92 protein-coding genes, 1 tRNA gene and 1 pseudogene (1 of these 94 only partly in view) are annotated in these 115,343 nt (G+C 70.6%); 43 read left to right on the forward strand and 51 right to left on the reverse strand.

Going from position 1 to position 115,343, the window contains the following annotated elements; genetic code table 11:
• The 7 genes from cimA to YWY_RS0104605 form a co-directional block, all read right to left on the reverse strand.
• Nucleotides 1-1,226, reverse strand: the 5' portion of a protein-coding gene (gene cimA / locus YWY_RS0104565; RefSeq protein WP_028846641.1) for a citramalate synthase. 403 nt of this gene lie to the left of the window's left edge; the window shows 1,226 of its 1,629 coding nt (coding positions 1-1,226); the start codon lies at nt 1,224-1,226; its stop codon lies off the left edge, out of view.
• Between the two features lie 547 nt (nt 1,227-1,773).
• Nucleotides 1,774-2,814 (reverse strand): 3-isopropylmalate dehydrogenase, encoded by a 1,041-nt coding sequence (locus tag YWY_RS0104570; RefSeq protein WP_028846642.1) that lies wholly within the window; start codon nt 2,812-2,814, stop codon nt 1,774-1,776.
• Between the two features lie 162 nt (nt 2,815-2,976).
• On the reverse strand, nt 2,977-4,575 hold the full coding sequence (gene serA / locus YWY_RS0104575; RefSeq protein ID WP_028846643.1) for a phosphoglycerate dehydrogenase: 1,599 nt from the start codon (nt 4,573-4,575) through the stop codon (nt 2,977-2,979).
• Nucleotides 4,576-5,540: 965 nt separating this feature from the next.
• The gene (locus YWY_RS20290) at nt 5,541-6,572 is read right to left on the reverse strand and encodes a fatty acid desaturase family protein (protein ID WP_038044504.1); all 1,032 of its coding nucleotides are present in this window, start codon (nt 6,570-6,572) and stop codon (nt 5,541-5,543) included.
• Nucleotides 6,573-6,823: 251 nt separating this feature from the next.
• On the reverse strand, nt 6,824-7,825 hold the full coding sequence (gene ilvC, locus YWY_RS0104595) for a ketol-acid reductoisomerase (RefSeq protein ID WP_028846644.1): 1,002 nt from the start codon (nt 7,823-7,825) through the stop codon (nt 6,824-6,826).
• Between the two features lie 53 nt (nt 7,826-7,878).
• Nucleotides 7,879-8,385: an acetolactate synthase small subunit gene (ilvN, locus tag YWY_RS0104600; protein WP_028846645.1), complete on the reverse strand. Its 507-nt coding sequence runs from the start codon at nt 8,383-8,385 to the stop codon at nt 7,879-7,881.
• A complete protein-coding gene (locus YWY_RS0104605; RefSeq protein WP_028846646.1) occupies nt 8,385-10,145 on the reverse strand; it encodes an acetolactate synthase large subunit in 1,761 nt (586 codons plus the stop codon). The genes ilvN and YWY_RS0104605 overlap by 1 nt, the downstream gene beginning before the upstream one ends.
• 445 nt (nt 10,146-10,590) lie before the next feature.
• On the opposite strand from YWY_RS0104605, the gene YWY_RS23065 reads away from it, so the two are divergent.
• The gene (locus tag YWY_RS23065) at nt 10,591-11,220 is read left to right on the forward strand and encodes a PH domain-containing protein (RefSeq protein WP_051309742.1); all 630 of its coding nucleotides are present in this window, start codon (nt 10,591-10,593) and stop codon (nt 11,218-11,220) included.
• Between the two features lie 25 nt (nt 11,221-11,245).
• Here YWY_RS23065 and YWY_RS20300 read toward each other — a convergent pair whose 3' ends face one another.
• Nucleotides 11,246-11,905: a DoxX family protein gene (locus YWY_RS20300; RefSeq protein ID WP_051309744.1), complete on the reverse strand. Its 660-nt coding sequence runs from the start codon at nt 11,903-11,905 to the stop codon at nt 11,246-11,248.
• Between the two features lie 159 nt (nt 11,906-12,064).
• Between YWY_RS20300 and YWY_RS0104620 the strand changes: the two genes are divergently transcribed.
• Nucleotides 12,065-13,243, forward strand: coding sequence for a PQQ-dependent sugar dehydrogenase (locus tag YWY_RS0104620; RefSeq protein ID WP_028846647.1), 1,179 nt, complete (start codon nt 12,065-12,067; stop codon nt 13,241-13,243).
• A gap of 99 nt (nt 13,244-13,342) precedes the next feature.
• Here YWY_RS0104620 and gatB read toward each other — a convergent pair whose 3' ends face one another.
• From gatB to gatC, 3 genes are read right to left on the reverse strand one after another with little or no spacing between them, the layout of a single operon-like run.
• The gene (gene gatB / locus YWY_RS0104625) at nt 13,343-14,842 is read right to left on the reverse strand and encodes an Asp-tRNA(Asn)/Glu-tRNA(Gln) amidotransferase subunit GatB (protein WP_028846648.1); all 1,500 of its coding nucleotides are present in this window, start codon (nt 14,840-14,842) and stop codon (nt 13,343-13,345) included.
• Nucleotides 14,842-16,347 (reverse strand): Asp-tRNA(Asn)/Glu-tRNA(Gln) amidotransferase subunit GatA, encoded by a 1,506-nt coding sequence (gene gatA, locus YWY_RS0104630; RefSeq protein ID WP_028846649.1) that lies wholly within the window; start codon nt 16,345-16,347, stop codon nt 14,842-14,844. The genes gatB and gatA overlap by 1 nt, the downstream gene beginning before the upstream one ends.
• Complete coding sequence (gene gatC / locus YWY_RS0104635; protein ID WP_028846650.1) at nt 16,344-16,643, reverse strand: Asp-tRNA(Asn)/Glu-tRNA(Gln) amidotransferase subunit GatC; 300 nt, start codon at nt 16,641-16,643, stop codon at nt 16,344-16,346. The genes gatA and gatC overlap by 4 nt, the downstream gene beginning before the upstream one ends.
• Nucleotides 16,644-16,910: 267 nt before the next feature.
• Here gatC and YWY_RS0104645 point away from each other — a divergent pair, with 267 nt between their 5' ends.
• Together YWY_RS0104645 and YWY_RS20305 are read left to right on the forward strand one after the other, a co-directional pair.
• Nucleotides 16,911-17,564, forward strand: a complete 654-nt coding sequence (locus YWY_RS0104645) for an ACT domain-containing protein (protein ID WP_028846651.1) — start codon at nt 16,911-16,913, stop codon at nt 17,562-17,564.
• Between the two features lie 294 nt (nt 17,565-17,858).
• Nucleotides 17,859-20,690 (forward strand): DEAD/DEAH box helicase, encoded by a 2,832-nt coding sequence (locus YWY_RS20305; protein WP_084608936.1) that lies wholly within the window; start codon nt 17,859-17,861, stop codon nt 20,688-20,690.
• A 521-nt stretch (nt 20,691-21,211) separates the two neighbouring features.
• On the opposite strand, the gene YWY_RS0104655 is transcribed toward YWY_RS20305, so the two are convergent.
• Genes YWY_RS0104655 through YWY_RS0104675 form a run of 5 tightly spaced genes read right to left on the reverse strand, consistent with a single transcriptional unit; the run spans nt 21,212 to nt 26,359 of the window.
• Entirely contained in the window at nt 21,212-21,772 is a 561-nt protein-coding gene (locus tag YWY_RS0104655) for a GNAT family N-acetyltransferase (protein ID WP_084608938.1), read from the reverse strand.
• Nucleotides 21,762-22,292, reverse strand: a complete 531-nt coding sequence (locus YWY_RS0104660; protein WP_028846653.1) for a GNAT family N-acetyltransferase — start codon at nt 22,290-22,292, stop codon at nt 21,762-21,764. The genes YWY_RS0104655 and YWY_RS0104660 overlap by 11 nt, the downstream gene beginning before the upstream one ends.
• Entirely contained in the window at nt 22,292-24,424 is a 2,133-nt protein-coding gene (ligA, locus tag YWY_RS0104665) for an NAD-dependent DNA ligase LigA (RefSeq protein ID WP_028846654.1), read from the reverse strand. The genes YWY_RS0104660 and ligA overlap by 1 nt, the downstream gene beginning before the upstream one ends.
• Nucleotides 24,425-24,482: 58 nt before the next feature.
• Nucleotides 24,483-25,280: a hypothetical protein gene (locus YWY_RS20310; RefSeq protein ID WP_245566554.1), complete on the reverse strand. Its 798-nt coding sequence runs from the start codon at nt 25,278-25,280 to the stop codon at nt 24,483-24,485.
• 53 nt (nt 25,281-25,333) lie between these two features.
• Complete coding sequence (locus YWY_RS0104675) at nt 25,334-26,359, reverse strand: uroporphyrinogen decarboxylase/cobalamine-independent methonine synthase family protein (protein WP_038044507.1); 1,026 nt, start codon at nt 26,357-26,359, stop codon at nt 25,334-25,336.
• 228 nt (nt 26,360-26,587) lie between these two features.
• On the opposite strand from YWY_RS0104675, the gene YWY_RS0104680 reads away from it, so the two are divergent.
• Both YWY_RS0104680 and YWY_RS0104685 read left to right on the forward strand, forming a co-directional pair.
• Nucleotides 26,588-27,493, forward strand: coding sequence for a phospholipid scramblase-related protein (locus YWY_RS0104680; protein WP_028846656.1), 906 nt, complete (start codon nt 26,588-26,590; stop codon nt 27,491-27,493).
• Nucleotides 27,490-28,266, forward strand: a complete 777-nt coding sequence (locus YWY_RS0104685) for a DUF2510 domain-containing protein (RefSeq protein ID WP_028846657.1) — start codon at nt 27,490-27,492, stop codon at nt 28,264-28,266. Before YWY_RS0104680 ends, YWY_RS0104685 begins: the two co-directional genes overlap by 4 nt.
• 37 nt (nt 28,267-28,303) lie before the next feature.
• Here YWY_RS0104685 and mnmA read toward each other — a convergent pair whose 3' ends face one another.
• From mnmA to YWY_RS0104715, 6 genes are all read right to left on the reverse strand, one after another.
• Nucleotides 28,304-29,398: a tRNA 2-thiouridine(34) synthase MnmA gene (gene mnmA / locus YWY_RS0104690; protein WP_028846658.1), complete on the reverse strand. Its 1,095-nt coding sequence runs from the start codon at nt 29,396-29,398 to the stop codon at nt 28,304-28,306.
• Nucleotides 29,395-30,618: a cysteine desulfurase family protein gene (locus YWY_RS0104695; RefSeq protein ID WP_028846659.1), complete on the reverse strand. Its 1,224-nt coding sequence runs from the start codon at nt 30,616-30,618 to the stop codon at nt 29,395-29,397. Before YWY_RS0104695 ends, mnmA begins: the two co-directional genes overlap by 4 nt.
• Nucleotides 30,619-30,667: 49 nt before the next feature.
• A complete protein-coding gene (locus tag YWY_RS20315) occupies nt 30,668-31,630 on the reverse strand; it encodes a lysophospholipid acyltransferase family protein (protein ID WP_051309749.1) in 963 nt (320 codons plus the stop codon).
• A gap of 41 nt (nt 31,631-31,671) precedes the next feature.
• Nucleotides 31,672-32,460 carry a GNAT family N-acetyltransferase gene (locus YWY_RS0104705; RefSeq protein WP_028846660.1) on the reverse strand — a complete coding sequence of 263 codons (789 nt, stop codon included), beginning with the start codon at nt 32,458-32,460 and terminating at the stop codon, nt 31,672-31,674.
• 219 nt (nt 32,461-32,679) lie between these two features.
• Nucleotides 32,680-33,639 carry an electron transfer flavoprotein subunit alpha/FixB family protein gene (locus YWY_RS0104710; protein WP_028846661.1) on the reverse strand — a complete coding sequence of 320 codons (960 nt, stop codon included), beginning with the start codon at nt 33,637-33,639 and terminating at the stop codon, nt 32,680-32,682.
• Between the two features lie 37 nt (nt 33,640-33,676).
• On the reverse strand, nt 33,677-34,465 hold the full coding sequence (locus YWY_RS0104715; protein WP_028846662.1) for an electron transfer flavoprotein subunit beta/FixA family protein: 789 nt from the start codon (nt 34,463-34,465) through the stop codon (nt 33,677-33,679).
• A 330-nt stretch (nt 34,466-34,795) separates the two neighbouring features.
• On the opposite strand from YWY_RS0104715, the gene YWY_RS20320 reads away from it, so the two are divergent.
• The 4 genes from YWY_RS20320 (at nt 34,796) to YWY_RS0104735 (ending at nt 41,176) form a co-directional block, all read left to right on the forward strand.
• Nucleotides 34,796-37,078, forward strand: a complete 2,283-nt coding sequence (locus YWY_RS20320) for a heterodisulfide reductase-related iron-sulfur binding cluster (protein ID WP_084608939.1) — start codon at nt 34,796-34,798, stop codon at nt 37,076-37,078.
• A 506-nt stretch (nt 37,079-37,584) separates the two neighbouring features.
• The gene (locus YWY_RS0104725; protein ID WP_028846663.1) at nt 37,585-38,379 is read left to right on the forward strand and encodes a class I SAM-dependent methyltransferase; all 795 of its coding nucleotides are present in this window, start codon (nt 37,585-37,587) and stop codon (nt 38,377-38,379) included.
• Nucleotides 38,376-39,938, forward strand: a complete 1,563-nt coding sequence (locus YWY_RS0104730) for a 1,4-alpha-glucan branching protein domain-containing protein (RefSeq protein WP_028846664.1) — start codon at nt 38,376-38,378, stop codon at nt 39,936-39,938. The genes YWY_RS0104725 and YWY_RS0104730 overlap by 4 nt, the downstream gene beginning before the upstream one ends.
• The gene (locus YWY_RS0104735; protein WP_028846665.1) at nt 39,926-41,176 is read left to right on the forward strand and encodes a glycosyltransferase family 4 protein; all 1,251 of its coding nucleotides are present in this window, start codon (nt 39,926-39,928) and stop codon (nt 41,174-41,176) included. The genes YWY_RS0104730 and YWY_RS0104735 overlap by 13 nt, the downstream gene beginning before the upstream one ends.
• Before the next feature lie 300 nt (nt 41,177-41,476).
• Here YWY_RS0104735 and YWY_RS0104740 read toward each other — a convergent pair whose 3' ends face one another.
• On the reverse strand, nt 41,477-42,226 hold the full coding sequence (locus YWY_RS0104740; protein ID WP_028846666.1) for an acyltransferase: 750 nt from the start codon (nt 42,224-42,226) through the stop codon (nt 41,477-41,479).
• A gap of 130 nt (nt 42,227-42,356) precedes the next feature.
• Here YWY_RS0104740 and YWY_RS0104745 point away from each other — a divergent pair, with 130 nt between their 5' ends.
• The 3 genes from YWY_RS0104745 (at nt 42,357) to YWY_RS0104755 (ending at nt 45,275) form a co-directional block, all read left to right on the forward strand.
• Nucleotides 42,357-42,836, forward strand: a complete 480-nt coding sequence (locus tag YWY_RS0104745) for a SixA phosphatase family protein (RefSeq protein WP_028846667.1) — start codon at nt 42,357-42,359, stop codon at nt 42,834-42,836.
• A gap of 63 nt (nt 42,837-42,899) precedes the next feature.
• A complete protein-coding gene (locus tag YWY_RS0104750) occupies nt 42,900-43,871 on the forward strand; it encodes a nucleoside hydrolase (RefSeq protein ID WP_028846668.1) in 972 nt (323 codons plus the stop codon).
• 66 nt (nt 43,872-43,937) lie between these two features.
• Nucleotides 43,938-45,275 carry a serine/threonine-protein kinase gene (locus YWY_RS0104755; RefSeq protein ID WP_028846669.1) on the forward strand — a complete coding sequence of 446 codons (1,338 nt, stop codon included), beginning with the start codon at nt 43,938-43,940 and terminating at the stop codon, nt 45,273-45,275.
• Here the strand turns inward: YWY_RS0104755 and YWY_RS0104760 are convergent.
• The 6 genes from YWY_RS0104760 to glgP form a co-directional block, all read right to left on the reverse strand.
• Entirely contained in the window at nt 45,265-45,801 is a 537-nt protein-coding gene (locus YWY_RS0104760; RefSeq protein ID WP_028846670.1) for a P-loop NTPase family protein, read from the reverse strand. The genes YWY_RS0104755 and YWY_RS0104760 overlap by 11 nt on opposite strands.
• Nucleotides 45,802-45,835: 34 nt before the next feature.
• Entirely contained in the window at nt 45,836-46,996 is a 1,161-nt protein-coding gene (locus tag YWY_RS0104765; protein ID WP_028846671.1) for a class I SAM-dependent methyltransferase, read from the reverse strand.
• On the reverse strand, nt 46,996-48,003 hold the full coding sequence (locus YWY_RS20325; protein ID WP_051309866.1) for a class I SAM-dependent methyltransferase: 1,008 nt from the start codon (nt 48,001-48,003) through the stop codon (nt 46,996-46,998). Before YWY_RS20325 ends, YWY_RS0104765 begins: the two co-directional genes overlap by 1 nt.
• A 66-nt stretch (nt 48,004-48,069) precedes the next feature.
• The gene (locus tag YWY_RS0104775) at nt 48,070-48,849 is read right to left on the reverse strand and encodes an enoyl-CoA hydratase/isomerase family protein (RefSeq protein WP_028846672.1); all 780 of its coding nucleotides are present in this window, start codon (nt 48,847-48,849) and stop codon (nt 48,070-48,072) included.
• Between the two features lie 48 nt (nt 48,850-48,897).
• Entirely contained in the window at nt 48,898-49,662 is a 765-nt protein-coding gene (locus tag YWY_RS0104780; protein ID WP_051309867.1) for an ABC transporter ATP-binding protein, read from the reverse strand.
• Between the two features lie 352 nt (nt 49,663-50,014).
• Entirely contained in the window at nt 50,015-52,516 is a 2,502-nt protein-coding gene (gene glgP / locus YWY_RS0104790; protein WP_028846674.1) for an alpha-glucan family phosphorylase, read from the reverse strand.
• 167 nt (nt 52,517-52,683) lie between these two features.
• Between glgP and YWY_RS0104795 the strand changes: the two genes are divergently transcribed.
• Nucleotides 52,684-54,117 (forward strand): neutral zinc metallopeptidase, encoded by a 1,434-nt coding sequence (locus YWY_RS0104795; RefSeq protein ID WP_028846675.1) that lies wholly within the window; start codon nt 52,684-52,686, stop codon nt 54,115-54,117.
• 283 nt (nt 54,118-54,400) lie between these two features.
• Here YWY_RS0104795 and YWY_RS0104800 read toward each other — a convergent pair whose 3' ends face one another.
• Nucleotides 54,401-55,327 (reverse strand): tetratricopeptide repeat protein, encoded by a 927-nt coding sequence (locus YWY_RS0104800; RefSeq protein WP_028846676.1) that lies wholly within the window; start codon nt 55,325-55,327, stop codon nt 54,401-54,403.
• A gap of 79 nt (nt 55,328-55,406) precedes the next feature.
• Between YWY_RS0104800 and YWY_RS0104805 the strand changes: the two genes are divergently transcribed.
• A complete protein-coding gene (locus tag YWY_RS0104805) occupies nt 55,407-55,919 on the forward strand; it encodes a MarR family winged helix-turn-helix transcriptional regulator (RefSeq protein WP_028846677.1) in 513 nt (170 codons plus the stop codon).
• Between the two features lie 13 nt (nt 55,920-55,932).
• On the opposite strand, the gene YWY_RS0104810 is transcribed toward YWY_RS0104805, so the two are convergent.
• The gene (locus YWY_RS0104810) at nt 55,933-56,280 is read right to left on the reverse strand and encodes a DUF3817 domain-containing protein (RefSeq protein ID WP_028846678.1); all 348 of its coding nucleotides are present in this window, start codon (nt 56,278-56,280) and stop codon (nt 55,933-55,935) included.
• Nucleotides 56,281-57,989: 1,709 nt separating this feature from the next.
• Between YWY_RS0104810 and YWY_RS0104815 the strand changes: the two genes are divergently transcribed.
• The 4 genes from YWY_RS0104815 to YWY_RS0104830 are packed head-to-tail and all read left to right on the forward strand — an operon-like array spanning nt 57,990 to nt 63,655.
• On the forward strand, nt 57,990-60,596 hold the full coding sequence (locus tag YWY_RS0104815; RefSeq protein WP_245566556.1) for a serine/threonine-protein kinase: 2,607 nt from the start codon (nt 57,990-57,992) through the stop codon (nt 60,594-60,596).
• The gene (locus YWY_RS20330; RefSeq protein ID WP_051309755.1) at nt 60,593-61,690 is read left to right on the forward strand and encodes a PP2C family protein-serine/threonine phosphatase; all 1,098 of its coding nucleotides are present in this window, start codon (nt 60,593-60,595) and stop codon (nt 61,688-61,690) included. Before YWY_RS0104815 ends, YWY_RS20330 begins: the two co-directional genes overlap by 4 nt.
• Nucleotides 61,687-62,991: a vWA domain-containing protein gene (locus YWY_RS0104825; protein ID WP_028846680.1), complete on the forward strand. Its 1,305-nt coding sequence runs from the start codon at nt 61,687-61,689 to the stop codon at nt 62,989-62,991. The genes YWY_RS20330 and YWY_RS0104825 overlap by 4 nt, the downstream gene beginning before the upstream one ends.
• Before the next feature lie 13 nt (nt 62,992-63,004).
• Nucleotides 63,005-63,655: a double zinc ribbon and FHA domain-containing protein gene (locus YWY_RS0104830; RefSeq protein ID WP_028846681.1), complete on the forward strand. Its 651-nt coding sequence runs from the start codon at nt 63,005-63,007 to the stop codon at nt 63,653-63,655.
• 17 nt (nt 63,656-63,672) lie between these two features.
• On the opposite strand, the gene YWY_RS0104835 is transcribed toward YWY_RS0104830, so the two are convergent.
• The 3 genes from YWY_RS0104835 to YWY_RS0104845 form a co-directional block, all read right to left on the reverse strand.
• The gene (locus tag YWY_RS0104835) at nt 63,673-64,425 is read right to left on the reverse strand and encodes an isocitrate lyase/PEP mutase family protein (RefSeq protein ID WP_028846682.1); all 753 of its coding nucleotides are present in this window, start codon (nt 64,423-64,425) and stop codon (nt 63,673-63,675) included.
• A 140-nt stretch (nt 64,426-64,565) separates the two neighbouring features.
• A complete protein-coding gene (gene meaB, locus YWY_RS0104840) occupies nt 64,566-65,528 on the reverse strand; it encodes a methylmalonyl Co-A mutase-associated GTPase MeaB (RefSeq protein ID WP_028846683.1) in 963 nt (320 codons plus the stop codon).
• Between the two features lie 31 nt (nt 65,529-65,559).
• Complete coding sequence (locus tag YWY_RS0104845) at nt 65,560-66,747, reverse strand: acetyl-CoA C-acetyltransferase (protein WP_028846684.1); 1,188 nt, start codon at nt 66,745-66,747, stop codon at nt 65,560-65,562.
• A gap of 130 nt (nt 66,748-66,877) precedes the next feature.
• On the opposite strand from YWY_RS0104845, the gene mce reads away from it, so the two are divergent.
• The 4 genes from mce to YWY_RS0104865 all read left to right on the forward strand — a co-directional run bounded on the left by mce (nt 66,878) and on the right by YWY_RS0104865 (nt 70,885).
• Nucleotides 66,878-67,336 carry a methylmalonyl-CoA epimerase gene (mce, locus tag YWY_RS0104850; protein ID WP_028846685.1) on the forward strand — a complete coding sequence of 153 codons (459 nt, stop codon included), beginning with the start codon at nt 66,878-66,880 and terminating at the stop codon, nt 67,334-67,336.
• Between the two features lie 114 nt (nt 67,337-67,450).
• The gene (gene ccrA / locus YWY_RS0104855; RefSeq protein ID WP_038044509.1) at nt 67,451-68,794 is read left to right on the forward strand and encodes a crotonyl-CoA carboxylase/reductase; all 1,344 of its coding nucleotides are present in this window, start codon (nt 67,451-67,453) and stop codon (nt 68,792-68,794) included.
• 116 nt (nt 68,795-68,910) lie between these two features.
• Nucleotides 68,911-70,101: a coiled-coil domain-containing protein gene (locus YWY_RS20335; protein WP_084608942.1), complete on the forward strand. Its 1,191-nt coding sequence runs from the start codon at nt 68,911-68,913 to the stop codon at nt 70,099-70,101.
• A 334-nt stretch (nt 70,102-70,435) separates the two neighbouring features.
• A complete protein-coding gene (locus YWY_RS0104865) occupies nt 70,436-70,885 on the forward strand; it encodes a universal stress protein (RefSeq protein ID WP_028846687.1) in 450 nt (149 codons plus the stop codon).
• A gap of 93 nt (nt 70,886-70,978) precedes the next feature.
• Here YWY_RS0104865 and YWY_RS0104870 read toward each other — a convergent pair whose 3' ends face one another.
• Complete coding sequence (locus tag YWY_RS0104870; RefSeq protein WP_028846688.1) at nt 70,979-72,214, reverse strand: aldehyde dehydrogenase family protein; 1,236 nt, start codon at nt 72,212-72,214, stop codon at nt 70,979-70,981.
• Between the two features lie 109 nt (nt 72,215-72,323).
• Nucleotides 72,324-73,826: a cobyric acid synthase gene (locus YWY_RS0104875; protein WP_028846689.1), complete on the reverse strand. Its 1,503-nt coding sequence runs from the start codon at nt 73,824-73,826 to the stop codon at nt 72,324-72,326.
• Between the two features lie 95 nt (nt 73,827-73,921).
• Between YWY_RS0104875 and cobU the strand changes: the two genes are divergently transcribed.
• From cobU to YWY_RS20345, 7 genes are all read left to right on the forward strand, one after another.
• Nucleotides 73,922-74,542, forward strand: coding sequence for a bifunctional adenosylcobinamide kinase/adenosylcobinamide-phosphate guanylyltransferase (cobU, locus tag YWY_RS24365; RefSeq protein ID WP_028846690.1), 621 nt, complete (start codon nt 73,922-73,924; stop codon nt 74,540-74,542).
• On the forward strand, nt 74,539-75,603 hold the full coding sequence (gene cobT, locus YWY_RS0104885) for a nicotinate-nucleotide--dimethylbenzimidazole phosphoribosyltransferase (RefSeq protein ID WP_245566557.1): 1,065 nt from the start codon (nt 74,539-74,541) through the stop codon (nt 75,601-75,603). The genes cobU and cobT overlap by 4 nt, the downstream gene beginning before the upstream one ends.
• Before the next feature lie 3 nt (nt 75,604-75,606).
• Nucleotides 75,607-76,365: an adenosylcobinamide-GDP ribazoletransferase gene (locus YWY_RS0104890; protein ID WP_028846692.1), complete on the forward strand. Its 759-nt coding sequence runs from the start codon at nt 75,607-75,609 to the stop codon at nt 76,363-76,365.
• Between the two features lie 88 nt (nt 76,366-76,453).
• Nucleotides 76,454-77,266, forward strand: a complete 813-nt coding sequence (locus tag YWY_RS0104895; protein WP_028846693.1) for an oxygenase MpaB family protein — start codon at nt 76,454-76,456, stop codon at nt 77,264-77,266.
• 339 nt (nt 77,267-77,605) lie between these two features.
• Nucleotides 77,606-78,550 (forward strand): ABC transporter ATP-binding protein, encoded by a 945-nt coding sequence (locus tag YWY_RS20340; RefSeq protein WP_245566568.1) that lies wholly within the window; start codon nt 77,606-77,608, stop codon nt 78,548-78,550.
• Nucleotides 78,547-79,398: an ABC transporter permease gene (locus YWY_RS0104905; RefSeq protein WP_028846694.1), complete on the forward strand. Its 852-nt coding sequence runs from the start codon at nt 78,547-78,549 to the stop codon at nt 79,396-79,398. Before YWY_RS20340 ends, YWY_RS0104905 begins: the two co-directional genes overlap by 4 nt.
• 53 nt (nt 79,399-79,451) lie before the next feature.
• Nucleotides 79,452-79,727, forward strand: a complete 276-nt coding sequence (locus tag YWY_RS20345) for a helix-turn-helix transcriptional regulator (protein WP_051309870.1) — start codon at nt 79,452-79,454, stop codon at nt 79,725-79,727.
• A 642-nt stretch (nt 79,728-80,369) separates the two neighbouring features.
• Here YWY_RS20345 and YWY_RS0104915 read toward each other — a convergent pair.
• From YWY_RS0104915 to YWY_RS0104935, 4 genes and pseudogenes are all read right to left on the reverse strand, one after another.
• Complete coding sequence (locus tag YWY_RS0104915; RefSeq protein ID WP_028846695.1) at nt 80,370-80,981, reverse strand: TetR/AcrR family transcriptional regulator; 612 nt, start codon at nt 80,979-80,981, stop codon at nt 80,370-80,372.
• Nucleotides 80,982-81,033: 52 nt separating this feature from the next.
• On the reverse strand, nt 81,034-82,236 hold the full coding sequence (locus YWY_RS20350; RefSeq protein ID WP_051309760.1) for an NAD(P)/FAD-dependent oxidoreductase: 1,203 nt from the start codon (nt 82,234-82,236) through the stop codon (nt 81,034-81,036).
• A gap of 5 nt (nt 82,237-82,241) precedes the next feature.
• Nucleotides 82,242-83,579, reverse strand: a pseudogene (locus tag YWY_RS20355) (fatty acid desaturase).
• 344 nt (nt 83,580-83,923) lie between these two features.
• A complete protein-coding gene (locus YWY_RS0104935) occupies nt 83,924-84,367 on the reverse strand; it encodes a MarR family winged helix-turn-helix transcriptional regulator (protein ID WP_028846697.1) in 444 nt (147 codons plus the stop codon).
• A 100-nt stretch (nt 84,368-84,467) separates the two neighbouring features.
• Here YWY_RS0104935 and YWY_RS0104940 point away from each other — a divergent pair, with 100 nt between their 5' ends.
• On the forward strand, nt 84,468-85,394 hold the full coding sequence (locus tag YWY_RS0104940; protein ID WP_028846698.1) for a quinone oxidoreductase family protein: 927 nt from the start codon (nt 84,468-84,470) through the stop codon (nt 85,392-85,394).
• Here the strand turns inward: YWY_RS0104940 and YWY_RS20360 are convergent.
• From YWY_RS20360 to YWY_RS20370, 3 genes are all read right to left on the reverse strand, one after another.
• On the reverse strand, nt 85,382-86,500 hold the full coding sequence (locus YWY_RS20360; protein ID WP_156899109.1) for an alcohol dehydrogenase catalytic domain-containing protein: 1,119 nt from the start codon (nt 86,498-86,500) through the stop codon (nt 85,382-85,384). The genes YWY_RS0104940 and YWY_RS20360 overlap by 13 nt on opposite strands.
• A 260-nt stretch (nt 86,501-86,760) precedes the next feature.
• Nucleotides 86,761-89,634, reverse strand: a complete 2,874-nt coding sequence (locus tag YWY_RS20365; protein ID WP_084608952.1) for an FAD-binding and (Fe-S)-binding domain-containing protein — start codon at nt 89,632-89,634, stop codon at nt 86,761-86,763.
• 19 nt (nt 89,635-89,653) lie between these two features.
• Nucleotides 89,654-91,297 (reverse strand): alkaline phosphatase D family protein, encoded by a 1,644-nt coding sequence (locus tag YWY_RS20370; RefSeq protein ID WP_038044512.1) that lies wholly within the window; start codon nt 91,295-91,297, stop codon nt 89,654-89,656.
• 221 nt (nt 91,298-91,518) lie between these two features.
• On the opposite strand from YWY_RS20370, the gene YWY_RS0104960 reads away from it, so the two are divergent.
• The 3 genes from YWY_RS0104960 to YWY_RS20375 all read left to right on the forward strand — a co-directional run bounded on the left by YWY_RS0104960 (nt 91,519) and on the right by YWY_RS20375 (nt 94,425).
• Nucleotides 91,519-93,354: an AMP-dependent synthetase/ligase gene (locus YWY_RS0104960; RefSeq protein ID WP_028846699.1), complete on the forward strand. Its 1,836-nt coding sequence runs from the start codon at nt 91,519-91,521 to the stop codon at nt 93,352-93,354.
• Between the two features lie 71 nt (nt 93,355-93,425).
• The gene (locus YWY_RS0104965; protein ID WP_028846700.1) at nt 93,426-94,067 is read left to right on the forward strand and encodes a response regulator; all 642 of its coding nucleotides are present in this window, start codon (nt 93,426-93,428) and stop codon (nt 94,065-94,067) included.
• Between the two features lie 88 nt (nt 94,068-94,155).
• A complete protein-coding gene (locus YWY_RS20375; protein ID WP_051309761.1) occupies nt 94,156-94,425 on the forward strand; it encodes an ANTAR domain-containing protein in 270 nt (89 codons plus the stop codon).
• A 52-nt stretch (nt 94,426-94,477) separates the two neighbouring features.
• Here the strand turns inward: YWY_RS20375 and YWY_RS0104975 are convergent, their stop codons facing one another.
• Nucleotides 94,478-95,395 (reverse strand): cation diffusion facilitator family transporter, encoded by a 918-nt coding sequence (locus YWY_RS0104975; protein ID WP_028846701.1) that lies wholly within the window; start codon nt 95,393-95,395, stop codon nt 94,478-94,480.
• Between the two features lie 191 nt (nt 95,396-95,586).
• Between YWY_RS0104975 and YWY_RS0104980 the strand changes: the two genes are divergently transcribed.
• Nucleotides 95,587-95,659: transfer RNA gene (locus tag YWY_RS0104980), tRNA-Arg, on the forward strand.
• A 469-nt stretch (nt 95,660-96,128) separates the two neighbouring features.
• On the opposite strand, the gene YWY_RS0104985 is transcribed toward YWY_RS0104980, so the two are convergent.
• Nucleotides 96,129-97,874, reverse strand: a complete 1,746-nt coding sequence (locus YWY_RS0104985) for an AMP-binding protein (protein ID WP_051309763.1) — start codon at nt 97,872-97,874, stop codon at nt 96,129-96,131.
• Nucleotides 97,875-98,045: 171 nt separating this feature from the next.
• Here YWY_RS0104985 and YWY_RS0104990 point away from each other — a divergent pair, with 171 nt between their 5' ends.
• The gene (locus YWY_RS0104990) at nt 98,046-99,038 is read left to right on the forward strand and encodes an o-succinylbenzoate synthase (RefSeq protein WP_028846703.1); all 993 of its coding nucleotides are present in this window, start codon (nt 98,046-98,048) and stop codon (nt 99,036-99,038) included.
• Nucleotides 99,039-99,043: 5 nt separating this feature from the next.
• Here YWY_RS0104990 and YWY_RS0104995 read toward each other — a convergent pair whose 3' ends face one another.
• The 3 genes from YWY_RS0104995 to YWY_RS0105005 all read right to left on the reverse strand — a co-directional run bounded on the left by YWY_RS0104995 (nt 99,044) and on the right by YWY_RS0105005 (nt 101,660).
• The gene (locus YWY_RS0104995) at nt 99,044-99,916 is read right to left on the reverse strand and encodes an alpha/beta fold hydrolase (RefSeq protein WP_038044515.1); all 873 of its coding nucleotides are present in this window, start codon (nt 99,914-99,916) and stop codon (nt 99,044-99,046) included.
• 64 nt (nt 99,917-99,980) lie between these two features.
• Nucleotides 99,981-101,021 (reverse strand): nucleotide disphospho-sugar-binding domain-containing protein, encoded by a 1,041-nt coding sequence (locus YWY_RS20380; protein ID WP_245566559.1) that lies wholly within the window; start codon nt 101,019-101,021, stop codon nt 99,981-99,983.
• A gap of 144 nt (nt 101,022-101,165) precedes the next feature.
• Complete coding sequence (locus YWY_RS0105005) at nt 101,166-101,660, reverse strand: GNAT family N-acetyltransferase (RefSeq protein WP_028846705.1); 495 nt, start codon at nt 101,658-101,660, stop codon at nt 101,166-101,168.
• Between the two features lie 51 nt (nt 101,661-101,711).
• Here YWY_RS0105005 and YWY_RS0105010 point away from each other — a divergent pair, with 51 nt between their 5' ends.
• The gene (locus YWY_RS0105010) at nt 101,712-102,320 is read left to right on the forward strand and encodes a TetR/AcrR family transcriptional regulator (RefSeq protein ID WP_028846706.1); all 609 of its coding nucleotides are present in this window, start codon (nt 101,712-101,714) and stop codon (nt 102,318-102,320) included.
• On the opposite strand, the gene YWY_RS0105015 is transcribed toward YWY_RS0105010, so the two are convergent.
• Nucleotides 102,317-103,813, reverse strand: coding sequence for an MFS transporter (locus YWY_RS0105015; RefSeq protein ID WP_028846707.1), 1,497 nt, complete (start codon nt 103,811-103,813; stop codon nt 102,317-102,319). The two genes, YWY_RS0105010 and YWY_RS0105015, sit on opposite strands and share 4 nt — an antisense overlap.
• A gap of 25 nt (nt 103,814-103,838) precedes the next feature.
• Nucleotides 103,839-104,735: an ABC transporter substrate-binding protein gene (locus YWY_RS0105020; protein WP_028846708.1), complete on the reverse strand. Its 897-nt coding sequence runs from the start codon at nt 104,733-104,735 to the stop codon at nt 103,839-103,841.
• Nucleotides 104,736-104,923: 188 nt separating this feature from the next.
• Here YWY_RS0105020 and YWY_RS0105025 point away from each other — a divergent pair, with 188 nt between their 5' ends.
• The 4 genes from YWY_RS0105025 to YWY_RS0105040 are packed head-to-tail and all read left to right on the forward strand — an operon-like array spanning nt 104,924 to nt 110,035.
• Entirely contained in the window at nt 104,924-106,522 is a 1,599-nt protein-coding gene (locus tag YWY_RS0105025; RefSeq protein WP_028846709.1) for an ABC transporter substrate-binding protein, read from the forward strand.
• 26 nt (nt 106,523-106,548) lie between these two features.
• Complete coding sequence (locus YWY_RS20385; RefSeq protein ID WP_051309766.1) at nt 106,549-107,580, forward strand: ABC transporter permease; 1,032 nt, start codon at nt 106,549-106,551, stop codon at nt 107,578-107,580.
• Entirely contained in the window at nt 107,577-108,428 is an 852-nt protein-coding gene (locus tag YWY_RS0105035; protein ID WP_038044519.1) for an ABC transporter permease, read from the forward strand. The genes YWY_RS20385 and YWY_RS0105035 overlap by 4 nt, the downstream gene beginning before the upstream one ends.
• Nucleotides 108,425-110,035 carry a dipeptide ABC transporter ATP-binding protein gene (locus YWY_RS0105040; RefSeq protein ID WP_028846711.1) on the forward strand — a complete coding sequence of 537 codons (1,611 nt, stop codon included), beginning with the start codon at nt 108,425-108,427 and terminating at the stop codon, nt 110,033-110,035. The genes YWY_RS0105035 and YWY_RS0105040 overlap by 4 nt, the downstream gene beginning before the upstream one ends.
• A gap of 484 nt (nt 110,036-110,519) precedes the next feature.
• Here YWY_RS0105040 and YWY_RS0105045 read toward each other — a convergent pair whose 3' ends face one another.
• The gene (locus YWY_RS0105045) at nt 110,520-111,164 is read right to left on the reverse strand and encodes a bifunctional DNA primase/polymerase (protein ID WP_169725212.1); all 645 of its coding nucleotides are present in this window, start codon (nt 111,162-111,164) and stop codon (nt 110,520-110,522) included.
• 401 nt (nt 111,165-111,565) lie between these two features.
• Between YWY_RS0105045 and YWY_RS20390 the strand changes: the two genes are divergently transcribed.
• Together YWY_RS20390 and YWY_RS20395 are read left to right on the forward strand one after the other, a co-directional pair.
• Nucleotides 111,566-113,446, forward strand: a complete 1,881-nt coding sequence (locus YWY_RS20390; protein ID WP_051309768.1) for an AfsR/SARP family transcriptional regulator — start codon at nt 111,566-111,568, stop codon at nt 113,444-113,446.
• A 781-nt stretch (nt 113,447-114,227) separates the two neighbouring features.
• Entirely contained in the window at nt 114,228-114,938 is a 711-nt protein-coding gene (locus YWY_RS20395; RefSeq protein WP_084608968.1) for a TetR/AcrR family transcriptional regulator, read from the forward strand.
• Nucleotides 114,939-115,343: the final 405 nt, after the last annotated feature.

The raw sequence follows: 115,343 nt of genomic DNA on the forward strand, positions 1-115,343 counted from the left end.
TCGCCCGGGTCCGCGTCGGCGTCCATCGCCCGGCGCAGCAGCAGCTCGAGCGAGGCGTCGGCGGCCTCGAACGACCATCCCTTGGCCTCCAGCGCCTTCACCTGCTCCACCACCCCGCTCAGCGCGGCCGGCCTGCTGGCCAGGTCGACACCCAGCTCGCGGCCCTTGAGCTCCAGGCTGGCCCTGCCCGCCATCTCGGTGACCAGCACCCGCATGTCGTTGCCGACCACCTCGGGGTCGATGTGGTTGTACAGCAGCGGGTCGACCTTGATCGCGCTGGCGTGCAGCCCCGCCTTGTGCGCGAACGCCGACGCCCCGACGTAGGCCTGGTGAGTGTCCGGGGCGATGTTGGCGATCTCCGCGATGGCGTGCGAAACCCGGGTCATCTCCGCGGCGCATCCGCTGGGCAGCACCTCCATGCCGAGCTTGGTCACCAAGTTGCCCAGCACGGCGAACAGATCGGCGTTGCCAGCCCGCTCGCCGTACCCGTTCGCCGTGCACTGCGCGTGCGTGGCGCCCGCCTGCACCGCGGCCACCGTGTTGGCCACCGCGCAGCTGGTGTCGTCCTGGCAGTGGATGCCGAGGCGCAGCCCGGTCCGCTCCTGCACCGCGGCCACCGTCTCGGCGATGCCGAGCGGAAGCTGGCCGCCGTTCGTGTCGCACAACACCACGACGTCGGCGCCCGCCTCCCCCGCGGCTTCCAGCACCCGCAACGCGGTGTCGGGGTCGAAGGCGTAGCCGTCGAAGAAGTGCTCGGCGTCCAGGAACACCCGTCGCCCTTCGCCGACGAGGAACGAGACCGTGTCCCGGACCATGGCGCAGGCTTCCGGCACGTCGACCTTCAGCGCGCGCTCGATGTGCCTGCGGTCGGACTTCGCCACCAGTGTGACGACCGGCGCCTGCGAATCGAGCAGCGCGCGCACCTGCGGGTCACGGGCGGCCGTGGTGCCTGCCTTGCGGGTGGAGCCGAACGCCACCAGCACGGCGTGCTTGAGGGTCAGCTCCCCGCGTGCCGCGCGGGCGAAGAACTCGGTGTCCTTCGGCAGGGCGCCGGGCCATCCGCCTTCGATGAAGCCGACCCCGAGCTCGTCCAGCAACCGGGCGACCGCCATCTTGTCGGCGATCGAGTAGGAAATGCCCTCCCGCTGAGCCCCGTCGCGCAGCGTCGTGTCGTAGACGTGGAATGCGTCGCCGAGTGGTGTTCCTGCGGGGACTGTGCGGTTCACTGTGGTCACTCCCGTATGGACGAGCCGTGTCGGATGAAGTTGTGCGTTGCCGGAAAAACAAAAAAACCCCTCGCGTGGATGCGAGAGGTCTGCGCGCCGGGTAGCTCGGTGTCGAGCGCTACTCGGCGCGCCTGCCAATAATGATCACGGCGGATGCCATGTCCGACATCATGCCACATCACCCGGCGTTCTCAGAAATCGGGCCCAGTTCTCAGAGTATGAGAACCGATCGGAGTGCGCCGCTCGCCTCGGGACCGCCGGGGTGCGGCCGGATCGCCCGGCTCTCGAACTCCAGGTGCGCCGCTCACCCCGGGACCGCCGGGGTGCGGCCACACGATCACCAACCACCGACGAGGCGGGACTGCGCCCGTCCCGGGGAGGAACGCAGTGTCGGCGACCTGTCCGGTCCGCCGGCGCCGACACCACGAGCCGATGGCGACCACGACCTGCTTCCCTTGGCCGTCCGAGGCGACGAGTCGGTCAGAACAAGGCGCCCCGCTCCAGGCTGGGAGCGGGGCGCCGTTGCAAGCCTGCCTGAACGGATCGGTCAGCTGGCCGCCCTGTTGCCGGACGAGACGAGCGCGGCGAGCCGGTCGCCGATCGCCCTGGTGGATCCGGGGTTGGCGTGGTCCCGGGTGGCCAGGTCGAACGCCACGGACGCTTCGATGCGGCGGGCCGCCTCGCGCTCGCCGAGGTGGTCGAGCAGCATCGCCACCGACAGCACCGCGGCGGTCGGGTCGGCGATGCCCTGCCCGGCGATGTCCGGGGCGGAACCGTGCACCGGCTCGAACATGCTCGGGTTCTGCCTGGTGACGTCCAGGTTCCCGCTCGCGGCCAGGCCGATGCCGCCGGTGATGGCCGCCGCCAGGTCGGTGATGATGTCGCCGAACAGGTTGTCGGTGACGATCACGTCGAACCGCGAAGGGTCGTTGACCAGGTGGATCGTGGCCGCGTCGACGTGCATGTAGTCGACGGACACGTCCGGGTACTGCAGCGACACCTCCTCCACCACCCGCGACCACAGCGAGCCGGCGTGGGTGAGCACGTTGGTCTTGTGCACCAACGTCAGCCGCCTGCGCGGCCGCTGGGACGCCCGCTTGAAGGCGTCGTCGACCACCCGCTTGATGCCGAACGCGGTGTTCAGCGAGACCTCGGTGGCGACCTCGTGCTCGGTGTCCTTGCGCAGGATGCCGCCGTTGCCCACGTACGGACCCTCGGTGCCTTCCCGCACCACCACCATGTCGACCTCTCCGGGGTTGGCCAGCGGCCCCTGCACCCCCGGGTACAGCCGCGCCGGACGCAGGTTCACGTGGTGATCCAACTCGAACCGCAGCCGCAGCAGCAGGCCACGCTCGAGGATCCCGCTCGGCACCGACGGGTCACCGACCGCGCCCAGCAGAATGGCGTCCTGCTCCCGCAGCTCGTTCAGCACGGACTCGGGGAGCAGTTCTCCGGTCGAGTGCCACCGCGCGGCGCCCAAGTCGTAGTTGGTGATCTCGGTGTTCGGCGCGACTTCCGTCAGCACCTTGAGGGCCTCTGCCACGACCTCGGGTCCGATCCCGTCACCGGGGATCACCGCGAGCCGCATCCGATACCTCCGTCTTCGCACGTACGCCGGTTTACTCCGGGTACTGCCGGGCAATGTCCCGCCACGGGGCAGGTTACCGGCAGGCACCACACTCAGTGATCTCGCCACCCCCATCGGCCGTGCGGCGCCGGACTTGATCACCGCATCGAGCCGGATGATGGCCTATCGGGGGAACGTCACCGCCCGCACCGTGCGCGCGCCGACGCTGCTGCCGATCGGGCCGAGCACGTCCTGGTTCACCGGCCGGTCCACCCGCAGCAACATGACGGCGTCCGCCCCGTCGGTGGTCTGGCTGATCTGCGCAGCCTCGATGTTGACCCCCGCCTCGCCGAGCAGCGTGCCGACGCTGCCCATCACGCCCGGGCGGTCCGGGTACTCGAGCAACAGCATGTGGCCTTCCGCGCGGATGTCGAAGTGCCTGCCGTTGACCTCGACGATCTTCTCCACTTCGTCCAAGCCGGTGATCGCCCCGGACACCGACAACGACGTCCCGTCCGCGTGCACCGCGCGCACCGTCACCTCGCTGCGGTAGATCCGGCTTTCCGGCTCGGTGACCACGTCGACCTGCACGCCCAGGTCGTCCGCCAGCCGCTGCGCGTTGACGAACGTCACCTGGTCCTCCACCACGGCGTCGAACACACCGCGCAGCGCGGCCAGGGACAGCACGCTCGGGTCCTCCGCAGCGAGCTCGCCGCGCACCTCGACGGTCACCGACGCGGGCGGCTGGCTGGAGAAGGCGGCCAGCACCACACCCAGCTTCTGGGTCAGCGGCAGGTACGGCCGCAGCTCGTCGCTGACCTTGCCGCTGGCCACGTTCACCGCATCCGGCACGAAGTCGCCGCGCAGCGCCAGCAGGACCGACTTGGCCACGTCGGTGCCCGCCCTGTCCTGTGCCTCGCGGGTCGACGCACCCAGGTGCGGCGTGACGACGACGTTGGGCAGGCCGAACAGCGGGCTGGTGGTCGCGGGCTCCTCGGCGAACACGTCCACCCCGGCACCGCCGACGTGCCCGTCGGCGACCGCCTTGGCCAGCGCCTCCTCGTCCACCAGGCCGCCGCGCGCGGCGTTGATCAGGATGACGCCGCGCTTGGTCTTGGCCAGCGCCTCGGCGTCGATCAGGCCGACGGTCTCCGGCGTCTTGGGCAGGTGGATCGAGATGACGTCCGCGCGGCGGAGCAGTTCGTCCAGCTCCACCAGCTCGATGCCCAGCTGCGCGGCGCGCGCCGGCGACACGTACGGGTCGTAGGCGATCAGCTCGACGCCGAAGGCGGCCACCCGCTGCGCGAACAGCTGACCGATCTTGCCGAGGCCGATGACACCGACCGTCTTGCCGTTCAGTTCGACACCGGTGAACGCGCTGCGCTTCCACTCGCCCTGCTGCAGGCTCTGGTGGGCGGCGGGGATCCGGCGCAGCACGGACAGCAGCAGGCCGACGGCGTGCTCGGCGGCCGACACGATGTTGGAGGTGGGGGCGTTGACCACCAGCACACCGCGCTCGGTGGCGGCCGGGACCTCGACGTTGTCCAGACCGACACCGGCGCGCGCGACGACCTTCAGCTTCGGGGCCGCGGCCAGCACCTCGGCGTCGACCCTGGTGGCCGATCGCACCAGCAGGGCGTCCGCGGAACGCACGGCTTCCAGCAGGGCCGGACGGTCGGTGCCGTCGACCTGACGGATCTCGACCTCGTCACCGAGGATCTCGTGGACGGACGGGGCCAGCTTTTCGGCGAGAAGAACTACAGGACGATCAGGCGTGGTCACGAAACAGACTCCGAAACGTCGTGTCTTGGCTGAGCCCGAAGTCTATCGAGCGGCCCGCCGGCAGGCGTCATGAGCTGGGATGATGTACGCCACGTCGGCGAATTGCGACCACATGTTGGGACACCGGCCGGAAATTGTGATCGAGCACCCACCGGAATCGTCGATTTCACCGTTTCCGGCGACGTGCGCCCTGTCGTGACCGGGTCGTCCACATCCGCCGCGGCCGCGGGCGACCCGATCGCCGTCGTCGGTGCCGGAGGCTCCGGCCAGGCCGTCGAATACGCGTCCTGACACCTCGGATGCTTCCTCGAACGCCGTACCTCCCAGGTGGACATGCCCCTGCCGGGCGATCGGGCAGTGGCCCGGGGCGAGCAGTGCTGCTCATCGGCGGGAAACACGATCCGGTGAACGACCCGCCTCGCACCAAAGCAGCGATGATCCGCACACCGTCAATCGTTCGTGTGGGTGACCAGCCACTGTGCCGAGTGGATGCGCGCAGGGGAACCATCCACCCGAGAAGGGCCGAACGAGTTGCACATCGCCAGGGCCGCCAGCATCGTCGCCCTCGGCTGCGTCGCGACCGCGGTCGCGCTCCTCCGGCTGCAGCACGTCGCAGGCCGGCGTCGTTGATACCGCCGCACCCGCCGACCGGGAGGCCGCCAGGACCAGTGGCACCGAGAAGATCACGATCGACGGGCACACCGTGGCCGTCGATCGTGTGCCGAGAGCTCGGCAGACGATGAACTGGTCGTCCTGCTGCTCGCCGGGCTGGGTGCAGGCGCTCGCCCCTGAGTAGGGCGCCGCCGTTGCTGGTCCTGGAGGTCGGCTGCGGCCCGGCCTTTCCCGCTGCGACGGCCGACCAGGGTGACCGTGGCCGGTCAGGCCCGGCAGCTCGCCGGCGTTCGGCAAAGGCGCACCATGCGCCTCACCGTGCCTTGACCCCGCGGCGAGCTACCCGCCGCCGGTCATGCGGACTGTGCACGCAGCGGCGCGCCCAGGGAATGCAGGTACTGCAGCACGTACCGATAGGAGCGCAGCCACCCCGTCTGACTGTAGGACAGGCCGATCTCCCGGCAGAACTGCTGCACGATCGGCTGGGCCCGGCGCAGGTTCGGCCGCGGCATGGTCGGGAACAAGTGGTGCTCGATCTGGTAGTTCAGCCCGCCGAGCACCCAGTCGACGATCGGGCCACCGCGCACGTTGCGCGAGGTCAGCACCTGCTTGCGGAGGAAGTCGATCTTCTCCCCCGGTTTCAGTGTCGGCATGCCCTTGTGGTTCGGCGCGAACGAGCACCCCAGGTACACGCCCCACAGGCACTGGTGCACCACGATGAACAGCACCGCGATCGGCGGCGAGAGCACCAGGAACACCACGGTGAGGTACCCGCCGATGTGGCCGGCCAGCAGAACGGCTTCCAGCTTGCGCAGTTTCACCGTGCCGTTGATCACGGCGCGCACCGCGGTGATGCGCAGTGCCAGCCCCTCGAGCAGCAGCAGCGGGAAGAACAAGTACGCCTGGTATTTGGTCAGCCAGCGCTGGAAACCGCGCTTGGCGCCCGCTTGCTGTTCGGTGAACGACAGCGCGGGGATGTCCAGATCCGGGTCGTGTTCCTCGTGGTTCGGGTTGGCGTGGTGCGCGTTGTGGTTCCGCAGCCAGCTGCCGTAGCTCATGCCGATCAGGCCACCGTGCAGGTAACCCACCACGTCGTTGGCCCGGCTGCTGCGGAAGATCTGCTTGTGCCCGGCGTCGTGGCCGATGAAGGCCAGCTGGGCGAACACGACGGCCAGGCCGGCGGCGATCAGCAGCTGCCACCACGAATCCCCGATCAGCGCGAAGCCGACGCAGGCCGCGGCGAGCATCAGCAGGTTGAACGCGATCTTGAGCGTGTAGTACAGCGGCCGACGGTCGAACAGGCCCGCGTCGCGGATGCGACGCGACAGCCGGGCGAAATCAGAGCGATGGCGCGGCCTCTCGGCCGCCTGGGGAGGTGCGGTCACGGTGGTTGATCCTGTTCGTCGGCGATCCGGCTGCCCGCCGGTTGGAAAAAAGCGACCGTGAGCGGCACCCCTTGCGGTGGGTCATTCCGTCACAGCTGCCTGTCACCAACATTACGGGGTGACGAGCGACCTGGACAGTCGGAGCGCCAGAGTGCCGAAGACTTGCACCGCGTGCCAACCACCGGCGACGGCCCGGGCCACCACGGGGATGCTCCCCCGGCGACCCGGGCCGCGTACCGGGAAATCCGTGCTCAGACGGTGGGCTTGACCCAGGCCATCATCTTGCGCAGCCGGGCGCCGACCTCCTCGATCGGGTGCGCGGCGCCTTCGGCCTGCAGCTTGGTGAAGTTCGGCCTGCCCGCCTCGTCCTCGGCGACCCACTCGCGGGCGAACGAGCCGTCCTGGATCTCGGCCAGGATCTTGCGCATCTCCTCCTTCACCTGCGGGCCGATCACCCGCGGGCCGCGGGTGAGGTCGCCGTACTCGGCGGTGTCGGACACCGAGTAGCGCTGGCCGGCGATACCGCCCTCGTAGATCAGGTCCACGATCAGCTTCAGCTCGTGCAGCACCTCGAAGTAGGCGATCTCCGGGGCGTAGCCGGCCTCGGTGAGCACCTCGAAGCCGGCCTGGATCAGCGCGCTCACCCCGCCGCAGAGCACCGTCTGCTCACCGAACAGGTCGGTCTCGGTCTCCTCGGCGAACGTGGTCTTGATGACGCCGGCGCGGGTGCCGCCGATCGCCTTGGCGTAGGACAGCGCCAGCGCCTGCGCGTTGCCGGAGGCGTCCTGCTCCACGGCGATCAGGCACGGCACGCCCTTGCCGTCGACGAACTGCCTGCGCACCAGGTGACCGGGGCCCTTCGGCGCGACCATGGCGACGTCGACGTCCGACGGCGGCTGGATCAGGCCGTAGCGGATGTTGAACCCGTGGCCGAAGTAGAGCGCGTCGCCGGACTTCAGGTGCGGCGCGATGTCCTCGGCGTAGATCTTGCGCTGCGCGGTGTCCGGCGCCAGCACCATGATCAGGTCGGCCTCTTCGGAGGCTTGTGCGGGCGTGACCACCCGCAGGCCTTCCTCCTCGGCCTTGGCCCGGGACTTCGACGTCTCGGGCAGGCCCACCCGCACGTCGACGCCCGAGTCGCGCAAGCTCAGCGCGTGCGCGTGGCCCTGACTGCCGTAGCCGATCACCGCTACCTTGCGCTGCTGGATCAGACCGAGGTCGGCGTCGTCGTCGTAGAAAATCTCAACTGCCATGAGGGGTATTGCTTCCTTCCGGTGCGGGTGTTTTCGGTTGACTGTGCGCGCTGTCAGCGGATCGCCGACGCGGTGATGGACTTGGCGCCACGGCCGATGGCCACCATCCCGGACTGCACGATCTCGCGGATGCCGTAGGGCTCGAGCATGCGCAGCAGCGCGGAGGTCTTGTCCGCGGTGCCGGTCGCCTCGATGGTGAGCGCTTCCGGCGAGACGTCGACCACTTTGGCGCGGAACAACTGCACGGTCTCCAGCACCTGGCTGCGCACCGTGGCGTCGGCGCGCACCTTGATCAGCATCAGCTCGCGCTGCACGGAACTGGACGGCTCCAGCTCCACGATCTTGATCACGTTCACCAGCTTGTTCAACTGCTTGGTGACCTGCTCCAGCGGCAGGTCCTCCACCGCGACGACGATGGTCATCCGGGAGATCTCCGGGTTCTCGGTCGGGCCGACGGCCAGCGACTCGATGTTGAAGCCGCGGCGGGAGAACAGCCCGGACACGCGCGCCAGCACACCCGGTTTGTTCTCCACCAGCACGCTCAGGGTGTGGACGCTCATCACAGCTCCCTTTCCGACACGTCGTCGTCGTCGAACAGCGGGCGGATGCCGCGCGCGGCCATGATCTCGTCGTTGCTGGTTCCCGCCGCGACCATCGGCCACACCTGGGCGTCCTTGCCGACCACGAAGTCGATCACCACCGGCCGGTCGTTGATGCCCCTGGCCTTCTCGATGACCTCGTCGACCTCTTCCTTGGTCTCGCAGCGCAGCCCGACGCAGCCCATGGCCTCGGCCAGCAGCGTGAAGTCCGGGATGCGGTGGGCGTGCGTGCCCAGGTCGGTGTTGGAGTACCGCTGCTCGTAGAACAGGTTCTGCCACTGCCGGACCATGCCCAGGTTGCCGTTGTTGATCACGGCGACCTTGATCGGCGCGCCCTCGATGGCGCACGTGGCCAGCTCCTGGTTGGTCATCTGGAAGCAGCCGTCGCCGTCGATGGCCCACACCTCTTTGTCCGGCCTGCCGAACTTGGCGCCCATCGCCGCAGGCACGGCGAACCCCATGGTGCCGAGGCCGCCGGAGTTGATCCAGGTGCCGGGCTTTTCGTAGGAGATGAACTGGGCCGCCCACATCTGGTGCTGCCCCACCCCGGCCACGTAGAGGGCGTCCGGCCCGACGATCTGCCCGATGCGCTCGATGACGTACTGCGGGGCCAGCGACCCGTCCTTCGGCCAGTCGTAGCCCTGCGGGTAGGTGCGGCGCCACGCGTCGATCTGCGTCCACCAGTCGTCCAGCTTCGCCGTGTGGCCCGCGGCGATCTCCGCCTTCACCGCGGAGATCAGCTCGGTGATGATCTCCTTGCAGTCGCCCACGATCGGCACGTCGGCCTTGCGGTTCTTGGAGATCTCCGCCGGGTCGATGTCGGCGTGCACCACGGTGGCGTCCGGCGCGAAGCTGTCCAGCTTGCCGGTGACCCGGTCGTCGAACCGGGCGCCGAGCGCGATCAGCAGGTCGGCCCGCTGCATCGCCGCGACCGCGGCGACCGAACCGTGCATGCCGGGCATCCCCAGGTGCTGCCGGTGCGAGTCCGGGAAGGCGCCGCGGGCCATCAGCGTGGTCACCACGGGGATCCCGGTCAGCTCGGCCAGCTCGCGCAGCGCGTCGGACGCCTTGGCCTTGATCACGCCACCGCCGACGTAGAACACCGGGCGGCGGGCCCTGGTCATCAGCCGGGCGGCCTCCCTGACCTGCTTGCCGTGCGGGCGCAGCGTCGGCCGGTAGCCGGGCAGCCGGGTCTCCGGCGGCCAGGAGAACGACGTCGTCTCCTGCAGCACGTCCTTCGGGATGTCCACCAGCACGGGCCCCGGACGGCCGGTGGACGCCAGGTGGAACGCCTCGGCGATCGTGCGCGGGATCTCCGCCGGATCGGTCACCAGGAAGTTGTGCTTGGTGATGGGCAGCGTGATGCCGCAGATGTCGGCTTCCTGGAAGGCGTCGGTGCCGATCAGCGCACGGGTCTGCTGACCGGTGATCGCCACCACCGGGACCGAGTCCATGTGCGCGTCCGCCAGCGGGGTGACCAGGTTGGTCGCCCCGGGGCCGGACGTGGCCATGCACACGCCCACCTTGCCGGTCGCTTGCGCGTACCCGGTCGCCGCATGCCCCGCGCCCTGCTCGTGCCGGACCAGCACGTGCCGGAGCTTGGTGGAGTCGAGCAGCGGATCGTAGGCAGGCAGGATGGCCCCGCCGGGAATGCCGAAGACGACTTCGACGCCTACCGCCTCGAGTGACCGCACCAGCGACTGGGCTCCGGTGACCCGGATCGGGGTCCCCGCGGGCGGAGCGGGCTTGGGGGCTGCTGGTTTGGCGGTCCCGCCTGCGGGGCTGCCCGCGGAACGGGAACGCGCTCGCGATGTGGCGCTGGTCATCGTGCTGCCTCGTTCTTACACGTGGTGTTCACGGTCGTGGTGTCTTCTCGGGGTCTTGCGGTCTTCTCGGAGTATCTGCTCGGGTCGTCGTCGCATGAAAAAACCCCCGCCGACCACCAGGTCGGACGAGGGTCCGCGCGTCGACGCAGCTCGCTTCACCCGCTACGCGTCGACGCGCGGGCGAATTACGAGGCTGCTCAGCTTCTGCACGCCGCCAACTTATCCGGTCACGCTGCGCAGTGTCAATTCTGCGAGACGCAGCTCTCGCATGGCGAGACGGCGCGGCGCCCCCGCCACCCCGCCGACGGGCCCTGGCACGGCGCCAGGCACCATTCACCAGGTGAGCGAGAAGTCCGAACCGCAGCCGTCCACGCCCGAGCGACCGCCGGTCAAGGAGGCGACGTTCCGGATGCCGCGCGTTGCGGTGGTCGCGGCCTTCCTGGCCATGGTCAGCGCCACCCCGTTCGCCTGGTCGTCGTGGTGGCTGGCCACCGTCTACCTGCTGCCGATCGGGTTCGCCGTGTGGGTGTTGCGCACCCAAACGACGGTCGACGCCACCGGGCTGACCGCGCGCACCGTCTTCGGCTCGAGATTCATCGGATGGGGTGAACTCACCGGGTTGTCCGTGGTGTCCGACGCCAAGGTGTTCGCGGTGCTGGCGGACAAGGAGCAGGTGCGGCTGCCCGGGGTGCGGGCGCGGCACCTGCCGATCATCGCGGTGTTGAGCGGCGGGCGGATCCCGGCCTTCCCGCCGATGCCGGAGAAACCGCGAGAAGACCAGGACGACGCCGGCACGAAGCAGGAAGACGCCCCGGCGGACGGCGTCGGCAAGGACGCCTCGGCGGACACCGCGAAGGCCCCCACGGGCACAGGCGACACCGCGAAGGCCCCCACGGGCACGAGCGAAACAGCCGCCGAGCAGAGCGCCGAGGACGATTCGGCGGACGACTCGGCGGCTTCCTCCGGCTGACCAGCTGCCTGGCCCGGCACGCTGATCAGCGGAACACCAGCACGACGACGAGCACCGCGGCCGCGGCCAGCAGGATGCCGAACACTCCCCAGCCGACCGGGCGTTTGCGCCACGAGAAGCCGGCATCGCCGGACGCCCGTCCCGGGCCGGTGAACAGCAGTGCCAGCGCGCCCGCCCCGATGAGCAACGGGTAGGCGTAACCGGGCCCCTGGTTGGCACCGATCGTCTCCGGGAAGTAGCCGACCGCACGATCCAGGTACACCACGCACGAGGTGATGCTGAGGATCGCCGCCGCGGCCAGCGGGGTGAACAGGCCGAGGATCAGCGCACCGCCCGCGCCCACCTCGGTGACCGCCAGCACCCAGGCCAGCGTGGTCTCGTTGGTGAAGTCGTACTTCCTGGCCAGCATGTCGGCGACCGACTCCAGCCCGGGCCCGCCGAACATGCCGAACTTGTACAGGCCCTTGAGCAGCATGGCCCCGCCGACGGCGATCCGCAGGATCAGCAGGCCCAGGTCCAGCCCTCCGTGCCAGCGGGTCTCGACGAAGTCCTCGTCCTCGCCGAAATCGGTGGACGGGTCGATGCGGTCGGTGCGGACCGGTGGTGGCGGCTCCGACTGCCCGGTTCCCGGCGACGGGAGGCGCCGCGTCGCTTCGCTGGAGTAGAACTCGTCGTTTGCGCTCATGGCGGGGCAGACTAGCCCGAATTCCCCCTTCCGGGTATCCGGGATCGGGGCGTGTCCGGTGAATCGTGCACCACCGCGCGCCGCGGCCGCGGCGGGGCAGGCTCACCGCACATTCACGACGAACCACCTACCGTGGATTCCGTGGTCCACCGCCGCTCGATGCGTGTGCTCGCCGCCATCGCGGCGAGCGGGCTGCTGCTGTCCGGCTGCGCGCGGTTCGACGACTCGGCTGCCGACGCGGACTTCCAGCCCGCTCCGCAGCTGACGCCGCAACGGCCGCCTCAGCCCGAGCTGCCGGAAGCGCCTGGCTCGCCGGAGATCCCGCAAGGCCAGGGCGGCCGCGGAACCGGGCAGCGAGACGGTGAGATCCCGCCGCCGGAAGGATGCACCGATCACGACCCCGCGGTGATCGGCACGTGCATGGACACCCTGGTGGCCGTCGCGGCGCTGCCGCCGGTGCATGGGCAACCCGCAGCACTGGCCGCGGAGCGCGACACCGGACGGGTGCTGCGCGTGGTGAAGGGCCGCAAGCCCGCCCCGTTCGCGACGTTGACGGTGGCCGCCGAGGGTGACGGCGGCCTGACCGGGCTGGCGCTGTCGCCGAGCTACCAGGAGGACGGGCTCGTCTTCGCCTACATCACCACCAGCACGGACAACCGGGTGGTGCGGTTCGCCGCTGGCCAGAAGCCGCGTCCGATCCTGACCGGGATCCCCAAGGGTGCGCGCGGCAACCGAGGGGCGCTGGCCGTCGACGCCTCGGGCGCGCTGCTGGTGGCGACGGGCGACGCCGGCGATCCCAAGGCGGCGCGGAACCCGGACTCGCTGGCCGGGAAGGTGTTGCGGATCGACACCAGCGGCAAACCCGCCGCGGGCAACCCCAGGACCGGCTCCCGGGTGATCGCCAGCGGCCTGCACACACCGGGCGGTGTCTGCGCGTCGGGAGACGGCTCCCAGGTGTGGGTGACCGATCGCGCGCCGGAGGCGGACGCCATCCACCTGGTCGACCCCGGCAAGCCGCTGGGCACGCCGGTGTGGCGGTGGAAGGACAAGCCCGGTGTGGCCGGGTGCGCGGTGGCCACGGAGGGTGTGGTGGTGGCCATGTCCACCGACCCGGGCCTGCACGGGCTGGAGATCGACGCGAACGGCACGGCGACCGGCAAACCCAGCGTGACGTTCGACGGGGATTCCGGCTACGGCCGGTTGTCCGGGCTGGACGTCTACACCGCGGGGCTGGCGGTGGCCGGCACCGTGAACAAGGACGGCGGCAAGCCGGTGTCCAGCGACGACCGGGTGGTCCTGCTCCCGCTGAACCCGTCGGGCGGCAACGACAAGGACTGATCCGGCCGCCCACCGGGCGAGCCCGCGCGGACCGGCGCACCGCGGGTCGGCAGGCTCGATCCGCTCAGCGGCTCCGGGGTGCCTGCGGCGACCGGTGCCCTACTTGCAGCGTTCCAGCACCAGCTCGCGCACCCGCTTGGCGTCCGCCTGGCCACGGGTGGCCTTCATGACCGCACCGACGATGGCGCCCGCGGCCTGCACCTTGCCGCCGCGGATCTTCTCCACCACGTCGGGCTGGGCGGCCAGCGCCTCGTCCACGATCCTGCTCAGCTCGGCGTCGTCGGAGACGACCTTCAGCCCGCGGGCCTCGATCACCTCGTCCGGTTCGCCCTCGCCGTCCAGCACCGCCTCGACGACCTGGCGGCCCAGCTTGTTGGTCAGCTTGCCCTCGGCGATCAGCTCGATCACCCTCGCCACCTGCTTGGGCGTGATGGCCAGGTCGGCGAGCTCGACGCCACGGGCGTTGGCCTGCTGGGTGAGGAACTGCACCCACCAGCTGCGCGCCTCGTCGACCGGGGCTCCCGCGTCCACGGTGGCCGCGACCAGGTCCACCGCGCCGGTGTTGAACAGGTCGCGCAGCTCCTCGTCGGTCAGCTGCCACTCCTCCTGGATGCGCTTGCGGCGCTTCCACGGCGGCTCCGGCAGCGTCTTGCGCAACTCCTCGACCCATTCCCGGCTCGGCGCGACCGGCACCAGGTCCGGCTCCGGGAAGTAGCGGTAGTCCTCCGACGTCTCCTTCGGGCGGCCGGGCGACGTCGTGCCGTCCGCCTCCTGGAAGTGCCGGGTCTCCTGCACGACCGTGCCGCCCCCGGCGAGCACCGCCGCCTGGCGCTGCATCTCGTAGCGCACCGCACGCTCGACGCTGCGCAACGAGTTGACGTTCTTCGTCTCGGTGCGCGTGCCGAACTCCTGCTGCCCCTTCGGCCGCAGCGACACGTTCGCGTCGCAACGCATGGAGCCCTGGTCCATGCGCACGTCCGAGACGCCCAGGGCAAGCATCAGCTCACGCAGGGCGGTGACGTACGCACGGGCCACCTCGGGCGCCCTCGCCCCGGCGCCCTCGATCGGCTTGGTGACGATCTCGATCAGCGGCACGCCCGCACGGTTGTAGTCCAGCAGCGAGTGCTCGGCGCCGTGGATCCGGCCGGTAGCGCCGCCCACGTGCACCGACTTGCCGGTGTCCTCCTCCATGTGGGCACGCTCGATGCCGACCCGGAACACCTCGCCGTCGTCCAGCATGACGTCCAGGTAGCCGTCGTAGGCGATCGGCTCGTCGTACTGGGACGTCTGGAAGTTCTTCGGCATGTCCGGGTAGAAGTAGTTCTTCCGCGCGAACCGGCACCACTCGGCGATCGTGCAGTTCAGCGCCAGGCCGATGCGGATCGCCGACTCGACCGCTTTGCCGTTGACCACCGGCAGCGCACCGGGCAGGCCGAGGCACGTCGGGCACACGTGGGTGTTCGGCTCGCCCCCGAACTCGTTGACGCAGCCGCAGAACATCTTGGTCCTGGTGTTCAGTTCGACGTGCACCTCGAGCCCGAGCACCGGGTCGAACCGCTCCAGCACCTCGTCGTAGGGCAGCAGAGTCGCAGCGGTCATCACAGCTCCGGAATCTGGTCGAGAACTCCACGGCCGGTGGCGGCGTCGCGCGCCTTCTCGTAGGCGGCGGCGACCCGGTACATCCGGTCGTCGGCCAACGCGGGCGCCATCACCTGCAGGCCGACCGGCAGGCCGTCGTCGTCGGACAGGCCGCTCGGCACGCTCAGCGCCGCGTTGCCTGCGAGGTTCGCCGGGATGGTGCACAGGTCGGCCCGGTACATGGCCATCGGGTCGTCGACCCGCTCGCCCAGCTTGAACGCGGTGGTGGGCGTCGTCGGCGACACCAGCACGTCCACCTTCTCGTAGGCCGACTCGAAGTCGCGGATGATCAGCGTGCGCACCTTCTGCGCCGAGCCGTAGTAGGCGTCGTAGTACCCGGCGGACAGCGCGTAGGTGCCGATCATGATGCGGCGCTTGACCTCGGCGCCGAATCCCGCCTCGCGGGACAGCGCCATGACTTCTTCCGCGCTGCGGGTGCCGTCGTCGCCGACGCGCAGGCCGTAGCGCATGGCGTCGAAACGGGCCAGGTTGGACGAGCACTCGCTCGGATTGATCAGGTAGTAGGCGGGCAGCGCGTAGACGAAGTGCGGGCAGGAGACCTCCACGATCTCCGCACCGAGATCACGCAGTTGCTGCACCGCGGCCTCGAACGAGCGCAGCACGCCGGGCTGGTAGCCCTCACCCTGGAACTCCTTCACCACGCCGACACGCACGCCGGACAGGTCGCCGTCCAAGCCCTGCTTGGCGGCCGCCACCACGGGCGGCACCGGGGCGTCGATGGACGTGGAGTCGAGCGGGTCGTGCCCGGCGATGATCTCGTGCAGCAGCGCGGCGTCCAGCACCGTGCGGGCGCACGGCCCGGCCTGGTCCAGACTGCTGGAGAAGGCGACCAGGCCGTAGCGGGACACCGAGCCGTAGGTCGGCTTGACGCCGACCGTGCCGGTGACCGCCGCGGGCTGGCGGATCGACCCGCCGGTGTCGGTACCGATGGCCAGCGGCGCTTCGAACGCGGCCAGCGACGCGGCCGAGCCGCCGCCGGAACCGCCCGGCACGCGCGTGGTGTCCCACGGGTTGTGGGTCGGGCCGAACGCCGAGTTCTCGGTGGACGAACCCATGGCGAACTCGTCCATGTTGGTCTTGCCCAGCACCACGACGTCCGCCTCGCGCAGCTTGCGGCGCACCGTCGAGTCGTACGGCGGGATCCATCCCTCGAGCGTCTTCGACCCGCACGTGGTCGGCACGCCCTTGGTGGTGAGCACGTCCTTGAGGGCCAGCGGAACACCGGCCAGCGGCGAGGCCGGGGGCCGCCCAGCGGCGATGTCCTCGTCCACCTTGCGGGCGGTCTCCAGCGCGCCTTCGGCGTCGACGTGCAGGAACGCCCGCACCTGGTCGTCCACCTTGGCGATGCGGTCCAGGTGCGCCTGCGTCACCTCGACCGCACTCAACTCGCCGGCGTGGATCTTCGCGGCCAGCTCGGCCGCGGTCATCCTGGTCACCTCGGTCACTGTTCCTCCCCCAGGATCCGCGGCACCCGGAAGCGCCCGTCCTCGGCCGCAGGGGCCCCCGACAGCGCCTCGTCCTGCGTCAACCCGGGCCGCACCTCGTCCTCGCGGAACACGTTCGTCAGCGGCACGGCGTGCGAGGTCGGCGGCACGTCGTCGGTGGCCACTTCGCTGACCTTGGCGACCGCGTCCAGGATGACGTCCAGCTGGCCGGCGAACAGGTCCAGCTCCTCCTCGGTGACGGCCAACCGGGCCAGCTTGGCCAGGTGTGCGACTTCGTCGCGGGAAATGGTGGACACGCGCTCAACCCCCGGTCGATGGTCCTCGGGCGGATGGTCGAGGTCGAGTCTATGGCCCTGGCCACGACCGACGTCGGCCGGGTGACGGGGGCGGCGGGGTGACAACCGGGTCCAGCAGCCGATACCGGGTTCTGTTCGGCGAGGTGAATTCGCTACCGTCAGAACACGGACGCCGAGACGACGCCTTCGCGCGCTCACGTTTGCCGCGAGCCACGGCGGCCCGCGCGGGTAGCGATGCGATGGCCGCCACGATAGCAAGAGGTACCCGTGTCATTCCTGATTCGAGTGCAACTGCCGGACAACCCCGGTTCCCTCGGCGCGGTGGCGTCCGCACTGGGCGCGATCAACGCCGACATTCTCAGTGTCGACGTGGTCGAGCGCGGCGACGGGGTGGCCGTCGACGACCTGGTCGTCGAGCTGCCCAACGGGAGCCTGCCGGACGTGCTGATCACGGCGGCGGAAAGCGTCGAGGGAGTCGAAGTCGACGCCGTGCGGCCGTATGCGGGCGGGCTGAACACCCACCGCGAGCTCGAGCTGGTCGAGGAGATCGCCGGCGACCCCCGCCACGGCCTCGACAAGCTCGCCGACGGGGTGCCGCGCATCTTCCGCGCTGGCTGGGCCCTCGTGCTCGCCGAGACGCCGGAGGGCGTGCAGCGGCTGGCGGCCTCGACCGCCGCCCCGGAGAGCGAGCTGGCTTCGCTGCCGTGGTTGCCGCTGGAGCGGGCGACCGTGCTCGACGCGGAGGACGAGTGGATCCCCACGCCGTGGCGGGAGCTGGGCACCGAGCTGGCCGCGACCCCGCTCGGCAAGCCGGACCGGGCGCTGCTGCTCGGCAGGCCGGGCGGGCCGTCGTTCCGCGCTGCCGAGGTCGCCCGGCTGGCTCATCTCGCGGGGATCGTGGCCGTCGTGCTGGACGGGTAGCTCTCTCGCCCTCGGATCGCGTAGCCCGAGCTCGTCGGCTCGGAGGCGGGTAGCCTGCCTTGCGCGAACTCCACAATGATCGGACTGCTTCCGTGTGCGATTGTCAGCCGGGCAAATCGCAAAGTTCCCAGTTCTCGACACTCTTCACCGGCGCGTCGCTGTACCGGCTGCGTGAATGTGATGCACATCACCTCAGGTGCTCGGTGGACGTTGGAGTGACGAAGACGCGGGTCGGTTGCAACCGAGTGGAAGTCCGTAGGGCGTGCAAACCCGCCCGGCCGGTAGGTTGCTGCCATGACCTGGGACCCCGGATCGGCCACGCCGGGTGGCGCCGGTGGGAGCGTGGACGACGAGTTCATGGGCCGGGTGTTCTCCGCGCTCGCCGATCTCGCGCCTGCCCGCAGGCAGTCCGACGAGCTCGTCCCCGGCAGCGCGCAGCTGACCTTCTTGCCGGAGTGGGACGCACAGCTGCCCAGAGGGGGCAAGTCCGACCGGCTCGCCGCCCTGGATGCCCTGCACCGCGACGAACGGATCCTGCGCCGAGCGTGGGGAATCGTGCACTTCGCCAGAGAGGATGGCAAGCGAGCTCGCCTGCCGCTGGTGACACAGCCGGTCAGGTTGCAGCGCACGCTGCGGGGGTACCGCATCCAGCCGGCTGGCGACATCGAGCTGACCGGAGCCATCGCGGACTCGGCGGCTGCGGAACGTTTGGAATCGACGCTGCCTCCGGTTTTCGACGGCAACGACGAGCAGTCCAGGTCGTGGCTGGCTGAGGCAGCGGCGAGTGCCGGCTTCCCAGACGCTCGCATCGAAGGCGAACCCACCGCCTCTGACGAGACTGTGGTCGTGGCCGCAACGGCGTTGTTCACTACGCAAGCCGCTTCCGCACCTGCGGTGGCCGACCACCTTCGTTCGTGGGCTCGGCGACCGGGGCTTGCGGAGAGCTCGCTGCGCTACCTCTACGGCGCTGGGACAGCCGAGGTCGCCGAGCACGACGGCTCCGCGGAGCGGCAGGAGCACGTTTCGTCCGTGCTGCCGCTCGACCCGGATCAGCGGACGGCGCTGCTGCGAGCACGGCGAGACCCGATCAGCGTGGTGTCAGGCGCACCCGGCTGCGGTAAGAGCCACACCCTGGTGGCCATCGCGCTCGACGCGGTTGCCCACGGCCGGACCGTGCTCATGGCGACACAAACGGTTCACGCAGCCGAAGTCCTCAACACGCTGTTGTCCAGGCAGCCGGGGCCGAGCCCGGTCCTGTTCGGCGATGCCGACAAGCGCGGGCAACTGATCGACGACCTCACTTCGGGCGCGGAAAGCGGGAGTCCGGCCGAGGAGGTGCGCGCGGCCGAATCGTCCGCCGACCTTGCCGATCGCACCGTTCGTGCGCTGCTGCGGGAGATCACCGAGCAGCTGGAGCTGGAGGCGGCCGCGGCACGCGCCGCGGTGACGGATGCGGCGGTGCTCAACGACGCCCCCGGCCTGCTGGAACCTGGCCGTGACCTTGGCCAAGCCGAAGAACTGGTGCAGCGGGCCCGATCCACCGCCGGTGGGTGGTTCGCCCGCTGGCGGGCCCGCCGCGCCGGACGGCGCCTGCGCGACATGGCCCGCTCCTCGCTGCCTGTGGACGAGATCGCGCTGCTGCTGCCGGTGGCCAAGGACCTGAGCGCCGCCGGCCGCTTGTCAGCACAGGGCGGGTGCAACCTCGACCAGCTGTGGGAGCGTCTGGCGCGAGCCGAGGAGTCCGCCCGCACGGCACGCGGGGAAGCCTTGCGCAAAGCCGCAACCGCGAAAAGCCGGCGCGACCGGGACGCGGTTCGTGCCATGGCCGCGCTCGGCACGGCCTTGCGGGCCGGCCGGAACCGCCGACGCCAGATGCTGGCGGACATCGACACCGAGGCACTGTTGCGGGCATTGCCGCTGTGGATCGGCACGGTCACCGACATCGAGGACCTCTTGCCGCAGCACGCGGGCATGTTCGACTTGGTCATCCTGGACGAGGCGTCGCACATCGACCAAATCCGGGCCGCCGGTGTGCTGGCGCGCGGACGCCGCGCGGTGATCGCCGGTGATCCCCAGCAGCTGCGGTTCGTCTCGTTCGTGGCCGACCGCGACGTCACCGCGGTGATCGACGAGCACGGGCTCGGCGGCATCGCCGACCGGCTCGACGTGCGGCGCAACAGCGCATTCGATCTTGCTGCCGGTGCCACCCCGGTGACCATGCTGCACGAGCATTACCGCAGCGTGCCGCACCTGATCGGTTTCTCCAGCGAGCGCTTCTACCGTGGCCGGGTCTCCACCGCCACGCGGCATCCGCGCAATCACGGTGTCGACGCTATCGACGTTCATCACGTCTCCGGTGGCCCCGCCGTGGACGGCATCAGCGAGGCCGAGCTGCAAGCGACCGTCGAGCTGGTGGCCAAGCTGCTGGACGAAGGGGTGCGGGATCTGGCTGTCATCACACCGTTCCGCGCACAGGCAGACCGGATCGAAGCCGAACTGCTCGCCGCCTACAGCGCAGACCAGATCATCGACTACCGGCTGCGATGCGGCACGGTGCACTCCTTCCAGGGCAGCGAGGCGAACACCGTGGTCGTCTCGCTCGGGGTGCATCGAGACGACGCGCCATCACGACAGCGATTCGCGGCCGACAAGAACCTGTTCAACGTGCTGTTGACCCGAGCGCGACAGAAGCTGCACGTCGTGACCGCGCTCGAAGCGGGCGAACCAGGGCTGATCGCGGACTTCCTCGACTACGCCGAGCACCCTCCCACCCCACCGCGCTCGTCGTCGGTGCCCCAGTGGGCGGAGGACGTCGCCGCCGAGCTGGCGGCCGCGGGCGCCACGGTCAGCACCGGGTATCCCGTCGGCCGGTGGACGGTCGACATCTGCCTCGGCGACGATGCCGATGCGGTCGGGCTGATCTGCGGAGTCCACCCCGACGGACCGGCGGCACATGTCGACCGGCAGCGTGTGCTCCGCCAGGTCGGATGGCGCACCCGGGACGTGTTCCCCAGCCGCTACGCCGGCAACCCGACCAGGGCGGCCCTGGACGTGCTTGCTGACTTCCCGCATGCGACCGGCCCAAGTCGTAGCGGCCAGGGCGACGACAAGGCGCACGGCAGGTAGCTGCCGCAGCCTGGGTTTGACAAAGGAGCGGCACGCGGCACCGAGTGGCCGCGGCCGGACGGAGCCATCCGGCGACCGCGGCCGGACACAGCACACGAGTCTTGGCGGCCGCCGCGGTACGAAAGCGCACGACACCGGGCGGCCGACGCAAGACGGAGAACGCGCAAACGCCTAGAAAACGAGGCCGTACAGAGAGCGCGCGACACCCAGCACCGCAGCCGTCCAGCGGACACACGGCACGCAGCGCGCGGGCATCACGCAGCCGCGGCCCACGAAGGAACCTGGCGACCGTGGCCGGACAAATGGTGCGTGGCCCACGTAGCCCCTGCGGCGCGGGCGACCTCACCCCGACCACCCCGGCGCGCCCGGTGCCGGCCCGGGAACCCGCCCCCCCCCCAAGCGCCGGACAGCAATCCCGCGCGTGCCGGGTTCGCTCCCGGCCGGGTGGCACCGGCCGCAACGTCATCCCGCCACCGTCGGCCGTGCCGAACCGGAGAACTCGTTTCAGACGAGCGACGGAGCTACAACTCCAGCTCGAACACCAGCAGCGGATAGTCCGGCGCCGGCTCCCAGTCGCGGTGCGGGGCCCGGACGAACCCGCGCCGGGCATACATCCGATGCGCTGCGGTCATCGTGGGCAGCGTGGACAGCACGATCCGGCGGGCGTTCGCCGCGCGAGCACGCGCGATGGCGGCTTCCAGCAACGCCGTACCCACCCCACGGCCTCGCGCAGCTCGATCCGTGGCCAGCATGCGCAGCTCCGCCTCCCCTGGCTGGGCCACTTCGGCGAGCGGGCTGCCGGGTAGCACCACCGTGACCGTCCCGAGCAGTCGCCCGCCGGGGCCCTCGGCCACCAGAAGGTCGCCGTGTTCGGCGCGAGTCGCGGCATCGCGCAGCTCGGCGCCGAACTCCGGATCCGGATCGGCGGCCACATGCCCGTCGGCGTCGTACGCCTCGAAGACCAGCTCGCCGGCGCGCCGGTACTCCTCCGGCCTGGCCACGCGCACGGTGACCTGGGCGGCGACCCCAGCGGACGAGTCGGCCCCAGCAGTGCTCTCCGGCCGACGGCCGTCACTGCCCATGCGAGCCGCCCGCGGCCGCTTCAGCTGTCATATCGAGCACGTAACCGATCAGATCGACACCGGGCAGCGGGCTCCAGTCGCGCTCCGGCAACCGCCGGAAACCCAGCCGCTGGTACAGCCGGATGGCCCGGTCGTTGTGGTCGGCCACGGAGAGGACCACCCGCTTCAGGCCGCGCTCCCTGGCCTGCTCCAGCACGGCGTCGACCAGCGTCTGGCCGACACCCCGGCCTTTCGCCTCCGGGTCGGTGGCCAGCATGCGGAACTCGAGCTCGCCCGGCTTGGCGATCTCCGCTTCCGGCGACGGCGGCTGAGCCACCACCACGGTGCCCACCACCTTGTCCTCGGCGTCCGTCGCCACCAGGACGTCGGCCGTCTTCGCCTGCTCGGCCACCTCGCGCAGATGCTGCACGTACGGCAGATCGGGCTCGATGACGCCGCCTTCGATGTAGGCGCGCACCCGCAGCTCTCCGATCCGCTCGTACTCCTCGGGGCGGGCGGGCCGTACGAGAAGATCGCTCATCAGGCCGGCTCCCCGCCGATCTCGGCGACCTTGCGGGCCGCCTCCGGGCCCTCCTGCAACAGCACGGTGAAGCCCTCGTCGTCCAGTACCGGGATCTTCAGCTGCACGGCCTTGTCGTACTTCGACCCGGGCGAATCACCGACGACGACGAACGCGGTCTTCTTCGACACCGAGCCCGCCGCCCGGCCGCCGCGCGCCATGATGGCTTCCTTCGCCTCGTCGCGCGAGTAGTTCTGCAGCGTTCCCGTCACCACGATCGACAGGCCCTCCAGGTGGCGCGGAACGGACTCGTCCCGCTCGTCCTCCATCCGCACCCCGGCCGCCGCCCACTTGCGAACCACCTCCTGGTGCCAGTCGACGGTGAACCACTCGCGCACCGACCGGCCGATCGTCGGGCCGACACCGTCGACCGCGGACAGTTCTTCCTCGGTGGCCTCCTGGATGCGCTGCATCGAGCCGAACTCCCTGGCCAGGGCCTGCGCGGCGGTCGGGCCGACATGCCGGATGGACAGCGCGACCAGCACCCGCCACAGCGGCCTGTCCTTGGCCGCTTCCAGGTTCGCCAGCAACCGTTTGCCGTTGGCCGACAGCTCACCCGACTTGAGCCGGAACAGGTCCACCTGGCGCAGCTTCTCCTCGTCCAGGTCGAAGATGTCCCCCTCGTCGGCCACCACGCCCGACTCCAGCAACGCCGTCGCGGCCTCGTAGCCGAGCACCTCGATGTCGAATGCGCCACGGCCCGCCAGATGGAACAGCCGCTCCCGCAGCTGCGCCGGACATGCCCGTGCGTTCGGGCAGCGGATGTCGACGTCGCCTTCCTTCTCCGGGCGCAGCTCGCTGCCGCACTCCGGGCAGTGCGTCGGCATGACGAACTCGCGCTCGTCCCCGGTCCGCACCTCGACCAGCGGCCCCAGCACCTCGGGGATGACGTCGCCCGCCTTGCGGATGACGACGCGGTCGCCGATCAGCACACCCTTGCGCTTGACCTCGCTGGCGTTGTGCAACGTCGCCATCGCCACGGTCGACCCGGCCACCTTCACCGGCTCCATCACCGCGTACGGCGTCACCCGGCCGGTGCGGCCCACATTGACCCGGATGTCCTTCAGCGTCGTGGTGGCCTCCTCCGGCGGGTACTTGTACGCGATCGCCCACCGCGGCGCCCGCGACGTGGTGCCCAGCCTGCGCTGCAAGGCCACCTCGTCGACCTTGATCACGATGCCGTCGATCTCGTGCTCGGCGTCGTGCCGGTGCTCGCCCCAGTAGTCGACGTGGCGCATCACCTCTTCCCGGGTGGCCAGCACCTTGACGTACGGAGAGATCGGCAGGCCCCACGCCGCGAGCGCCCGGTACGCCTCGGACTGCCGCTCGGGTTCGAAGCCCACCCGCTTGCCCAGGCCGTGACAGATCAGCCGCAGCGGCCGGGACGCGGTGACGCGTGGGTCCTTCTGCCGCAGCGACCCCGAAGCGGTGTTGCGCGGATTGGCGTACGGCGGCTTGCCCGCCTCGATCATCTTCGCGTTCAGCTCGAGGAAGTCCTCCACCCGGAAGAAGACCTCGCCGCGCACCTCGATCAGCTCCGGCACCGGGAACTCGTCGGTGCCGGTCAGCCGCTCGGGGACGTCCCGCATGGTGCGGACGTTCAGCGTGACGTCCTCGCCCGTGCGGCCGTCACCACGGGTCAGCGCCCTGGTCAGCCTGCCGTTCTCGTACAGCAGGTTGACCGCGAGACCGTCGATCTTGAGCTCGCACAGGAAATGCGAGCTGGTCCCGATCTCGCGCTCCACCCTGTCCAGCCACGCGGACAGTTCCTCGGCGGAGAACGTGTTGTCCAGGCTGAGCATCCGCTCCAGGTGATCGGCCGTGGCGAACTCCGCGGAGAACGTGCCGCCCACCTTCTGGGTCGGGGAATCCGGCGTCACCAACGCGGGATAGGCCGCCTCGATGCGCTCCAGCTCGTGCATCAGCTCGTCGAACTGGGCGTCGGAGATGGTCGGCGTCTCCAGGTAGTAGCGGAACTGGTGACCGCGGATCTCCTCGGCCAGTTCCTGATGCCGCTGCCGGATCTCCGCGGGAACCTCGGCAACTTCGACGTCGGGGTGCTCCGCCTCCGGGTGTTCCTCTCGATCGGTCACGTAGGCAGATTAGTGCCCGTCACCGACGGCTTCGCACTTCCCCGGGACGGCCGGCCGCTCACTCCCCGGAATCGCCGGAATCGGCGTCACGAGTGTCGCCGGACTTGCCGTCCTCGGCCTTCTGGTCCCGGGCTTCGGAGGCGCCGTCCTCGGCATCGCCTGCGCTCGGCGCGGCCTGGTGGTCCTCGCCGTTTTCCCGGCCGTCCAGCTTGCGGACCAGATCCCGCAGCTCGAGCAGCGTGATGGCGTTCTCCGGCTCGTTCTCCGCCGTCTCCACCCGCCGCAGCCACCGGCCGGCAAGCCGTTCACCGAGCGTGGCGTCCAACGGCAGGAAGGTCATCGTCTCCCGCTGATCCGGTTTCAGCTCGGACATCAGCGGATGGTGGACGGCGACGTCGACCTGCTCTTCCTGCTCGTCGACCTGCGCGACGACCCGCACGTCGGCGAGTGCGATGCGGTGCTCGCCCAGGTTGACCGTCACCTCGGTCGGGTCCGGCACCGGAGGCACCGAGTCGTGGAACTCCCAGATCGGGTCGTCCGGCGGGGCGGCCGCTTTCCATGCATCCGTGTACGGGCGCAGCGCCGGATCCTCCTGGCCGGTGACGACCAGCGAATAGATCGCCCGCTCGCCCCGGTCGATGGAGAACTGCAGGTCCGGGTGCATCGCCGCGACCAGCTCGGTCAGCTCGTGCTCCACCCGGTGGGGTTCGCGCTCCCCCAGCGCCGCGCTCAGCCTGGGCAGCAGCTCGTACCAGCCGCGCCAGAACTCCTCGGCCGCCAGCTGCGGGTCGGTCGGCTGCTCCCGGGTGGCCGGAGCGGGACGATCTCGGCCGAACAGGCGGCGGAACAAACTCATGACGCCACCGTAGCGGTCCGGACCTGGCCGCGTCCGGCGTTCCGCCGGACTGCTCACCAATTCTCCGGCGGCTCCACGAACGCCTTCGCCGCGTCCCCGGCCAGCGCGATGGCTCGCCGCATCCAGGACCGCGAGGCACCGGCCAGCCCACACGCCGGGGAAGCGATCGCGCGCTCGGCCAAAATGCTGCGGGAAAAGCCGAGCCGGCCGGTCAGGTCGAATGCGGGCTGCACGACGTCTCGCAAGCCGATGCGGTGTTCCGGCTCAGTGGCCGGCACCAGGCCGAGCACGAACACCACACCGTCGTCCCACGCTTCGCCGAGCTCGTCGAGCAACGCACCGGGAGCGCCGTCGATGGTGGTGGCGTCGATGGCCACCGCACCGGCGCCTGCGGCGCGCAGCAGCGCGATCGGGGGCTGCGGGGCACAGCAGTGCACGACGACCGGGGCCCCGGAAGCCGATTCCAGCGGCTCGATGACGGCTGCGAGCACCTCGCGGGCGTCGGCCGTGGCCACCGCGGGCACGGTGCCGTAGCCGCTGGCGGTGGGCAGCGAACCCGCCAGCACGGCGGGCAGGGTCGGTTCGTCCAGCTGCACGATCACCTGGGCACCGGTGCGCTTGCTCAGCTCGGCGACGTGTGCGCGGACGCCCTCGACCAGCGACTCGGTGACGTCGCGGACGGCTCCGTGGTCGGTGAGCACCCGGTGCCCGCGCGGCAGTTCGATCCCAGCGGCCAGCGTCCACGGCCCGGCCACCTGGGTCTTGATCACCTTCGGCGCCTCGCCCGCCTTCTCGACCGCTTCCTGCATGGCGTCCATGTCCCAGCGCAGCAGGTCGACACCGCGCCGATGGTCGCTGCCCGGCCGGGCGGTGACTCGGTACCCGCTGGGGACGTACTCCACCGGGATGTCGACCAGCATGGCCGCCGATCGTCCGATCAGGTCCGCGCCCAGGCCACGGTCCGGCAGCTCGGGCAGGTGGGGCAGGCCGGTCAGCTCCCCCAGCACCACCGCGCACGCCTCGGCGGCATCGGTTCCCGGCATCGACCCGATTCCGGTGGCGACTCCGACAGGCAGCATGCGTCTAGTTTCCCCGTTCCGGCGCGCCCGCGTCGCACGGGGCGCCGCGCCAGCTGGCCACCACCCGTCGTGGCCGAGTACTGAGGCGATCACCGTCGAGCTTCAGCTCTCCATGCATCTGAATGGCCCTGACGGTGCCCCCCACCCCGGCAGGCCAACAGCGAATCACAGTCCGGATTCGCCCAATTCGCCCTCCGGGCGGCGGCCGGTTATCTAGGATGTGCGCGCATGACGAGTCCTGCACCTGGGTGGTACCCGGATCCCGGGAATCCGCAGCTGCTGCGCTGGTGGGACGGCAACACGTGGACGCCGCACACCCAGCCCAACCCGCACGGGCAGCCGGGCCACGCACCGGGACAGCCCCAGCAGGCGCCCGCCCACGCGCAGCACGGTCAGCCGCAGTACACCGGTCAGCCGCCGCAGCACGCGGCCGCGGGCTTCGCTCCCCAGCAGCCGTCCGGCCTTGCTCCGCAGCAGGCAGCACAGGCCAATGTCCCGGCCGGGCCTGCGCCGCAGCACCCGCTCTACACCGCGCCGGAACTGCTCATCGCGCAGAAGGCCACGTTCGTCGGCCTTTCCGGCAACGCGGGCGCCTATCAGATCTTCGACCCGGCCAACAACCAGATCGGCACGTTCAAGGAGGAACGCTCGGTGTTCCGCCGGGCGGTCAAGCTGGTCGACGAGCTGTCCGTTTTCGGATCCAGACACTTCGCACTCACCGACGCCCAGGACAACACGGTGCTCACCGTGCGCCTGCCCCAGGGATTCAGCTCTGCGCTCAAGCCCAAGTTCGAAGTGCGGGGACCGCAAGAGCAGACGGTCGGCTTCGTCGAGCGGAAGAAGATCTTCGCCCGCACCGGGTTCGTGTTCACCGTCGACGGCGCCGAGGTCGGCAAGGTCGAGTACGACGGTCGCGAGCGGGGCGGTGCCCGCTTCGCGTGCCGGGACAGCACCGGCCGGCAGGTGGCGGAGATCGTCAAGCGCGGCGTCGGGATGATGAAGGTCAAGGAGATCTTCACCCAGGACGACAGCTACATCCTGCGGCGGCCGAACCCGATCCCGGAGCCGCTGGGCAGCCTGGTGCTGATCTCGGCGTGCGCGCTTGATCAGGTGTTCTACGAAAGGGACCGATGACCAGCACCACCCCTCTGCCCGGCTGGTACACCGACAGCACCAACCCGGCGCTGGTGCGCTGGTGGGACGGGGCTGCGTGGACCGAGCACGTGCGTCCCCACCCCGGTGCGGCGGGCAACCATGCACAACAGGCCCAGCAGGCCCAGCACCCCGTCGGCCGGCTCGGCGCGGGACCGCTGTTCGAGGTGCGCGAGCTGGTGCTGGTCGAGCAGGCGCCGGCCGGCAACGCGGCCTCGTACCGGTACGTCGACCGGCACGGCAACGAGATCGGGTCGCTGCACCAGACCGACGAGCACGGACGCACCGGGATGCGCCTGCCCGGCCGCGCCAGCCAGGACACCATGTACTTCCGGCTCTTCGACGCCGCGGGCGCGCTGCTGGCCGCCATCACCCAGCCGTACCAGAAGGCGAGCGAGATCTTCAAACCGCGGATCACCGTCACCGACGCCCGGGGCCGCCCGGTCGGCGAGATCAAGGCCGAGACGGCAGGTCTCGGCCGGAACCGGATGAGCTTCTCCGTGCACGGCAACAGGGCGGGCGGGCTGGCTGCCACCAGCTGGCTGTCCAGCAAGTACACCGTGGTGGACGACGCCAAGCACCAGGTGGCCGAGATCGTCAAGCGGGAGTTCAGCGACTTCCCGCTGCCGGATATCCCGGCGAACGGGGACAGCTACTGGCTGAGCCGCCCGTCACGGTTGCCGGAACCGCTGGGCACCTTGGTGCTCCTCGCGCCGTTCGCCCTGGACAACGCCTACCACTCGGACACCAAGTGACAGCGAGAGGCGCATCAGGCCTGCACTGGTACCCCTGTCAGCGCCGGGTGCCGGTGATCTTGGCGGCGCCAAGGACCAGGTCTCCGGCCTCGGCGTCCGGCCGGTACAGCACCAGCGTCTGCCCCGGCGCCACACCGCGCAGCGGCTCGCGCAGCTCCACCCGCACCCGGTCCTCGCCGTCGGCCACCGCCACCGCGGGCGCCACACCACCGTGTGCACGCACCTGCACCTGGCACTCGGTCGGCCCGTCGAGCGGCTTCGCCGGCCAGGTGGCGCGGTCGCCCTCGATCACCCGCACGCCGAGGTCTTCGGCCGACCCCACCTTCACCGTGCCGGACACCGGTTCCAGCGCCAGCACGTACCGCGGGCGGCCGTCCGGCGCGGGCGCCTCGATGCCCAGCCCCTTGCGCTGCCCGACGGTGAACCCGTGGATGCCGGTGTGCTCACCCAGCACCGCCCCGGTCTTCGCGTCGACCAGCTTGCCCGGCTTGCGGCCGAGCCGGGACTCCAGGAACGCCTTGGTGTTGCCGTCCGGGATGAAGCAGATGTCGTGGCTGTCCGGCTTGTCGGCGACCATCAGGCCCCGCTCGGCCGCCTCCGCCCGGACCTCGGACTTGACCGAATCCCCCAGCGGGAACATGGCGTGCCGCAGCTGCTCGGCGCTCAGCGAGGCCAGCACGTACGACTGGTCCTTGCCCTCGTCGGCGCTGCGGCGCAGCTCCGGAACCCCGTCGACGATCCGCAGGCGCGCGTAGTGCCCGGTCACGACCGCGTCGAAGCCCAACGCGATCGCCTTCTCCAGCAGCGCCTCGAACTTGATCTTCTCGTTGCACGTCACGCACGGGTTCGGGGTGCGGCCCGCGGCGTACTCGCCGACGAAGGTCTCGATCACGTCCTCGGTGAACCGCTCGGCGAAATCCCACACGTAGAACGGGATGCCGAGCAGATCGGCCACCCGGCGCGCGTCCCGCGCATCCTCGATCGTGCAGCAGCCGCGGGCCCCGGTGCGCAACGTGCCCGGCTTGGCCGACAGCGCCAGGTGCACGCCGACGACCTCGTGCCCGGCGTCCACCGCCCGCGCGGCCGCCACCGCGGAGTCCACCCCGCCGCTCATGGCGGCCAGCACCTTCATGTCCTCACCCTTCCTGCTCGCCGCGTGGTCAGACCCGCCTTGCGAGCCCGCTCGACGACTCCCTCGATCTCCGCCAGCAGCGCTTCGACATCGGCCTTCGCCGACGTGTGCCCCAGCGAGAAGCGCAGCGACCCGCGCGCGTGGCGCGGGTCGACGCCCATGGCCAGCAACACGTGGCTGGGCTCGGCCACGCCCGCGGTGCACGCCGAGCCGGTGGAGCATTCGATGCCGCGCGCGTCGAGCAGCATCAACAGGCTGTCGCCCTCGCAGCCCGGGAAGCTGAAGTGGGCATTGCCCGGCAGCCGGTCACCGTCCAGCCGCGGACCGTTGAGCACCGCGTCCGGCACCTTCGCCAGCACGCCGCGCACCAGCTCGTCCCGCAGGCCGGCCAGCCGCTCGGCGGTGTCCGGCAGCTCCTTCACCGCATACCGCACCGCCTCGGCCAGCGCGACGATGGCAGGCACGTCGAGCGTCCCGGACCGCACGTCGCGCTCCTGACCGCCGCCGTGCAACAGCGGGGTGCACTGCGCCTCGCGGGTCAGCAGCAGCGCCCCGATCCCGTAGGGGCCGCCCAGCTTGTGGCCGCTGAACGCCAGCGCCGTCGCGCCGCTGTCGGCGAAATCCACCGGCACCGCGCCGACCGCCTGCACCGCGTCGGTGTGCAGCGGGACGCCGAACTCGGCGCAGACCGCCGCGATCTCGGCGATCGGGTTGATCGTGCCGACCTCGTTGTTCGCCCACATCACGCTGACCAGGGCGACGCCATCCGGATCGGCCTCCAGCGCCGTGCGCACCGCCTGCGGCGACACCCGGCCCTCGGCGTCCACCGGCAGCAGCGCAAGCTCTGCGCCCATGTCGTCGGCCAGCCACTGCGCGGCGTCCAGCACCGCGTGATGCTCCACCGCCGACACCAGCACGCGCCGCCGCGCCGGGTTCTCCTTGTGCTGGGCCCAGTAGATGCCCTTGACCGCCAGGTTGTTCGCCTCCGTGCCACCCCCGGTGAAGATCACCTCGGACGGGCGCGCACCCAGCGCCTCGGCGATCGACTCGCGCGCCTCCTCCACCATGCGGCGCGCCCGGCGGCCGGAGGAATGCAGCGACGACGCATTGCCCACCTCGGACAACGCCTGCGTCATGGCGGCGACGGCGGCGGGAACCATCGGCGTGGTGGCCGCATGGTCCAGGTATGCCGAGCGGGCTGGTCGCTGCGTCGAGGTCATGACCCTTCCAGGGTATCGCCCGCCACCGACACCGGCGCCGGGCGGCGTATCAGGCCGCCGAATCCGACCGGCCCGCGGACACGCGGTGGATGCGTTCGGCCTCCGGCTGGAGGATGCGCGGCTGCCACGGCCGGGAGCCGAGCGCGGCGGTCATGCCCAGCGCGGACAGCACCGCGCTCTCGGTCAGGTCGGCCAGTTCGCGGCGGTCGGCGGTGCGGCCTGCCGGGATCTCCTGGCACACGAACATCTCGATGACCAGGCCGCGCAGCCTGGCCACGCGCATCAGCGACGCGACCAGCGACTCGGTGCCGACGAACGCCGGTGCGGTCGTCTGCTCGCCGGTGGTGAGCCGGTAGCGCAGCGCCACCGGCAGCACGGCCGCTCCGCCGTCGATGGCCGCCTGGAACGGCGCGGGAACGTACCGACCGGACGCCTTGCCGCACCACGTGGTGCCCTCGCCCGCCACGTTCACCATCGCCCCGCCGCGGAACGCCTCCGCCAGCTCGGCCACCGTCCCCGGAAGCGAGCGCAGGCTCTCCCGGTTCACGAACACCGTGCCCGCGCGCCGGATGAGCCCGCCGAGCACCGGCCAGCTGCGCAGCTCGGACTTGGCCAGCGCGCGCATCGGCTGCACCGAGTTCAGCGCCACGATGTCCAGCCACGAGATGTGGTTGTTGACCGTCATCACGCCCCGCTGCGGCTCGGCCGCCGCGCGGACCAGGCGGGACCGGCCGTGCACCACCAGGCGGGCGCCGAACGCGCGCAGCATGGCGCCGAACAGCGTGCGTACCACCACCGGGCGCACTCGCCGCGGCATGAGGAACAGCAAGGGGCCGGCGATGCCTGCCAGCAGCAGCACCAGCAGCGCGCTCGCCAGGCGGAGGATCACCCGCAGCCGGCCTGCCGACGGCGGGGTCTCCGCCTCCACGCAATCCGGGCCGCACGGCGACGTGGGCATCCACGGATGCGCCTGCGGCAGAGAACTGGTCGGTACCGGCCGTTCCTTGGGCATGCTCCCCCTATCGTCCGTCACACCCAGGTGACGTCCCGACTCTACTGGGCACCGAGGAAGAACTTCACATAACGCTGGTCGACGGAGTGGATGTCGAGAAGCACGAAGAAGTCGGCCACGTTGAAGTCCGGGTCGTGCGCGGGCGGCCCGCACACCCGGGCGCCCAGCCGCAGGTACCCGCGCACCAGCGGCGGCAGCACCAGCTTCTCCACCCGCGGCACGCCCTCGGTCCGCCACGGATGGTGCGGGTGGACCCGCAAGCTTTCGTCGGCGTAGTACTTCTCCTGCAGCATGTCCCACACCGATGCGGCGTAGGACCCGCCGTCGGCCAGCGGCACCGACGCGCAGCCCGCCAGGTAACGGTGGCCGGACAGCACCATGTACCGGGCGATGCCGGTCCACACCAGGCTCACCACGGCGCCGGTGCGGTGGTCGGCGTGCACGCACGACCGGCCGGTCTCCACCAGGCTGCCGCGCAGCTCGGCGAGGTTGCTCAGGTCGAACTCGGTGTCCGAGTACAACTTGCCCGCCTCGGCGGCGCGCTCCGGCGGCAGCATGCGGTAGGTGCCGACGATCTCCCCGGTGGCGTCCTCCCGCACCACGATGTGGTCGCAGTACTGGTCGAACTCGTCGACGTCCAACCCGTCCACCGGCGAGTGCAGCTTCGCCCCCATCTCCACGCCGAACACCTGGTGCCGCAGCCGCTGGGCAGCGACGACCTCGTCCTCGGTCTTGGCGACCAACACCGAGTAGCCACCGGTGCCGGAATCCTTCCCCCCTGCTTTGCCGGCGCTCTTGGTGATGCTGGCCAGCAACTGCGATGAAGTCATGTCGTTGATGATTCCAGCTCACGCACCGTCGTCGCCGCTCGGTGCACCCTCATGGCGTACAGGTGGGCGGAAACAGACCGGTGGCCTGCCGCCCAGCAGAACGACAGGCCGTCGGCAACAGACCAGTGACCTGCCGCCCAGCAGAACGACAGGCCGTCGGCAACAGACCGGTGGCCTGCCGCCCAGCGGGACGACAGGCCACCGGGAAGCCGAGCCGGGTTAGCCCTTGCGCTTCTCGATCTCCTCCTGCAGCTGCGGCGCGACCTTGAACAGGTCGCCGACCACGCCGAAGTCGGCGATCTCGAAGATCGGCGCCTCCGGGTCCTTGTTCACCGCGACGATCGTCTTGGAGGTCTGCATGCCCGCGCGGTGCTGGATCGCGCCCGAGATGCCCAGCGCGATGTACAGCTGCGGGGAGACCGTCTTGCCGGTCTGCCCGATCTGGAACTGCGCCGGGTAGTAGCCGGAGTCGACCGCGGCACGGGACGCGCCGACCGCCGCGCCCAGCGAGTCGGCCAGCGCCTCCACCACCGAGAACTGCTCGGCGGAACCGACGCCACGGCCACCGGCGACCACCACGGACGCCTCGGTCAGCTCCGGCCTGTCGCCGCGCACCAGCGGCTCCCGCCCGGTGATCTTGGCCGCCTTGGCCGGGTCCACCGCGGGCAGCTCCAGCGGCTCCTCGGCCGCCGCGCCCTCGGCCTGCTCGGCGTCCACCGCGCCGGGCCGCACCGAGATGACCGGCACGCCCTTGATGGCCTGCGCCTTCACCGTGAACGCGCCACCGAAGATGCTGTGCTGCACGGTGCCGTCGGCCGCCACGTCCACCGCGTCGACCAGCAGGCCGCCGTCCAGCCGTACCGCCAGCCGCGCCGAGACCTCCTTGCCCTCGGCGGTCGCCGGCACCAGCACCGCCGCCGGGGAAGCCTTGCCCGCGGCCACCTGCAGCGCGTCGACCTTCGGGGTAACCAGGTAGTTCGCCGCGTCCTCGGACTCCGCGACGTAGATCTTCGCCGCACCGTAGGCGGCCAGCGACTCCTTCGCCTTGGCCGCGCTGCCCGGGGCGCCCACCACGACGGCGGCCGGCTCGCCGAGCGCACGCGCGGCGGTCAGCAGCTCGAACGTGGACTTCTTGACCTCACCGTCGACGTGGTCGACGAGAACCAGAACTTCAGCCATCGGTTTACGTCTCCTTGGGAATCGAGGCGGGGTGGTCTCAGATGAGCTTCTGGGCCGCGAGGAACTCGGCGATCTTCACGCCGCCGTCACCCGAGTCCTCGATCTTCTGGCCTGCCTCACGCGGCGGCTTCGGCGCGGCTTCGAGCACCTTCGACCAGGCGTTGTCCAGGCCCACCTCGCTCGCGTCGACCCCCAGGTCGGCCACGGTGAGCGTCTCGACCGGCTTCTTCTTGGCGGCCATGATGCCCTTGAACGACGGGTACCGCGGCTCGTTGATCTTCTCGGTCACGCTGACCACGGCGGGCAGCTGCGCCTCCAGGTGCGTCACGCCCTCGTCGGCGGTCTCCCGGTCCACCTTGATGGTGCCGCCTTCGACGGTGACCGACCGGGCGTGGGTCAGCTGCGGCATGCCCAGCAGCTCGGCCAGGATGGCGGGCACGCCACCGGAGCCGCCGTCCGACGAGGCGTTGCCCGCGATGATCAGGTCGACGCTGTCCAGCCGGCGGATCGCCGCAGCGATGACCTTGGCGGTGGCGATCACGTCGGAGCCGTGCAACGCGGGGTCGGACACGTGGACGGCCTTGTGCGCGCCCATGGACAGGGCCTTGCGGATGGCGTCGGTCGCCCGGTCCGGGCCGACGGCCAGGACGGTGACCTCGCCCTCACCCGCCTCGGTGATCTTCAACGCTTCTTCGACGGCGCGCTCGTTGATCTCGTCGAGCACCGCGTCGGCGGACTCACGGTCAAGCGTGAAGTCGGAGTCGCTGAGCTTGCGCTCCGAGTAGGTGTCCGGCACCTGCTTGACCAGAACGACAATGTTGGTCATCGGCCTTCTTCGACCTCCTGATGGCAGCCGCTCGGCTGGCGATCGGCTGTGCGCGACAGCTCGTTGGTAGCTGGTTGATGTGGTTCTTGTCCGGCAGAACCCTGGCGGAACCTCAGCGACCCTAGAGCCCTACCGGCGGGTAGCTTACGGCGAAAACGCAGCATGCAGCCCATCGCGTGACGTCATTCACGCGGAATCGCGATTTACCTGCACGATCGTCCAGATTTCTGTCGATGCCGGTCGGTGCCCGACTTCCGCACCTGCTACCGACAAGTTAAGTTGTCCGCCAACGGCTGCCGCGTTCCCTGACGCACCACCACGGAGGACCCGTTGACAATCACCTTGATCATCGGCTTGCTGGCCACGGCCGTCGTGGCGGCGCTGGCCGCACGGCGTATCGCGTGGCTGATCAAGCTCATCCGGTCGGGCCAGCCGACCGATCGCGGCGACAACCTGGCCAAGCGGGTGTGGCTGCAGTTCGTCGAGGTGTTCGGCCAGCGCAAGCTGCTGAAGTGGTCAGTGCCCGGCCTGGCCCACTTCTTCACCATGTGGGCCTTCTTCATCCTGGCCACGGTCTACGTGGAGGCCTACGGTGCGCTGTTCGACGAGGACTTCGCCATCCCGCTGATCGGCAAGTGGGACCTGCTCGGCGCGTTGCAGGACTTCATCGCGCTCGCCGCGCTGGTCGGGCTGATCACGTTCACCGTGCTGCGCATCAAGCAGGCGCCCGAGCGCAAGCAGCGGGCCTCCCGGTTCTACGGCTCGCACACCGGCGGGGCGTGGCTGATCCTGTTCATGATCTTCAACGTCCTGTGGACGATGTTCCTCTTCCGCGGCGCCGCCTCGGCGGGCGGTCACCTGCCGTACAAGGACGGCGGGGCGTTCGCCTCGGACGCGATCGGCGAGCTGATGTCCGGCTTGGACGCCGACACGATCTTCTTCCTCGACCGGCTCGGCCTGCTGCTGCACATCGGCGTCATGCTGGTGTTCCTGCTGATCGTGCTGCACTCCAAGCACCTGCACATCGGCCTGGCGCCGCTGAACGTGTCGGCCAAGCGGCTGCCCGACGCGCTCGGCCCGCTGCAGCCGATCGAGCACGACGGCAAGCCGGTCGACTTCGAGGACCCGGACGAGGACGCCAAGTTCGGCCGCGGGGCGATCGAGGACTTCACCTGGAAGGGCTACCTGGACTTCGCCACCTGCACCGAGTGCGGCCGCTGCCAGAGCCAGTGCCCGGCGTGGAACACCGGCAAGCCGCTGTCGCCCAAGCTGGTGATCATGGACCTGCGCGACCACCTGTTCGCCAAGGCCCCGTACCTGATCGGTGGCAAGGAGATCCCGGACGCGGTGGACGCGGTGGAGACCAAGGGGCACGGCGTGCCGGAGTCCGGCTCGTCCCGGATGGCGCAGAACGACCCCCGGCAGGCCACCCGGCCGCTGGTCGGCACCGCCGAGCAACTCGGCGTCATCGACCCGGACGTGCTGTGGTCGTGCACCACGTGCGGCGCCTGCGTCGAGCAGTGCCCGGTGGACATCGAGCACATCGACCACATCGTGGACATGCGGCGCCACCAGGTGATGATCGAGTCAGAGTTCCCCGGCGAGCTCGGCACGCTGTTCCGCAACCTGGAGAACAAGGGCAACCCGTGGGGCCAGAACAACTCCGAGCGGCTGGACTGGGCCAAGGAGCTGGACTTCGAGGTGCCGGTCTACGACGGTGAGCTGGCCGACGACGTGGAGTACCTGTTCTGGGTCGGCTGCGCCGGCGCGTTCGACGACAACGCCCGCAAGACCGTGCAGGCCACCGCGGAACTGCTGCACCTGGCCGGGGTCAAGTACGTGGTGCTGGGCACCGAGGAGACCTGCACCGGTGACTCGGCCCGCCGCGCGGGCAACGAGTTCCTGTTCCAGATGATGGCGCAGCAGACCGTCGAGATGCTCAACTCGGTGTTCGAGGGCCGCGAGCCGGTCAAGCGCAAGATCGTCACCACCTGCCCGCACTGCATGAACACCCTGGGCAGGGAGTACCCGCAACTGAACGGCCACTACGAGGTGGTGCACCACACCCAGCTGCTGAACAAGCTGGTGCGGGAGAAGAAGCTGGTGCCCATCACCCCGCCGGAGGGCACCACGGTCGACGGGGTCGGCCCGATCGAGCGGCGCAAGGTCACCTACCACGACCCGTGCTACCTGGGTCGGCACAACAAGGTGTACTCGCCGCCGCGTGAGCTGATCGACGCCGCGGGCGCCGAGCTGGCGGAGATGCCGCGGCACGCCGACCGGGCGCTGTGCTGCGGTGCCGGTGGCGCCCGGATGTGGATGGAAGAGCACATCGGCAAGCGCATCAACCTCGAGCGGGTCGACGAGGCACTGACCACGCTGGGCAACGGCGCGGGCCCGAAGGACGCCGAAGGCACCGTCATCACCGGCTGCCCGTTCTGCAAGGTGATGGTCGCCGACGGGCTGACCCAGCGCGGCAGCGAGAACGTCGGCACCAACGTCGGCGTGAAGGACGTCGCCCAGCTGCTGCTCGAAGCGGTCAAGCGCGGCGAGGACGTCCAGCAGCGGGCGGCCGGGCAGGCCGAGCCGGAGCTGGAGAAGACGGAGTCCTGACCGGTGCGGCGATGAGCGGGCACCGGCCCGCTCATCGCCGGCTGGCGGCTGGTGCGATGAACACTTGGCGACCGACGCCGGTGACCGCGGTCGGCTGTGCCGCTGGTGCGACACGCCGACGACCGTCGCCCGGCACGTGCGTGCCGCCCTGCTCGTCGACGGTCACCGATCCCGGGTCGCCCTCCCCAGCGACCCGTGAGGCCTTCGCGCCGCGCTCATCGCACCGCCGCATCCCCGCCGGCCGTGCCGACCCCGCCGCGAGTATTTCCGACCTCGGGCGGATGCGGTGTCCCCCGATCGCCCCACATTCGTCCGGCATTCGGCGCGCACGGCGGGCGGTGTCCGGCGGTGTGAGCTCGGCCGGAGCGACCGGCTCCGGCCGGGCGGAGCCAGGTACCGACGGGTAGGTTCATGTCCATGGCAGAAGTCCCGGTGAGCGCGCAGGCGTGTGCGCGCGGCATGGGCAGGCGGGCGGCGCCGCGGCGGGAGGCCGGCCGGTGAGCGGCATGGCGGGCACGGCCGACGGAGCCGCCGTGCGCGCTGCCAGGGCGGTCCAGCTGCACCTCACCGGCGAGCGCACCGTCCCCGGCGTGCCGGAGGAGAACTACTGGTTCCGCCGCCACGAAGCGGCCTACCGCGCGCTGGTGCCGCTGTGCGCGGACGCCGTGGTGCTGGAAGCCGGATGCGGCGAGGGCTACGGCGCGAAAATGATCGCCGAGGTCGCCGAGCGTGTGATCGCGCTGGACTACGACGCGGAATGCGTCCGGCACGTCGCGCGCGCCTATCCCGCGGTGAGCCCGGTTCGCGGCAACCTGGCCTGGCTGCCCCTCCGGGACGGCAGCGTGGACGTGGTGGCGAACCTGCAGGTCATCGAGCACTTGTGGGATCAGCACGGCTTCCTGCGGGAATGCCTTCGGGTACTGCGCCCCGGCGGCCTGCTGCTGTGCACCACGCCGAACCGGCTGACGTTCACCCCGGATTCGGACACTCCGCTCAACCCGTATCACACGCGCGAACTCACCGCGGCCGAGCTGAGCGACCTGCTGGGCGAGGCCGGGTTCGCCGTGCGGAGCCTGCGCGGGCTGCACCACGGCCCCGGCGTGCGGCGCCTGGACGACCGGTACGGCGGATCGATCATCGAGGCCCAGCTGGACGTGGTGATGGGCCACCTGCCCGGCGCGGCCCCCTGGCCGGACGATCTGCTGGCGGACGTGGCGGCGCTGACCGCGGACGACTTCGTCATCCGCGACGAGGACATCGACGCGAGCCTGGACCTGATCGCCGTGGCGGTGCGGCGGTGAGCACAGCGTTGAACGGCAACGACGAGGGGACCTTCTGCCTGGTGCTGCACAGCCACCTGCCGTGGTTGCTGCACCACGGCAGCTGGCCGGTCGGCGAAGAGTGGCTCTACCAGGCGTGGACCCACTCCTACCTGCGGGTGTTCGACCTGTTGCGGAAGTTCGCCGACGAAGGCAGGCGCGACCTGCTCACGCTGGGCGTCACGCCGGTGCTGGCCGCCCAGCTCGACGACCCGTACGCGCTGCGCGGGGTGCAGGAATGGATCGGCCACTGGCAGCTGCGGGTCCAGCAGGCCGCGGTGCGCTGGCGGGACGACCCGCTGCTGCGGGAGCTGGCCGTCGCCGAGCACAAGGCCGCCATCGCCGCCGCCGAGCACCTGGAGACGGACTGGCGGCACGGCTTGTCGCCGGTGCTGCGGCCGCTGGTCGACGACGGCGTGATCGAATTGCTCGGCGGCCCGCTGACCCATCCCTTCCAGCCGCTGCTGGCCGATCCGGTCCGGGACTTCGCGCTGGCCGAAGGCCTGGCCGACACCCGCCTGCGGATCGGCCACCGGCCGGAGGGCATCTGGGCTCCCGAGTGCGGCTACAAACCGGGGCTGGAAGCCGCGTATGCGGCGGTCGGGGTGCGGCGGTTCCTGGTCGACGGGCCGGCATTGCGCGGCCGGACCCACGTCGCCCGCCCGGTCGGTGACACCGACGTGCTCTGCTTCGGCCGGGACCTGGACGTCACCTACCGTGTCTGGTCCCCGAAGGCCGGTTATCCCGGCCATCCGGCCTACCGCGACTTCCACACCTGGGACCACGCCGTCGGCATCAAGCCGTCCCGCGTCACCGGCAAGCGGGTGCCGCCGCCGGACAAGGCGCCCTACGACCAGGACCGCGCGGCGCAGGCGGTGCACAGCCACGTCAAGGATTTCGTCGAAACGGTCCTGCTCCGCCTGCGGAAGCTGCGCGCCGAACACGGGCGGCCGGCCTTGGTGATCGCCGCCTACGACACCGAGCTGTTCGGGCACTGGTGGCACGAGGGCCCCATGTGGCTGGAAGGCGTGCTGCGCGCGCTGCCGGAAGCCGGTGTGCGCGTGACGACGTTGCGCGGGGCGACCGAAGCCGGTCATGTCGGCGAACCCGTCGAACTGCCCGCTTCGTCCTGGGGATCGGGCAAGGACTGGCGGGTGTGGGACGGCGAGCAGGTCGCCGACATGGTGGACAGCAACGCCCGGCTGCAACAGCGGCTGCTGCGGACCATGGCGAGCCTGCGCGCAGCGGGCCGGGCGACGGCCGATGTCCGCGATCCGGCGGCCGATCAGCTGGTGCGGGAGGCGCTGCTGGCACTGTCCAGCGACTGGGCCTTCATGGTCACCAAGGACTCCGCCGCCGACTACGCCAGGCACCGAGCGGCGGAACACACCACCCGGTTCACCCGGCTCGCCGATGCCCTGGACGCCGCCGACACCGAGCGGGCCGCCGCGCTGGCCCGCGGGCAACTGGCCGCGGACCACCCGTTCGGCCAGCTCGACGCTCGCCGCTTGCAACGATCGGAGACTTCATGCGTGTCCTGATGCTGTCGTGGGAGTACCCGCCCGTGGTGGTCGGCGGCCTGGCCAGGCACGTGCATGCGCTTGCCCGCTACCTGGCCGCCGACGGGCACGAGGTGGTGGTGCTGTGCAGGCAGCCGTCGGGCACCGACGCCGAGACGCACCCGACGACCGACTCCGTCAGCGAGGGCGTGCGGATCATCCGGGCCGCCGAGGACCCCATGCACGTGACGTTCGAGCGGGACCTGGCCGCGTGGACGCTGGCGATGGGGCACGCCATGGTCCGCGCAGGCTACGAGCTGCTCCGCGGCTGGCGTCCCGACGTGGTGCACGCGCACGACTGGCTGGTGACGCACCCGGCGATCGCGCTCGCCGAAGCCGCGCGGGTGCCGTTGATCGGCACCATCCACGCCACCGAAGCGGGCAGGCACGCCGGCTGGCTGTCGCACCCGCTCAACCAGCAGATCCACTCCGTGGAGTGGTGGCTGGCCAACCGCGCCGACGAGCTGATCACGTGCTCGAAGGCGATGCGCGCCGAGGTGTCGCACCTGTTCGACATCCCGCCGGAGACCATCCACGTCATCCACAACGGGATCGAGCAGCGGTCCTGGCAGGTCTCCCGGGCCGAGGTGGAGGCGGCCAGGGCCAGGCACAGCAACGGCGGCCCGCTGCTGTTGTTCTTCGGTCGCCTGGAGTACGAGAAGGGGGTGCAGGACCTGCTGGCCGCGCTGCCGCGCATCCGGCAGCTGCACCCGGGCACCCGGCTGGTGGTGGCCGGCAAGGGACGGCACCTCGACCCGCTCATCGAGCAGGCCCGCAAGCTGCGGATCCGCCGCGCGGTGGACTTCGTGGGCCACCTGCCCGACCGGGAACTGCGCGCCGTGCTCGCCGGGGCGGACACCGTCGTGCTGCCCAGCCGCTACGAGCCGTTCGGCATCGTGGCGCTGGAGGCGGCCGCCGCCAATGCCCCGCTGGTGGCGTCCACCGCGGGCGGGCTGGGCGAGGTCGTGCAGGACGGGGTGACCGGGCTGGCGTTCGAACCGTGCGACGTGGACGGCCTGGTCGCGGCGGTGCACGGCGTGCTGTCCGACCGGGAGGGCGCGAAGCGGCGGGCCGAGGCGGCCAGGGCACGGCTGGCCGAGGACTTCGACTGGCCCACCATCGCGGCAGCGACCGCCGAGGTCTACCGGAACGCGCGCGCCGGAGGGCCGCAGGCCCTTGGCCGCCCGAAGATCGCCACCGGCAACGCCTTCCAGACGTGACAAGTGGCCTGACGGATCACTCGCCGCTGACGGCGTGCCCGGCTGCTCCGCAGCGTGATCGCCCGGCCGAGAACCCCGCTGCGCCTCCGGCGAGCGGACCCGCCGCCACGTCCGGCGGAACCGTGCAGACGGTCCGGCCGTCCGAGCCGCTCGCCGCCAGCTCGGCGAATCTGTTGCGCAGCGCCGCCGAACACCCGAGCGTGAGGATTCGCCCGCCGACGCCCGTGCCCGGCGTGAGGGTCGTCGTGATGGCGGTCGGCCGAGCCGGTGGCTACCGGGACGCGGCGGCGGGGCCGCGAGCTAGCCGAGCGTCTTGCGCAGGGCCGCCTTGGCTTTCCGCGCCATGTCCGCCACGGCCTCCCGCCGCTGGCGGTCTATCTCGTACTGCTCCTTGCGGTCCTTGACCACGCGCGCCGGGATCCCGACCGCGATGCTGTATTCGGGGATGTCACCGCGTACCACGGCGTGCGCCCCGATGACGCTGCCGCGGCCGATCCGGGTGCCCTTGGTGACCGTCACCTTGGTCCCCAACCAGGTGTCCGGGCCGATGCGCACCGGCGCCTTGACGATGCCCTGGTCCTTGATCGGCACCGTGATGTCGGTGGTCACGTGGTCGAAATCGCAGATGTACACCCAGTCGGCCACCAGCGTGGCGTCGCCGATCTCGATGTCCAGGTAGCAGTTGACCACGTTCTGCCTGCCGAAGACGGCCTTGTCGCCGATGCGCAGCGAGCCTTCGTGGCAGCGGATGGCGTTGCCGTCGCCGATGTGCACCCACTTGCCGATCTCCAGCCTGCCGTAGCCGGGGCGGCAGTGCAGCTCGACGTTCTTGCCCAGGAACACCATGCCGCGCAGCACCACGTGCGGGTTGGCGAGCCGGAACTTCAACAGCCGGTAGTACCGGACCAGGTACCACGGGGTGTAGGCACGGTTACGGACGATCCAGCGCAGCGAGTCCATGGTGAAGAACCGTGCCTGCTCCGGGTCCTTGCGCATGCGGCGCCAGGCGGCCAGCCGCTGCAGCATCGGGGCACCCCACATCGACGTCATGTCGGACACCCTACTGGCGGGTCACGACCGGCCGATCGGACCCGGCGGACGACGCGCCGAACACTCGCCGGGCCCGGCGAAGCGCGAATCGTGACCGTGCGTTTGCGCACCGACGTGATAGGAATCGTGCATGGCCGACCGCAGGATCACCCTCTTCCGCCACGCCAAGGCCGCATGGCCGGACGACGTGGACGACATCGACCGGCCGCTGGCCGATCGCGGCGAAGCGGATGCCCCCGTCGCCGGGCGCTGGCTCGCCGGCCAGCCATTGCCCTCGCTGGTGCTGTGCTCCCCTGCGGTCCGGGCCCGCCGCACGTGTGAGCTCGCCATGGCCGCGTTGCCGGACATCCCCATCCGGATCGAGGAGCGGATCTACGCCGCCTCCGCGGGCGACCTGCTGGACGTGGTCCACCAGCTGCCCGGCGACACCCGGCACGTCATGCTGGTCGGCCACAACCCGGGCCTGTCCCACCTGGCGGGCCTGCTCGCCGGGGAACGGATCGACCTGAGCACCGCAGGCATCGCGGTAGTCGCCTGGACCGGATCGTGGACCGACGCAGCCCCGGGCAAAGGGCGCCTGGTCGCCGCCGCCACCCCGCGCGCCCGTTAGCCGCCGTCGGCGGACCGCGTGCGGTGACAACGGTTCGCCCGGGCGATCGGGTTTGATGGGCACATGCCCGCGCTCATCATCGACACCGATCCCGGAGTGGACGACGCTTTCGCCATCGCACTCGCCGTGCTGGATCCCGACGTCACCCTGCTCGGCGTCACCACCGTCTACGGAAACGTCTCGGTTGACGCCACGACCCGCAACGCGCAGCGGATCCTGGCGCTGTGTGGCGCCAGCGGTGTTCCGATCGCCCGGGGTGCCGAACGCCCGCTCGTTCATCCCCACCCGCACCGTGCGCGCTATGCCCACGGTTCGGACGGCCTCTCCGGCCGGTCCTCCGTCCTGCCCGACCCGATCGTGCCGACCGCAGACGCCGGTGCCGTCGAGCTCATGGTGTCCCTGCTGCGCGAGGCGACCGAACCCGTCGTGCTCGTCCCGATCGGGCCACTGACCAACATCGCCCTGCTGCTGGCGGCCTATCCGGAGATCAAGCCGCAGATCGACCGCGTGGTGATCATGGGCGGCGCGGTCGACGGCGGGAACGTCACCGCGCGCGCCGAATTCAACCTGTGGAGCGACCCGGAAGCGGCCCGTCGCGTACTGACCGAACCCGACGTGCGCTGCGTGCTGGTGCCGATGGACCTCACCTGCCGATGCGCGGTCGACGTGCCGTGGCTCGACCGGCTCGCGGCGTCCGGGCCGATCGGCGCGGCATTGCGCGAACTGACCACCGACTACCTGGAGTACTACACCAAGGCGCTGGGCCGGCCTGCGGTCGTCCTGCACGACGCGATCGCCGTGGCCGAGGCCATCTGGCCGGGCATGCTGCGCACCGAGGACTATCCGCTGGACGTCGAATGCGCCTTCGGACCGTCGCGTGGCGCGCTCGTCGCCGACCGCCGGCGTCGCGAGTTGATCGCCGAGACCGTGGCCACCGACACCGAGCCGGTCGCCGTCGCGGTTGACGTGGCGCCGGAATGGGGATTCGAAGGGGTGCGGGCCCGCCTGCTGGACGGGCTCACGCGAACCCGGTAACGACCGCGGCCGGAACCCGACAAACCGGAGGACCCGGTTTGCTCATGGCGCCAGGAGGAGGCGGGGGTGGGACAGCCGAACGGCCGGGTGATCGCCGGCCGCTACCGGCTCACCCGCAAGCTCGCCAGCGGCGCGATGGGCGCCGTGTGGCTGGCCCACGACGAAGTGCTGAACCGGGCCATCGCGGCCAAGCAGATGCTGCTGCCGCCGGGGACGGCCGACGACGAAGCCGAGCAGGCGCGCCAGCGCGTGCTGCACGAGGCCAGGGTGGCCGCGCGGATCTGCCACGCCAACGCGATCACCATCTTCGACGTGGCGGACGACGGTGGCGAGCCGGTGCTGATCATGGAGTACCTCTCCTGCCGCACGCTGGCCCACGTTCTGGCCGAGCGCGGCCACCTGTCACCGGCCGAGGTGGCTCGGATCGGCGCCCCGGTCGCTGCCGCGCTGGCCGCCGCGCACGCCCAAGGGGTCGTCCACCGCGACGTCAAGCCGGCGAACATCCTGCTCGCCGACAGCCCGGACGGGCTGGTGAAACTGACCGACTTCGGAATCGCCCACGTCAACGGTGACGTCGTCGGCGCAGCCGGGCCGCTGATCGGTTCCCCGGCTTACGTGGCGCCCGAGTCGATCCGCGGAGCCGAGCCCACACCGGCCGCGGACGTGTTCTCCCTCGGCGCCACGCTCTATCGCGCGGTCGAAGGCCACCTGATCTACGGTGACCTCGCCAAGCGCGCCGACGTGCTGCAGGCAGCTGCCGACCACCGGATCGTCCCGCCACGCCACGCGGGCCCCCTGACCCCGCTGCTGCGCGCGATGCTGACCCCGGATCCCGCGCAACGACCCACCATGCGCGAGGTGCACCACCGGCTGCGCGCGGTGCTGGCCGAGACGACGAGCTCGACGCCTGCCCCTGACCAGCCGGACTCCGCTCCGGCACGCCGCCCGACGCGGAGCCGTCCGCGCAACAGGCAGCCCAGGACGCTGGTGACCACCGGCTCGATCGTGACCATCGTGCTGGTCTTCGTGCTGGTCATGGCCACCATGGGGTTTCAACCGGAGCGCAAGGACGTCCGCGCGGCCGGTGACGGTGTCAGCCCCACCGATCGTGCCGCCGTGGCGACGCGGTTCTACCACGTCCTGCCGAGGGACACCGACACCGCGTGGACGATGCTCACACCGCGGGCGAGGGCGACCGGCCGCGCCGAGTTCGACGCCTACTGGGACTCGGTCGGGTCGGTCACCATCATCGAATCGGCCGACGTCGCCGGGCGCACGGTCACCATCGGCGTCCTGGTCGATCACGAAGGGCGTCCGTCGTTCCAGCGCACCGAGCTGGAGATCGTCAAACGCGGCGACAAGCTGCTGATCGACTCCATCCGGCGGACGACAGTCAGGCGTTAGCCAGCGAAGCGAGCCACGCGTTCACCTCACGCCGTCGCCGCAGCCGGATCACCTCCGGCCCGTCCGGGTCGGCGATCATCGCCTCGATGCGTCGCCGCTTGACCCGGAACGAGCGCATGTGCCACAGCAGCAGCGAGTCGCGGCTCAGCTGCAGCCGCAGTGATTCGCGATTGCCGTTGCAGATCTCTTCCCGCGAGACCAGTCGGCGCAGGGTGCGCCGCAGCAGCTGCCACATGCTCAGCCAGCGCGGCAGGTCCAGCGCCACGACCAGCTCGGCCCGCTGAAGCACCACCGACTCCCAGGCGCCGTAGGCGGCGTCGAGGATCCACCGGTCGCCGGCACAAATGGCGCTCATCCGCCGGATCTGCTCCTGCCGTGGCAGCTGCACCCACCCCGGCTGCCACATGAGGTCGTCGACCGAGTACCACGGCAACCCGGTGATCCGGCTCAGTTGCCGGGCGACGGTGGTCTTGCCGGAGCCCGTGACGCCGTAGACCAGCACGCGACGAGCTGCCAAGTCGACCATGCCCGTCACGACATGAGCCGGGCCGGTCGATGCATCAGGGGATGCGGTGTGCCTGGCACACGAAGGCCATCGGCGTTCGCCCGATCCGGGTCAGCACGACGGTCGCCTCGTTCTCGCCACCGAGCTTGAGCCGCGGCCGGAGTTCGTTGGGATCGACGTCGAGACCGCGGACCAGGATCTCCACCCTGCCGACCGCCAGCCGCCGCAGCGTCAGCCGCAGGTCCCTCTCCCGGTATCGGCCGAACTCGCGCACCCGGAAGGCCCGCGTGCCCGGCGGCGGCCGATTCCCGGTCAAGTAGGCGATGTGCTCGTCGAGCTGCCACAACCCGTGCCGGGCGGCGTACTGGCGCACCAACCCGGCCCGCACCACCGCACCGTCCGGATCGACGATCCACTCCCCCGGCTCACCGACCGGGCACTCGTCCGGTTCGTCGTCGGTGACCGTCCACGCCGTTCCGTCGCTGCGCAGAACGGTCGCACGTCGCCGCGCTGTCGCCACCGTGCCGCGCCACAGGCACGCCTCGCGCACTTGGCCGTCCAACGACACCACTTCGCGCTCGTCCGCCCACGGCACGGCCTCCGGCGCGATGCCGGGTGCACACTTCACCACCAGGTCGCACTTGGCGTAGGCCTGCACGAGAGCATCCAGCGGCGGCACGAAGTCCTCGGGCTTCCAGCGCCGGCGTCCACGCCTGTCCCGGCGCGCCGGGTCCGCCACGATCACCGTTCCGCGGCTGACCGGGCGCAGCGCATCCGCTTGGACCAGACCGGCTGCGGGGACGTTGTGCCGGGCCATGGCCAGCCGTACGACATCGATGTCGGACCCCAGGCACCGCGCAGCGGTCCGCTGCAGCTCGACCAGGTCCGCTCCGATCGAGCAGGTCACGTCGTGCACGTCGCGTCCGGTCAGCCGTGCAGCACGGTGCCGGGCGACGGCCGTCGGCGTGGCCTGCTGCAACGCGTCATCGCTGAACAGCCAGTGGTCCGCGCCCACCAGCTTGCCCGCCGCTTTGCGGCGCAGCAGCAGCGTCTCCAGCACCGCAGGCGCGCGGGCACCGGCGATCTCCCGCGCCGCCGCCACGTCTCGCACCATGCTGCGTTCGGTCAGCTCCAGCCCGGAGCAGGCGCGCAACGCCTCCGCCCCGTCGGCTGAGCGGAGAAACGCCACGTCGTCGAGCGTGAACGCGTAGCCCACTAGTTCCCAGGCTTGGTCCCGGTGATCATCACGTTGTAGAACACCGACCGCGGCAGCACCTTGGCTAGCACAGTGCGGTCCAGCGCGATCAGCCGCTGCCAGGAGCGATAAGCGAACCACCGCCAGCCGGGCGTCAGCTTCTCCGGCGGCACCGCGGCCTCGAACGTCCGTACCGGCCAGCCGAACAGTGCCGCAGTGAACTCGTCGGTCACCGCACGCACGTTCAGCGAGCCGGCCTGCCGCGCCCAGCGCTCCAGCTCAGCCGGGTCGAACGTGTGCAGGTCGACCACGGCTTCCAGGGCGGCGGCCCGTGACGACTCGTCGAGCTCACGCTGCGGCCTCCGCCACGCCCGCAGCGCGGGCAGCCGGGTGACGTTCGTGGTCACGAACCAGGTCAGGCGGCCCAGCCTGCGGGCGTACCAGTCGCCGATCTTCGTCGGCTCGCCGCAGAAGACGAAGCGCCCGCCCGGCTTGAGCACCCGCAGCACCTCGCGCAGGGCCTTGCGCACGTCCGGGATGTGGTGCAGGACGGCGTGCCCGACGACCAGGTCGAACGTGTCGTCGTCGTACGGGATCCGTTCGGCGTCGGCGACCCGGCCGTCGACGTCGAGGCCGAGCCGCTCGGCGTTGCGCAGCGCCGTCTGCACCATGCCGGGCGACAGGTCGGTGACCGAGCCCTTCTTGATGACGCCACCCTGCATCAGGTTGAGCAGGAAGAACCCGGTCCCGCTGCCCAGCTCCATCGCGCTGTCGTAGCTGGCGGGCTCGTCGCCTGCCACGGCGCGGAACACCTCGACCGCGTAGGTGATGCACCGCTCGTCGTAGGAGATGGACCACTTCTCGTCGTAGGTGCCTGCCTCCCAGTCGTGGTAGAGCACGTTGGCCAGCTTGGGGTCGTTCCTGGCCGCCTCCACCTCCTCGGCGGTGGGGTGCGGGCGCGGCTTCGGGTCGGCCTGCTGCCCTGCTTGTCCGGCTGCCTCCTGCTCGGAGTGCGCCGCCGGGTCGATGACGTCGGTCACGTACCGTCTCACTTCCGTGTTCGATGTGCTGGCTGCTCGGCACCGCGCCCGGCGTCAGCGCCCGGTGAAGGTGGCCTTCCCCGGGCCGTTCTCGATGAACGAGGTCATGCCCGCGCGCTGGTCCTCGGTCGCCCACAGCGCGGAGAACAGGTGGCTCTCCAGCCGCAGGCCGCTGGTCAGGTCGGTGTCCAGGCCGCCGTCGATGGCCGCCTTCGCCGCGGCCAGGGCGCGCATCGGCCCCTCGGCGAACTGGGCCGCCCACTTGTGCGCCGTGGCGTAGACGTCGTCCGCTGGCACCACCTCGTCGACGATGCCCAGCGCCAGCGCCTCCTCGGCGGGCACGAACCGGCCGGTGTAGATCAGGTCCTTGGCCTTGCTCGGGCCGATCAGCCGGGCCAGCCGCTGTGTGCCGCCCATGCCGGGGATGATGCCCAGCAGGATCTCCGGCTGACCCACCTTGACGTTGTCGCCCGCCACCCGGCGGTCTGCGGCCAGCGCCAGTTCCAGGCCACCGCCGAGCGCGTACCCGGTGATCGCGGCCACCGTGGGCTTCGGGATCTCCGCGACCGCGGTGATCGCCGAGCTCAGCAGCGGCGCGGCGGCGGCCATCTCGGCGTAGTCCATGGCCGCCATCTCCTTGACGTCCGCACCACCGGCGAACGTCTTCTCCCCGCCGTAGATCACCACCGCACGGACGTCGTCCCGCTCGGCCGCCTCGCGCGCGGCCTGCCGGATCTCCTCCTGCATCTGGCGGTTCAGGGCGTTGACCGGAGGACGCTCCAGTCGAATCGTGCCGACCTTTGCCTCGACCTCAAGACGTACGAACTCTGCCACCCGCAGCTCCTCCGGCTTCGTCCAGCTGGATGTCTACTCGCCGGTAGGCTACCGCCTGCGGGCGAAGTAGCGCTCGCCCCACTGCTCCAGCAGCAGGTCCTCGCCGAAGGTGGCGGACAGGTTCTCCGCGGTGAGCACGTCGTCGATCGGGCCGGCGGCCACCGCGCGGCCGTCGCGCAGCAGCAGCGCGTTGGTGAAGCCCGGCGGGATTTCCTCCACGTGGTGGGTGACCAGCACGATGGCGGGCGCGTCCGGGTCCTTGGCCAGCATCGACAACCGGCCGACCAGGTCCTCCCGGCCGCCCAGGTCCAGCCCGGCCGCCGGTTCGTCCATCAGCAGCAGTTCCGGGTCGGTCATCAGCGACCGGGCGATCAGCGTGCGCTTGCGTTCCCCCTCCGACAGCGTGCCGTAGGCCCGGTCGGCCAGGTGCGCCACGCCGAGCGCCTTCATCAGCTCCTCGGCCCGCTCGGCGTCGATCTCGTCGTAGTGCTCGCGCCAGCGGCCGACGACCGCATAGCCGGCGGACAGCACCAGGTCGCGCACGGTTTCGTCGGCAGGCACGCGCGCGGCCAGCGCCGCCGAGGCGAATCCGATGCGCGGGCGCAGCTCGAACACGTCGGTGCGGCCCAGCCGCTCCCCCAGCACGTGCGCGACCCCCGACGTGGGGTGCAGCTCGGCGGCGGCGATGCGCAGCAGCGTGGTCTTGCCCGCCCCGTTCGGGCCGAGCACCACCCAGCGCTCGTCCAGTTCCACCGCCCAGTCCAGCCGGTCCAGCAGCGTCGATCTGCCGCGCCGCACGCCGACCCCGGACATGTGCACGACCAAGTCGTTCGGGTCCTCGGGCAGGACGAACTCCACGGCGGGACGGGATCGGTTCACCTGGCTGGCTCCCGGGTTGTCGGTGGGCTCTGGGGACGCTGACGATGCGGCCACGCCCTCATTCTGTCCTGGCGGATCCGGCAGCCGGTGGCGGCCCGCTTCCTGTGCGACCGGTTCCATACCGAACCGGCGGAGCAGCTTCCTGGCGAACAATCCGGTACGCATTCGGCTCACTTCGGCTCCGGCAGCACACGGTCGTGCGCGCCCGCTCCGGCCGCCTGCCCGGCGCCGGAGCAGCGGTCACACGTGCTGGTCGTCATGTCGCTTCACCCTACCGGCGCGCGGTTCACTGCACCGCGACCTTGCCCAGCTCGGCGGGTACCGCCAGCAGCTCGTGCTTGGGCAGCACCCGCACGGTGTAGCCGATCGAACCGGCACGCGGCATCGGCACCGTGGCGGAGAACCGCTGCGGGCTGCCGTCCGGCTGCATCGGGTGCGTGACGATGTCGTGCATCTGGTCGGTGTCCCCCACCCTGCCCAGGACGACCTGCACCTCCACCTCGTCCGGCCGCAGGCCGCCGAGCTCCACGGTGGCGCGCACCCGCACGTCCGTGCCCACCACCAGGTCACGGCCGTCGGTCTCCAGCTCGGAGTCGACCACTCGCACGCCGGGCCAGGCGCGCTCGACCTTGGCGCGGTAGGCGGCCAGGTCCTTGGCACCGGCGTAGGAGTTCGCGGTCAGCCGGGCGACCGTCTCGGCGGCGGGCAGGTAGCACCGTTGCACGTATTCGCGCACCATCCGGGACGCCTGCACCCACGGCCCGAGCGTCTGCAGCGTGTGCCGGACCATCGCGATCCACCTGGCGGGCACCCCGTTGTCGTCCCGCTCGTAGAACAACGGCGCCACCTGCTGGCCGAGCAAGTCGTACAGCGCCGCGGCTTCCAGCTCGTCCCGCCGCAACGGATCGGTCACCCCGTCCGCGGTCGGGATGGCCCAACCGTTGCGGCCGTCGTAGCCCTCGTCCCACCATCCGTCCTTGATCGACAGGTTCAGCCCGCCGTTGAGGGCGGACTTCATCCCGGATGTGCCGCACGCCTCCAGTGGCCGCGTCGGGTTGTTCAGCCACACGTCGCAGCCCCAGTACAGGTACCGCGCCAGCGCCATGTCGTAGTCGGGCAGGAACGCGATGCGATGCCGCACCGCGGGGTCGTCGACGAACTTGACGATCTGCTGGATGAGCGCTTTGCCGCCCTGATCGGCCGGGTGCGACTTGCCCGCGACGACGAACTGGATCGGCCGGTCTTCGTCCAGCAGCAGCGACCGCAACCGGTCGGGGTCGCGCAGCATGAGCGTCAGCCGCTTGTACGTCGGAACGCGCCGGGCGAATCCCACGGTCAGCACGTCCGGGTCGAACGCGCGCTCGGTCCAGCCCAGCTCCAACGGCGACGCGCCGCGTTGCAGCCACGCGTCCCGCAACCGGCGGCGCACCTCCGCGATCAGGATGCCGCGCAGGTGGCAGCGCAAGCGCCACAGCTGCTCGTCGGTGCAGTCCTGGTTGCGCTCGCGCAGCTCGAGCATCTGCCTGGCGGTCCAGGTCGGGCCGTGCACCCCGTTGGTCACCGAGGTGATCGGCACCTCGTCGGCGGGAAAGCCGGGCCAGAGCTTGTTGAACATGGCCCTGGACACCTCGCCGTGCAGCCGGGACACCCCGTTGGCGCGCTGGGTGAGGCGCAGCCCCATGTGCGCCATGTTGAACAGCCCCGGGTCGTCCTCCGCGCCGAGGCCGACGATCCGGTCCGGCTCGATGCCGGGCAGCAGCCTGCCGTCCGCGAAGTACCTGCGCACCTTCTCCACCGGGAACCGGTCGATGCCCGCGGGCACCGGGGTGTGGGTGGTGAACACCGTCCCGGCGCGCACTGCGGCGACCGCTTCGTCGAACGACAGGCCGTGCTCGTCGACCAGCTCGCGGACCCGTTCCAGGCCGAGGAACCCGGCATGGCCCTCGTTGGTGTGGAACACCTCCGGGTCGGGGTGGCCGGTCAGCTCGCAGTACTTGCGCACCGCGCGCACGCCGCCGATCCCGGCCAGGATCTCCTGCTGGAAGCGGTGATCGGTGTCGCCGCCGTAGAGCCGGTCGGTCACCGCACGGGCGTCCTCGTCGTTGTCCGGCACGTCGGCGTCCAGCAGCAGCAACGGCACCCGGCCGACCTGCGCCTTCCAGATCCGCGCGTGCAGCGTGCGGTCCCCGGGCAGGGCGACGTCGACCAGCACCGGCTTGCCGTCGGCGTCGCTGAGCAGCTCCAGCGGCAGCGCATTTGGATCGATGACCGGGTAGTGCTCGACCTGCCAGCCGTCCAGCGACAGCGCCTGACGGAAGTAGCCCGCCCGGTAGAACAGGCCGACGCCGATCATCGGCACCCCGAGGTCGGATGCCGCTTTCAGGTGATCGCCTGCCAGCACGCCGAGGCCCCCTGAGTAGTTCGGCAACGCCTCGGTGACACCGAACTCCATCGAGAAATAGGCGATGCCCTGGGGGCAATTGCCTTCCACGTTCCGCTGGTACCAGCGCGGCTTGGTCAAGTACTCGCGCAGGTCGTCGGCGGCTGCCCGGACGCGCTGCAGGAACTGCTGGTCCTCGGCCAGCGCGTCGAGCCGACGGGGATCGACCTCGACCAGGATGCGCAGCGGGTCACCGCCCACCTGGCCGGCCAGCACCGGATCGATCGAGGCGAACAGGTCACGCGTCGGCGGGTGCCAGGTCCACCGCAGGTTGGTGGCCAGCTCGGTGAGTCCGGCCAGCGGGGCGGGAATGCCCGCTCGCACGGTGAACCGTCGCACTGCCCTCATGCGTACCGAACATAGCGTGCGCGGACGTCCACCGACGGTGCCCGAGATCGCTCCTGCGTGTCAGATCACCGCGTTCGGCCCCCTCGCGGTCGCCTCGCTCGATATCGTGCGCTACGACGTGCCGACCTGGCCTGTGGGATTTCTGCGAAGCGAGACGACGAGACGAGATGACATACCGGGGTAAGACGCTGGCTGCGTGCCTGTTGATCGGGACGTTGGGCGCCGGCGGGTGCGGCCCGACCACCGCGGGGACACCGACCGGACCGGACGTCGGCAAAGTGGCCGACCTGCCGGTGACGCACTTCGAGAGCGGCCTGAAGCCGGACGCGCCGGAGCCGGACATTCCGGTGGAGAACGCCACCAACGACCAGGCGGACAAGATCGCGATCGCCACCATCGCCGACATCAGCCAGTTCTGGGCCGAGACCATGCCCAAGGATTTCGGCATGGACTTCCAGCAGGTCAAGCGGCTGCTGTCGTACGACTCGAACACCGACACGATCGAGATGTGCGGGCGCAGCGTGCAGGGTGAGATCAACGCGTTCTTCTGCCCGCCGGAGGACGCGGTGGCCTGGGATCGCGGCGAGCTGCTCCCCCGGCTGATGAAGCTGTACGGCGACGTCGCCCCGATCGCCGTGCTGGCACACGAGTACGGCCACGCGGTGCAGCACCGGCTGGGCGACAAAGCGGGCATCCCGTCCGACGGGCCGGAGCCGAAGACGATCGTGCTGGAAGCGCAGGCCGACTGCTTCACCGGCGCCTACTTCCGGTGGATCGTGGAGGGCAAGTCCAAGTACTTCCAGGTGTCCACCGCCGAAGGCCTCAACGCGGCGCTGAGCACCATGTACCTGGTGCGTGACGCACCCGGGAAGCTGGCCGGCGAGGTCGGGGCGCACGGCACCGCGTTCGACCGCACGCTGGCCTTCCGCGAAGGCTTCACCGACGGCCCGAAGAAGTGCGCCTCCTACGACGAGCAGCTGATCCGGGAGCGCACCACCCAGTTCAGGTTCAGCAAGTCCGACCGCGACCGCGGCGACATGCCGGTGACCGAGGACTCGGTGCGGTTGGTCAAGGAAAGCCTGGACCGGGTGTTCGGCGGTCAGGGCGCGCCGGAGCTGCGGACCACCGGCGGCACCTGCCCGGACGGCAGCGGCACCCCGCCCACGTCGTACTGCCCGGACGAGAACGTGGTCACCGTCGACCTGGCCGCGCTGGCCCAGATCGGCACCCCGATCGACCGTGGGCGGGAGATGGCGGGCGAGGCCTCGGCGGGCAAGGGCGACTTCGCCGCGTACGCGTCGCTGGCCTCCCGGTACACCCTGGCGGTACAGAAGGCCGAGGGGAAGCCGATCGACGACATGGAGGCGGCGCTGCGCGCGGCGTGCCTGACCGGCGCGTGGGCGAAAGGCGTGCAGAACCCGGAACAGGCCAACGGCCCGGTGATCCGGCTCTCCCCCGGTGACGTGGACGAGGCGATCCTGGAGATGCTGCAGCCGGAGAGCCTCATCGGATCCAACGTCAGCGGCGGCCAGGTGCCGAGCGGATTCCTGCGGGTCGAAGCGTTCGGCAAGGGCTACCTCGAAGGGCGCGACGCCTGCTGAGCGAGCGCAGCGGCGCACCGGAAATCGCCTGACCAGCCGGGGATCCGGTGCGCAGGCACCCCGACGAGGCGAACGCGGCCTCATACGGACGGATCGCCGTCACCAGGCGCAGCCCATGCGGTTCGTGCTCCGGCCGAACCGCTGGGAGGTGACGGCCGCACGCACACGGCCGGGTGTGCGGGTGGCCGTCTGCCCTGGCGGGCTCGGCGGGGAGCCCAGCACCGCCCGTCCGGTCACCCGCGACGACCGAGCACCGGGAACGCAGCAGCAGTCGTCGGGGCCGTCAGTACAGCGCGGAGGCCAGATCCCGGCGTGCCTTGGCCACCCGCGGGTCGGCGGTGTCGAACAGCTCGAACAGCTCGACCAGGTGCGCCCGCAGCTTGTCCCTGTCCTCCCCCGCGGTGCGGCGAATCGCGGCGATCAACCGGTCGAACGCCGCCTCCGGCCTGCCGTTGGCCACCTCGAAGTCGGCCGCCTGCATCGCCGCTGCCACGTCCGCCGGGTCCGCGTCGGCGCGCTGCACCGCCGACGGGTCGAGCTTGCCCGCCCTGGCCAGGAACTTCACCTGGGTCAGCGCCGCCTTCGCCTGCTCGTTCGCCGGTTCGTCGGCCAGGATCCGCTCGTAGGCGGCGGCCGCCGCGTCGAAATCACCCCGCTGCGCGGCCTCCTCCGCCTCGGTGAACCGCGGATCCGGCGGGGCCTGCTCGGCCGCCTGCTGTGCGGCCGCCTGCACGCCGGGCAGCTTGTCCTTCAACGCGGTCAGCAGCCGGTCCAGCCACTGCCGCACCTGCGGTTCCGGCAGCGCACCGGCGAACGCGTCGACCGGCTGCCCGCCGGCGATCGCCACCACCGTCGGGATGGACTGCGCGCCGAACAGCTGCGCGATGCGCGGGTTGGCGTCCACGTCCACCTTGGCCAGCACCCAGGCGCCGTTGGATTCCCCGGCCAGCCGCTCGAGCACCGGGCTCAGCTGCTTGCACGGCCCGCACCAGTCGGCCCACAGGTCGACCACCACGAGCTGCTGCATGGACCGCTCGACGACCTCGGCCTGGAACGTGGCCTCGGTGACGTCGACGACCGCCGCACCGGTGCCGCCCGCCGTGCCGTCCTGCGTGGCCTTGCCCTGCTTGGCCGCTTGCGCCTGCGCCTCGGCCCGTTGCTTGAGCGCGGTCAGATCCACCGCGCCGGAAATCCCACGTGGTGCAGTCACGGCTCCAATCTACCCAGCGGCACCCCCGCTCGGGGCAGCGGTTCGCGGTGCGTGCCCGGCCCACTGCTACTTTGCTGCCATGGATCGCCGCACCCCGTTGCCGTTCGACCCGATCGAGAGGGCAGCGCAGCTGTGGGCCGAGCGCATCGGCCCCTCGCGCACCATGGCCGCGGTCACCAGCGTGATGCGGGTGCAGCAGATCATCCAGTCGGCGGTGGACACCGCGCTCAAGCCGCACCAGCTGACGTTCGCCCGGTTCGAGGCGTTGGTGCTGCTGTCGTTCTCCCGCCGGTCGGCGCTGCCGATGCGGGTGATGGGCGAACGGCTGCAGCTGCACCCGACGTCGGTCACCAACATCGTGGACCGGCTGGAGGCCGACGGCCTGGTCAAGCGGGTGCCGCATCCCAGCGACCGGCGGGCGACGCTGGTCGAGATCACCGAGCCGGGCAGGCAGCGGCTGAAGGCCGCCACCGAGGCGGTCACCTCGATCGACTTCGGGCTGAAGGGCCTGACCGAGCGGCAGACCCAGCAGCTCATCGACCTGCTGACCCGGGTGCGGAGAGCCAGCGGCGACTTCGAGGACCGCGACTGACGGCGGCCCGAACTCAGGCGGTCTGCAGGAACAGGCCCACGCCCGCCTGACGCCGCACACCGGCCTCGTCGAGCTTGCCAGTGCGCAGCGCCCACCGCTCGAACGGCCAGGTGCCCAGCGGCACCACCGCGGCGACTGCGGCGGCGACCAGCGTTCCCGCACTCCACCGGCACAACCGGGCCAGCACCAGCGCGGCGACGACGTAGCAGACGAACAACACACCGTGCACGAGGCCGAGCACGGGCACACCGCCGTCCCCCATGCCCACCGACCGGGCGATCATGCCCGCGATCAGGCCGGTCCACGACAGCGCTTCGGCCACCGCGACCACCTGGAACGTCTTGACGACCTTGCCGTGCACGCTTGTCCCTTCCCTTGCTCGTGCGGACCGTCCGTGGCGGACCCCGGCGCTCATTCTGCGGTCGTGACGCCGTTCACGGCGGCCGTGGCGGGCTCGCTTGAGACGGCCGACACAAGGCAGCCGGCCGCACCGGCCGAATGGGCGCCGAATGGGCATCGTCGCTGGTGATCGGGGGTGCCGGAGCGGGCGCACTGGATCGCCGGGCGGCGCATCCGCCACAGGCATCGGACCGGCAGCGCTGCATTACCGGACCCCCACGCCCGCCGCAGATGCCGGAAGGGGGCACGCCGCGTTGCCCGATGGCACACCCTGCACAAGCGTCGGAGCGGGCGGAGTGGTCGCCGGGCGGGGACCCAGCCGGAAGCATCGCACCGCGAGCGCTGCATTGCCGAACCGCGCTCCCGACGCAGGTATCGGGCCGGGCGTGCGACGTTGCCGGGCGGCGCACCCGTCGAGCCCCGGTAGCCGTCGCGCCGGCGCCGGGACGGTCGCGAGCTGGCACGAATCCGTCCCCGGCCAATTCGCCGACCGTGCCGGCGCCGGCTGACCTGCGGTACGGTCCCGATCCCCCTCACCCCGCACCACGGCCCCGACCTGCCTTGCCACACGGCACGGTCCGGACCCGGCTCGCCGCACCGCTTCCACGACCGTGCCCGGGCCACGGTCACGCGGGCATGGTTCGTGACCGAACGGTCAGCGGACGCTCGTCCCACCCGTGCCCGGCGCCGCACCGTCCGTGCTAACTCTGAAGAGTGAGCATCATCACGTCGATCCGCCTGCGACCTCGACGCAGGGCGACCATGCTTAACCCACTCGATGGACTTCGCTCGTGGGATCCGCGTCGGAAATTTGCCGATCTTGTGGTGTCGCCGGACCGGTTTTGCGGCTAGGTTGACGCGCATCACCGCAGGACCGTCCTACGGGCGGGCGATCGAGCAGCAGAACGCAACGAGGTGGAGACGAGGGATCGAGGGCGATGAGTTCTGCGGCCGGACACCGTCGGCCCCATTGCGGCCGGCCACCGCACGGCAGGGGAGCCTCGACACACCCGCCTGCGCCCGGGACTCGGAGTGCCACGAGAGCGATTGCGGGCGTGTCCCCGGGACCGACGGGCGACACAGATTTAATCGCCGACAAGAAATATGGGAAGTGTCCGGCGGGCGGCACCGTCGTTCGCGCGCCCGCGTGGCCGATCGGCCCGAAAATACGCCGGAATCCGTGCACCCGGTAACCGTGCATACGCGTGCAGTAAACGGGACTTCGCTTTCGTGACCTGCACGGATACGGTGACGACAGCGGACGGTGACAATTCCCCCGAACGACCACCCCCAGCAGGAATGAGAAGCACGTATGACCGTGGCATCCCCACCACGATCAACCGATGCGGTCCACCGGCGACCGCACGCCCGGAAACGTCCGGCCCAGCGCCGTTTTCCACCCCGGCACTCCTCCGGTGGTGCGCTGCGCCTGCTGGCTGACACCGCGTCACTGGGCGTGGCCGCGGCACGCACCACGGCAGTTCGCCGAACCGTGCGCCTCGCCGTGCAGGCCACCCCGGACGGCCCGCGACCCGAGCACAGCCGGACCAAGGGGACCGAAGTGATCGACAGCGTGACGGCGGCCGGCACTACCGGGCCGACCGCGTGGGCGGCCTTGCTCACCGCTACCGGACCGACATCCGGTGCGCGGCAGCGATTGAGGGAGTACCGATGAGGTGGCGACGCACCAGCAAGTCGACCGCTAGGCAGGCGGATGAGGCCCGCGCCGGTGACGGCAGCATGCGGACCGAGGTGATGGACAGGTCGCTCCCCGGCAACGAGGATCACGAGCGCAAGCCGGTCGTCGAGGCGCACGGCGAACGCGGCGGGGACAGCGCGCCGCAAGCGCCGGCCGATGCCATCCCGTGCCCGCGCGAGTCCTGCGACGGCACCCTCGACGAGGACAGGTTCTGTGTCGTCTGCGGCCTGGAAGCGCCCTCCGACGCGATCAAGCAAGCATCCCGGGCCGGCACCCCGGCGAAGGATGCGGCCGCCAAGGACGGTGCCGCCGAGCGCGGCTCGGACAGGGCCGCACAGCACACCGACGACGAGCCGTCCGAGCGCACCGGATCCCGGCGCGGGTCGCTGCGCACGGTCTCCCATCGCACGGTCTCGCAGCGCACCGGATCGGGGGCGACCGCACCCAGCGGCGGCTGGGCGGCCTCGTCGCACTCGGCGACCACCACCACCCGGGGCAGTGGGCCATCCCGGGCGTCCGGCCGCGGCATGCTCGGTGCCGGCCTGGTCGAGATGCCGCACGTGCCGTACCGGGATCCCACCGAGGTCGTGCTGAAGAACCCGATGGTGCCGGAACACCGCCGGTTCTGCAGCCGATGCGGCGCCAAGGTGGGACGCAGCACCGCCGGGCGGCCCGGCCGCACCGAGGGCTTCTGCTCACAGTGCGGGCAGCGCTTCTCGTTCACCCCCAAGCTGTTCCCCGGCCAGCTGGTGCACGGCCAGTACGAGGTGCTCGGCTGCCTGGCGCACGGCGGCCTCGGCTGGATCTACCTGGCCAGGGACCGCGCGGTCGCCGACCGATGGGTGGTGCTCAAGGGCCTGCTGGACACCGGGGACTCCGACGCCATGGCCGCCGCGCTCGCCGAGCGGCACTTCCTGGCCAAGGTCGAGCACCCGAACATCGTCAAGATCCACAACTTCGTCCAGCACCGCGATCAGCACGGCGACAACGTCGGCTACATCGTGATGGAGTACGTCGGCGGCCAGTCGCTGAAGGACATGATCAAGGAGCGGCGGGCGAAGTACGGCCCGAACGAGTGCCTGCCGCTGGAACAGGCCATCGCCTACACCATCGAGACGCTGCGCCCGCTCGGCTATCTGCACAGCATCGGGCTGCTGTTCTGCGACTTCAAGCCGGACAACGTCATCCAGACCCAGGAGCAGCTGAAACTCATCGACCTGGGCGCGGTGCGGCACGCCGACGACGACTCGTCCGCGGTGTTCGGCACCATCGGCTACCAGGCGCCGGAAGTGGAGACGGCAGGGCCGTCGGTGGCCTCCGACCTGTATGCGGTCGGGCGGTCGCTGGCGGTGATGAGCTTCCCGTTCGACTTCCAGAAGCGCTACCGCGATCACCTGCCCGCACAGCAGGACGTTCCGCTGCTGGCCGAGTTCGACTCGTTCGACCGGCTGCTGCGGCGCGCCACCGCGCTGGAACCGGAGCGGCGGTTCACCTCGGCCGCCGAGATGGCCGAGCAGCTCACCGGGGTGCTGCGCGAGGTGCTGTCCGCCAAGGACGGGCAGCCGCGGCCGGGGCCGTCCACCGAGTTCACCCCGGAACGGCGCAGCTTCGGCGTGATCTCCCAGCTGGACTCGTTCGACGCCCAGCGGCTGCGCCGGGTGGTCGACCCGCGGCAGGTGGCCAACGCGCTGCCGGTGACCCGGGTGGACAGCGACGACCCGGCGGCGGCGTTCCTGGCCTCGATCGGCACGTCCGACCCGGCCGAGCTGATCGAGATCCTCGGCGCCGAGAAGCCGACCGAGGAGATCCGGTTCCGGATGATCCGCGCCTACATCGAGCTCGGCGAGATCGACGAGGCGCTGCGCGCGGTCGACGAGCTGCTGGCCGGCTCCGGCGAGCACACGTCGCGTACCCAGTGGCGCGCGGAGTGGCACCGCGGGCTGGCTTTGCTGGCGGCGGGCCGGGCCACCGAGGCCAGCACCGCGTTCGACACCGTGCTCGACACGGTGCCCGGCGAGCTGGCCCCCAAGCTGGCACTCGCCGCCTGCGCGGAAGCCGAGGGCGACTGGGACTGGGCCGACTACTACTACCGCACCGTGTGGCGCACCGACCGCACCTACGTGAGCGCGGCGTTCGGGTTGGCCCGCGCCCTGCTGGCCAACGGGGCCAGCGAGGAGGCCACCGACGTGCTCAATTCGGTGCCGGAGACGTCCAGCCACTACATCGCGGCGCGGCTGCTGGCCATTCAGACCACCACGTCGGCCACCGATCCGGCGTCGCTGACCCCCGAGGACCTGGAGCGGGCGGGCAGACAGCTGAGCGCGCTCGAGCTCGACCCCGGCCGCCGCGCCCGGATGTCGGCCAAGCTGCTGGAGGCCGCGCTGGCCTGGACCACGTCCAACGGCACCGACGGCGACGCATCCGACCGCAAGGTGCTCGGCCGCCGGCTCACCGAGCACGAGCTGCGCAGCGGGCTGGAGGACGCCTACCGCGCGCTGGCCCGCCAGGCGTCCGACGAAGAGGAACGGGTGGCCCTGGTGGACCGCGCCAACCGAGTACGCCCGAGGACCTGGCTGTGACCACCCACCCGCCGAGCACGTCGATCTCGCTCGCCGACACCGAGCCGGTGCGGCCCAGCCAGGTGTGCCCCGGCTGCTCGTCGCCGGTGGGCTGGCACGACCGGTTCTGTGAGGTGTGCGGCCGCAACCTGCTGGTGCACCGCACCCCGGTCGGCGGGCCGGATCCGTCCGCGGCGGCGCAGGCGTGCGTGTCGTGCGATTTCGACCGGATCGACGCCGAGGGCTTCTGCCTGCGCTGCGGGCGGGCCCAGCCGCGCGGGCGGGACCGGGTGATCTACGACCTCGACGGCGTGGTGGCCGGGGTGAGCGATCGTGGCAGGCGCCGGACCCGGAACGAGGACGCGCTGGCGCTCGGCTTCCTGGGCCGCCGCGACGACCCGTCCTGCGTGGTGGCGGTCGTGTGTGACGGCGTGGCGTTCTCCTCGCGCGCGACCGAAGCGTCCCAGGCCGCCGCGGACACCGCGGTGGACATCCTGTTGTCGGCGATGTCCGGGGCCGCCGAACCGGTCGCGGCGACCCGTGCCGCGGCCGCGGCCGCCTCGGCCGCGGTCAACCGGCTGGCCGACGACCCCGGCGAGCTCACCGACGGACCGCCCGCGACCACCTACGTGTCGGCCGTGGTCACCGAGAACGAGGTGACCGTCGGCTGGCTGGGCGATTCCCGGGCCTACTGGCTGGCCACCGGCCCGCGCAGCACCCGGTCGCGCTGCTTGACGGTGGATCACACCAGGGCGAACGAGCTGGTCGCCTCGGGCGTGAACGCGGTGGACGCGGGTTCCGCGGAGGACGCCACCGCGCTGGCCCGCTGGCTGGGTGCCGACGCTGAGGACCCGCAGCCGCAGATCCAGCGGTTCCGGCCGCACGGGCCGGGCACGGTGCTGCTGTGCACCGACGGGCTGTGGGGGTACCTGAGCGGTCCACCGGTGCTGGCCGCGCACCTGCCGATCGGCGGGCGCGACCCGCTCGGCGCGGCGATGGGGCTCACCGACGCCGCCAACGAACGGGGCGGCAGGGACAACATCACCGTGGCCGCGATCCCGTTCCCGCTGCGCGGCGCCGACGAGGCGACGACGGCGAGGAGTGACGGCTCATGACCAGCTACCCGGAATTCCAGCTCGAGGTCGCGCAGAACCAGTACCTGGCCCCGGGCGCCACCCAGGTCGACGCCATCCTGACGGTGACGGCCGAGGCGCCGGAGGAAACGGCCACCACGGCCGCGGAGATCGTCATCGTGGACTGCTCGGCGTCGATGTACCGGCCGAGCAAGCTCAACGCGGCCAAGCAGGCCACCATGACCGCGATCGACGGGATCCGCGACGGCGTGGAGTTCGCGGTGATCGCGGGCAACGAATCCGCCCGGGTGGTGTACCCGCCGCAGCGCGAACCGACCCGGCTGGCGGTGGCCGACGAGCGGACCAAGGCGGAAGCCAGGCACGCGGTGGCCGGGCTGGAGACCAGCGGCGGCACCGCGATGGGGCGCTGGCTGTGGCTGGCCGACCAGCTGTTCGCCACCAGCGACGCGGAGATCCGGCACGCCATCCTGCTCACCGACGGCCGCAACGACAGCCAGGCCCCCAAGGAGCTGAACGCCACGCTGGACGACATCGCGGGCAACTTCGTGTGCGACTGCCGGGGCGTCGGCACCGACTGGGAGGTCGCCGAGCTGCGCCAGATCGCCCACGCGTTGCTGGGCAGCGTGGACATCGTGGCGGAGCCCGCCGACCTGGCCGCGGACTTCGCCGCGATGACCGAGGCCGCGATGAGCAAGGCGGTGGCCGACGTCGGGCTCCGGCTGTGGACGCCGCAGGGCGCCAGGATCGAGTTCGTCAAGCAGGTCGAGCCGACCCTGGACGACCTGACCGAGATGGGCGCACGGATCGACGCCCAGAGCATCGAGTACCCGACGGGTGCGTGGGGCAGCGAAACCCGCTCCTACCACGTGAAACTCCGGGTACCGCCGGCGGGTGTCGGCGACAAGATGCTGGCCTGCCGGGCACAGTTGGTCGCCTCCGGCCCGAAGGGGTCCGACGTGGTGCTCGGCAAAGCGCGCGTGCTGGCGGTGTGGACCGACGACGCCACGCTGTCCACCGCCATCGACCCGACGGTGGCGCACTACACCGGCCAGGCCGAGCTGGCCGACGCCATCCACGCGGGTCTTGCCGCACGCCGGGCGGGCGACGTCGAGACCGCCACGCAGAAGCTCGGCCGCGCTGTGGCCTTGGCCACACAATCCGGGCACGAAGACGCCGTGAACCTGCTGGCGGGCGTGGTGGAAGTGGAAGACGCGGTGCAGGGCACCGTGCGCCTGAAGAGTCGAGTCTCGGCCATCGACGAGATGACGTTGGACACCCGGTCGACGGTGACCAAGAGGGTCTCGCGACGCACCGGACTCTGAAAGGGTGAGTGCGATGCCGAGGTGCCCTGGCGGGCATCAAACCGCAGACGTCGACTACTGCGACGTCTGCGGGCTCTCGCTCCATGCGTCGAAGCCGACCTCGCCGGTGCCGAGCTTGGCGAAGTGCCCGGCGTGCGGTGCTCAGCTGCAGGGGCGGTTCTGCGAAGCGTGCGGCACCGACTCCCTGCCCGGCGCTCCCCCGCCGGTGCCGGAGCAACGGCCGGTGCACGTCACACCGCTCCCGGAGCCGCCGAGGGCCACCTGGACGGCCGTGGTCAGTGCCGATCGGGCGCATTTCGAAGCGGTGACGGCGGCGGGCAACGGCTCCGCACCCGGCGAGTTCCCGAGCAGCTGGCAGGACCGGCGCTACGTGCTGCGCGGTGACCAGATGAGCGTCGGGCGGCGCAGCCGCTCGCGGAAGATCAAGCCGGACATCGACCTGACCGGGCCGCCGGAGGACTACGGCGTGTCCCATCTGCACGCCGTGTTCGTGCCCAACAGCGACCACACCTGGAGCGTCGTGGACGTGGGCTCGACGAACGGCACCATGCTCAACGACCAGCCGTATCCGCTGCCCGCGAACGTCCCGCATCGGCTGCGCCACGGCGACCGGCTCTACCTGGGCGCCTGGACGGTCATCACCATCAAGGTCGACCCGCACTGACCAGCTTGCGCCCACGGTCAGTACGGCGCCTTCCCCGCCGCCACCTCGGCCAGCGCATCGGCCAGCCAGCGGCGCGCGGCCTGCCACAGCCCGCCGCCCAGCGAGATCCGGGCCACCCCGATCCCGGCCAGCTGCGTCAGGTCCGGACCGCCGGGCAGGTAGGTGGCGTTCACCGGCGCGGGAGCCACCGCGGCGACGAATTCCTCCAGCACGTCCGCCGACCGCACGTGAATCGGATACACGCAGTGGGCGCCGGCGTCGAGATACGCCCGGGCCCGTTCGATCGCGTCCGGCAGCGCCGCGCGCTCCGCTTCCGCCGAGGACGCGGACAGGAACGAGTCGATGCGCGCGTTGACGATCAGGGCGTCATCGGCGTGTTCGCGCAGCTGGGCGATGAAGCCGGCCTGCTCGCTCGGCGTGCGCCTGCGCCCGGACTGCTGATCGGTGTCCTCCACGTTGCATCCCGCCGCCTCGATCTCCAGCAGCATCTCCACCAGCGCACCGGGCGGCAGGCCATAGCCGGACTCGGCGTCCACGGTCACCGGCACGTCGACCGCGGCGGTGATGCGCGCCGCGGCGGCGAACATCTCGGCGGCGGTGGCCTCTTCCCCGTCGCCGTAACCGAGCGTGCCTGCCACCGCGACCGAGCTGGTGGCAACGGCCGGAAATCCCGCCGCCACGACCAGGCGGGCGGTGTCGGCGTCCCAGATGTTCGGCAGCACCAGCGGGGTGCCGGGCACGTGCAGATCCAACAGATCCTGAGCGGTCACCCGATCTTTCTACCCGAACCCGCCCCGTCTCCCACCACGGTGCGGGGCGGCTCGGCATGGAAGGGCACTTTCGAACCGGTGCGGGGGCACTCGGGGGCCGGACAAGCCGTCTTGGGCGTCCCGCCGTGACCGGCAGGGGTTCACCGGCGCAGGGTGCGGATCAGCTCGTCCGCGGCGGCGAACGGATCCAGTTCCCGATCCACCACGCGCTTGGTCAGCACCTCGAGCGTTTCCCCACCGCGCAGGTCGGCGAGCTCGGTACGCAGCCGGCTGAGCGCGATGGTCTCCACCTCGGTGCGGGCCCTGGTCAGCCGCCGCCGCGCCAGCTCGCCCTCCGACTCCAACCACGCACGGTGCTGCCCGATCGCCTGCAGGACGTCCTCGGCGCCTTGCTTGCGCGCCGCCACGGTGCGCACGATCGGCTGCCGCCACCTTTTGCCCCGCAGCTCGCGGCGGCTCAGCGCGATCATGGTCTTCAGCTCCCGGACGGTGGTCTCGGCGCCGTCACGGTCGGCCTTGTTCACCACGAACACGTCGGCGATCTCCAGCACGCCCGCCTTGACCGCCTGGATACCGTCCCCGGCACCCGGCGCAAGCAGCACCACCACGGTGTCGGCCAGCCGGACGATGTCCACCTCGGACTGCCCCACGCCGACGGTTTCGATCAGCACCACGTCGAACCCGGCGGCGTCGAGCACGCGCACCGCCTGCGGCGTCGACCAGGACAGCCCGCCGAGCTGCCCGCGGGTGGCCAGCGAGCGGATGAAGACACCGGGGTCGGTGGCGTGCTCGGTCATCCGGATGCGGTCACCGAGCAGCGCGCCGCCGGAGAACGGCGACGACGGGTCGATCGCCAGCACGCCCACGCGCTTGCCCTGCTCGCGCAAGGCGCCCAGGAGCATCGACGTGGACGTGGACTTGCCCACCCCCGGCGGACCGGTGAGCCCAATGACCTGCGCGTTGCCCGTGTACGGGGTCAACGCGCGGACGACCTCGGACAACCGTGGGTGGTCGTCCTCCACCAGGGACAGCAAGCGGGAGACGGCACGCGGCTGCCCGGCTCGCGCGCGGTCGACCAGCTCGCCGACGTCGAACTGCGGGATCACGCCTGGTGAGCCCAGAGCTCCGGGCGCATCACGACCGCGGAACCTTCACCAGCAGCGCGTCACCCTGACCACCGCCGCCGCACAGCGCGCCGACGCCGACGCCGCCGCCGCGCCTGCGCAGCTCGTGCACCAGGTGCACCACCAGCCGAGCGCCCGACGCGCCGATCGGGTGGCCGAGCGCGATCGCACCACCGTTGACGTTGACCTTCTCCTCCGGCACGCCGAGCTTCCTGGTGGACACCAGACCGACGGCGGCGAACGCCTCGTTGATCTCGACCAGGTCCAGGTCGTCGACGCCGATGCCCTCCTTGGCCAGCGCGGCCTTGATCGCGTTGGACGGCTGCTCGTGCAGCGAGGCGTCCGGACCCGCGACGACGCCGTGCGCGCCGATCTCGGCCAGCGGCTGCACACCCAGTTCCTCGGCCTTGGCCTTGCTCATCACGACGACGGCCGCGGCTCCGTCGGAGATCTGCGACGCCGAACCGGCGGTGATCGTGCCGTCGGAGGCGAACGCCGGACGCAGCTTGGCCAGCGTCTCGACGGTGGTGTCCGGCCGCACGCCCTCGTCGGCGCGGAAGATCACCGGGTCGCCCTTGCGCTGCGGGATCTCCACCGGCGCGATCTCGGCGTCGAATCGGCCTTCGGCGATCGCCGCGGCGGCCTTCTGGTGCGAGGCGGCCGCGAACGCGTCCTGCTCCTCGCGGGTCAGGCCGTAGCGGGAGTTGTACTTCTCCGTGCTGGCGCCCATGGCGACCTGGTCGAACGCGCAGAACAGGCCGTCGTAGGCCATGTGGTCGACCAGCGTGGTGTCGCCGTACTTGAAGCCGGAGCGCGACTTGGGCAGCAGGTGCGGAGCCTGGGTCATCGACTCCTGCCCGCCGGCCACCACGACGTCGAACTCGCCGGCGCGGATGAGCTGGTCGGCCAGCGCGATCGCATCGATGCCGGACAGGCACACCTTGTTGATGGTCAGCGCGGGCACGTCCATCGGGATGCCTGCGGCCACCGCCGCCTGCCTGGCCGGGATCTGGCCCGCACCCGCGGTGAGCACCTGGCCCATGATCGTGTACTGCACCTGCTCGGGCGCCACGCCCGCTTGCTCGAGCGCCTTCTTGATGGCGATGCCGCCGAGCTGCGCGGCGGAGAAGTCCTTCAACGAGCCGAGCAGGCGACCGATCGGGGTTCGAGCAGCGCCGACAATGACCGAACCAGACACCGTGAGCCTCCAAGCCTTCGACGACGTCGTCCTGTCGGGGACCTTACCGCCGCTCGCTACTGCGCAGTAGCAGCTGTGACCTACTCTGCAGCGCTGCTCTGCGACGGCCGCCGTGACCTACGCTGCTGCCATGAACGACGTCATGCAGCCCGTGCAGCACCTCGTCACCGCGATCGACCACGTGGGGGTCGCGGTGCCGGACCTGGATGCCGCGATCGAGTTCTACCGCGCCAACTTCGGTTTGGAGGCCACCCACGTCGAGGTCAACGAGGAGCAAGGGGTGCGTGAGGCGATGCTGCACGCACCCGGCGACGGCGGGCACGGGACGGCCGTCCAGCTGCTCGCCCCGCTGAACGAGCGGTCCACCATCGCCAAGTTCATCGACCGCAACGGCCCTGGCCTGCAGCAGCTGGCGTTCCGGGTGAGCGACATCGACAAGGTCACCGAGGTGCTGCGCGCCAACGGGCGCCGGGTCCTCTACGAGGAGGCCAAGCGCGGGACCGCCAACTCCCGGGTGAATTTCGTGCACCCGAAAGACGCCGGTGGCGTGCTGATCGAGCTGGTCGAACCCGCTCGCGACGCCGGGTGACGGCGCGTGCGCGGGAGCGTGAGATGGCTCGCTACTTGTGAGTAACTTTTCCTGTGACGTGGTTCAATCCGGGCAACTGGTCACCCGCAGGCCGAGCGCACGGAGGTCGCGACAATGGTGCAGCAGATCCTGGACGCAATCCTGAGCGACAATCTCGACGCTGTCGGCTCGCTGCCGGTACCCGAGAGCTATCGGGCGGTCACGTTGCACGCCGACGAAGTGGACATGTTCCAGGGCGTGCCGACCAAGGAGAAGGACCCGCGCAAGTCGCTGCACCTGGACGAGGTCCCCACGCCGGAGCTGGGGCCGGGTGAGGCGCTGGTCGCGGTGATGGCCAGCGCGATCAACTACAACACGGTGTGGAGCTCGATCTTCGAGCCGATCCCGACGTTCAAGTTCCTCGAGCGCTACGGCAAGGTGTCGCCGCTGGCCAAGCGGCACGACCTGCCGTACCACGTCGTGGGGTCGGACCTGGCGGGCGTGGTGCTGCGCACCGGGCCGGGCGTGCACCGGTGGAAGCCGGGCGACGAAGTGGTGGCGCACTGCCTGAGCGTGGAGCTGGAGGGCCCGGACGGGCACAACGACACCATGCTCGACACCGAGCAGCGCATCTGGGGCTTCGAGACCAACTTCGGCGGCCTGGCCGAGATCGCGCTGGTCAAGGCCAACCAGCTGATGCCGAAGCCGCGGCATCTCACCTGGGAGGAGGCCGCCTGCCCGGGGCTGGTCAATTCCACCGCGTACCGCCAGCTGGTGTCGGCCAACGGTGCGAACATGAAGCAGGGCGACGTCGTGCTGATCTGGGGCGCCTCCGGCGGGCTCGGGTCGTACGCCACCCAGTACGCGCTCAACGGCGGGGCCATCCCGGTGTGCGTGGTGTCCAGCCCGGAGAAGGCGGAGATCTGCCGCAAGATGGGCGCCGAGCTGGTGATCGACCGCAGCGAGGCCACCGGCGAGGGCTACCGGTTCTGGAAGTCGGAGACCGAGCAGGACCCGAAGGAGTGGAACCGGTTCGGCAAGAAGATCCGCGAGCTGACCGGGGGCGAGGACCCGGACATCGTGTTCGAGCACCCGGGCCGGGAGACCTTCGGCGCGTCGGTCTACGTCGCGCGGCGCGGCGGCACGATCGTGACGTGCGCGGCCACCAGCGGCTACATGCACGAGTACGACAACCGGTACCTGTGGATGAACCTCAAGCGGATCATCGGTTCGCACTTCGCCAACTACCGCGAGTCGTGGGAGGCGAACCGGTTGATCAGCAAGGGCATGATCCATCCGACGCTGTCGAAGACCTACCGGCTGGAGGAGACCGGCCAGGCCGCGCTGGACGTCCACCGCAACGTCCACCAGGGCAAGGTGGGCGTGCTGTGCCTGGCGCCGCAGGAAGGGCTCGGGGTGCGCGACGAGGAACTGCGGGCCAAGCACATCGACGCCATCAACCGGTTCCGCGGCCGGTGAGCCGCCCGGGATAATCGTCTTCCGGGGCCGGTGCGCACGGGGCGACACGCCGACAGCCGCGTCGTCCCGGCCGACCGGCACGGAAGATCGAACACGAACGGGTAACGTTGGCAGCCATGAACTTCGGCGAGGACGGGGATCTGGTACCGCTGGGTGCCGGCTTCGATGTCGTACGACGCGGATACAGCCCTAACCAAGTCAACGAGCACCTGGAACGCCTCGACGCGGACCTGAAGATGCTCACCTCGGACCGCGACGCGGCCATCCAGCAGGCCAGCGACCTGGCCAGGCAGCTGGAGGAGGCGCGCTCGGAGATCGACGAGCTGCGCGAGAAGGTCAACCGGCTCTCCCAGCCACCCACCACGATGGAGGGCCTGTCCGAGCGGCTGCAGCGGATGCTGAAGCTGGCCCAGGACGAGGCGTCCGAGACGAAGGCCCGCGCCGAAGCCGAAGCGGCGCACATCCGGGCGAAGGCGGAAGCCGACGCCAGCGCCCTGCGCGCGCGTTACGACCAGCAGCTCGCCGAGCTGGACAAGCGCCGTCAGGCGATGGAGGAAGAACATCGCACGACGATGGAGCAGGCGCGCAAGGAGGCCGAGGAGCTGCTGGCCAAGGCCGAGCAGGAACGGCAGCGGCTGGACAAGGAGGCCGCCGAGCGCCGCACCAAGATCGAGGAGGACTTCGACATCGCCATGGCGACCCGGCGCGCCGAGGCGATGAAGCAGCTGGCCGAGCAGGAGGCACAGAGCAAGGCCGAGGCGGAGAAGCGGCTGCGGGAAGCCGCCGAGGAGGCCAAGGCGACCAGGGAGCGGATCGCTCGCGAGCTGTCCGAGCACAAGGAGCGGATCGCCCGGGAGCTGGCCGAGCACCAGGAGCTGATCGCCAAGCAGCGTCGCGAGTCGATCGAGGAGGCCAACCGGCGCAAGCAGGACGCGATCACCGAGGCGAACGCCCGGCTGGCCGAAGCGGCCAGCGAAGCCGAGCGGCGGGTGCGGGAGGCGACCGAACTGGCCAACCACCGCATCAACTACGCCGCCGAGCGCGTCGAGGCGCTGCGCCGGCTGCGCGCCCGCATCGCGGCCCAGATCAACGCGGCCCGCACGGCCATCACCGAGGCCGACGGCCTGCTCGCCGAGGCGACGTCGGTGACCGAGCAGAGCACGGCGAAGCAGGACGGCAAGGTCGAGGGCAAGGGCAAGGACGCCAACGACGCGACGGGCGCCGGCAAGGCGGCGAAGTCCACCGCAGAGATGGACACGGTCAAGGCGCTCAAGCCGGTCGTGCAGCAGGCCGACGGGGCCAACTGAGACCTGCCCCGGCGGCCGCTGCCGAGTCATCGGATTCGGGGTCGTCACCCGTCGCCGGCCGGCAGCCGAAAGCAAAGCCGAAGCGGGGCTGCGACGACGCCTCGGAGGCCCGCACGTCCTCAATTGGTCCATTCCGGCCAGGTCGCCCTCGCCCTACCGGCCCCCGGAGCGCGTGTCCCGGCCGGAGCACGTCGCGGTGGTCACACGAGCCGGGCAATCCTGGCACCGACCGAAACCTGACACCCGAACGCTCGTTGTTGATCTGCATACGGCAGCGCGCATCGCTAGTCTTCAGCGCGTGCCGCAGAGGCGTCACGGACACAAAGGAGCCACCATGACCGCTTACCGAACCGTCGTCGTCGGCACTGACGGGTCGGAGTCCTCGTACGCCGCCGTCGATCGCGCCGCCCAGGTGGCCGCCGCTGCGCAGGCGAAACTGGTCGTCGCCTGCGCCTACTATCCCGCCAGCAAAGAGGTGGTCGACAAAGCCCAGGACATCCTGCGTGACGAGGCCTACCAGGTCGTCGGTTCGGCTCCGGCCGACGAGACCCTGCACACCGCGCGGGAGCGAGCGGCGGCTCAGGGCGCCCGGGACGTGGAGACCGTGGCGGTGGAAGGTGAGCCGGTCGCCACGCTGCTGCGCGTGGTCAAGGAGCACTCCGCGGATCTGCTGGTGGTCGGCAACCGCGGGTTGAACACCCTCGCCGGGCGCATTCTCGGCTCGGTTCCCTCCGAGGTGGCCCGCAAAGCAGGCATCGACGTGCTGATCGTGCACACCACCTGACCACACCCGCAGACGCAAGCCGGCCGGTCAGCCGACGCAAGCCGGCCGGTCAGCCGACGCAGGCCGGCCGGTCAGCCGACGCAGGCCGGCCGGTCAGGCGGGCACCACGGCGTACTGCCGCACGTACAGGTCCTGGTAGGTCACCGGACCGCGCGGCCCGGGCACCCGGTCCAGGTTGATCCCGGTCTCCGGCACGGCCAGCAGCTTGAAGCCGTCCAGCAGGCGCGTCGTCGCGTTCCAGAACACCCCGGTGCCGGTGTAGCCGTCCAGGAAGCGCGCCGCCGCGTCGGCGTCCTCGGTCGCGATCCCCGCGGCCAGCCCGGAGGTCTCGTCATTGGCGATCGCCACCGCGGCGTCCACCCCGTCGACCTTGGCCACGGTCACCGTGGCCTCGCGCTCGGAATCCAGCGCCCACTCGTAGCCGATCGGGTGGTCGTACGGCGGCAGGGACGGCCGCACACCCCGCTTCTCGAGCGCCTGCGAGACGACCTCCCACGCCTTGTCGTAGATCGGCTCGTCGATGAGCAGCAGGTTCAACCGGTTGCAGACGCCGAGCCGGTCCAGGCTCTCGAACACCAGGTCGTGCAGCTTGCTCAGATCGGCGCTGCGCTCGACGAACAGCACTCCGCCACCGTCGGCGTGCGCCAGGGTCCGCACGTCCTTGGCGGCCGCGGCGCGGGCCAGTGCGCGGGTGCTGTCGCCGCTGCCCCGCAGGATCACCAGCGGCACCAGCGCAGGCAGGCCCACCAGCGCGAAGGCCGCTTCCCGCTCGGGTACCGGCACCAACTGCACGACGTCCGGGTCGATGCCCGCGTCGGCCAGGCCGGGGGCGATGACGACCTCCATCAGCTTCTTCGCCGACGCCAGCGCCGCCCCACCGGTGCGCAGGACACCACCGTTGCGCGACTTCACCAGCTGCGAGGCGATGTCGACGGTCACGTTCGGCCGCGCCTCGTAGTTCGCGCCGATGACCCCGACCGGCCGACGGCGCTCGATGAGCCGCAGCCCGCCGTTCAGCTCCTTCACCGGAATCTCGCGCTCCAAGTGCGGGGTGGTCGACAGCAGCTTCAGCTGCTCGACCATGCCGGCCAGCCGTTGCTCGGTGACCGTGAGCCGGTCGAGCAGGCCCGCGCTCATCCCGTCCGCCTTGGCCTTGGCGACGTCCTCGGCGTTGGCGGCCAGCACCTCCTCGCGCGCCGACTCCAGCCGGCCGGCCATCGCACTCAACGCCGCGTCGATCGCCTTGTCGGAGGCGGCGGCCAGCGACGGCGCGGCTTGCTTGGCTGCCTTGGCGCACTGCTCGACGGCTTCGGCCACGTGATCCGGCACCTGCTGCTGCACGCTGGTGAGTCCTTCCTCGGTCGGTCTCCAACCCCGCGCCCAGTATGCACGCCGCGCGGTCCCCGGCTCGGCCGAGGGACGGCGTCTGTCCCCGCGCTCACGCCAACCGCGGCACCAGCGTGGGCAACCGCCCGGGGCCGGCGTCCATCAATCGGGTCACCGCATCGAGATCGACGTGCTCCGCCACGGCATCGGCCACCCGGTCCAGCATCCGCTCGCGGAGATCGGCGAACCCCGGTGCCGCCGCGTCCGGTTGCCATTCGACCCCGGACTGCGCGGCGACTTCGGCCAGCCATGCCCGCCGGAATCCGTCGTTGTCGAACGCGCCGTGCCACATGGTCCCCCAGACCGCGCCCAGCCGGCAGCCGTCCAGAAACGGCTCGGCCTCCCCCGTCACCGACACGGTGCCGTGGTGAATCTCGTAACCGGTGACCTCGTGCCCTCGCCACGTTCCGTGCGGCCGTCCCAGCACCTTCTCCTCGGCGAACACCACCCGCGCCGGAAGCAACCCGAGTCCCTCGACGGTTCCGGCGGCCGACTCCCACCGGTCGTCGATCTGCTCGGCCAGCATCTGGTAGCCACCGCAGATGCCCAGGATCGGCCTGCCGGACCGGGCCCGGGCCTGCAGCGCCGCCGCCAGTCCCCGGTCGCGCAGCCAGGCCAGGTCGCTGACGGTGGCTCGCGACCCGGGAAGGACCACGAGGTCGGCGGCGAGAACCGCAGCCGGATCGGCGGTCGCGGTCACGCTCACCCCCGGTTCGGCGGCCAGCGCATCGACATCGGTCGCGTTGGAGATCCTGGGCAGGCGGACGACGGCGACGGTGAGCCCGGTCGCCGATCGGCTGTCCCGCCACGCCGTGACCGGGAGCGTGTCCTCGGAGTCGATCCAGACCCCCGGCAGCCAGGGCAGCACGCCGAGCACCGGGCGGCCGGTCCGCTTCTCCAGCTCGCGCAGGCCCGGCTCCAGCAGGCCGCGGTCGCCCCGGAACTTGTTCACCACCCAGCCGGCGATCACGGCTTGATCGCCGGGGTCGAGCAGCGCCAGCGTGCCGTACATGGCGGCGAAGACCCCGCCACGATCGATGTCGCCCACCACCACGACCGGGAGACCCGCGGCGCGGGCCAGCCCGAGGTTGACGTAGTCGCCCGCACGCAGGTTGATCTCCGCGGGGCTGCCCGCGCCCTCGCAGATCACCACGTCGAAACGCCGCCGCAGGTCCTCCAGCGCGGCGAAGGCGTGCCGGGCGAGCTCGTGCCGCCCGACGGCGAACTCCCCCGCCTGGAGCGTGCCGAACGGCTTGCCCATCATCACCACGTGACTGCGCAGGTCGCTGCCCGGTTTGAGCAGCACCGGGTTCATCGCCGCTTCCGGTTCGACCCCCGCGGCGCGGGCCTGCAGCCACTGCGCACGGCCGATCTCCGCGCCGTCGGCACAGACCATCGAGTTGTTCGACATGTTCTGCGCCTTGAACGGGGCGACCGAGACGCCTCGCCTGGCCAGCGCCCGGCACAAGCCGGCCGTGACCAGGCTCTTGCCCGCGTCCGAGGTGGTTCCGGCCACCAGCAGGCCTTTCCCCGGCTGCCGTCGCGCTTCGCTCATGACCCCCGGACGCTAGCCGAGCAACGCCGCACCGAACGGCGTTCTGCCCGGAAACTCACATTTCCCGGCCACCGCACCGCTGCCACAATGACCGCGTGACGTCCATCCTGCGCGCGGCACTGGCCGCCGTCGTCCGGCGCGGCGCGCACGTGCTCGACGGTCTTGCTGCTCAGCTGGCTCCTCCGCGGCGCACTTTGATCCTCGGCGGCGCCCGCTCGGGCAAGTCCTCGTACGCGGAGCAGCTGCTCGCCGGCAGGCGCCGGGTGATCTATCTGGCGACCGGGGCACCGCCGGGCGACGACGAGGAGTGGGCCGAGCGCATCCGGCGCCATCGCGAGCGCCGGGCCGCTCATTGGGAGACGGTCGAGACGATCCACATCGCCGCCGCCCTGCGCGCGGCCGACGCCCCGGTACTGATCGACTGCCTGGCCACCTGGCTCGCCCGGATCTGCGACGAGGCCGGCGCATGGGACGCCGCACCAGGGTGGAAAGAGCGGCTGGAGCACGAGGTCGAGGAGCTGGTGCAGGCCTGGCGAGCCGCGCGCGTTCCCGTCGTCGCGGTCAGCAACGAAGTGGGCAGCGGCATCGTGCCGAGCACCCCGTCCGGGCGGTTGTTCCGGGACGAACTCGGTGTGCTGAACAGCCGCATGGCCAGCGAGTCCGACGCGGTACTGCTCATGGTGGCGGGCCGCCCGATCCGATTGGAGGCGCCGTGATCGTTCCCGGCATCCCCACCATCCCGGCCCCGGACCAGGACGCCGAGCGGCGCGCGCGGGACGTCCTGGACAGCCTGGTGAAACCGAAAGGGTCGCTGGGCAGGCTGGAAGAGCTGGCCGCGTGGCTCTCGGGCAGACACGGCAGCGTCCCGCCCGGCCCGGTCGACCCGGTGCACGTGGTGGTGTTCGCCGGTGATCACGGCGTCAGTCACAACGGGGTGTCGGCCTATCCGCGCGACGTCACCGCGGCCATGGTGCGGGTCTTCCACAGCGGCAAGGGTGGCGTGAACGTGCTGGCTCGCCAGGTGGGAGCGCAGGTGCGGGTCGTGGACATCGGTGTCGACGCCGATCTGACGGACATGCCACCGGAAATCCTGGCGCACAAGGTCTGCCGGGGTTCGGGCTCGATCGACACCACGGATGCGCTCAGCCCCGAGCAGACGGCGCGCGCGTTCCGCGAAGGCCAGGCCGTCGCACGGGCGGAAATCGCCGCGGGTGCCCGGCTGTTGATCCCGGGCGACATGGGGATCGGCAACACCACCATCGCGTCCGCGCTGGTGGCCGCGCACCTCGGCTTGCCTGCCGAAGAGGTCGTCGGTGGCGGCACCGGCATCGACCCGGCGACACGTGCGCACAAGACAGCCGTGGTCAAGGCGGCACTGGACCGCGCAGAGGCGCGCATCACCGACCCGTTCTCCCTGCTCACCGTGCTTGGCAGCGCGTGCGCTGCGGCAACGGCGGGATTCGTCGTGGAAGCCGCCGCACGCAGGACACCGGTCGTGCTCGACGGCGTCTTCACCACGGCCGCCGCGCTGGTCGCCGCGGAGATCGCGCCGGGTGCGGCCGCCTGGTGGTTGTCCGGGCACCGATCGACCGAGCCGGCGCAGGAGTTCGCCCTCAAGGCGCTGGGCTTGCAGCCGATCGTCGACCTGGGCATGCGGCTGGGCGAAGGGAGCGGCGCCGTGCAGGCGATCCCGTTCCTGCGCGCCGCCCGCGCGGTCATCAGCGACATGGGTCTGCTGTCCGAAGTCGTCCCGCCGGACGGCGGGACGCCCCGCTGAGCCATCGTGAACGCCCTGTTGTTGTCCGTCGGCACGCTGACCGCGCTCCCCGTTCCCGCTCCGAGCGTCGTCGACCGCCGCGTCGCGGGCGCCGCAATGGTGCTTGCCCCCGTTGCCGTGCTGCCGTTGGCGGTGCTGGCCGCGGGCGTTGCGGCAGCCGGTGAAGCGCTTGGGCTGCCCGCTCTGCTCACCGCGTTGCTGTGCATCGGTACCGGCGCTCTCGGCACCCGGGGTCTGCACTGGGACGGTCTCGCCGACACCGCCGACGGCCTGAGCGCCGGCTACGACCGGGAGCGAGCGTTGACGGTCATACGCAGCGGAGACACCGGCCCGAGCGGAGTCGTGGCCGTCGTCCTCGTGCTCGGCGGCCAAGCTGCCGCCATCACCGGCGCGATCGCGGCGGGGCACGGTCCGTTCGCGGTGGCCGTCGGCATGCTGGCCGGACGACTGGTGCTGGCGCTGTGCTGTGCACGGGGCGTGCCGTCGGCTCGCCCCGAAGGGCTCGGCGCGACCGTCGCCGGGACGGTCGGCCGGCTCGCCGCGGTGACGACACTGCTGGCCGGTGTCGCTCTCGTCGCGGCGGCGAGCCTGCCGACTCCCCTACCGCCGTGGCGTGCCGGGCTGGCCGTCGTGGTCGGAGCGGCATGCGCCCTCACCCTGCTCGCCAGGTGCGTGCACCGGTTCGGCGGCGTCACCGGGGACGTGCTGGGGGCCTGCGTGGAAACCGCCACGTTGGGCACGCTGGTGCTGCTGTCGTTCTGAGCGCCCAATTGACAACGGTTGTGGTCACCTGGTGTCATGAATCCGCCGTGAGCCGCATGGCGGAGAGTCTCCGAGAGGCGAGGTGACGGTGGCTGAGCCGGCCAGGATCCGCGACAGGCTCACCGGCCTCGCCCTGCTCGCCGGTGGCGCGAACGTGATCATGCAGCTGGCCCGCCTCCCCGTCGGGCACGGCGTGGTGCACAGCCCGGTGGAATCCGGCAACCTGTACCGCCACCCGCTCAAGCGCACCCGCACCACGCTGATGTATCTGGTGATGGCCGTCGACGGCACACCGGAGGAACGCAAGGAGATCCGCCGCCAGATCAACCGGGTGCACGCCCGAGTGCGCTCACGACCGGACAGCCCGGTGCAGTACCACGCGATGGACCCGGAGCTGCAGCTGTGGGTCGCCGCCTGCATCTACCGCGGCACCGAAGACACCTGCCGCTTGCTGTGGGGAGAGCCGGACGAGCGCACCCGGGAAGAGCTGTACCAGGACGCCCGCCGCTACGCCACCACGCTGCAAGTCCGCGAAGAGCAATGGCCCGCGGACCGTGCCGCCTTCGAGGAGTACTGGCAGCGCGAGGTCACAAAGATCGAGATGGACGACGACACGCGCAGCTATCTGCGTGGCTTCGCGCGTGGCACGTTTCTGCCGAAGCCGCTGCAGTGGCTGCTCGGCCCGGTGATGGAGTTCATGGCCATCGGCTTCCTCTATCCCGAGTTCCGGGACGAGCTCGGGGTGTCGTGGTCCGAGCGGCAGCAACGGCGGTTCGACCGCGTCATCCAGATGCTGGGCAAGGTGAACCGGGTGCTGCCGCGACCGCTCCGGGAATTCCCGTTCAACGTGATCCGCTGGGACACCAGGCGGCGCCTGCGCACCGGCAGGCCGGTCGTCTGACATCGGCTCGGACACCGAGCTGCCGGGCCACGTTCTTCCCGTTGTCTCGCCCGCACAGCAGGTCGCTCCTGCCGACAGCACCGGGCTCCAGGCCACTGGACGGCCGTCCCGGCACGACCTATGGCAGCTCACGGACGTAGTAGGTGCCCAACCATTTGTCATACCTGAGCGATGTTCAGCAATATAGATTCAACTGGATGTAGTACATGTGCTAAATTTCGTCGCATGACTGAGGTCGACAAGGGAGGAACCTCGGCTTCTGCCACCCAGACGGCAACCGAGGTCGGGGGGTTGGCGGATCCCGGACCCGACACCGTCATCGACGTCCGGGACCTGCACATGCGTTACGGCACGAACGACGTGCTCAAGGGGGTCACGTTCAGCGCTGAGCGGGGGGAGGTGCTGGCACTGCTCGGCCCGAACGGCGCGGGCAAGACCACCACGATCGAGATCCTGGAAGGCTTCCGGATGCGCTCCGGCGGTTCGGTGTCGGTGCTGGGCACCGACCCGGCGCACGGCAACGAGTCTTGGCGGGCGCGCCTCGGCATCGTCCTGCAGTCCTGGCGCGACCACGGCAAATGGCGGGTGCGCGAGCTGCTGCACCACCTCGGCTCGTTCTACACCCCGTACTCGACGGAGGCGATCCGCCGGCCGTGGAACACCGACGAGCTGATCGAGGCGGTCGGCCTGTCCGAGCACGCCGACAAGCGGGTGATGCGGTTGTCCGGCGGCCAGCGCCGCAGGCTGGACGTGGCGATCGGGATCGTCGGCAAGCCGGAGGTGCTGTTCCTGGACGAGCCCACGGCCGGGTTCGATCCCCATGCCAGGCGCGAGTTCCACGACCTGGTGCACCGCTTGGCGGACGAGAACATCACCGTGTTGCTGACCACGCACGACCTGGACGAGGCGGAAAAGCTGGCCGACCGGATCCTGGTGCTCGCAGGCGGGCGCATCATCGCGGACGGTTCCGCGGACGCGCTGTCGCGGATGGTGTCCACCAAGGCCGAGGTGCGGTGGAGCATCGGCACCGAACGTCACGTGCACTCCACCGACGACGCCACCACGTTCGTCCGCAGACTGCTCACCGAGCACGGCTCGGCCGTGCAGGACCTGGAGGTCCGGCGGGCCAGCCTGGAGGACACCTACATGAAACTGGTGTACGGAATGGAATCCGGCCTGGCAGGCGACGAGGACGCCGCCCAGGTCTTCTTCGGCAGGGAAGAGCAGGTGACCGTGGCCGCCGAGCCGCACGGCCGGGACATCGACGAGGAGGGGGCCCGATGAACGCAAGCGGTGTGGCGATCCGCGCGGGCATCCGCCGTGGCCTGGCGGAGATCAGGCAGATGCTGACCAGCGGGCCGGACCTGCTCAGCGTGCTGTTCTTCCCGACCATCACGCTGATCGTGATGTACTTCCTGAGGGATTCGACGTTGCCGGGCACGGACATCTCCGTCGGCTCGGCCGCCATGCCCGGCGTGCTGGGCATGCAGGTCGCTTTCGCCGGGCTGGTCGGCGTGTCGGCGTCGCTGATGGTGGAGCGCGAGGACGGCACGCTGCTGCGCGCCAAAGCGGTGCCCAACGGCATGTTCGGTTACCTGGTCGGCAAGATCATCGTCGGTGCGTTCGACGGCGCGCTCGCCATGCTGATCGTGTTGATTCCCGGGCTGTTCCTGCTGGACGGGTTCCGGATCGAAAGCCTGAACGCGTGGCTGACGCTGGCCTGGGTGCTGGCGCTCGGGCTGATCGCCACCATGCCGATCGGGGCGATGATCGGTTCGCTGTCGGACAACCCGCGCAACATGGGCCTGGTGATGCTGCCGCTGCTGGGCCTGGTGGCGATCTCCGGCGTCTTCTACCCCATCACCGCGCTGCCCGGCTGGGTGCAGTTCATCGCCCAGCTGTTCCCGATCTACTGGCTCGGCCTCGGCATGCGGTCGGCGCTGCTGCCCGATGCGGCCGCGGCGGTGGAGATCGGCGGATCGTGGCGGTATGCGGAGATGATCGGCGTACTCGGGGTGTGGATCGTCGTCGGGCTGATCTTCGCCCCGATCCTGCTGCGCAGGATGGCCAGGCGAGAATCGGGATCGACGGTGGCCGCCCGACGGGACCGTGCCTTGCAGCGTGTGCAGTGAATGGTGAGCAGTCGAGCAGATTCGGCAGCAGGCGAGCGTGAGGTGTGCCCGACATGAGCGAAGTGATCTACAACCGGATCGCGATGCTCCGTGCCGAGCGCGGCATCTCACGCCGCCAGCTGGCCGACGCCCTCAAGGTCCACTACCAGACGATCGGGTATTTGGAGCGCGGCGAATACAGCCCCAGCCTGTACCTGGCGCTGAAGATCGCCGAGTACTTCGACGTGCCGGTCGAAGTGGTGTTCTCCACCAAACCGTTCCCGCGGCTGGGCAGCGAGGAGACCAACCATCGCGGCAACCGGGCTCCTTCGGACGTCGGCCAGGGGTGACCGCTGCGGTCGGGCACGAGCGCGGCGGGCCGGTCACGGTGCGCGGGCAGCGGATCGGCTGAACGCACCCTCCGGCAACCGCCGACCGGTAGGCCCGACCGCCACAAGCAACGCCGCGATCCGACCACGGCCGCGCCAGCAGCTCCTCCGCCATCCCGTTCGACCACACGGTCCGGACACGGTCCGGCAAGCCCGGCCGCGGGTGCGCGGGGCGGCAGCTCGGCCGCAGTACCCGGGCCGCAGTCCAGTCGTGGTAGTCGGGTGACCGCCCGGTCGTGGTGCACAGACGGTGCCCGGCCGACTGTTCTGCCAGGAGGTCGGCCTGTCGTACAGCCAGCCGGGATGGCTGCGCTCCTATCGGTACGTGCTGCAGCTCCTATCGGTACGTGCTGCAGTATCTGCATTCCCTGGGCGCGCCGTGCACAGCCCGCATGACCGGCGGCAGGTACCTCGCCCGCCGAAAGCACGGTGAGACACACGATGCGCCGTTGCCGAACGCCGGTACGCCGCCGGGCCTGACCAGCCACGGCCACCCTGGCCGGTCGCCGCAGCGGGAACGAAGTTTGCTCCGGCAGCGAACGGAAGGCGCGCCCGTGTCGCGAACACCAGCGCGATCCAGCCGAGACCGAGGCCGTTCCGCCGTCAGTCGCGTTCGACCATGCAGTCCAGATAGGGCCCGAAGAGCTCGGCCAGCGCGGCGGCGGTCTGCTCCGCGGGCGCGGTCGCGGTCGCCGCGTGGCTGATGGCCAGCCGGGTCACGTTCTCCGCCACCAGCCGGACCGCGTGATCCGGCACGTCCGGCCAGGTCCGGGTGAGCACGCCGGTGAGCTGGTCGGTGGCGAACGTGAGCACCGGCCCCGCCTGGTTGGTCAGCAGCGGCAGCAGGCCGTCGTCGCCACGGCCGCTGACGATGGCGGCGATCAGCGGGTCCTGCTCGGCGGACTTGAGGAAGACCTCGACCGCGGCGGCCAGCGCGGCGCGCGGGTCGTCGGCGTGCGCGGTGATGGCGTCCTCCACCGCGGCCAGGAAGCGGCTCGCCTCGTGCAGCACGAACGCCTGCGCGAATCCCTGCCGCGACCCGAACTCGTTGTACAGCGTCTGCCTGCTCACCCCGGCGGCCTTGGCCACGTCGGCCATCCGGGTCTCCGCCCACGACTTCTCCGCGATCAGGTCACTGGCCGCGTTGAACAACGTCTCCCGCAACAGCTGGCGGGCCGCCTCCGGATACTGCATGCGATTGCGCGGTCGGGTCACGTCTGACGACGTTTGCATCACCCGCGTGCCGTGTCAACCAACTTGACACGGCTCACCCGAGGGCGGCGAACACTTCGTCGACGGTGGCACCGGGCCGACTGGTGATCAGCCCGCGCACGATGCGGACGTCCTTCGGCCGGTTCATGCTCACCGCGGCCACCAGCCGCCCGCCGCGCCGGAACACCGCGGTGAACTCGTGCTCCTCGACCCGTCCGCGCACGGTCACCTCGTCGTCGGCCGCCGGCCACCCGGCGACGTGCAAGCTCTTGCCGTACTGGTCGGACCAGCACCACGGCACCTTGTCGAAGACCGTGCGCTCACCGAGCATGCCTGCCGCCGCCGCTGTGCCCTGTTCCTGCGCGTTGGTCCAGTGCTCCACGCGCTGACGGCCACCCAGGTGGACGTTCGGCAGGCACGCCACGTCGCCTGCCGCGAACACTCCCGGCGCCGAGGTCCGCAGGTACTCGTCGACGACGATCCCGCCGAACCGCTCGTCCACCGCGATGCCCGCTCGAGCGGCCAGCTCGGTGTTCGGCGCGATGCCCACCGCCACCAGCACCGTGTCGGCCGTCCACTGCCGCCCCGTGGTGTCGGTGACCCGTACGCAGCCATTGGCAGGCTCGAACGTCGCGACCTGCACGCCCGTGTGCAGCTCCACGCCGTGCCGGCGATGCAGCTCGGCATACGGCTCGGCCAGCTGCGGCGGCAGCAGTCGCGACATGGGATGCCGCTCGGCTTCCAGCAGCACGACCGAGCAACCCAGACCGCTCGCGGTGGCCGCGACCTCGCCGCCGATCAACCCGGCGCCGACGACCAACAGCGAGCTGCCCGGCCGCAACCTGTGCCGGAGGGCGGCCACGTCGCCGATGGTGCGCAGGGTGAACACCCCCGGCACAGCGGCCGCGTGCGGCAACTCGCGTGCACGACCTCCGGTGGCCAGCAGGAGCTGGTCGTAGGCCAGCTCGTCTCCGTCGTCGAGCTCCAGCGTGCGGGACTCCACGTCCAACGCGACCACCCGCCTGCCGGTGCGCAGCTCGATGCCCTGCTGCTCCCACACCTCCGGCGGCCGCAACCGGATCCGCTCCTCCGGCGTCTTGCCGCTGAGCAGATCCTTCGACAGCGGAGGGCGGCGATACGGCGGGTGCGGCTCGTCGCCGATCAGGACGACCCGGCCCTGGTAGCCGCCGGTGCGCAGCCGCAGCGCGGCGCTCGCACCGGCGACACCTGCGCCCACGATGACCGTCGTCGCGCTCACCGTGCTCAGCCGACCGGCTCGAAATCGATCTTGTCACGCACCCCGCAGTCGGGACAGTTCCAGTCGTCGGGGACCTCGGACCAGGGGGTGCCCGCCGGGAAACCCTCCCGTGGGGCACCGACCTCCTCGTCGTAGACGTACTCGCAAACCGGGCACTGGTACTTGCTCATGTCTCCTTGGCCTCACGCGGATGCCGCTTTCGCGCCGTAACGGGCCAGCACCTTGTCCCGCTTCGGCGGATGAATGTTCGCTTTGGTGATGTCGCCGTTGTAGTGCGCCAGCAGCCTCTTGTCCATCACCTTGCGCCACAGCGGCGGGATCAACGCCAGCAGGATCATCGTCGCGTATCCGGCGGGAAGCTGCGGAGCCTCCTCGTAGTCGCGCAGAGCCTGGTACCGGCGCGTCGGGTTGGCGTGGTGGTCACTGTGCCGCTGCAAGTGGTACAGGAACACGTTGGTCACCACGTTGTTCGAGTTCCAGCTGTGCCGTGCGGTCGGCCGCTCGTACCGGCCGCCCTTCGCCGTGCGCTGCCGCAGCAGCCCGTAGTGCTCGAGGTAGTTGACCACCTCCAGCAGGGAGAAGCCGAAGAACGCCTGGATGAGCAGCATCGGCAGGACCTCCCAGCCGAACGCGGCGATCAGCGCCCCGTACAGCACCACCGACATCAGCCAGGCGGACAGCACGTCGTTGCGCAGCGTCCACGGGCCGCGGTTGCTGCGGGCCAGCCGCTTCTTCTCCAGCGCCCATGCGCTGCGCAGGCTGCCGGAGACGGTGCGCGGCCAGAACCGGTAGAACGACTCGCCGACCCGCGAACTGGCCGGGTCCTCCGGGGTGGCGACCCGCACGTGGTGGCCGCGGTTGTGCTCGATGAAGAAGTGACCGTAGAACGTCTGGGCCAGCGCGACGCGGGCCAACCACCGCTCGTACTCGACCTTCTTGTGCCCCAGCTCGTGCGCGGTGTTGATGCCGATGCCCGCCACCACGCCGACCGAGATCGCCAGGCCGAGGCGGTCGAACCACGTCATGTCGTAGGTCGTCCACATCCAGCAGGCCAGCACCAGCCCGGCGTACTGGATGGGCAGGAACAAGTAGAGGATCCAGCGGTAGTAGCGGTCGTTCTCCAGCCACTCGATCAGCTCGTCCGGCGGATTCTCCCCGTCGGTGCCGATGATCAGGTCCAGCAGCGGGATCAGCCCGAACACCACGATCGGAGCCATCCACCAGACCAGGTGCATGGCCCAGGTGCCCTCCCAGCTCTGGTAGCCGAGCCAGATGAGGAACGGGATCGCGGGCACCACCAGGCCGAGCATCCAGGCGTATCGCTTCGGATCGCGCCAGCTCACTTCGTCCCGGCTCGCGCCGTCGTTGCCGGATGCGGCCTGCCCGTTGCCGTCCGGAACACCTTGACCTGCGGCGACCGATGTCATGACCACGCCTCCTCGCGTGCTCGCGACCCAGGCGATCTGGGTGTAACTTGGAGTTACACGTAACGTTGACACGAGCGGCCAGCCGTGTCAACAGACCGACACCTGAACGCAGGATGTAAAGCGCGCACACCGAGCCGACACCCGGCACATCCGCGCAGGCCACCGATCACCGGGCACCGCCACGAATCGCGGCACGGTCAGGTGCCGGGCAGTCCGACGGCAGCCGGTCACCTCTCCTGAAGCCACCGTCACCGCTTCGCCTACGGCTCGGAGGCGAACTCGACGCCGGCCCGATCGGCCGCAGTCAAGACATCCAGCAGCCGCGTCAGATCGCACTGCTGCGCCTCGTCGAGCCGCCCGACGAACGGCGCCAGCTCGGCCACGACATCCCGCCGCACCTTGTCGAACAGCTCCCGCCCCTGCTCGGTGAGCGCGACGTCCACCGCCCGGCGATCCTCCGGCGACCGACCCCGGACCATCAGGCCGCGCCGCTCGGCGCGCTCCACCAGGCCCGACATCGTGGACTTGTCCAGGCCGAGAAACGCCGCGAGCTCGGTCATCCGGGGCCGGCGATCTCGCAGGATCCCCAGCACGCGCAGCTGCGTCAGGGACAAGTCGTGCGCCGCACCGGCCCGGGTCAGCACGGCCATGACCCGGAACGTCGTACGCACCAGGGCATCCATCAGGTCCTCGTCCGCGGCCATGCCCGGATCCTACTTGACATTGTTGGCATTACCAACCAAAGTGGTGTGGGCGTTAGTTGGATTTACCAACAACTTGTAATACCAACCACTTGGAGGAGTCATGCACGCCGCCGTTCTCACCGACTTGGCCGCACCGCCGCAGTACGGCGAGCACCCCGATCCGGTCGCCGAAGGGCCGGGGGAAGCCGTGGTCGAGGTCCTTGCCGCGCCACTGCACCGGCTGACCCGAGGACACGCGACCGGGTCGCACTACGCGGCCCGGGCCACGCTCCCCCTGGTTCCCGGCGTCGACGGCGTCGTCCGCGACGAGAACGGAAGGCTCTGGTACGCGGTCCTGCGCGACCGTCCGCTCGGCACGTTCGCCGAACGCACGGTCATCGATCGCCGCTACACCGTGCCGCTGCCGGACGACATCGACCCGGTGCGCATCGCGGCCGCGATGAACCCGGCAATGGCCTCGTGGCTGGCGCTGCGCCGCCGCGTCACGTTCCGGCCGGGCAGCCGGGTGCTCGTCCTCGGCGCCACCGGCGTCGCCGGCCGGATGGCCGTGCAGATCGCCAGGCACCTGGGGGCGTCGTACGTGGCTGCGGCGGGCCGGAACCCGTCCCGCCTGGCCGGGCTGACCGACCTGGGAGCCGACGCCGCGGTGACCTACGACCAGATCGACTCGGTGGCCAACGCCGACGTAGTGCTCGACTTCGTGTGGGGCGAACCGTCTGCTCGCGCGATGCGCTCGGTGGTGATGTCCCGCGCTTTGCGTTCCACCGCGCTCGACTGGATTCAGATCGGTTCGGTCGCCGGGCAGACCCTCGAACTCGACGCGGAACTGCTCCGGGCCGCCCGGGTGCAGCTGTGCGGAAGCGGCGTCGGCTCGGTGGCCCTGCCGGACATCCTCACCGAGCTCCCAGCCATCGCCGATGCGGTGCACAGCAGCGCGATCGACGTGCCTGCACGCCCGGTGCCGCTTGCCGATGTGGCCGAGACGTGGGACGCCTCCAGCGACGACCGCGTCGTCTACGTGCCGTAGCCGTGGCTCGGCCCCGCCCCGGGCTGGTCGAACACCACCAGCGTTCGGCCGCCGTCGCCCTTGGCGAGGCGGTCGAACGCCTCCGGGGCGTCTTCCAGGCGAATGCGATGGGTGATCAGGGCGCCGAGGTCGAGCCTGCCGTCGAGCACCGCTTTCGCCAGCTCGGGCACGTCGACGTCGGGATCGGCAGTGCCGTAGATGGAGCTGCTGAGCGTGCGGGCGAAGTGGTAGAGCTCCAGCCCGTTGAACGACACGTGATCATCGCGGGAGCCGACGCCGAGCGTGATCACCCGCCCGCCACGCCTGGTGCTCGACCACGCCGTCCGGATCGCCGCCGAACGTCCGACGCACTCGAAGGCGACGTCCGCACCGCGCCCTTCGGTCATCGCGCGGACTGTCTTCGGAGCCGACTTGTCGGCGACGACGAAGTCCGTGGCGCCGGCGGCCTTGGCCAGATCGGCTTTGCTCTCGTTGACGTCGAGCGCCACGATCCGGCCTGCCCCGGCCAGCCGCGCCCCGAGGATCACGGACAGGCCGACCCCGCCGAGGCCGACCACGGCGACCGACTCCCCCTGCCGCACCCTCGCCGTGTTGCGCACAGCGCCCACGCCGGTGAGCACGGCACAGCCGAGGAGGGCGGCCTCCGCCAGCGGCAGCTCGGCCGGCACCGGGATCACGGCGTTCTCCCCCACCAGCACTTCCTCGGCCAGTCCCCCCACGCCGAGCGTGACGTGTGTTTCCGTACCGTCCGCCAGGCGGCCGCGCGGCACCGAGGCCACGCCCTCGTTCGTGGTGCACAGCCACGGCTCTCCTTGCCGGCAGAACCAGCACTCGCGGCACGGCGGGCTCCAGTTGAGCACCACGTGGTCACCTGCCCGCACGCGGCTGACGCCGTCACCGACCTCGGTCACGACTCCGGCCGCCTCGTGGCCGAGTACCAGGGGAAACGACGGGGCAAGCACCCCGTTCACCATGGACAGGTCGGAATGACACACGCCGGCACCCCGGACCGCCACCCGCACCTGCCCCGGCCCGGTCGGCCCGAGCTCGACGTCCGACAGCTCGAATCCGGCATCCACACCGCGTGAGATCAGCGCGCGTACCATGCCCGGCAGGCTACCCTCGCGTTGTTCCGGATTTCTGCTCTGTGAGAGCCGCTCCATCGTTCTCGATCACCCGCAGACCGGGCAAGCGTACGCGCGAGACAACTCCGAGTCCGATCAGATGGCGCAGGATGTGCCCGGCTGTTTGGATGATGTCGACTCCGGTGTCGGGCACACTGACGGCACAGTCTCGACGCCCCCGGCAACGCGCCTCCGGCGTCATCGAACCGGAGCGGTGTCGCACGGGCCGGAATCGCCCGGCGCTACAGCCTCTGGGCTTGCGTGCTCTCCAGATCGAGTCGCGCGGCGAGCACTTCGGCCAGGTGCCGCGACCGGATCCCGGCCAGTTGTTCGAACTGGGTCCGGCAGCTGAACCCGTCGGCGACCACCGCGGTGCCGGGTGGCTGGGCCGCCAGCGCGGGCAGCACACCCTGCTCGGCCACCTTGCGAGAAACCTCGTAGTGCCCGCGCTCGAAGCCGAAGTTCCCGGCCAGCCCGCAACACCCCGCGTCCAGCACGGTGGTCGCCGCACCGGTGGCGCGGAGCAACGCTGCGTCAGGACCGGCGCCCATGACGGCGTGCTGGTGGCAATGCACCTGCAGGGCTGCCTGCTCGCCCTCCTTCGCCTTCGGCACCTCCCAGTCCGGAGCGAACTTCGCCAGCAGCTCGGCGAGGGTGTACGTGTTGTCGGCGAGCATCCGCGCGTCGGCGTCGTCCGGGAGCAGTTCGGTGGCGTCCGACCGGAACAGCGCGGCACAACTGGGTTCCAGCACCAGCATGGGCACGCCCGCCGACACCACCGGCGCCACCGTGCGCAGCGCGTGGCGGAGCTTGCGCCGGGCCGCCTTCAGCTGCCCGGTGCTGAGCCAGGTCAGCCCGCAGCACACCGGCCGCGACGGCAGCAGCACGTCGAACCCGGCCGCCCGCAGCACCCGCACGGCCGCCTGCCCGATGGCCGGGGCGAAGTAGTTGGTGAACGTGTCCGGCCACAGCAGCACCGACTTCTCCGGCAACGGTTCCTGCCGCAGGCCCTGGTCGAACACCTCGGTGAACGGACGCCGGGCGAAGGCCGGGATACGACGCTGGGGCGCGATACCACCCATGCGCTTGACCAGCCCGCTGGTGATCTTCGACGAAGCGACCCAGTTGACCACCCGCGGAGCCTTGGCGGCGATCCGCGCCAGCCGGGGCAGCCAGCCCATCGAGTAGTGCGACGCAGGCCGCAGCCGATGCTTGTACCGCTGGTACAGGTACTCCGACTTGTAGCTGGCCATGTCGACGCCGACCGGGCAGTCGATCTTGCAGCCCTTGCACGACAGGCACAGATCCAGTGCTTCGGCGACTTCCGGTGATTTCCAGCCCTTGGTGACCGTCTCGCCGAGCAACATCTCCTGCAGCACCCGAGCCCGGCCACGGGTGGAGTCCTTCTCGTCCCTGGTGGCGCGATAGCTCGGGCACATCACGCCGCCGGAGCCGGTGCGGCAGCGCGCGACACCGACACAGCGATGCACGGCCCGGCCCAGCTCGCCGCCGTCCTCCCGCAAGGCCAGCTCGACCCGCGGCGTCCGCCACCGGTGGCGCATGCGCAGGTCGTCGGCAACCCCCGCCGGATCCACGATCACCCCGGGGTTGAGCCGCCCCCGCGGGTCCCAGATCGCCTTGAACCGGCCGAACGCCCGGATCAGTTCGTCGCTGTACATGGTGGGCAGGTGCTCGGACCGGGCACGGCCGTCCCCGTGCTCGCCGGACAGCGTGCCGCCGTGCGCCACCACCAACTTGGCCGCCTCCGCCATGAACCGCCGGAAATGCGCGACCCCGTCGTCCGATTGCAGGTTGAAGTCCAGCCGGACGTGCAGGCAGCCTTCACCAAAATGCCCGTACACCACGCCCTTCAGGCCGAACTGGTCCAGCAGGCGGTGGAAGTCGCGCAAGTACGCGCCGAGGTTGCGGGGCGGCACGGCGGCGTCTTCCCAGCCCGGCCAGGACAGCACCCCGTCGACCGAGCGGGTGGCCAGCCCGGAGCCGTCCTCACGGATCTTCCACACGGTGCGCTGCGCCGCCGGATCCTCCACCACCCGGACGTCCAGCACACCGTCGATGCCCCGCAGCGCCTTGACCATCTCCTCGGCTTCCCACGCGGCCGCCTCCACGTCCACCAGCAGCCACGCCGATCCCCTGGGCAGCACCCCCTCGGGGACCGCGTCCGGACGACGATCACGGAGCACGTCGAGGATGCGGTCGTCCATGCCTTCGCACGTCAGCGGCTTGTGTTCAAGGATCGCCGGGACGGCGTCGGCCGCCGCGATCGAATCCGGGAAGCCCACCACGATCAGCCGTTGGCACTGCGGCAGGGGCACCAGCTTGATCGTCGCAGCCAGCACGATCACGCACGTGCCCTCGCTGCCGACGAGTGCCCGCGCCGCGTTGCAGCCGTTCTCCGGCAACAGGTGATGCAGCGCGTAACCGGAAACCTGGCGGGAGAACCGGCCCAGCTCGCTACGCAGCACCGCCTGATGCTCCTCGGCCAGCCCCCGCAGCGCGGCGTGGATGCGCCCCGGCCTGCCGCCCCGGCTGATCACCACGTCCAGCTCCGACTGGCTCATCGGACCGAGCGTCATCCTGGTGCCGTCGTAGCAGAGCACGTCCAGCTCGAGGACGTTGTCCGAAGTCCGTCCCCACGCGACCGAGTGCGAGCCGCACGCGTCGTTGCCGATCATCCCGCCGATCGTGCAGCGGGCATGGGTCGACGGGTCCGGCCCGAACCGCAGCCCGTACTCGGCAAGCACGGCGTTGAGCGCCCCGGGCACGACGCCGGCTTCCACCCGCGCCGTCCTGGCGTGCGGATCGACGGAGATGATCCGGTTCATGTGCCGCGACAGGTCGAGCACCACGCCGGAGCCGATCGCGTTGCCGGCGATCGACGTGCCACCACCTCGCGTGGTGATCGGCACGTCGTGCTCGGCGCACACCTGCACGGCAGCGGCCACGTCGTCGGCGTCGCGCGGAAACACCACGCCCAGCGGGACTTTGCGGTAGTTCGACGCGTCGGAGCTGTACTCGGCGCGGCGTCGAGCAGAGAAATCCACCTCGCCACGAACGGCACTTGTCAGCGCGTCGGCCAGTTCGGAGAGCCACATCGCGCTTCAGTCTGCCGTTCTACACCGGATTCGCAACCGATCTCAACCGTTGCGCACCGGCTGGAGTGATCATCGAACGGGCGTGCTTTGCCGGGCTGTCCGGGGCTTCCCGGTCGGCCAGGTAGTACCAGTCGCACTGGGTCCGTTCCGGCGTCACGTCCAGCACCGCGAAACCGTGCGAATCCATCTCCGCGTACTTCAGGTGGCGATTGAGCGTGCGGGCCGCCGTTTCCACCGCGATCGAGGCGGTTCGCGGCGGCACACCGGCGATGTCGTCCAAGTTGTCCGAAGTCACCGACGGGACGACGAACTCGGTCGCCACCGTCGGCGACAGCGGGTACGCACCGGCGTCGACCGGGATCTCGGCAGCGAACGACATGTGGATGTCGCCGGTCAGGAAGACCGTGTCGCGCACTCGCTCGCGGCGCAGCTGCCGGACCAGCTGACGCCGCTCGTACTGGTAGCCGTCCCACTGGTCGTAGTTGATCGGCCCGCCGTCCTCGGGCAACAGGCCGAGCAGGTCCGCCAACGGCTTGCCGATGATGCGCGGCACCGGTGGAAGCAGCAACGGCGCGAACATCACCGACGTGCCGATCAGCTTCCACTGCACGTCGGCGCGCAACGACTCCTGCAGGAACGCCAGCTGCGCATCGCCCGCCATGACCTGATCCGGGTCGTCCGCCCGGCCTGCCTGTCCGACGTCGAGCTGACGAGAGCGATAACTGCGCAGGTCGAGCATGGTGAGTTCGGCCAGCGCGCCGAACCGAAGCCTGCGGTAGATCACGCCGCCCGGCCCGAGCCGGACCGGCATCCACTCCCGGTACGCCTGCTTGGCCGCGGCACGGCGCTCGGCCCAGGTGCCCTCGGAACCCTCGGTGTGGTTCTCCGCGCCACCGGACCACGCGTCGTTGGCGAACTCGTGGTCGTCCCAGGTGACGATCCACGGGCACGCGGCATGCAGCGCCTGCAAGCTCGGATCGGTCTTGTACTGCGCGTGGCGTCGCCGGTAGTCCGACAGCGTGGTCATTTCGTGCGGCGGATCATGCGGCCGGAACGTGCCGTACTCGTTGGGCCCGTACTCGTACAGGTAGTCGCCGAGGTGCAGGACGGCATCCAGATCGCCGCGTTCGGCCATCCGCCGGTAAGCGGCGAAGTGCCCGGCCTGCCAGTTGGCACACGACACGACACCGAACCGCAGGCGGGCAGGCACGACCCCGTCGGCCGGAGCGGTCCGGGTGCGCCCGACCGGTGAAGAGCTGCCGAGGCAGGAGAACCGGTAGTAGTACTCGGTCCCCGGCCGCAAACCCCCGGCGTCGACCTTGACCGTGTGGTCGCGGTCCGGCCCGGTGGTCACCTCGCCACCGGCGACCACGGAGGTGAAGTCCGCGTCGGTGGCGACTTGCCAGGTGACGGCGACCTGCGGGCCTCGGCCGGAACCGGGCACGGCGTCGGCGGCCGGGGTCACCCGGGTCCAGAGGATGACGCGATCCGGCAACGGATCGCCCGACGCCACACCGTGGCGAAAGACGTCCGTTTGAGCACGCGCGAAAGGCAAGCTCAGCGCGGGGACGGCCAGGGCGGCGGCCCCGCCTGCTCGGATGACCGAGCGGCGACGGATCCGGGGCATGCGGGAAGCGGTCTCGGGGTCCGATGGCTCGCGCATGGCTGGTTCAACGGCTGGCCCGCCGGAAGGAAACGATCTTGCCGGCACGTTCCCCGGAAAGGCGGAGCCGCGCGGCGTGATCCGGATACGGGCGTGTCCGGAATGACTTCGGAATGGTCACGATTGATCGGTCAAGGAGTGAAACCCGTCACGTTCAGACCCTAGTCTGCAGTGGCCGGGGTTACCGGCGGTCGCAGCAGCCGAGCTGGGAAAGGCCAACGATGACCACGACTGGCGAGATCGCGCTGACACATCAGAGTGGCAAGAAGGTACGGACGCTGCCGGAGGCGTTCCAGGAAACCGCCCGGCTACGCCCGTCCGCGGTGGCGTTGCGGACGCCGGGGAACAAGGTCGCCATCACCTGGCGGGAGTACGCCGACCGGGTACGCAAACTCGCCGCCGGGTTCGCCGCTCTGGGGGTCGGCCACGGCGACACGGTCGGCGTGCTGCTGACCAACCGGCCGGAGTTCCACCTGGTCGACACGGCCGCGCTGCACCTCGGCGCCGCGCCGTTCTCCATCTACATCACCTCGTCGCCGGAGCAGATCAGCTACCTGTTCAGCAACGCCGACAACAAGGTGGTCGTCACCGAGCAGAAGTTCCTCAAGACGATCCAGGCGACTCAGTCGGACGTCGAGCACGTCGTGGTGGTCGACGGCGAGGCGGGCGAAGGCACGCTGACGCTGGACGACGTCATGGCACGCGGTTCGGACGACTTCGACTTCGAGGCCACGTGGCAGGCGGTCCGGCCGTCGGATCTGGCCACGGTCATCTACACCTCCGGCACCACCGGCCCGCCGAAGGGCGTGGAGATCACCCACGCCAACCTGATGGCCGAGGCCGACGCCATCGTCAAGCTCACCGCGACCACCGCGGACGACCGGATCACCTCGTACCTGCCGCACGCCCACATCGCGGACCGGATGACCGCGCACTACGCGAACCTGCTGATGGGCGTCCAGGTCACCACGGTGGACGACCCGCGCGCCATCGCGGCCGCGCTGCCGGACACCCGGCCGACAGTGTGGCTGGGCGTGCCGCGGGTGTGGCAGAAGCTCAAGGCGGGCGTCGAGGCCAAGCTGGCCGCGGAGGAAAGCCCGATCAAGAAGAAGCTGGCCGGCTGGGCGGTGGACGTCGGGATCAGGGCGGCCAAGCTGCGGCTGAACGGCGAGAGCGTCCCGCTGCCGCTGCGGATCCAGGCGCAGCTGGCGGACCGGCTGGTGCTCGGCAAGATCCGCCACGCGCTGGGTTTCGACCAGCTGCGGCACGGCATCAGCGGGGCGGCCGCCATCCCGATCGACACCCTGTACTTCTTCTGGGGCCTCGGCATCCCGGTCTACGAGGTGTGGGGCATGTCGGAGAACTGCGGCGGCGCCACGTCCAACGTGGCGGGTGCCAACCGGGTCGGGACGGTCGGCAGGCCGATGCACGGCATCGAGGTGAAGCTGGCGGAGGACGGCGAGCTGCTGCTGCGCGGGGCCGTGGTGATGCGCGGCTACCGCAAACAGCCGGACAAGACCGCGGAAGCGATCGACGCCGACGGCTGGCTGCACACCGGTGACATCGGCACGATCGACGAAGACGGATACGTGCGCATCGTCGACCGCAAGAAGGAATTGATCATCAACGAGGCCGGCAAGAACATGTCGCCGACCAACATCGAAAACGCGATGAAGGCGGCGTCACCGTTGATCGGCCAAGTGGTCGCGATCGGCGACAACCGGCCGTACATCACCGCGCTGGTGGTCCTGGATCCGGAAGCAGTGCAGGCCAAGAAGGATGATTTCGGCCTGGCCGAGCTGACGCCGTCCGCCGCGGCGGAGAATCCGAAGGTGCGCGACGCGGTGACCGCGGACATCCGGGAAGGCAACAAGCGGCTGTCCCGGGTGGAGCAAATCAAGCGGTTCGTCATCCTGCCGCAATTCTGGGAACCCGGCGGGGACGAAATTACGCCTACGATGAAACTGAAGCGCAAGCCGATCGCCGAGAAATACGCGGCGGACATCGAGGCCCTGTACTCGACGCCTGCCGGACCCGCGGTGATCGATCTCGGCTGACGCGGCAGCGGGCGGACCGTGCCGGACCCTCCCGCTGCCGTGCCTGCCAACGGCCAGCGGGAGGGTGTCGCATGATCCGGGTGTTCCTGGTCGACGACCACGAGGTGGTCCGCCGCGGTGTGGCGGACATGCTGGAATCCGATCCCGAGCTGGCCGTCGTCGGCGAAGCCGCCACGGCCGATCAGGCGTTGGCCAGGATCCCGGCGCTGAAACCGGACGTCGCGGTGCTCGACGTCCGGCTGCCCGACGGCAACGGGGTGGAGCTGTGCCGAGAGCTGCGCTCGTCGATGCCGCAGCTGCACTGCCTGATGCTCACCTCCTTCACCGACGAGCAGGCCATGCTGGACGCGATCATGGCGGGCGCCAGCGGTTACGTGATCAAGGACATCAAGGGCATGGACCTGGTCCGCGCGGTGCGGGACGTGGCGAGTGGCCGATCGCTGCTGGACAACCGGGCGGCCAGTGCATTGATCACCAAATTGCGCTCGGACACCAAACCGGAAGGCCCGCTGGCGTCGCTGACCGAACGGGAACGGACGTTGCTCGAGCTGATTGGGGAAGGATTGACCAACCGGCAGATCTCCGAGCGCATGTTCCTCGCCGAGAAGACGGTGAAGAATTACGTCTCCCGCCTGCTGACCAAGCTGGGGATGCAGCGCCGCACGCAGGTCGCGGTACTCGCCGCGAAGCTGCGCAACGACCAGGGCCGTTGAGCGGCCGAGGTTCCCGCATGGTTGGGGACTTTTTGCCCTTCCTGCCACCCGCCGGCGCTGAGAGCATCAGTTGCCGAGGAGGTCGGGAATGCCTAGATCCAGGGAAGCCGAGCTTCTGAAGACGGTCCAGCACTACAAGACCCTGAGTGAACAGCTGCAGCACGCGCTGGAGAGCCGGATCGCCATCGAACAAGCCAAGGGAATTCTGTCGGAACGCTACCGGATCACGGTCGACGAAGCGTTCCAGCTGCTCCGCTCGTACTGCCGCGCGCACAACCTGAAGATCGCCGATGCCGCGCGGGCGTTGACCGTTCGCCCGGAGAAGCCGACTGCACCGACGGGTCACGCGGTAGCCTGATCACCCCTACGGCCCGGCCGCCGAGGCCGGGCCGTGTTCCACGACTGGGGGATCACCAACTGAGTTCGGCGCACCGCGCCGCCGCGCTGCGCGGTTCGACCTGCATGGTCGCGTGCTCGATGTGGAAGTCGTCCGCCAGTACGCGCTGCGCCTCGGCCAGCACCTCGGCGCTGTCGGCGTCGTCGTCGATGGTCAGATGCGCCGACGCCACTTCCATACCGGACGTGAGCGTCCAGATGTGCAGGTCGTGCACGTCCGTCACGCCCGCGATGCGCTCCAGCTGGCCGGCTACCCGCTCGACGTCGATCCGCTCCGGCGCGTGCTGGAACAGGATGCGCAGCGACCGCCGCGCCAGGCCGACCGCCCGCGGCAGGACGTAGACAGCCAGGGCGACACCGATGATCGGGTCGGCGTAACGCCAGCCGGTCAGCAGGATGACGGCGCCGCTGATCAGCACGGCGACCGAGCCGACGAGGTCGGCCAGCACCTCGAGGTAGGCGCCGCGCACGCTGAGGCTCTCCTGCGCGCCGGATCTGAGCAGCAGGAAGGCCACGAGGTTGGCCACCAGGCCGACCAGCGCCGTGACGACCACCGGCAGCCCCGGCACGTCCGGCGGCGCGGCGAAGCGGGTGACGGCTTCGTAGAGCACGTAGCCCGCGACCGCGAACAGCAGCGCGGCGTTGAGCAAGGCGGAGAGCACCTCGCCCCGGTACATCCCGAACGTGCGGGTGGACGTGGGCTTGGCGACCCGCGCCAGCACGATGGCCACCAACGCCATGCCGATGCCGAACACGTCGGTGAACATGTGCGCGGCGTCGGAGAGCAGGGCCAGGGAGCCGGTGAGCACGCCGACGGCCACTTCCAGCACCAGGATCGTCAAGCCGATGCCGAACGCCGCCAGCAAGCGCTTGAGGTAGCGCCCCGATGCGTGCCCCGGCCGCGTCGGACCGTGGTGGTGGTGGTGGCCCACTGCGTCTCCCTCTCCGTCGGTCTTGCCCGAGGTAACCCACTGGGTCGGTGCGGATAACCCACCGGGTCGGTGCAGACACATTGTCAGATGCGCATATGTTCACGCAACGCCCCGGCGCCGTGATGCCGACCGCATGACAAGGCCGCTACGGGCATGCGCTACTCTTGCTACAGCACACCACACCGGTGGTTGCCCTTGTAGCTCAGTGGATAGAGCACTGCCCTCCGGAGGCAGGTGTCGCAGGTTCGAATCCTGCCAAGGGCGCACAGCGCAAGACCTGAAAGAACGGCCCCGACCAGCGGAAACGCCAGTCGGGGCCGTTTTCGTCTCCACGTGGCCTGCCACGGCCGAACCCAGCCGGACACGGGCACTTACGCGCAGTGCACGTGACGAGTCGAACGGGGCGCTGGACACGATGCCCTGACGCTTCCTGGACGCGCTGCCGGGCCACGCCGTCCTGTCCGCGCACACAGATGGGCGCAAGCGAAGCCGCCCGACTGACGACCCGCACCCACCGCCCCCCCCCGCACACACAGATGGGCGCAAGCGAAGCCGCCCGACTGACGACCAGCACCCACCGCCCCGCCCCGCACACACAGATGGGCGCAAGCGAAGCCGCCCGACTGACGACCGGCACCCACCGCCCCATCCCGCACACACAGATGGGCGCAGGTCTCCGTCACCACGCTGAGCGAGTGCCCTGCGAGAGCGCGGGCAGCCGGCCGCGCTCCGCTCAGCCGGACTGCCCGCCCTTCAGCTGCGGGAACTGGTCGTCCCGCCACTCCCCCGAACGAGCCTGCCCGGCCGACGACTGCTCCCGCTGCCTCAGCTCGACCCGGCGGATCTTGCCGGAGATCGTCTTCGGCAACTCGGCGAACTCCAGGCGGCGCACCCGCTGGTACGGCGCGAGGTGTTCCCGGGCGTACTTGAGGATGTCGAACGCGGTCTGCTCGGTCGGCTCGTAGCCGGGAGCCAGCGCCACGTAGGCCTTCGGCACCGCCAGCCGCACCTCGTCCGGAGCGGGCACGACCGCCGCCTCGGCCACCGCCGGGTGCTCGATGAGCACGCTCTCCAGCTCGAACGGGCTGATCTTGTAGTCGGACGCCTTGAACACGTCGTCGGTCCGGCCGATGTAGGTGATGTAGCCGTCCTCGTCCCGGGAAGCCACGTCGCCGGTGTGGTAGAAGCCGCCCGCCATGGCTTCCGCGTTGCGTGCCTCGTCGCCGCGATAGCCGGTCATGAGCGCCACCGGATGTGCCGACAGGTCGAGGCAGATCTCCCCCTCGCCGACGCCTTCGACCACCTTCCCGGTGGTGGGGTCGACCAGGACCGTCGGAATCGCAGGCAGCGGCCGCCCCATCGAACCCGGCTTCACCGGCGAGCCCGGGGTGTTGCCGATCTGCGCAGTCGTCTCCGTCTGGCCGTAGCCGTCCCGGATGGTCACGCCCCACCGGCGCTCCACCTGGCTGATCACCTCGGGGTTGAGCGGTTCACCGGCGGCCACCAGCTCCCGCAACGACTCCGGCTTGCCACCCAGATCCGCGTTGATCAGCATCCGCCAGACCGTCGGCGGAGCGCAGAACGAGTTCACCGCCTCGTCGCGCAGCCGGGTCAGCAACGACGCCGCGTCGAATCGCGCGTAGTTGTACACCAGCACGGTCGCCTCGGCGTTGTACGGCGCGAAGAAGCACGACCACGCGTGCTTGGCCCAGCCGGGCGAGGAGATGTTCAGGTGGACGTCACCGGGGCGGATGCCCAGCCAGTACATCGTCGACAGATGCCCCACCGGGTACGAGGCCTGCGTGTGGACCACCAGCTTCGGCCGGGACGTCGTGCCGCTGGTGAAGTAGAGCAGCAGCGTGTCGTCCGGGGCCGTGCCCGGGTGCTCCACCACGGGGTTCTCGATCCCGTAGGCCTGCTGCAGGTTCAGCCATCCGTCGGCGGGGCCGACCGACACCTTCCGGTAGTCCCCGGGCACGTCGGCGAACTTCCCGGTGTCGCCCGGGTTGCAGACCACCATGCTCGCCTCGGCGCGCTCGACACGGTCCAGCAGGTCCTTCGGGCCGAGTGCCGTGGTCGCCGGGAGGATGACCGCGCCCACCTTCATCACGCCGAGCATCACGTCCCACAACTCGACCTGATTGCCGAGCATGACGAGCACGACGTCGCCCTTGCCGATCCCGTTCTCCCGCAGCCAGGCGGCGACCTGGTCGGACCGGTGCGCCATCTGCGCGAACGAGACCGACGTGCGCTCACCCGCCTCGTCGAGGATCACCAGGCCCGGGCGGTCGTTGCCCCGGGCGATCTCGTCGAACCAGTCGTGCGCCCAGTTCCACCGCGGCCCCACGTCGGGAAACGTGAACTCGGCGGCGGCCTGGTCGTAGTCGTCACGGAGGTCGAGCAAACGGTCACGGGCGGCCCGGAACCGGGCGGTCGAGGTTGCGGTGTCCACGCTGACTCCCTTGCAGACGGTTCGCATCGGTGACGACGGCGAGGGTGGTCAAGGTCCGCCGAATGCGCAAGACCCGTCACTTCGATCGGGGGGCCGGCAGGCGCACCGCACCGCGCATGCCGGTGCCGCGCCCGGCCGGGCACATCACTACCGTGGTGCCAGCAGCCGCTCTCGCCGAAACGAGGACATCGACGCCTGATGACCAGCGACATCGACTTCGACGGTGCGCACGTCTATGCCATTCCGATGCGCACTCGCTTCCGTGGCATCACAGTGCGGGAGGGCATGCTGATCCGCGGCCCCGCCGGGTGGGCCGAGTTCTGCCCGTTCGCCGACTACGACGACGTCGTGTCGGTGTCCTGGCTGGCTGCCGCCGTCGAACAATGCGCCGTGGGATGGCCTGAGCCGGTACGCGATCGCATCCCGATCAACTGCACCGTCCCGGCCGTCGATCCGGTGCGCGCTCACGACATCGCGGCACGTTCCGGCTGCAGCACCGCCAAGGTCAAGGTCGCCGACCATCCCGACTCGCTCTCGGAAGACCTCGCCCGCGTGGAAGCCGTACGCGACGCGCTCGGCCCGAACGGCGCCATCCGGGTGGATGCCAACGGCGTGTGGGATGTCGACACGGCCGTGACGCACATCCGGCGGCTCGACCGCGCCGCCGGCGGCCTCGAGTACGTCGAGCAACCGTGCCGCACGATCGAGGAATTGGCCGCTGTCCGCCGCAAGGTCGACGTACGCATCGCCGCAGACGAGTCCATTCGCCGCGCCGAGGATCCCATGCGCGTCGCGGTCGCGGGCGCGGCGGATGTGGCCGTGATCAAGTGCACGCCGCTCGGCGGGGTGCGTCGAGCACTGCGCGTGGCCGAAGCCGCCGGGCTGCCCTGCGTGGTTTCCTCGGCGCTGGAAACGAGCGTCGGTCTGTCCGCCCAGCTGGCGCTGGCCGGGGCGTTGCCCGAACTCGACTTCGCCTGCGGCCTCGGCACGCTCGCCCTGCTCGAGGGAGACGTCGTTGCCGATGCCTGCTCACTGCGGCCGACCGACGGATACCTCCCCGTACCGCGGACGCCACCTGCCCCTGACCCGGTACTGCTCGAAACCTATGCCCCCGACCCCGCGCGAGCTGCGTGGTGGCGTGACCGGCTGGCGCGCGTCCGCGCGCAGCTCGCATCCGCCGAGCAAGTTTGACGCCGTCAGCGCCCGATTTGCACCTCGTCCGCGAGAACCAGCAGCTCCTTGCGCACCAGATCCGGGCGTTCGTCGACGATGAAGTGCCCGCAGCCCGGCACGCGCTCGAGGGTGTAGCTGTCGGCGCGCGCGGTTTCCGCCGCCGCCAACGCGGGGTGGATGGCCGGGTCGTTCATCCCGAACAGGGCGCGGATCGGCACGGTTGCGCGTCGGCGCTCCGGATGCCGGGCCAATGCCGGGAACTCGTGCAGCACGAACGTGCGGTAGGTGTCGCGGGCCGCCTTCGCGCTGACCGGATTGCGGAAGGCGTCCGCGAAGATGCGCGCCGCCGATGCGTCCACCCCCGCTTTCACGAGCAGCGTGTGGACGAAAGCGGTGTGGCGGTGCAGGGGAACGCCGGCGACCGCAACCACCGGCTGATACCCGAACCGCCACAAGTGCGGCAGCACCGTGGACGGTCGCTGCCAGGGGTGGGCGATGTTCAGCGCCAGCAAGCCCGCGATGCGTTCCGGTGCCCGCAGCGCCACCAGATACCCGATCCACCCGCCCCAGTCGTGCCCGGCCAGCAGGACCCGGTCGAGCCCGAGCTCGTCGAGCAAAGCCAGTACGTCACTGGCCACGGCCTCCTTCGACCATCGGTGCGGTGCCGGCCCCGACCAGCCGTATCCGGGCAAGTCGGGAGCGATGACGCGCATGCCGTCCGGTGGGTCGGCGAGCAGGTCCCGGTAGCAGTAGTGGTGCTGTGGCCAGCCGTGCAACGCCAGCACCGGGGTGCCCGATCCCGCTTCGGTCACGTGGAAGCGCACTCCCCTGGCGACGACCGTGTGCCGTCGCACGCCGGGAATCTCCGGCGGCGCCGATGCCTGCCGAGCGGTCATGCCCTGATCATCGGCCACCGACCGTGAACCCGGCCAGTCCCACGGCTGGCGAGCGGAGATCCCGTCACGCCGCGCACAGTCTCTCCACCGCGTCCGCCGCACGTTCGGCGCCGCCGCTGCGCCGTACTTCGTCGCGCAACTCGGCCAAGCGGTCCGCCTTGTCCATGGCTGCATCGACCGCTGCGCGCAGCCCCTCCGGAGTCAACGGTTCGCCGGGCCGGGTTCCGGCTCCGATCTCCACCAGGGTGTTCGCGTTCAGGAACTGGTCGACGGCCTGCAGCAGCACCACCGTCGGCACCCCGAACCACAACGACTCCCCCGCACTGGCCATGCCTGCGTGCATGACGAACACCGATGCGTGTTCGAGCACGTCCAGCTGCGGCTGGGTGCGTGCGGCCGTGATCCCGTCGGGCAATGGGGCGAGCGAAGCGGGGTCGACCTTCCCGGTGGCCAGCACCACGCGGTAGTCCCCGGCCAGCCCTTCGACACAAGCCCGGTAGATGTCCGGGCGCTGGGTGTAGCTGGTGCCCAGCGCCACGTACACCAATGGCCGGTCATCGCCGGGCTCCGGTGCCCAGCCGGTACGGCGTGCCGGGTCGGGACACGGTCCCGCAAACACGTACCGGCTGGAGACCCGGTCGGCGTTGGGTTGCAGAACCTTCGGGATCAGCACGACGCACGAGTCCGGCTTGCCGAGGAAATCGTCCGGGTCGACGACCATGCCGTGATCATCGAGCCACCTGCGCAGCGTGGCGTAGTAGCGCTGCCCGGTCGGCGACGCCTTCAGCTGCCGGGTGTGCTCGGCGATCTCCTCATCCATGCCCTCCCAGGCGACGTACGCGGTGGACAGCTGCACCGCGGGCACGCCCCAGTGGTGGGCCGCCACCCGGCCGGCGTGACCGCCGATGTCGTAGAGCACCGCGTCCGGCCGGGGAATCCGCTCCAGCATCGGCTGCACCGCGGCCAACGCGTCGTCCAGGAAGATCTGCATGGCCGCAGCGGTGTCTTCCGGCCAGTGTTCGTCGGCGTCCGGCATGATCGAGTCGTGGCTGACGACCTCGGCGCCAGTCGCGGCCACCAACCCGGCAAGCCGCTCCCCCACCACGTACGTCGCCCGGTGCCCTCGCGCGACCAGCTCCGCAATGACCGGAAGGCCCGGGTAGGACGTGACTCGGCGCGGTCACGCCGGCCGTCACCAGATGCATGGTTGTGTTCACCGACCTTCCGTGGTTTCGCCGAACGAATCCGGTCAGCTCCCCGCGCGCAGGTCCAGCGCCCAGTCCTGACCGACGAGATCGTGCCCGAACTTGTGGATCTCCTCCTGCCGGACGAGCTGAAAGCCACGGGACTGGTAGATCTTGCGCGCCGAGGCGAGCAGGCTGACCGTCCACAGCACCATGCGCCGGTAGCCGGCATCGCGGGCGAAGGCGATGCAGGTGTCCACCAGGCGGCCGCCCAAGCCGCGGCCCCGCGCCGCCGGGTCCACCACAAGCACCCGCAATTTCGCCGTGTCCTCCTCGTCCCCGGCCACACACAGCACCGAACCGACCCGGCGGCCGTCCAGCTCGGCGATCCATCCGGCCTCACGCTCCGGGTCGTGGCCGGTGGCGTAATCGGCCACGATGCGGGCCACCAGCGCCTCGTACGAAGCGTCCCAGCCGTGCTCCTTGGCGTAGATCTCGCCGTTCGCCTGCACGATCCACCCGAGGTCCCCGGGTTGATCCAACCGCCGGATGGTGTCCATGACCACGCTCCGTTACTGAAACGACTGTGTCAGTCGTGTCATGCTAACGCCATGGCCGAGGCGACCTCCACTTCTTTCGACCCTCCTGGCTCCGGCGAAGCCACGCCTTCACCGCGCAAGACCGAATTGCTCGAACGCGCCTACCAGTACGCGTTGCAGCACGGCGTCGCGAACATTTCACTGCGCCCGCTGGCCTCCGCGATCGGCTCCAGCCCGCGCGTCCTGCTGTACCTGTTCGGCAGCAAGGACGGCCTCGTTCGGGCGCTACTGGCGCGCGCTCGAGCGGAAGAACTGCGACTGCTGGAGCAGCTGCGCGCCGAGCGGGGCGCGGAGCACACCGGCCTGGCCGTCGTCGTGGAGCGGATCTGGGACTGGCTTGCCGCCGAGGACCGACGCGGCTTGCTGTCGCTGTGGGTCGAGGGCTACGCACGCTCGCTGATCGACCCGGAAGGGCCGTGGGCGGGCTTCGCCGAGGACACCGTCGACGACTGGCTGAAGCTGCTGGCCGAACATCAACCGGCCGGGGAACGCGACACCGCCGAGGCAAAAACCCGGCGCACGGAAGCCCTCGCCGTCCTGCGCGGGGCTTTGCTCGACCTGCTGGCGACCGGCGACCGTGCCCGCGTCACCGCCGCCGTCCACGCCTGGACGAGCCGCTAACGGGAACCGGCTGCCGCGAGCACCAGCTCCCCCGCGCGAGTTCGTCGTTGCCGCCGTAGGTCCGCCACCGCGACGGCGAGCGCAATGACCAGGAACGCCGAGGCCACCGAAGCGGCGTGGTCCAGGCCCGCGAGATGCACCGCCGCGGGCGCATCGACCAGCGAATACCCGCCGCCGTAGACCACGGTGTAGTAGGCCATGGAGGCCACGGCGACCCCCACGCTGTTGGCGATCCGCTGCCCGAGCTGACCGATCGCGCTCGCCGCGCTGCCCTCACCCGGCGGCACATCGCTCAACGTCATGGAATGGTTCGGCGAGACCACCAAGCCGGCACCGAGCCCCTGCGGCAACTGCACCAACGGGATCGCCCACAGCAGCACCCACGACGGCGCCAGATGGATCACCAGCAGCGTCGTGGCCATGCATCCCAGCGCCAGGGCCATTCCGGTCGCGGTCAGCACCCGACCTCGCCGCGCCACGAGGCGTCCGCCAGCCCAGGCTCCCACCACCGACGTCGCCGACGACGGCAACATCACCAGCCCGGCGAGGAACGGACTGAATCCTTCTGCCTGCTGCAGGTAGATCGTCAACCCGAGGACGAACCCGGGGCCGCTGGCGAACCAGGTCAGCGAGATCAGCACCCCGGCCCGGAACGACGGGATACGCAGCAGGTGCGCGGCGACGACCACCGAGTGCCCGGCCGCGGCCCGGCGCCTGCTGTGCCGGACGAACCAGACCCCCAGGACCCCGGCGACCACCAGCGTGCCCCACCGGGCGGAAACGTCGCCCGGCTTGCCCGTGGTGAAGACGAACGGCGCGAGCAGCGCGATCACCGCACCGCTGCCCAACGCCAGGCCGGCGAGATCGACGTCGACGACCCCCCGCGGCCGTCGCTGTTCGCCCCCGGCGAACGGCAGGATCGCGTGCGCGGCGACCACCAGTGCGAGCCCGATCGGCACGTTCATCATGAACACGCCACGCCACCCCAGCTCGGGGCTGGTCGTCAGCAACCCGCCCAGGCTGGGCCCCAGCGCCGTCGCCAGGCTCACGCACATCCCGTACACGCCGAACGCCCTGCCCCGTTCGGCGGGCGGGAACATCTGCTGCACCAGCCCCATCACCTGCGGCATCAGCATGCCTGCCGCCACCCCCAGGACGGCACGCCCGGCGATGAGCACGGCGGCCGAGGTGGCCACGGCACAGAGCACGCTGGCAGCCAAGTACAGATACAAACCGGCGTAGGTGAGCGCCAGACGCCGCCCCTGGTCCCCGGCCCGCCCGGCGGGCACCAGCGTCACCGCGAAGCACAGGACGTAACAGGCGGAGATCAGCTGCACCCCGACCGGCCCGGGGGCGAGCGCCCGCTCGATCGACGGGATCGCAATGGACACCTTGTGGATGTCCAGCAGCAGCATGCCCGCGGTGGTGCCACACAACACCAGCGCGAACCGTCGCCGACCGAGCGGAGCGCCCGGCTGGTCGCTGGTCGTCACAGCGGCCTGCCCCATGCCTGCGGGCTCAGGCTTCCTGCAGGATCTTGGTGTTGTCCACCAAGGCCTCGAACTCGTTGTCGCTGTCGATCAGGCCCCAGCTGGCCACCCAGGCCACCGTGCGGTCGAAGTGGTCCTGCGGGTACGGGCCGGGGTGGATGTAGCGGAGCCTGCCGAGCTTGAAGTCGCCCGGCTCCAGCTCCGCGATCGGCGCCGCCTGCTCGATGAAGTACCGCAGGTACGGGCGGATGTCCTCGTGGATCTTGTCCACGCCGCGCGCCACCGCCCGGTTGATCTTGGTGAACGTCTCCGCGTCGATGGCGTCGTTGGCGATCTCCGCGCCGTAGTAGTGCGCCTCGGCCAGCACCTTGTAGCCCAGCTTCTCGGCCACGGTGATCCACGGCTCCATCACCGCCACCACGTCGATGTCGCCGTCCCGCAGCGCCGCGAAGCGCTCCTTGCCCTTGATGCCGATCAGCTTGATGTCCTCGCGCGGCAGAAAGCCTTCCAGCGTCTGCAGCGCCAGGTAGTGCGACCCGTGGTGGAAGTTCACCCCCACCGGCACGCCCGCCAGGTCGCCGGGCACGTTGTAGGGCGAGTCCGGACGCACGATGATCGCCTGGCTGGCCACCGCCGCCCGCCTGGCCACCACCTTGCCGTTGACCTGGCTGTCCTGCGACCGGCGCAGCTGGCCCCACTCGCACGCGTTGTACAGCTGCGTCCGCCCCGCCTCGAACAGCTTGAAGCTGCTGAACGAGGACACCTGCTGCGGGCTTTCGATGAACCGCAGCTCCGTCTCGTCCTGCGTGGCCCTGCGCACCAGCTCGACGTCGAGCCCTTCGTCGGCGAAGTAGCCCTCCTCCTCCGCGACGTAGTAGGGCAGGTAGAAGACCGCGCTGGACGCCTCGATCTTGATCTTGGACATGTCGCCTCCGTAACCGTTGCTCCCGCATGGAGCTCGTGAACGGCCGTGACGCTAAGGCGCTCATCACCCATGGCGACAGCTTTTCCACATTGCGGGAGCATGTCCCACAAATGGGGATCGCCCGTCTAGCGTGCGCTGACGACGCATCGTGCACGGCAACCGACAACGCACACCGACGGGAGTGATCCATGAAGCGCAGGACGCGTCGCGCGGCGATCGCGACATTGGCCAGCTTGCTGACGGCCACGGTGGCACTCGCCGGGTGTGCCGACGGCGGGGCGCGCAGCCGGGCGTCCGACGACGGAACACCGGTGCGCGGGGGCACGCTGGTCTACCGGGCGGCCGGGGGCACCAAGTCCAACGACCCGGCGACCACCACCGGCTACGGCCTGGCGGTGCCGCTGCGCGGGGTGGTGGATTCGCTGGTCTTCCACACCGCCGACGGCGACTTCGCGCCGTGGCTGGCGACGAAGTGGAAGGTCAACGCCAACGCCACCCGCTACGAGTTCACCTTGCGCCGCGACGTGACGTTCAGCAACGGCGAGAAGCTCGACGCCGCCGCAGTCAAGCTCAGCTACCAGGCACTCCGGAAGGGCGGCGCGAAGTACGCGGTCGCGAACCAGTGGATCGGCGACCTGAAGCGGATTCGTACCCCGGACGACCACACCGTGGTGTTCGAGTTCAACCGGCCGAACTCCGGCTTCCTCCAGGCGGCGTCCAGCATGGTGCTGGGCATCGTGGCACCGGAGACCGCACGGCTGCCGTTCGAGCGGCGCCAGAACGGCCGCAGCATCATCGGGTCCGGGCCGTTCGTCATCTCGGAAAGCCGCGGTGACGAGGGCTACACCCTCACCAAGCGCGAGGACTACCACTGGCCGCCCGCGCCGGCCCGCAACCAGGGCCCGGCGTATCTGGACAAGATCGAGGTCCGGCACATCCAGGACAACAGCATCGCCGCGGCCGAGCTGCGCTCCGGCGGGCTGGACCTGCTGCACAACACCGAACCGGCGGACAAGACCGCGTTCGCAAGCAGCGACGAGATCACCATCCGGCGCGAGCCGTTGCCGGGCGCGGCCCTCGGTTTCGCGGTCAACACCGGCCAACCCGGCCTGGACGAGCGCGCGGTGCGGCGCGCACTGTCGCTGGCCATCGACCGCAAGGCGGTGCTGGCGCGGGCTTCGGCCATCGACAAGCCCGCGACCAGTGCCTACGCGGCCAGCAACCCGTTCCACACCGACCTGTCGGACAAGATCGTCACCGACGTGGCGGAAGCCCGCAGGCTGCTGGACGCCGCGGGCTGGCGCCCGGGACCGGACGGGGTGCGCACCAAGAACGGCACACGGCTGTCGTTCACCCTGGTCTACAGCCCGTCGACCATCTCGCACGAGCCGAACATCGCCGTGGTCCAGTCCCAGTGGCGAGCCATCGGGGTGGAGCTGACGTTCGGCAGCCTGACCCAGGCGGAGCTGAACCAGCGGCTGCAGTCGGGCGACTACTCATTCGCATGGGCATCCGGCACCCGCCCGGACGCCGACGTGCTGCGCTCCATCTACGGCGGCCTGGATCCCGAGCTGGACAAGGTCTTCGCGGGCATCCTCGCCGAGCCCGACGTCGCCAAGCGGAAGAAGCTGGCCGTCAAGGCCGCGTCCATCATCCTGGACGAGGCGTACTTCATCCCGCTGTACGACTTCATCCAGCCGCTGGCCTACCGCACCACCACGCACCTGCCGCTGTTCGAGGCCACCCACCTGCCGTGGCTGGGCGACGCGTGGGTCAGCAAGCAGTGATCCCGGGCCGAGCGAAAGCCACTGCCATGACGACTACACCTGCGGAAACGGTAGCGCGCCGGACACGGGCTGGCGGACTGCTGCGCACGGCAGGCAGCAGGCTCGCGCACGCCGCGGCGGTCATCTTCATCGCGTACTCCGCGACGTTCTTCCTGTTGTTCGTCCTGCCGGGCGATGCGGTGCTGGCCCGCATCGGCACCACGGACACCATCGGCTCGGCGGACGTGTCGCAGCTGAACCTCGACGAGCTGCGCGACGAGGTGGGTTTGACCGACGACCTGGGCACCCAGTACCTGCGCGGCCTGACCGGCCTGCTGCACGGTGACCTCGGCCGGTCCCTGGTCACCGAGGAGCCGGTGGCGGGCATGATCGCGGACGTCCTGCCGAGCACCGTGACGCTGGCCGCGGTCTCGCTGGTGCCGGCGGTGCCGCTCGGTTTCCTGCTCGCGGTGCTGGCGGTCAACCCACGGTCACGCCTCGTCCGCGCCGTCGCCTCGCTGCTGCCCTCGGCCTACGTCAGCCTCCCGGTCTTCTGGGTCGGGCTGCTGTTCATCTACCTGTTCTCGCTCACCCTCGGCTGGTTCCCGTCCAACGGCAGCGAGGAGCCCGCGGCGCTGGTGCTGCCCGCGACGGTGCTCGCCCTGCTCGGCGCCGCACAGTTCGCCCAGGTGCTGATCAGCAGCTTGCGCGCCGAGCTGGGAGCCAGTTACGCCGCGGTGACCGCCCCGGCGAAGGGGGCGGGCCGGTTCACCGTCGTCTGCCGGCATTGCCTGCGCAACGCCTCGTTCCCGTTCCTGGCCGTGTTCGGCCTGCGGGTCGGGTCGTTGCTGGGCGGCACCGTGGTGGTGGAGATGGTGTTCAGCCGGGCAGGCCTCGGCAGGCTCATGGTCGACGCGGTCAAGGCCGTCGACCTGACCGTGGTGCTCGGCCTCGTCGTGGTGCTGGCCGCGGTCTACGTGGTGATCAACATCCTGGTCGACGTCGGTTACGCACTGCTCGACCCGCGGCTGCGCCGGCCGTCCGGAGCAGGTGCAGGCAGCACGGAGGCACGCCCATGACCGATGCCACTCTGACCACCACGACACGTACGGCGGAGCGGCGGCTGAGCAGGCCGCGGGTTCGCGTCCGGGAGTTGCACGTCCACCTGACGCTGCTCGCCGGGCTGGTGCTGGTGGGAATGTTCCCGTCACTGGTGGCCCGGCACGACCCGTACGCGCTGGACGGGATCCCGTTCACCCCGCCGTCGGGCACGTTCTGGTTCGGCACCGACGAGATCGGCCGCGATCTGTTCTCCCGGGTGGTGCACGGGTTGCAGATCTCGCTGTTCTCCGCGGCGCTGGCCATCGCGGTGGCGCTGGTGCTGGGCGCGGTGATCGGCGTGCTGTCCGGTCTGCGGCCCGGTGGCCTGCTGGATCGGCTGCTCGGGATCGTCACCGAGTCGGTGATGGCCATCCCGTCGGTGCTGCTCGCGCTCGCCGTGATCACCGCCTACGGACGGGGCGCGTTCGTGGCCGCGGTCGCGATCGGCATCGGGGAGGCGACCGGGTTCGCCCGGCTCATCCGCGGCTGCGTCATGCAGGCGTCGACGCAGACCTACGTGGAAGCGGCGCGCACCTGCGGTGCGGGTCCGCTGCGCGTCGTCGTCCGCCACATCGTGCCGGCCATCTTCTCCCCTGTGCTCGCCTACACGGCGTTGCACTTCGGGCTGGCCATGCTGGCCATCGGCGCGCTGAGCTACCTGGGCTTCGGGGAGAGCCCGCCGTCGCCGGAGTGGGGTGTGCTGATCGCGGGAGGTCAGAAGTACCTGGCGCACGCCTGGTGGGTGGCGATCATTCCCGGGCTGGTGCTGGCCGCCGTGGTCGTGCTGCTCAACCGCATCGCCTACCTGCTGCAGGAGCACCGATGACCGAACCGTTGCTGGCCGTCAGCGAGCTGACCGTGCGGTACCGGAGGGGCCGCAGCTGGGACACCGCGCTCGACTCGGTGTCACTGGAGATTCCCCGCGGTGAGGTCACCGCGGTGATCGGCGAGTCGGGGTCCGGCAAGAGCACGTTGGCGCACTCCGTCGTCCGCCTGCTGCCGGGCAACGCGGTGGTGGACTCCGGACGGATCGAGCTGGCCGGTGAGCCGCTTCCTGCGAAGAGCGAGCGGGAGTTCCGGCGGGTACGTGGCCGGCGCATCGGCTTCGTTCCGCAGGATCCGATCGCGTCGCTGAACCCGACGAAGACCATCGGCGCCCAGCTGCGGGAGTGCTTCACGCTGACCGGGTCCGCGTTGCCACCGGCGGCCGTGACCGGACGGCTGCGGCAGGACCTGCGCGACGTGGGGTTCGCCGATCCGGACGACGTCATGCGCCGCTACCCGCACGAACTCTCCGGCGGCATGCGGCAGCGGGTGCTGGTGACCATGGCGTTCTCCAAGCGCCCGGAGCTGGTGATCGCCGACGAGCCGACCAGCGCGCTGGACGTGCTGGTGGGGCGCGAGGTGCTGGCCGCCATTCAGCGGGTCAGGGAGAAGCACTCGGCCACCGTCGTGCTGATCACCCACGACCTGGTGCTGGCCAGACGGCACGCGAGTCACGTGGTGGTGTTGCAGCGGGGGCGTGTCGTCGAAGCCGGCCCGGCCGAGCGGGTGTTCACCGAGCCGCACCACCCCTACACCGCGAGCCTGCTGCGCAGCTCGGCGCGGGTGGAGCGCGGGCGGGTGCTGAGCATCGCCGAGACCGTGCGTCCACGGCAGGTCCCGGAGCAGGACCGGCACGCGGACCCGGTGATCGAGCTGACCGGCGTGAGCAAGCGGTTCGGACCTGCTCGCCATGGCACGCAAGCGGTGGACGACGTGTCGCTGTCGGTCCGGGAGGGCAGCACGTTCGCGCTGGTCGGCGGGTCGGGCTCGGGCAAGACCACGACCAGCAGGATCATCCTGGGCCTGGAACGGCCCGACCGGGGCACGGTCCGGGTTCTCGGCCAGGACGTGCCCGCCCTGTCCCGCAAGCGACTGCGCGAGCTGCGCAGGCACATGCAGGTGGTGTATCAGAGCCCGTTCGCCTCGCTGAATCCTCGGATGCGCCTGGCGGACATCATCGCCGAGCCGCTGGTGGCCTATCGGATCGGACGCCGGGCGGACCGCCGAGACCGGGTTCTCCAGCTGCTCGATCTGGTGCATCTGCCCGCCTCGTACGCCGAGCGCAGGCCGGGCGAGCTGTCCGGCGGCCAGCGCCAGCGCGTGGCCATCGCCCGGGCGCTCGCGCTGAATCCACGGCTGCTGGTGCTGGACGAGCCGGTGTCCGCGCTCGACGCCACCATCCAGGCACAGATCATGGCGTTGCTCGGCGAGATCCAGACCGCGTTGGATCTGACGTACTTCCTGATCACCCACGACCTGGCGGTGGTGGCGGAGGTGGCGCAACACGTGGCGGTGATGCGGGCGGGCCGGCTGGTGGAGCAGGGCGCAGCGGCCGACGTGCTGCGAAACCCCGCCCACGACTACACCCGCGAGCTACTGGCGGCATGACGATCGCGGCCGTCTCGGGGCGTGGTTGCTGCAGGAGGCCCACCAGGCACGGCTTGCGGCTCAGCGAGCGGATCCCGGCCGACTTGCCTCAGCAAACCCGCCCCGGGGGCTGCCTTGGCACAGATCATGGAGGTCGTGACTGTCCACGCCCACCTCATGTCACCGCCCAGCCGACCCTGATGGATGCGTCGCGGACGCAGCGCCCGGACAGTGTCCAGCCGGGAGCCCGACGAGGCGCCGCGAACGCAGCACCCCGGACCGCTTCCACCCGAAAAGCCAACCAGGCACCGCGAACAGAGCACCCCAGACACCTTCCACCCGAAAAGTCCCCTGCCCCGGGCCGCAGGCATCGTTCAGGCGCGCCCCAACCTCCGGCACACGGTCCGGGTCCAGCACGGTGAATCCCGTCTGTGCGCATCGCGATCCTCTGCCTTCGAAGGCGCCACCGCCCGGTGGCGCCTTTTGTCGTGCCGCCCGCCCCGATTCAGCGGCGCCCGGCGGTTCGCCGCGCCTGCACCGTGGCCACCGCGGCCAGGAACGCATCGGCCGCCATCGGCCGCCACCCGGACCGCGCCGGGTGGCACCACCAGCTCACCCGCGCACCGTTGCCGACCAGCGTCGGCGGCGCCGGGATCCACGAACCCGCGGCAAGAGGCCGGATTGCCGGCGGAGCGGTCGAGCGCAGTCGCCGCGCGCCACCCGGTTCGAGCAAGAAATGCGCCGCGCCGCTGTCGGGCCGGAACACGACCGGACCGCCGGCCTTCTGGAACGCCCGGGTGAACAACAGACCGGCCGCCACGGCACCGGCCACCGACACCACGTCGAAGGCGGGACCCACGACCAGCAACACCGACGGTTCCCACTCCTCGTCGACCCCCCACCACTTCGCCACCTGGTGGGGATCGGCGGAGGCGAACGTGCGCGGCACGACCGGACGCAGTCGATGGGCGATCGCGCCGGACCCGCCGACGACGAACCGGCGCCCGTTCCACGCCGCACCGGGCAACACCGGCCATCCCCTGCGCGCGTACTGCAACGCAGCCTCCGCCACGGGCTCGTCCGCCCGCGACAGCAGGACCGTGGCGGCGGCCGCACCGTCGCCACCCACGAACGACGGCTGGCCCGTCACCGGCGATGAGCTTGCCCGGTGGGTGGAATCACGCGAACCCGGCACATCGGCGGCCGCCGTCCGGTGCCGCCATGGCAGTGGCAGCCACAGGTGCAACCGTCACCTTGCCTCCCACATCGAACGCGGTCACTTCTCGTTCGCAGCGTGGGTGAAGCCGATCTTCATCGCGCACGTTCGCGATATCCGGCCTGTGCCACGTTCGCGATCTCCGGCCTGTGCCACGTTCGCGATGTCCGGCCTGTGCGCAGCGACGAGCCTGCGATCGGCCGCGCATCGATGCGCTGTCGCCCCAACCTCGACCGGTACCGCCAGGTCCCAGGGGTCGACGACGGCGCACGGCACGTCCGGTCCGGTGCCGGCAAGCGAGCGCCGAACACCGACTTCCGGCTGAAGGAGATGCCATGGAGTTCCGAGTCCTCGGCCCGATGGAGGTCCTCTGCGACGGCCGCCCCGTTCCCGTCGGCGGAGCACGGCAACGGGCGGTGCTGGCCGCCATGCTGGCCGACGCCAACCGGGTCGTCTCGGTGGATCGGCTCATCACCGCCGTCTGGGCGGAACACCCACCGCCGACCGCACGGCACCAGATCCGCACCTCGGTCTCCGGCTTGCGCAAGGTGTTCGCCCGCGTCGATGCCGATCGGGAGATCATCGCGACCAAGCCGCCGGGTTACGCGCTGCTGATCGAGCCCGGCGAGCTGGATGCCCAGGACTTCCTGGCCAAGGCGGCCGCGGCCCGCGCCGCCGCCGCGGAAGGCGACCTGGCCGGGGCGGCGGGCACGGCACGCTCGGCACTCGCGCTGTGGCGCGGACCCGCGTGGGACGGCATCCCCGGCGAAGTCGTGCGTGCGGAGGCGACCCGGCTGGAGGAACAGCGGCTCGGGCTGCTGGAGGCCTGCCTGGACTGGGAGCTGGCCCTCGGCCGTCACCACGAAGTGGTCGGCGAACTGATGACGCTGGCTTCCGATCACCCGTTGCGGGAACGGTTCCACTACCTGCTGATGCTGGCGTTGTATCGCGGTGGCAGGCAGGCGCAGGCGCTGGAGGCCTATCAGCGGGCACGGGCGGTGTTCCAGGACGAGCTCGGTCTCGACCCGAGCGAGGAGCTGCAGCAGCTGCAGCAGGCGATCCCCGCGCACGATCCGGGTTTGACGGCCGGCCCGGCACCGGCCCGGGCCGTCGCGACTGCCCGTGAACGCGGCCCCGTCAAGCGGCCACCCGGTCACATCCCGGTGCAACTGCCGCGTGACATCGACGACTTCACCGGACGGGGCGACGAGCTGAAGCGCATCGAGGCGATCATGGGCGCCGAGAACTCCGCCGGCCGAGGCGTCCCGGTCGTGACCCTCACCGGCGCGGGCGGCGTGGGCAAGTCCGCGCTGGCCGTCCGGGCTGCCCACCGTCTCGCCGATCGCTTTCCGGACGGACTGCTGTATGCGGACCTGCACGGCACCGGCAACCACCCGGTGCGACCCGCCGAGCTGCTGGCCCGCTTCCTGCGCGCGCTGGGCGTGCCCGGATCGGCCGTCCCGGGGTCGCTCGACGAGCGAGCGGAGCTGTATCGCAACCACCTGGCAGGCACGCGCCGGCTCGTCGTGCTCGACGCCGCCGCTGACGAGGCCCAGGTCCGGCCGTTGCTCCCCGGCGGCCCGGGGTGTGCCGTGCTGATCACCAGCCGGTCGCGGTTGACCGCGCTCGCCGGTTCCGAGGTGATCGCGCTGGACGTGCTCGGCACCGCAGACGCCGTCGAGTTCCTGGCCGCGGTCAGTGGCCGCCATGACGACGTGGCACGCGAACCCGAGACCGCAGCAAGGATCGTGGAGCTGTGCGACGGCCTACCCCTTGCCCTCCGGATCGTCGGGGCGAAGCTGGCCGCGCGGCCGCACTGGCCGCTGTCCCGGATGGCCCATCGGCTGCACGACGAGCAGCGCCGGCTCGACGAACTCACGCACGGCGACCTGAGCGTGCGGCACACCATCGACCTGTCCTACCGCGCACTCGATCCGCGAGCGCAGACGCTGCTGCGGCGGCTGGCCTTGCTGGACGTACCCGACTTCCCGTCCTGGGCGGCCGCGGCGGTACTGGAAACCGGCGACACCGAAGCCGAGGATCTGCTCGACCTGCTCACCGACGCGCAACTGGTGCAGGCCACCGGACGGGATCGAGCCGGGCACGTCCGTTTCCGGTTCCCCGGCCTGGTGCGGCTCCATGCCCGGGAGCGGGCCTACGTGGACGAGCCTGCCGAGCGCGCCGCCACCGTCGAACGTGCGGCGGCTGGTTGCTGAGGCCGTCCCGGTGCACCCATGGCGGTGACGACGGCACCGATCAGCCCCGTGTCGGGCAGGCCGCGGTCACCGGCGCACCGTCGAGGCGTCACGGCCGGGACGGCGCGCCGACATCGTGGACCCCGGATGTCCCGTCATGCGACTCGGGGCGGACAGTGCATGCCGTTCGCGGCCTGCCCCGCCGGAACGCCGTCCTCACATCGGCTGCTGCGCACCGACGCTGACGACCGGCAGCACGCACGCCCACAGCAGCCCTGACGGCGGGACATGCTTCCCAGCCGGCAGCCCGTGGTGTGCGGAAAATGAACGACAACCATTGTCTTCGCCCGGCACGTCAATACTCGAAACGAACCTTCTTCTGCCACCGCAAGCGGACACGCCACCGGACCACAATTCAGCAAATTTCGGTACGAACGCCCTGGCAAACGATCGTGTTCAGTCCTCGAGTCAACCCGGGAAAACGATCGCGTTCACTCCTCGATTCGCCGCTGGCAATCGACGATCGCCCGGCCGTCCGCGCAATTCCGAAGCGGGGCCGCCCCGGCATCCCCGCGTCACCCGAGACGGCCGCCGGACAGTGCGTCGACACGACACTGACCGCACGTACGGTTAAAGAGGCGGAGATCAATGTCTTTCTAATATCACTTAAGGACGACCCGTGTCATTTCCCGAGCGCGCACGACATTACGAATCAGCATGTCGATCACCGCGCCCGGCCGGCCGGGGCACGCTCTCCGGCACGGCACGACGAGGCCGCACGACCACCCGGTAAGATCGATTCGTGCCTAGAAAATCAGCGAGCCGTGAGCCCGAGGAGGTGTCCGGGCCGAAGTCCGCGCGAACGCGCCAGCGGATCCTGGACGCGGCCGCTCACGTGCTCAGCCGCAAAGGCTTCGCAGGCACCCGACTCACCGACGTCGCCGAGGTCGCCCAGCTGCAAGCACCGGCCATCTACTACTACTTCCCGTCCCGGGAAGACCTCATCGAGGAAGTCATGTGGTCGGGGATCGCGAGCATGGCCGACCACGTCCAGCAGCAGCTCGACGCGCTGCCACCGGACACCCCGGCGATCGACCGGATCGAGGTCGCCGTGGAGTCCCACCTGCGCTATCAGTTGGAGATCTCCGACTACACCACCGCGTCCATCCGGAACGCCGGGCAGGTGCCGGAGAACATCCGCGCCCGGTTCAGCACCGAAGCCAACCGGTACGGCGACATCTGGCGCCGCTTGTTCCAGCAAGCGCAAAGAGAAGGTGCCATCCGGCCGGAGCTCGATCTGCGCGCCGCACGCATGCTGGTGCTCGGGGCGCTCAACTGGGCTGCCGAGTGGTGGAACCCCCGCCGGGGCACGCTCGACCAGGTGATTCGCACCGCCAAATCCATCGTTCGCGCGGGCCTGAGCGCCCCTGCCGAAGCAGACGCCGACACGCCCGCGCCTCCGACGCCCCGGGCTCGCAGCCGGGCCAAGAAGTCCGCAGGGGCCGTCGGCTAGCGTCGGCGCACCCGGCTTCTTCGCGGCACAGCGACCACGACATCACAGCGACCACGACATCGCACTCCGGCCTGCCCGCCAGGGGCGCAGCGCCGTGCGACGCCGGGCCGGCGACCGTGCGAGTGCCGTTGGACGGTGACCCGAACGGCCGCCATCCGGCACGGCTTCACTCGCACCCGCAGACCACTCGGTGTGCACCGAGCCCGGAAGCAGGAGCACCCGACGGCAACCTCGGCAGCCATGAACGGCCACCACCCTCGCTGCGGCTGACCGGAAGTACGGCCGGCCCCTCCGGCCATCCCAGCTCACGTGCTTGCCGCCGGGGCGCGGGCAGGCACCAAGAGGCGTCCCACCACCAGGCGAGACGCTGGAATTTAATTTAGTCTATATTCTACGATGCGTCCA

It is taken from the genome of Thermocrispum agreste DSM 44070, assembly GCF_000427905.1.
Taxonomy (GTDB): domain Bacteria; phylum Actinomycetota; class Actinomycetes; order Mycobacteriales; family Pseudonocardiaceae; genus Thermocrispum; species Thermocrispum agreste.

Bases quoted from the DNA above. Each gene is read 5' to 3' on its own strand.
- YWY_RS0104725 (WP_028846663.1), top strand. From the start codon at position 37,585: ATGGCGGGCACGGCCGACGGAGCCGCCGTGCGCGCTGCCAGGGCGGTC.
- glgP (WP_028846674.1), bottom strand. From the start codon at position 52,516: ATGAGGGCAGTGCGACGGTTCACCGTGCGAGCGGGCATTCCCGCCCCG.
- YWY_RS0104710 (WP_028846661.1), bottom strand. From the start codon at position 33,639: ATGGCTGAAGTTCTGGTTCTCGTCGACCACGTCGACGGTGAGGTCAAG.
- YWY_RS0104750 (WP_028846668.1), top strand. From the start codon at position 42,900: ATGCCCGCGCTCATCATCGACACCGATCCCGGAGTGGACGACGCTTTC.
- YWY_RS0104960 (WP_028846699.1), top strand. From the start codon at position 91,519: ATGACCACGACTGGCGAGATCGCGCTGACACATCAGAGTGGCAAGAAG.
- YWY_RS0104735 (WP_028846665.1), top strand. From the start codon at position 39,926: ATGCGTGTCCTGATGCTGTCGTGGGAGTACCCGCCCGTGGTGGTCGGC.
- YWY_RS0104570 (WP_028846642.1), bottom strand. From the start codon at position 2,814: ATGCGGCTCGCGGTGATCCCCGGTGACGGGATCGGACCCGAGGTCGTG.
- YWY_RS20390 (WP_051309768.1), top strand. From the start codon at position 111,566: ATGGAGTTCCGAGTCCTCGGCCCGATGGAGGTCCTCTGCGACGGCCGC.
- YWY_RS0104685 (WP_028846657.1), top strand. From the start codon at position 27,490: ATGACCAGCACCACCCCTCTGCCCGGCTGGTACACCGACAGCACCAAC.
- YWY_RS0104985 (WP_051309763.1), bottom strand. From the start codon at position 97,874: ATGCGAACCGTCTGCAAGGGAGTCAGCGTGGACACCGCAACCTCGACC.
- YWY_RS0104740 (WP_028846666.1), bottom strand. From the start codon at position 42,226: ATGACGTCGATGTGGGGTGCCCCGATGCTGCAGCGGCTGGCCGCCTGG.
- YWY_RS0105020 (WP_028846708.1), bottom strand. From the start codon at position 104,735: ATGTCCAAGATCAAGATCGAGGCGTCCAGCGCGGTCTTCTACCTGCCC.
- YWY_RS20315 (WP_051309749.1), bottom strand. From the start codon at position 31,630: ATGCCCAAGGAACGGCCGGTACCGACCAGTTCTCTGCCGCAGGCGCAT.
- YWY_RS20365 (WP_084608952.1), bottom strand. From the start codon at position 89,634: ATGTGGCTCTCCGAACTGGCCGACGCGCTGACAAGTGCCGTTCGTGGC.
- mce (WP_028846685.1), top strand. From the start codon at position 66,878: ATGAACGACGTCATGCAGCCCGTGCAGCACCTCGTCACCGCGATCGAC.
- YWY_RS20375 (WP_051309761.1), top strand. From the start codon at position 94,156: ATGCCTAGATCCAGGGAAGCCGAGCTTCTGAAGACGGTCCAGCACTAC.
- YWY_RS0105040 (WP_028846711.1), top strand. From the start codon at position 108,425: ATGACCGAACCGTTGCTGGCCGTCAGCGAGCTGACCGTGCGGTACCGG.
- YWY_RS0104825 (WP_028846680.1), top strand. From the start codon at position 61,687: ATGACCAGCTACCCGGAATTCCAGCTCGAGGTCGCGCAGAACCAGTAC.
- YWY_RS0104695 (WP_028846659.1), bottom strand. From the start codon at position 30,618: ATGACCTCGACGCAGCGACCAGCCCGCTCGGCATACCTGGACCATGCG.
- YWY_RS0105010 (WP_028846706.1), top strand. From the start codon at position 101,712: ATGGCCGAGGCGACCTCCACTTCTTTCGACCCTCCTGGCTCCGGCGAA.
- YWY_RS0104965 (WP_028846700.1), top strand. From the start codon at position 93,426: ATGATCCGGGTGTTCCTGGTCGACGACCACGAGGTGGTCCGCCGCGGT.
- YWY_RS0104815 (WP_245566556.1), top strand. From the start codon at position 57,990: ATGAGGTGGCGACGCACCAGCAAGTCGACCGCTAGGCAGGCGGATGAG.
- YWY_RS20305 (WP_084608936.1), top strand. From the start codon at position 17,859: ATGACCTGGGACCCCGGATCGGCCACGCCGGGTGGCGCCGGTGGGAGC.
- YWY_RS0104680 (WP_028846656.1), top strand. From the start codon at position 26,588: ATGACGAGTCCTGCACCTGGGTGGTACCCGGATCCCGGGAATCCGCAG.
- YWY_RS0104940 (WP_028846698.1), top strand. From the start codon at position 84,468: ATGCACGCCGCCGTTCTCACCGACTTGGCCGCACCGCCGCAGTACGGC.
- YWY_RS0104715 (WP_028846662.1), bottom strand. From the start codon at position 34,465: ATGACCAACATTGTCGTTCTGGTCAAGCAGGTGCCGGACACCTACTCG.
- YWY_RS20385 (WP_051309766.1), top strand. From the start codon at position 106,549: ATGACGACTACACCTGCGGAAACGGTAGCGCGCCGGACACGGGCTGGC.
- YWY_RS0104865 (WP_028846687.1), top strand. From the start codon at position 70,436: ATGACCGCTTACCGAACCGTCGTCGTCGGCACTGACGGGTCGGAGTCC.
- YWY_RS0104660 (WP_028846653.1), bottom strand. From the start codon at position 22,292: ATGAGCGATCTTCTCGTACGGCCCGCCCGCCCCGAGGAGTACGAGCGG.
- ilvC (WP_028846644.1), bottom strand. From the start codon at position 7,825: ATGGCAGTTGAGATTTTCTACGACGACGACGCCGACCTCGGTCTGATC.
- YWY_RS0104875 (WP_028846689.1), bottom strand. From the start codon at position 73,826: ATGAGCGAAGCGCGACGGCAGCCGGGGAAAGGCCTGCTGGTGGCCGGA.
- YWY_RS0104675 (WP_038044507.1), bottom strand. From the start codon at position 26,359: ATGCTGCCTGTCGGAGTCGCCACCGGAATCGGGTCGATGCCGGGAACC.
- YWY_RS0104760 (WP_028846670.1), bottom strand. From the start codon at position 45,801: ATGGTCGACTTGGCAGCTCGTCGCGTGCTGGTCTACGGCGTCACGGGC.
- YWY_RS0104995 (WP_038044515.1), bottom strand. From the start codon at position 99,916: ATGACCGCTCGGCAGGCATCGGCGCCGCCGGAGATTCCCGGCGTGCGA.
- YWY_RS0104805 (WP_028846677.1), top strand. From the start codon at position 55,407: ATGGATCGCCGCACCCCGTTGCCGTTCGACCCGATCGAGAGGGCAGCG.
- YWY_RS0104990 (WP_028846703.1), top strand. From the start codon at position 98,046: ATGACCAGCGACATCGACTTCGACGGTGCGCACGTCTATGCCATTCCG.
- gatB (WP_028846648.1), bottom strand. From the start codon at position 14,842: ATGACCGCTGCGACTCTGCTGCCCTACGACGAGGTGCTGGAGCGGTTC.
- YWY_RS20300 (WP_051309744.1), bottom strand. From the start codon at position 11,905: ATGAGCGCAAACGACGAGTTCTACTCCAGCGAAGCGACGCGGCGCCTC.
- YWY_RS0104620 (WP_028846647.1), top strand. From the start codon at position 12,065: ATGCGTGTGCTCGCCGCCATCGCGGCGAGCGGGCTGCTGCTGTCCGGC.
- YWY_RS0105025 (WP_028846709.1), top strand. From the start codon at position 104,924: ATGAAGCGCAGGACGCGTCGCGCGGCGATCGCGACATTGGCCAGCTTG.
- mnmA (WP_028846658.1), bottom strand. From the start codon at position 29,398: ATGAAGGTGCTGGCCGCCATGAGCGGCGGGGTGGACTCCGCGGTGGCG.
- YWY_RS0104705 (WP_028846660.1), bottom strand. From the start codon at position 32,460: ATGACTTCATCGCAGTTGCTGGCCAGCATCACCAAGAGCGCCGGCAAA.
- YWY_RS0104655 (WP_084608938.1), bottom strand. From the start codon at position 21,772: ATGGGCAGTGACGGCCGTCGGCCGGAGAGCACTGCTGGGGCCGACTCG.
- YWY_RS0104905 (WP_028846694.1), top strand. From the start codon at position 78,547: ATGAACGCAAGCGGTGTGGCGATCCGCGCGGGCATCCGCCGTGGCCTG.
- YWY_RS0105005 (WP_028846705.1), bottom strand. From the start codon at position 101,660: ATGGACACCATCCGGCGGTTGGATCAACCCGGGGACCTCGGGTGGATC.
- YWY_RS0105035 (WP_038044519.1), top strand. From the start codon at position 107,577: ATGACCGATGCCACTCTGACCACCACGACACGTACGGCGGAGCGGCGG.
- YWY_RS20335 (WP_084608942.1), top strand. From the start codon at position 68,911: ATGAACTTCGGCGAGGACGGGGATCTGGTACCGCTGGGTGCCGGCTTC.
- YWY_RS20340 (WP_245566568.1), top strand. From the start codon at position 77,606: ATGCGTTACGGCACGAACGACGTGCTCAAGGGGGTCACGTTCAGCGCT.
- YWY_RS0104745 (WP_028846667.1), top strand. From the start codon at position 42,357: ATGGCCGACCGCAGGATCACCCTCTTCCGCCACGCCAAGGCCGCATGG.
- YWY_RS0104780 (WP_051309867.1), bottom strand. From the start codon at position 49,662: ATGTCCGGGGTCGGCGTGCGGCGCGGCAGATCGACGCTGCTGGACCGG.
- YWY_RS20370 (WP_038044512.1), bottom strand. From the start codon at position 91,297: ATGCGCGAGCCATCGGACCCCGAGACCGCTTCCCGCATGCCCCGGATC.
- YWY_RS0104795 (WP_028846675.1), top strand. From the start codon at position 52,684: ATGACATACCGGGGTAAGACGCTGGCTGCGTGCCTGTTGATCGGGACG.
- YWY_RS20360 (WP_156899109.1), bottom strand. From the start codon at position 86,500: ATGGTACGCGCGCTGATCTCACGCGGTGTGGATGCCGGATTCGAGCTG.
- YWY_RS20345 (WP_051309870.1), top strand. From the start codon at position 79,452: ATGAGCGAAGTGATCTACAACCGGATCGCGATGCTCCGTGCCGAGCGC.
- YWY_RS0104935 (WP_028846697.1), bottom strand. From the start codon at position 84,367: ATGGCCGCGGACGAGGACCTGATGGATGCCCTGGTGCGTACGACGTTC.
- ccrA (WP_038044509.1), top strand. From the start codon at position 67,451: ATGGTGCAGCAGATCCTGGACGCAATCCTGAGCGACAATCTCGACGCT.
- YWY_RS0104830 (WP_028846681.1), top strand. From the start codon at position 63,005: ATGCCGAGGTGCCCTGGCGGGCATCAAACCGCAGACGTCGACTACTGC.
- YWY_RS20310 (WP_245566554.1), bottom strand. From the start codon at position 25,280: ATGAGTTTGTTCCGCCGCCTGTTCGGCCGAGATCGTCCCGCTCCGGCC.
- ilvN (WP_028846645.1), bottom strand. From the start codon at position 8,385: ATGAGCGTCCACACCCTGAGCGTGCTGGTGGAGAACAAACCGGGTGTG.